The organism is Caulobacter sp. GW821-FHT05F04 (genome assembly GCF_059419665.1).
The window spans coordinates 570,832-686,174 of sequence record NZ_JBWKSF010000001.1 but is presented as its reverse complement, the minus strand read 5'-3'; the positions used below and the strand labels follow the sequence as shown (position 1 = coordinate 686,174).

Annotated in this window: 87 protein-coding genes and 2 tRNA genes (1 of these 89 running past the window's edge); 56 read left to right on the top strand and 33 right to left on the bottom strand. The window is 67.7% G+C overall.

What is annotated here, in order from left to right; all coding sequences use genetic code 11:
* Nucleotides 1-346, bottom strand: partial view of a saccharopine dehydrogenase family protein gene (locus AC07R7_RS03195; RefSeq protein WP_494634119.1) — the beginning only. The gene continues 755 nt to the left of window position 1, outside the view; only the first 346 of its 1,101 coding nucleotides appear in the window; its start codon is at nucleotides 344-346; the stop codon falls past the left edge of the window.
* A gap of 121 nt (nucleotides 347-467) precedes the next feature.
* Here AC07R7_RS03195 and AC07R7_RS03190 point away from each other — a divergent pair, with 121 nt between their 5' ends.
* The 8 genes from AC07R7_RS03190 to cobA all read left to right on the top strand — a co-directional run bounded on the left by AC07R7_RS03190 (nucleotide 468) and on the right by cobA (nucleotide 10,673).
* Nucleotides 468-899 (top strand): Lrp/AsnC family transcriptional regulator, encoded by a 432-nt coding sequence (locus AC07R7_RS03190; RefSeq protein WP_494634118.1) that lies wholly within the window; start codon nucleotides 468-470, stop codon nucleotides 897-899.
* Nucleotides 900-1,211: 312 nt separating this feature from the next.
* Entirely contained in the window at nucleotides 1,212-1,790 is a 579-nt protein-coding gene (locus AC07R7_RS03185; protein WP_492835503.1) for an ANTAR domain-containing response regulator, read from the top strand.
* Nucleotides 1,787-2,893, top strand: a complete 1,107-nt coding sequence (locus AC07R7_RS03180) for a CmpA/NrtA family ABC transporter substrate-binding protein (protein ID WP_494634117.1) — start codon at nucleotides 1,787-1,789, stop codon at nucleotides 2,891-2,893. The genes AC07R7_RS03185 and AC07R7_RS03180 overlap by 4 nt, the downstream gene beginning before the upstream one ends.
* A gap of 243 nt (nucleotides 2,894-3,136) precedes the next feature.
* Nucleotides 3,137-4,357, top strand: coding sequence for a nitrate/nitrite transporter (locus AC07R7_RS03175; protein WP_494634116.1), 1,221 nt, complete (start codon nucleotides 3,137-3,139; stop codon nucleotides 4,355-4,357).
* Nucleotides 4,358-4,432: 75 nt separating this feature from the next.
* Nucleotides 4,433-6,889: a nitrite reductase large subunit NirB gene (gene nirB, locus AC07R7_RS03170; protein ID WP_494634115.1), complete on the top strand. Its 2,457-nt coding sequence runs from the start codon at nucleotides 4,433-4,435 to the stop codon at nucleotides 6,887-6,889.
* Nucleotides 6,886-7,239, top strand: a complete 354-nt coding sequence (gene nirD, locus AC07R7_RS03165; RefSeq protein WP_492882920.1) for a nitrite reductase small subunit NirD — start codon at nucleotides 6,886-6,888, stop codon at nucleotides 7,237-7,239. Before nirB ends, nirD begins: the two co-directional genes overlap by 4 nt.
* The gene (locus tag AC07R7_RS03160; protein WP_494634114.1) at nucleotides 7,232-9,916 is read left to right on the top strand and encodes a molybdopterin-dependent oxidoreductase; all 2,685 of its coding nucleotides are present in this window, start codon (nucleotides 7,232-7,234) and stop codon (nucleotides 9,914-9,916) included. Before nirD ends, AC07R7_RS03160 begins: the two co-directional genes overlap by 8 nt.
* Nucleotides 9,909-10,673, top strand: coding sequence for a uroporphyrinogen-III C-methyltransferase (gene cobA / locus AC07R7_RS03155; RefSeq protein WP_494634113.1), 765 nt, complete (start codon nucleotides 9,909-9,911; stop codon nucleotides 10,671-10,673). The genes AC07R7_RS03160 and cobA overlap by 8 nt, the downstream gene beginning before the upstream one ends.
* Nucleotides 10,674-10,801: 128 nt before the next feature.
* Here the strand turns inward: cobA and AC07R7_RS03150 are convergent.
* Together AC07R7_RS03150 and ybaK are read right to left on the bottom strand one after the other, a co-directional pair.
* Nucleotides 10,802-10,878: transfer RNA gene (locus tag AC07R7_RS03150), tRNA-Met, on the bottom strand.
* A gap of 50 nt (nucleotides 10,879-10,928) precedes the next feature.
* Nucleotides 10,929-11,405: a Cys-tRNA(Pro) deacylase gene (ybaK, locus tag AC07R7_RS03145; protein ID WP_492882926.1), complete on the bottom strand. Its 477-nt coding sequence runs from the start codon at nucleotides 11,403-11,405 to the stop codon at nucleotides 10,929-10,931.
* A 63-nt stretch (nucleotides 11,406-11,468) separates the two neighbouring features.
* Between ybaK and AC07R7_RS03140 the strand changes: the two genes are divergently transcribed.
* From AC07R7_RS03140 to AC07R7_RS03130, 3 genes are all read left to right on the top strand, one after another.
* Nucleotides 11,469-13,142 (top strand): copper resistance system multicopper oxidase, encoded by a 1,674-nt coding sequence (locus AC07R7_RS03140; protein ID WP_494634112.1) that lies wholly within the window; start codon nucleotides 11,469-11,471, stop codon nucleotides 13,140-13,142.
* Nucleotides 13,139-13,909, top strand: coding sequence for a copper resistance protein B (locus tag AC07R7_RS03135; protein WP_494634111.1), 771 nt, complete (start codon nucleotides 13,139-13,141; stop codon nucleotides 13,907-13,909). The genes AC07R7_RS03140 and AC07R7_RS03135 overlap by 4 nt, the downstream gene beginning before the upstream one ends.
* Nucleotides 13,910-14,002: 93 nt before the next feature.
* The gene (locus AC07R7_RS03130) at nucleotides 14,003-15,595 is read left to right on the top strand and encodes a fatty acid--CoA ligase (protein ID WP_494634110.1); all 1,593 of its coding nucleotides are present in this window, start codon (nucleotides 14,003-14,005) and stop codon (nucleotides 15,593-15,595) included.
* A gap of 80 nt (nucleotides 15,596-15,675) precedes the next feature.
* Here AC07R7_RS03130 and AC07R7_RS03125 read toward each other — a convergent pair whose 3' ends face one another.
* Both AC07R7_RS03125 and AC07R7_RS03120 read right to left on the bottom strand, forming a co-directional pair.
* Nucleotides 15,676-17,958, bottom strand: a complete 2,283-nt coding sequence (locus AC07R7_RS03125; RefSeq protein ID WP_494634109.1) for a beta-glucosidase family protein — start codon at nucleotides 17,956-17,958, stop codon at nucleotides 15,676-15,678.
* Between the two features lie 61 nt (nucleotides 17,959-18,019).
* Nucleotides 18,020-19,063, bottom strand: coding sequence for a LacI family DNA-binding transcriptional regulator (locus AC07R7_RS03120; RefSeq protein WP_492882936.1), 1,044 nt, complete (start codon nucleotides 19,061-19,063; stop codon nucleotides 18,020-18,022).
* A gap of 647 nt (nucleotides 19,064-19,710) precedes the next feature.
* On the opposite strand from AC07R7_RS03120, the gene AC07R7_RS03115 reads away from it, so the two are divergent.
* The 3 genes from AC07R7_RS03115 to AC07R7_RS03105 all read left to right on the top strand — a co-directional run bounded on the left by AC07R7_RS03115 (nucleotide 19,711) and on the right by AC07R7_RS03105 (nucleotide 26,035).
* Nucleotides 19,711-22,788, top strand: a complete 3,078-nt coding sequence (locus AC07R7_RS03115) for a TonB-dependent receptor (protein WP_494634108.1) — start codon at nucleotides 19,711-19,713, stop codon at nucleotides 22,786-22,788.
* Nucleotides 22,789-22,953: 165 nt separating this feature from the next.
* A complete protein-coding gene (locus AC07R7_RS03110; protein WP_494634107.1) occupies nucleotides 22,954-24,474 on the top strand; it encodes a tryptophan halogenase family protein in 1,521 nt (506 codons plus the stop codon).
* A gap of 10 nt (nucleotides 24,475-24,484) precedes the next feature.
* Nucleotides 24,485-26,035 carry a tryptophan halogenase family protein gene (locus AC07R7_RS03105; RefSeq protein ID WP_494634106.1) on the top strand — a complete coding sequence of 517 codons (1,551 nt, stop codon included), beginning with the start codon at nucleotides 24,485-24,487 and terminating at the stop codon, nucleotides 26,033-26,035.
* On the opposite strand, the gene AC07R7_RS03100 is transcribed toward AC07R7_RS03105, so the two are convergent.
* Nucleotides 26,032-26,649: a peptidylprolyl isomerase gene (locus tag AC07R7_RS03100; protein WP_494634105.1), complete on the bottom strand. Its 618-nt coding sequence runs from the start codon at nucleotides 26,647-26,649 to the stop codon at nucleotides 26,032-26,034. The genes AC07R7_RS03105 and AC07R7_RS03100 overlap by 4 nt on opposite strands.
* A gap of 204 nt (nucleotides 26,650-26,853) precedes the next feature.
* On the opposite strand from AC07R7_RS03100, the gene AC07R7_RS03095 reads away from it, so the two are divergent.
* The 5 genes from AC07R7_RS03095 (at nucleotide 26,854) to ggt (ending at nucleotide 35,365) form a co-directional block, all read left to right on the top strand.
* Nucleotides 26,854-28,518 (top strand): MFS transporter, encoded by a 1,665-nt coding sequence (locus AC07R7_RS03095; protein WP_494634104.1) that lies wholly within the window; start codon nucleotides 26,854-26,856, stop codon nucleotides 28,516-28,518.
* 87 nt (nucleotides 28,519-28,605) lie between these two features.
* A complete protein-coding gene (locus tag AC07R7_RS03090; protein WP_494634103.1) occupies nucleotides 28,606-29,199 on the top strand; it encodes an RNA polymerase sigma factor in 594 nt (197 codons plus the stop codon).
* Entirely contained in the window at nucleotides 29,163-30,176 is a 1,014-nt protein-coding gene (locus AC07R7_RS03085) for a FecR family protein (protein WP_494634102.1), read from the top strand. Before AC07R7_RS03090 ends, AC07R7_RS03085 begins: the two co-directional genes overlap by 37 nt.
* Before the next feature lie 120 nt (nucleotides 30,177-30,296).
* A complete protein-coding gene (locus AC07R7_RS03080; protein ID WP_494634101.1) occupies nucleotides 30,297-33,554 on the top strand; it encodes a TonB-dependent receptor domain-containing protein in 3,258 nt (1,085 codons plus the stop codon).
* A gap of 50 nt (nucleotides 33,555-33,604) precedes the next feature.
* Nucleotides 33,605-35,365, top strand: a complete 1,761-nt coding sequence (gene ggt, locus AC07R7_RS03075; protein WP_494634100.1) for a gamma-glutamyltransferase — start codon at nucleotides 33,605-33,607, stop codon at nucleotides 35,363-35,365.
* Nucleotides 35,366-35,696: 331 nt separating this feature from the next.
* Here ggt and AC07R7_RS03070 read toward each other — a convergent pair whose 3' ends face one another.
* The 3 genes from AC07R7_RS03070 to AC07R7_RS03060 all read right to left on the bottom strand — a co-directional run bounded on the left by AC07R7_RS03070 (nucleotide 35,697) and on the right by AC07R7_RS03060 (nucleotide 43,087).
* A complete protein-coding gene (locus tag AC07R7_RS03070; RefSeq protein WP_494634099.1) occupies nucleotides 35,697-38,450 on the bottom strand; it encodes a M14 family metallopeptidase in 2,754 nt (917 codons plus the stop codon).
* A gap of 218 nt (nucleotides 38,451-38,668) precedes the next feature.
* The gene (locus AC07R7_RS03065) at nucleotides 38,669-41,461 is read right to left on the bottom strand and encodes a TonB-dependent receptor (RefSeq protein WP_494634098.1); all 2,793 of its coding nucleotides are present in this window, start codon (nucleotides 41,459-41,461) and stop codon (nucleotides 38,669-38,671) included.
* Between the two features lie 450 nt (nucleotides 41,462-41,911).
* Complete coding sequence (locus AC07R7_RS03060) at nucleotides 41,912-43,087, bottom strand: glycoside hydrolase family 88/105 protein (protein ID WP_494634097.1); 1,176 nt, start codon at nucleotides 43,085-43,087, stop codon at nucleotides 41,912-41,914.
* Between the two features lie 252 nt (nucleotides 43,088-43,339).
* Here AC07R7_RS03060 and AC07R7_RS03055 point away from each other — a divergent pair, with 252 nt between their 5' ends.
* Nucleotides 43,340-44,626 (top strand): alginate lyase family protein, encoded by a 1,287-nt coding sequence (locus AC07R7_RS03055; RefSeq protein WP_494634096.1) that lies wholly within the window; start codon nucleotides 43,340-43,342, stop codon nucleotides 44,624-44,626.
* A gap of 6 nt (nucleotides 44,627-44,632) precedes the next feature.
* On the opposite strand, the gene AC07R7_RS03050 is transcribed toward AC07R7_RS03055, so the two are convergent.
* Nucleotides 44,633-45,397 (bottom strand): FadR/GntR family transcriptional regulator, encoded by a 765-nt coding sequence (locus AC07R7_RS03050; RefSeq protein ID WP_492882964.1) that lies wholly within the window; start codon nucleotides 45,395-45,397, stop codon nucleotides 44,633-44,635.
* Between the two features lie 174 nt (nucleotides 45,398-45,571).
* Between AC07R7_RS03050 and manD the strand changes: the two genes are divergently transcribed.
* From manD to AC07R7_RS03015, 7 genes are all read left to right on the top strand, one after another.
* Nucleotides 45,572-46,783 (top strand): D-mannonate dehydratase ManD, encoded by a 1,212-nt coding sequence (gene manD, locus AC07R7_RS03045; protein WP_494634095.1) that lies wholly within the window; start codon nucleotides 45,572-45,574, stop codon nucleotides 46,781-46,783.
* 10 nt (nucleotides 46,784-46,793) lie between these two features.
* Entirely contained in the window at nucleotides 46,794-48,647 is a 1,854-nt protein-coding gene (locus AC07R7_RS03040) for a hypothetical protein (protein ID WP_494634094.1), read from the top strand.
* Between the two features lie 323 nt (nucleotides 48,648-48,970).
* Complete coding sequence (locus AC07R7_RS03035) at nucleotides 48,971-49,222, top strand: hypothetical protein (RefSeq protein WP_494634093.1); 252 nt, start codon at nucleotides 48,971-48,973, stop codon at nucleotides 49,220-49,222.
* 86 nt (nucleotides 49,223-49,308) lie between these two features.
* Nucleotides 49,309-49,833 carry a low affinity iron permease family protein gene (locus AC07R7_RS03030; RefSeq protein ID WP_494634092.1) on the top strand — a complete coding sequence of 175 codons (525 nt, stop codon included), beginning with the start codon at nucleotides 49,309-49,311 and terminating at the stop codon, nucleotides 49,831-49,833.
* Nucleotides 49,834-49,972: 139 nt separating this feature from the next.
* Nucleotides 49,973-51,202: an MFS transporter gene (locus AC07R7_RS03025; RefSeq protein WP_492884362.1), complete on the top strand. Its 1,230-nt coding sequence runs from the start codon at nucleotides 49,973-49,975 to the stop codon at nucleotides 51,200-51,202.
* Nucleotides 51,199-52,836: a glycoside hydrolase family 43 protein gene (locus AC07R7_RS03020; protein ID WP_494634091.1), complete on the top strand. Its 1,638-nt coding sequence runs from the start codon at nucleotides 51,199-51,201 to the stop codon at nucleotides 52,834-52,836. The genes AC07R7_RS03025 and AC07R7_RS03020 overlap by 4 nt, the downstream gene beginning before the upstream one ends.
* Nucleotides 52,837-52,964: 128 nt before the next feature.
* Complete coding sequence (locus tag AC07R7_RS03015; RefSeq protein WP_494634090.1) at nucleotides 52,965-53,852, top strand: TauD/TfdA dioxygenase family protein; 888 nt, start codon at nucleotides 52,965-52,967, stop codon at nucleotides 53,850-53,852.
* Here the strand turns inward: AC07R7_RS03015 and AC07R7_RS03010 are convergent, their stop codons facing one another.
* Together AC07R7_RS03010 and AC07R7_RS03005 are read right to left on the bottom strand one after the other, a co-directional pair.
* Nucleotides 53,853-54,221 carry a response regulator gene (locus AC07R7_RS03010; protein ID WP_492882976.1) on the bottom strand — a complete coding sequence of 123 codons (369 nt, stop codon included), beginning with the start codon at nucleotides 54,219-54,221 and terminating at the stop codon, nucleotides 53,853-53,855.
* A 119-nt stretch (nucleotides 54,222-54,340) separates the two neighbouring features.
* Complete coding sequence (locus tag AC07R7_RS03005; protein ID WP_492835436.1) at nucleotides 54,341-54,964, bottom strand: response regulator transcription factor; 624 nt, start codon at nucleotides 54,962-54,964, stop codon at nucleotides 54,341-54,343.
* Between the two features lie 63 nt (nucleotides 54,965-55,027).
* Here AC07R7_RS03005 and AC07R7_RS03000 point away from each other — a divergent pair, with 63 nt between their 5' ends.
* On the top strand, nucleotides 55,028-56,635 hold the full coding sequence (locus tag AC07R7_RS03000) for a sensor histidine kinase (RefSeq protein ID WP_494634089.1): 1,608 nt from the start codon (nucleotides 55,028-55,030) through the stop codon (nucleotides 56,633-56,635).
* 271 nt (nucleotides 56,636-56,906) lie between these two features.
* On the opposite strand, the gene AC07R7_RS02995 is transcribed toward AC07R7_RS03000, so the two are convergent.
* The 3 genes from AC07R7_RS02995 to AC07R7_RS02985 form a co-directional block, all read right to left on the bottom strand.
* Complete coding sequence (locus AC07R7_RS02995) at nucleotides 56,907-57,485, bottom strand: helix-turn-helix domain-containing protein (protein ID WP_492882980.1); 579 nt, start codon at nucleotides 57,483-57,485, stop codon at nucleotides 56,907-56,909.
* A 159-nt stretch (nucleotides 57,486-57,644) separates the two neighbouring features.
* Nucleotides 57,645-59,516 carry a glycoside hydrolase family 2 protein gene (locus AC07R7_RS02990; RefSeq protein WP_494634088.1) on the bottom strand — a complete coding sequence of 624 codons (1,872 nt, stop codon included), beginning with the start codon at nucleotides 59,514-59,516 and terminating at the stop codon, nucleotides 57,645-57,647.
* A gap of 144 nt (nucleotides 59,517-59,660) precedes the next feature.
* The gene (locus AC07R7_RS02985) at nucleotides 59,661-62,150 is read right to left on the bottom strand and encodes a TonB-dependent receptor (RefSeq protein WP_494634087.1); all 2,490 of its coding nucleotides are present in this window, start codon (nucleotides 62,148-62,150) and stop codon (nucleotides 59,661-59,663) included.
* Nucleotides 62,151-62,518: 368 nt separating this feature from the next.
* Between AC07R7_RS02985 and AC07R7_RS02980 the strand changes: the two genes are divergently transcribed.
* Nucleotides 62,519-63,193 (top strand): TetR/AcrR family transcriptional regulator, encoded by a 675-nt coding sequence (locus AC07R7_RS02980; RefSeq protein ID WP_494634086.1) that lies wholly within the window; start codon nucleotides 62,519-62,521, stop codon nucleotides 63,191-63,193.
* On the opposite strand, the gene AC07R7_RS02975 is transcribed toward AC07R7_RS02980, so the two are convergent.
* Nucleotides 63,159-63,509 (bottom strand): MmcQ/YjbR family DNA-binding protein, encoded by a 351-nt coding sequence (locus AC07R7_RS02975; protein WP_494634085.1) that lies wholly within the window; start codon nucleotides 63,507-63,509, stop codon nucleotides 63,159-63,161. The genes AC07R7_RS02980 and AC07R7_RS02975 overlap by 35 nt on opposite strands.
* Complete coding sequence (msrA, locus tag AC07R7_RS02970; protein WP_494634084.1) at nucleotides 63,509-64,162, bottom strand: peptide-methionine (S)-S-oxide reductase MsrA; 654 nt, start codon at nucleotides 64,160-64,162, stop codon at nucleotides 63,509-63,511. Before msrA ends, AC07R7_RS02975 begins: the two co-directional genes overlap by 1 nt.
* A 153-nt stretch (nucleotides 64,163-64,315) precedes the next feature.
* Between msrA and AC07R7_RS02965 the strand changes: the two genes are divergently transcribed.
* From AC07R7_RS02965 to gspN, 15 genes are all read left to right on the top strand, one after another.
* A tRNA-Ser gene (locus tag AC07R7_RS02965) sits at nucleotides 64,316-64,405 on the top strand.
* 536 nt (nucleotides 64,406-64,941) lie between these two features.
* Nucleotides 64,942-66,486: a beta-helix domain-containing protein gene (locus AC07R7_RS02960; RefSeq protein WP_494634083.1), complete on the top strand. Its 1,545-nt coding sequence runs from the start codon at nucleotides 64,942-64,944 to the stop codon at nucleotides 66,484-66,486.
* A gap of 83 nt (nucleotides 66,487-66,569) precedes the next feature.
* Entirely contained in the window at nucleotides 66,570-69,206 is a 2,637-nt protein-coding gene (locus tag AC07R7_RS02955) for a TonB-dependent receptor domain-containing protein (RefSeq protein ID WP_492882994.1), read from the top strand.
* A gap of 232 nt (nucleotides 69,207-69,438) precedes the next feature.
* The gene (locus AC07R7_RS02950) at nucleotides 69,439-69,813 is read left to right on the top strand and encodes a type II secretion system protein N (protein ID WP_492882995.1); all 375 of its coding nucleotides are present in this window, start codon (nucleotides 69,439-69,441) and stop codon (nucleotides 69,811-69,813) included.
* The gene (gene gspD / locus AC07R7_RS02945; protein WP_494634082.1) at nucleotides 69,810-71,891 is read left to right on the top strand and encodes a type II secretion system secretin GspD; all 2,082 of its coding nucleotides are present in this window, start codon (nucleotides 69,810-69,812) and stop codon (nucleotides 71,889-71,891) included. Before AC07R7_RS02950 ends, gspD begins: the two co-directional genes overlap by 4 nt.
* Nucleotides 71,888-73,360, top strand: a complete 1,473-nt coding sequence (gene gspE, locus AC07R7_RS02940) for a type II secretion system ATPase GspE (RefSeq protein WP_492882999.1) — start codon at nucleotides 71,888-71,890, stop codon at nucleotides 73,358-73,360. The genes gspD and gspE overlap by 4 nt, the downstream gene beginning before the upstream one ends.
* Nucleotides 73,347-74,558 (top strand): type II secretion system inner membrane protein GspF, encoded by a 1,212-nt coding sequence (gene gspF / locus AC07R7_RS02935; RefSeq protein ID WP_494634081.1) that lies wholly within the window; start codon nucleotides 73,347-73,349, stop codon nucleotides 74,556-74,558. The genes gspE and gspF overlap by 14 nt, the downstream gene beginning before the upstream one ends.
* 11 nt (nucleotides 74,559-74,569) lie before the next feature.
* The gene (gene gspG, locus AC07R7_RS02930) at nucleotides 74,570-75,022 is read left to right on the top strand and encodes a type II secretion system major pseudopilin GspG (RefSeq protein WP_492883002.1); all 453 of its coding nucleotides are present in this window, start codon (nucleotides 74,570-74,572) and stop codon (nucleotides 75,020-75,022) included.
* Nucleotides 75,006-75,497 carry a GspH/FimT family pseudopilin gene (locus AC07R7_RS02925; protein WP_494634080.1) on the top strand — a complete coding sequence of 164 codons (492 nt, stop codon included), beginning with the start codon at nucleotides 75,006-75,008 and terminating at the stop codon, nucleotides 75,495-75,497. The genes gspG and AC07R7_RS02925 overlap by 17 nt, the downstream gene beginning before the upstream one ends.
* Nucleotides 75,466-75,849 carry a type II secretion system minor pseudopilin GspI gene (gene gspI, locus AC07R7_RS02920; protein ID WP_492883005.1) on the top strand — a complete coding sequence of 128 codons (384 nt, stop codon included), beginning with the start codon at nucleotides 75,466-75,468 and terminating at the stop codon, nucleotides 75,847-75,849. The genes AC07R7_RS02925 and gspI overlap by 32 nt, the downstream gene beginning before the upstream one ends.
* Nucleotides 75,846-76,442 (top strand): type II secretion system minor pseudopilin GspJ, encoded by a 597-nt coding sequence (gene gspJ, locus AC07R7_RS02915; RefSeq protein ID WP_492835376.1) that lies wholly within the window; start codon nucleotides 75,846-75,848, stop codon nucleotides 76,440-76,442. The genes gspI and gspJ overlap by 4 nt, the downstream gene beginning before the upstream one ends.
* Nucleotides 76,439-77,413, top strand: coding sequence for a type II secretion system minor pseudopilin GspK (gene gspK, locus AC07R7_RS02910; RefSeq protein ID WP_494634079.1), 975 nt, complete (start codon nucleotides 76,439-76,441; stop codon nucleotides 77,411-77,413). Before gspJ ends, gspK begins: the two co-directional genes overlap by 4 nt.
* A complete protein-coding gene (gspL, locus tag AC07R7_RS02905; protein WP_494634078.1) occupies nucleotides 77,410-78,495 on the top strand; it encodes a type II secretion system protein GspL in 1,086 nt (361 codons plus the stop codon). Before gspK ends, gspL begins: the two co-directional genes overlap by 4 nt.
* The gene (locus tag AC07R7_RS02900; RefSeq protein WP_494634077.1) at nucleotides 78,492-78,974 is read left to right on the top strand and encodes a type II secretion system protein M; all 483 of its coding nucleotides are present in this window, start codon (nucleotides 78,492-78,494) and stop codon (nucleotides 78,972-78,974) included. Before gspL ends, AC07R7_RS02900 begins: the two co-directional genes overlap by 4 nt.
* Nucleotides 78,971-79,726: a type II secretion system protein N gene (gspN, locus tag AC07R7_RS02895; protein WP_494634076.1), complete on the top strand. Its 756-nt coding sequence runs from the start codon at nucleotides 78,971-78,973 to the stop codon at nucleotides 79,724-79,726. The genes AC07R7_RS02900 and gspN overlap by 4 nt, the downstream gene beginning before the upstream one ends.
* Here the strand turns inward: gspN and AC07R7_RS02890 are convergent.
* The 3 genes from AC07R7_RS02890 to mprF form a co-directional block, all read right to left on the bottom strand.
* Nucleotides 79,694-80,422, bottom strand: a complete 729-nt coding sequence (locus AC07R7_RS02890) for a prepilin peptidase (RefSeq protein ID WP_494634272.1) — start codon at nucleotides 80,420-80,422, stop codon at nucleotides 79,694-79,696. The two genes, gspN and AC07R7_RS02890, sit on opposite strands and share 33 nt — an antisense overlap.
* Before the next feature lie 389 nt (nucleotides 80,423-80,811).
* Nucleotides 80,812-81,375 (bottom strand): HdeD family acid-resistance protein, encoded by a 564-nt coding sequence (locus AC07R7_RS02885; protein WP_492883017.1) that lies wholly within the window; start codon nucleotides 81,373-81,375, stop codon nucleotides 80,812-80,814.
* Nucleotides 81,376-81,574: 199 nt separating this feature from the next.
* Nucleotides 81,575-84,106 carry a bifunctional lysylphosphatidylglycerol flippase/synthetase MprF gene (mprF, locus tag AC07R7_RS02880; RefSeq protein ID WP_494634075.1) on the bottom strand — a complete coding sequence of 844 codons (2,532 nt, stop codon included), beginning with the start codon at nucleotides 84,104-84,106 and terminating at the stop codon, nucleotides 81,575-81,577.
* Nucleotides 84,107-84,390: 284 nt separating this feature from the next.
* Here mprF and AC07R7_RS02875 point away from each other — a divergent pair, with 284 nt between their 5' ends.
* Nucleotides 84,391-86,019, top strand: coding sequence for an ABC-F family ATP-binding cassette domain-containing protein (locus AC07R7_RS02875; protein ID WP_492835360.1), 1,629 nt, complete (start codon nucleotides 84,391-84,393; stop codon nucleotides 86,017-86,019).
* A gap of 60 nt (nucleotides 86,020-86,079) precedes the next feature.
* On the opposite strand, the gene AC07R7_RS02870 is transcribed toward AC07R7_RS02875, so the two are convergent.
* The 3 genes from AC07R7_RS02870 to AC07R7_RS02860 all read right to left on the bottom strand — a co-directional run bounded on the left by AC07R7_RS02870 (nucleotide 86,080) and on the right by AC07R7_RS02860 (nucleotide 91,598).
* Complete coding sequence (locus AC07R7_RS02870; RefSeq protein WP_494634074.1) at nucleotides 86,080-87,870, bottom strand: alkaline phosphatase D family protein; 1,791 nt, start codon at nucleotides 87,868-87,870, stop codon at nucleotides 86,080-86,082.
* A gap of 64 nt (nucleotides 87,871-87,934) precedes the next feature.
* Entirely contained in the window at nucleotides 87,935-90,145 is a 2,211-nt protein-coding gene (locus AC07R7_RS02865; RefSeq protein WP_494634073.1) for a TonB-dependent receptor, read from the bottom strand.
* Between the two features lie 244 nt (nucleotides 90,146-90,389).
* On the bottom strand, nucleotides 90,390-91,598 hold the full coding sequence (locus AC07R7_RS02860) for a TetR family transcriptional regulator (RefSeq protein WP_492883022.1): 1,209 nt from the start codon (nucleotides 91,596-91,598) through the stop codon (nucleotides 90,390-90,392).
* Between the two features lie 196 nt (nucleotides 91,599-91,794).
* On the opposite strand from AC07R7_RS02860, the gene AC07R7_RS02855 reads away from it, so the two are divergent.
* From AC07R7_RS02855 to AC07R7_RS02835, 5 genes are all read left to right on the top strand, one after another.
* Nucleotides 91,795-93,072: a glycerate kinase type-2 family protein gene (locus AC07R7_RS02855; RefSeq protein ID WP_494634072.1), complete on the top strand. Its 1,278-nt coding sequence runs from the start codon at nucleotides 91,795-91,797 to the stop codon at nucleotides 93,070-93,072.
* A 136-nt stretch (nucleotides 93,073-93,208) separates the two neighbouring features.
* Nucleotides 93,209-94,498, top strand: a complete 1,290-nt coding sequence (locus tag AC07R7_RS02850) for a c-type cytochrome (RefSeq protein ID WP_494634071.1) — start codon at nucleotides 93,209-93,211, stop codon at nucleotides 94,496-94,498.
* A 7-nt stretch (nucleotides 94,499-94,505) separates the two neighbouring features.
* Nucleotides 94,506-94,970, top strand: a complete 465-nt coding sequence (locus AC07R7_RS02845) for a (2Fe-2S)-binding protein (protein ID WP_492835348.1) — start codon at nucleotides 94,506-94,508, stop codon at nucleotides 94,968-94,970.
* Nucleotides 94,967-97,276, top strand: coding sequence for a xanthine dehydrogenase family protein molybdopterin-binding subunit (locus tag AC07R7_RS02840; protein WP_494634070.1), 2,310 nt, complete (start codon nucleotides 94,967-94,969; stop codon nucleotides 97,274-97,276). Before AC07R7_RS02845 ends, AC07R7_RS02840 begins: the two co-directional genes overlap by 4 nt.
* 192 nt (nucleotides 97,277-97,468) lie before the next feature.
* Nucleotides 97,469-98,677: an acetyl-CoA C-acyltransferase gene (locus AC07R7_RS02835; RefSeq protein ID WP_494634069.1), complete on the top strand. Its 1,209-nt coding sequence runs from the start codon at nucleotides 97,469-97,471 to the stop codon at nucleotides 98,675-98,677.
* Between the two features lie 195 nt (nucleotides 98,678-98,872).
* Here the strand turns inward: AC07R7_RS02835 and AC07R7_RS02830 are convergent, their stop codons facing one another.
* Nucleotides 98,873-99,328: an SgcJ/EcaC family oxidoreductase gene (locus tag AC07R7_RS02830; RefSeq protein ID WP_494634068.1), complete on the bottom strand. Its 456-nt coding sequence runs from the start codon at nucleotides 99,326-99,328 to the stop codon at nucleotides 98,873-98,875.
* A gap of 124 nt (nucleotides 99,329-99,452) precedes the next feature.
* On the opposite strand from AC07R7_RS02830, the gene AC07R7_RS02825 reads away from it, so the two are divergent.
* Genes AC07R7_RS02825 through AC07R7_RS02815 form a run of 3 tightly spaced genes read left to right on the top strand, consistent with a single transcriptional unit; the run spans nucleotide 99,453 to nucleotide 102,126 of the window.
* Entirely contained in the window at nucleotides 99,453-100,931 is a 1,479-nt protein-coding gene (locus AC07R7_RS02825; protein WP_492883034.1) for a carotenoid oxygenase family protein, read from the top strand.
* Between the two features lie 25 nt (nucleotides 100,932-100,956).
* Nucleotides 100,957-101,715, top strand: coding sequence for an SDR family oxidoreductase (locus AC07R7_RS02820; protein WP_492883036.1), 759 nt, complete (start codon nucleotides 100,957-100,959; stop codon nucleotides 101,713-101,715).
* Nucleotides 101,716-101,724: 9 nt separating this feature from the next.
* A complete protein-coding gene (locus AC07R7_RS02815; RefSeq protein WP_492883038.1) occupies nucleotides 101,725-102,126 on the top strand; it encodes a nuclear transport factor 2 family protein in 402 nt (133 codons plus the stop codon).
* 78 nt (nucleotides 102,127-102,204) lie between these two features.
* Here AC07R7_RS02815 and AC07R7_RS02810 read toward each other — a convergent pair whose 3' ends face one another.
* Nucleotides 102,205-102,615 carry a nuclear transport factor 2 family protein gene (locus AC07R7_RS02810; RefSeq protein WP_492883039.1) on the bottom strand — a complete coding sequence of 137 codons (411 nt, stop codon included), beginning with the start codon at nucleotides 102,613-102,615 and terminating at the stop codon, nucleotides 102,205-102,207.
* A gap of 449 nt (nucleotides 102,616-103,064) precedes the next feature.
* Here AC07R7_RS02810 and AC07R7_RS02805 point away from each other — a divergent pair, with 449 nt between their 5' ends.
* The 3 genes from AC07R7_RS02805 to AC07R7_RS02795 all read left to right on the top strand — a co-directional run bounded on the left by AC07R7_RS02805 (nucleotide 103,065) and on the right by AC07R7_RS02795 (nucleotide 106,371).
* Entirely contained in the window at nucleotides 103,065-105,368 is a 2,304-nt protein-coding gene (locus AC07R7_RS02805) for a TonB-dependent receptor (protein ID WP_492883041.1), read from the top strand.
* Between the two features lie 59 nt (nucleotides 105,369-105,427).
* Nucleotides 105,428-105,859, top strand: coding sequence for a nuclear transport factor 2 family protein (locus tag AC07R7_RS02800; protein ID WP_494634067.1), 432 nt, complete (start codon nucleotides 105,428-105,430; stop codon nucleotides 105,857-105,859).
* Nucleotides 105,860-105,939: 80 nt separating this feature from the next.
* A complete protein-coding gene (locus tag AC07R7_RS02795; protein WP_494634066.1) occupies nucleotides 105,940-106,371 on the top strand; it encodes a nuclear transport factor 2 family protein in 432 nt (143 codons plus the stop codon).
* On the opposite strand, the gene AC07R7_RS02790 is transcribed toward AC07R7_RS02795, so the two are convergent.
* From AC07R7_RS02790 to AC07R7_RS02755, 8 genes are all read right to left on the bottom strand, one after another.
* Nucleotides 106,368-107,327 carry a winged helix-turn-helix transcriptional regulator gene (locus tag AC07R7_RS02790; protein WP_494634065.1) on the bottom strand — a complete coding sequence of 320 codons (960 nt, stop codon included), beginning with the start codon at nucleotides 107,325-107,327 and terminating at the stop codon, nucleotides 106,368-106,370. The genes AC07R7_RS02795 and AC07R7_RS02790 overlap by 4 nt on opposite strands.
* A 59-nt stretch (nucleotides 107,328-107,386) precedes the next feature.
* A complete protein-coding gene (locus tag AC07R7_RS02785) occupies nucleotides 107,387-108,328 on the bottom strand; it encodes an NAD(P)H-dependent flavin oxidoreductase (protein ID WP_494634064.1) in 942 nt (313 codons plus the stop codon).
* A 2-nt stretch (nucleotides 108,329-108,330) separates the two neighbouring features.
* A complete protein-coding gene (locus tag AC07R7_RS02780) occupies nucleotides 108,331-109,140 on the bottom strand; it encodes a DUF1295 domain-containing protein (RefSeq protein WP_494634063.1) in 810 nt (269 codons plus the stop codon).
* Between the two features lie 95 nt (nucleotides 109,141-109,235).
* Nucleotides 109,236-111,020, bottom strand: coding sequence for an AMP-binding protein (locus tag AC07R7_RS02775; protein WP_494634062.1), 1,785 nt, complete (start codon nucleotides 111,018-111,020; stop codon nucleotides 109,236-109,238).
* A 2-nt stretch (nucleotides 111,021-111,022) separates the two neighbouring features.
* Nucleotides 111,023-112,243, bottom strand: coding sequence for an acetyl-CoA acetyltransferase (locus tag AC07R7_RS02770; RefSeq protein WP_494634061.1), 1,221 nt, complete (start codon nucleotides 112,241-112,243; stop codon nucleotides 111,023-111,025).
* A gap of 48 nt (nucleotides 112,244-112,291) precedes the next feature.
* Nucleotides 112,292-113,176 (bottom strand): SDR family NAD(P)-dependent oxidoreductase, encoded by an 885-nt coding sequence (locus AC07R7_RS02765; protein WP_494634060.1) that lies wholly within the window; start codon nucleotides 113,174-113,176, stop codon nucleotides 112,292-112,294.
* A 53-nt stretch (nucleotides 113,177-113,229) separates the two neighbouring features.
* Complete coding sequence (locus AC07R7_RS02760) at nucleotides 113,230-114,294, bottom strand: NAD(P)H-dependent amine dehydrogenase family protein (RefSeq protein WP_494634059.1); 1,065 nt, start codon at nucleotides 114,292-114,294, stop codon at nucleotides 113,230-113,232.
* Between the two features lie 75 nt (nucleotides 114,295-114,369).
* Nucleotides 114,370-115,329 (bottom strand): winged helix-turn-helix transcriptional regulator, encoded by a 960-nt coding sequence (locus AC07R7_RS02755; RefSeq protein ID WP_494634058.1) that lies wholly within the window; start codon nucleotides 115,327-115,329, stop codon nucleotides 114,370-114,372.
* Nucleotides 115,330-115,343: the final 14 nt, after the last annotated feature.

The following is a 115,343-nucleotide window of genomic DNA, read 5'->3' as shown; positions in this document are numbered from 1 at the left end:
CGCTGCGGGCGTCCTTGGCCAAGGCCTTGACCGCGCGCGTGCTGGCCACGTCCTCGGTGAGGTCCAGATAGTGGGCGCCGGCGGCCTTCGCCGCGCGGGCGATGGCGACGGTCAGGCTGAAGGGGGCGGCGCTCAGCACCGCGAACTTGCCGGCCAGCAGACGGTCAAGGGCCGCCTCGTCGGTGATGTCGACCCTGATCTTGTTCACCGCGGCGGTGGTTTCCAGGCGCTCCAACGCCTGGGCCGAGGCGTCGGCCACGGTCACCGCGTAGTCGCCGCACCCGGCCAGCATTTCGGCGATCATCGACCCGATCTTGCCGCCTCCAACAACCACGACCTCTTTCATGTGTCCCATTCTCCCCGCGACAGACGCGGACACATGATGCGAGGCGCATAAGCGATTCATAGTGGCGCTATCGTCGAAATGCCGTGAAAATATCGGCGAAATGCAGGGGAATATAGGCGAAGTGACGATCGACGCCATCGACCAGAAACTGCTCGCCGCGCTGCGCGAGAACGGCCGGGCCGCCACCGCCGACCTCGCCCGCCGGGTGGGGCGGTCCCGCACGACGGTCCAGAGCCGGATCGAGCGCCTGGAGCGCGAGGGGATCATCGTCGGCTATGCCGTTCGCCTGGCGCCCGACCACGAGCATGGCGCCGTGCGCGCCCAGGTGATGATCAAGGTCGCGCCCAAGGAGAGCCGCGCCGTGGAAGCGGCGCTGCGGGCCATTCCCGAGGTGCGGGTCCTGCATTCGGTCAGCGGCGACTTCGACATGATCGCCGTGGCGGCCACCACCAGCGTCGCGCGGATGGACGAGGTGATCGATAGCATCGGCCATCTGCCGGGCGTCGAGCGCACGACCTCCTCGATAATCCTGTCGACCAAGTTCGACCGTTAGAACTGGGCGGCCTGTTCACGCCGTAAGCCGCGCTCGCGAGAAACCAGACTGTTACGGAGAACCGTCCTGATGGCTGTTGGGGGCAGATGGGCAACGACGGCGGCGTTCGGTCGACCGGTGCTAAGTCCTGGCGGATCGGCGGCCGGCGCGAAGTGCGGGATTGCGTTGCTGATGAAAGCGCCGCCGAGCGCAATGAGGACGGCGCCCACGATCGATCCTTGCCTGTTCAAAATGTAGGCGCCAGGCTCGTTGTGCGGCCTGGGGCGTCAAGGCCGGTTCCTGCGCGAGCGTTTAGGGTCCTAGGCAGGTGGCATGCGCGTGCTTGTCATTGATCCCGACCCTGCCCGAGCCGCTCTTGTCGCCGAGGGTTTACAGGGTGTGGATCCCCTGGAGGTCAAGCAGGCCGCGGCCTTCGACGAGCGCGAGGTGCAGGCCTTCGCGCCAGACGTCGTTGTGATCGCGTCGGATAGCCCGGATCGTGACACCCTCGAAAGCCTGCGCGAGGCGTCACAGACCAATCCCCGTCCGGTGGTGATGTTCGTCGACCGCTCCGAGCCGGGCCTGGCCGAACAGGCGGTGCGGGCCGGCGTGGCGGCCTATGTCGTTGACGGCCTCGCCCCGGCCCGGGTGCGCCCCATCCTCGATGTCGCCATGAGCCGCTTCGCCCTGACCCAGCAGCTGCGGGGCGACCTCGCCAAGGCCAAGGCGGACCTGGAGTCGCGCAGGACCGTCGAGAAGGCCAAGGGCCTTCTGATGAAGGAGCGCGGCCTGGACGAGGACGGCGCCTATCGCCTGCTGCGCAAGCTGGCGATGGACAAGGGGCGGCCGATCGGATCGGTGGCCGCCGACCTGCTGGCCTTCGCCAATATCCTGAAGGGCGACGCGTCGTGAGCGGGTTGGCCGATCTGCGCCTGGGGTTCATTCCCCTGACCGACTGCGCGCCGCTGATCGTGGCCCGGACGCTTGGCCTGTTCGCCGAGGAGGGGCTCCAGGTCGAGCTCAACCGCGAAGCCGCCTGGGCGACGATCCGCGACAAGGTGGCGGTTGGAGCCCTGGACGGCGCCCATATGCTGGCGCCGATGACCCTGGCGGCCGGCGTTTCGCCCGACATCGCCAAGCCGATGATCGCCCCGATGGCCCTCAACGCCAATGGCAGCGCCATCACCGTCTCGACCGCCCTGGCTCAGGCGCTGGAAGAGATCGATCCCGTCGCCCTGGCCGCGCGGCCGGTCACCGCCGCGCCGCTGAAGGCGCTGATCGACCAGCGTCGGCGGACGGGCGCGCGGCTGCTGACCTTCGCCGTGGTCTTCCCCTATTCGATGCACAACTACGCCCTGCGCTACTGGCTGGCCCAGGCGGGCGTCGATCCCGATCGCGATGTACGACTTGTGGTCACCCCGCCGCCGCGCATGGTCGAGCAACTGGCGTCCGGGGCGATCGATGGCTTCTGCGTCGGCGCGCCCTGGAACGCCGTCGCCGTGGCGCAGGGCGTGGGCGAGATTCTGATGAAGGCCTCGCAGTTCTGGCCCGGCGGACCCGACAAGGTGTTCGGCGTCACCGCCGACTGGGCCGCGGGCCACGCCGACGAGCTCCGGGCGGCGCTGCGGGCCCTGATCCGCGCCGCCGCCTGGGCCGACGACCCGGCCAATCGCGACGAACTCGTCGCCTTGCTGGCGCGACCCGAACATGTCGGGGTCGATCCCGCCGCGATCGCGCGGGCGCTGGAGGGCGAGATCATCTTCCACCGGGGCGCCGCTGGCCTGCCGCGCCGCGACCACGCCCTGTGGTTCCTGTCGCAGATGGCCCGCTGGGGTCAGGTCGCGCGGGACCTCGACGCGGAAGCTGTCGCCGACCGGGTCTACCGCCCTGACCTGTTCCGCGCGGCGGCCTTGTCTCTGGGGCCGGTGCTGGACCCGACCCTGGTGTTCGCCGACGCCGCGCCGGCGCCCTCGGCCCTGTTCGACGGCGCGGCGCCGACGTCTCCGACGGCCTGATCGACGCCACCCGCCCAAGGTTCGCGCAAGGCGACCGCCTTTTTGCCGCGCAATCATACAAGTGGGCGCGTGCTGACGCCGGGGCGCGACGCGGCGGGTGACTACGCCGGCCATCCGACCCTTCACTCGCTCAGGCCTTCGGACAACGGCGTTCGTGGCTGCCAGAGACGACCGCTCGGATGCGGTCATTCGCCCGAGGCGTTCACGCCTCGCTCTCGCAGACACGCACATCCGAGGCAGATCATGCTCTCCCGAGACTTTCTCAAGGCTGGCCACGCGCCGACCCTGTTCGCCGCGTTCCTGTATTTCGACCTCAGCTTCATGGTCTGGGTGATCCTGGGTCCGCTGGGCGTGGCCATCGCCAAGGACTTCCATCTCGACCCCGCGCAGAAGGGCCTGATGGTCGCCATCCCCGTCCTGGCCGGGGCTGTACTGCGCCTGGTCAATGGCGTGCTGGTCGACCGCATCGGCCCCAAGCGCACCGGGATGATCAGCCAACTGATCGTGCTGACCGGCTTGGCCATGGCCTGGTCGCTGGGCGTCCACAGCTATCATCAGGTGCTGGCCCTGGGTCTGGTGCTGGGCGTGGCGGGCGCCTCGTTCGCGGTCGCCCTGCCGCTGGCTTCGCGATGGTATCCGCAGGAGCATCAGGGCCTGGCCCTGGGCATCGCTGGCGCCGGCAACTCGGGCACCGCCCTGGCGGCCCTGTTCGCGCCGGTCCTGGCCAAGCATTTCGGCTGGCAGAACGTCATCGGCCTGGCCGCCCTGCCGCTGGCCGTGGCCTTCGTCGTCTACATGCTGCTGGCCAAGGACGCTCCCGAGCAGCCCGCGCCCAAGAAGCTGGCCGAGTATATGGACGTTCTGAAGACGCCCGACGCCTGGTGGCTGATGCTGCTGTACGGCGTCACCTTCGGCGGCTTTGTCGGCCTGGCCTCGTCCCTGACCATCTACTTCAATTCGGAATATGGCCTGGATCCGGTGATCGCCGGCTTCTTCACCGCCGCCTGCGTGTTCGCCGGCTCGTTCATCCGTCCAGTCGGCGGAGCCCTGGCCGACCGCTTCGGCGGCGTACGGACCCTGACGGTGGTCTTCGCCCTGGCCGCCCTGGGCCTGGCTGTCGCCAGCTTCCATGCGCCCTCGGCGTGGCTGGCCCTGGCGGTGCTGATGTTCTCGATGCTGGCCTTGGGCGCCGGCAATGGCGCGGTGTTTCAGCTGGCGCCCCAGCGCTTCCGCAAGGAGATCGGGGTGATGACCGGGCTGATCGGCATGACCGGCGGCATCGGCGGCTTCTACCTGGCCTCGACCCTGGGCATGGCCAAGAAGCTGACCGGCGCCTACCAGATCGGCTTCCTCGGCTTTTCGCTTCTGGCGCTGGTCGCCCTGGTCGCCCTGCACGGTCTGAAGGCCCGCTGGCGCGCGGTGTGGCCGACGCTGAACGGCGACGCCGCGCCCGTCCGCGTCTAGCCGCCGCCCCCTTCCTTTCAGTCGAAGAGCACAATCATGACCAAGGGAAAATGGCATGACCAAGGGAAAACCGGCATGACCAAGGAAAAACTGGTCGTCATCGGCAACGGCATGGCCGGCTGCCGGGCGGTCGAGGAGATCCTCAAGCGCGATCCTGGCCGCTACGAGATCGCGATCTTCGGGACAGAGCCCCGCGTCAACTACAACCGCATCATGCTCTCGCCGGTGCTGGCGGGCGAGAAGACCTTCGAGGACATCGTCATCAATGACGAGGCCTGGTACCGCGACAACGGCATCGCTCTGCATGCTGGCCGCGCGGTCGTCGAGGTCGATATCGAAGGCAGGACGGTGCGGGCCGAAGGGGGGCTTTCGCTTGCCTACGACAAGCTGATCCTGGCCACGGGCTCCGATCCCTTCCGCCTGCCGCTGCCGGGAATCGACCTGAAAGGCGTGGTGACCTTCCGCGACCTGGACGATGTCGAGGCCATGGTCGCGGCGTCGGCCAAGCCCGGCGCCCGCGCCGTGGTGATCGGCGGCGGCCTGCTGGGGCTGGAGGCCGCCTACGGCCTGGCCAGGCGCGGCATGGCCGCCACGGTCGTCCACCTGATGGACGTGCTGATGGAGCGGCAATTGGACGAGAGCGCCGGCTTTCTGCTGCGCGACGCCCTGCTGGAGCGCGGCGTCGAGACGGTGCTGGGCGCCCATTCCGAGGAGATCGTCGGTCAGGACGGTCGGGTCGCGGGCCTCAAGCTCAAGGACGGCCGGGTCTTGCCCTGCGACCTGCTGGTCATGGCCGTCGGTATCCGTCCGAACGCGTCTCTGGCGCGCGAGGCTGGCCTGGCGGTCAATCGCGGCGTGGTCGTCGACGACGCCATGCGCACCTCCGATCCGGCGGTGTTCGCCGTCGGCGAATGCGCCGAGCACCGGGGCGCCTGCTATGGCCTGGTCGCGCCCATCTGGGACATGTGCCGGGCTCTGGCCCAAAGCCTGACGGACGGTGAGGGCGCCTATGAAGGCTCGGTGCTGTCGACCCGGTTGAAGGTCTCGGGCGTCGACGTGTTCTCTGCCGGCAAGTTCGCCGGCGGCGAGGGCTGCGAGGACATCGTGTTCCGCGACGCCGGGCGCGGCGTCTACAAGCGCGTGGTCATCGAGGACGGCAAGCTCGTCGGTTCCGTCCTGTTCGGCGACGCCGCCGACGGCGGCTGGTACTTCGACCTGATGCGGGCCGGGACCGCCGTCGCCGACATCCGCGACACCCTGATCTTCGGCCAGGCCATCACGGAAGGGCTGTCCGGCCTGGACCCTAACGCCGCCGTTGCGGCCATGCCCGACACGCAGGAAATCTGCGGCTGCAACGGTGTCTGCAAGGGTGCGATCGTCACGGCCATCACCGGCCAGGGCCTGACGACGCTGGACGACGTCAAGGCGGTGACCAAGGCCTCGGCCTCGTGCGGTTCGTGTACGCCGCTGGTCGAGCAGGTGCTGAAACTGACCCTGGGCGACGATTTCAAGGCGCAGGTCGGTCCCAAGCCGATGTGCAAATGCACCCGCCATCCGCACGCGACGGTGCGCGAGGCGATCCTGGCGCGGGATCTCAAGTCCATGCCGGCGGTGATGCAGGCCATGGAATGGACCACGCCCGATGGCTGCGCCTCGTGCCGGCCGGCCCTGAACTACTACCTGCTGTGCGCCTGGCCGGCCGAGTACCGCGACGACAAGCAGTCGCGCTACATCAACGAACGGGTCCATGCCAACATCCAGAAGGACGGGACCTATAGCGTCGTGCCGCGCATGTGGGGCGGCATGACCACCCCCGACGAACTGCGGGCCATCGCCGACGTCGCCGACAAGTTCGCCATCCCGGCCGTCAAGGTCACCGGCGGCCAGCGCATCGACCTGCTGGGCGTCAAGAAGGACGACCTGCCGGCGGTGTGGGCCGACCTCAACGCCGCCGGCATGGTCAGCGGTCACGCCTACGCCAAGGGGTTGCGCACGGTGAAGACCTGTGTCGGCAGCGACTGGTGCCGGTTCGGCACCCAAGACTCCACGGGCCTGGGCATCCGCCTGGAGAAGTTCCTGTGGGGCTCGTGGGCCCCGGCCAAGGTCAAGCTGGCGGTGTCGGGCTGCCCCCGCAACTGCGCCGAGGCCACCTGCAAGGACTTCGGCGTGATCTGTGTCGACAGCGGCTATGAGATCCACATCGGCGGCGCGGCCGGCCTTCACATCCAGGGGACCAAGGTGCTGACCCATGTCGGCTCCGAGGACGAGGTCCTGTGGGTGATCGCGGCGGTCCTGCAGCTGTACCGCGAGGAGGGCTGGTACCTGGAGCGAGTCTACAAGTGGATGGCGCGCGTCGGGCTGGAGAGCATCCAGGCCCAGGTCACCGATCCTGACCAGCGCAAGGCCCTCTACGACCGCTTCGTGTTCTCGCAGCGCTTCGCCCGCATCGACCCGTGGGCCGAGCGCGTGGCCGGTCGCCACAACGAGGAATTCACGCCCATGAGCCGCCGGATGGAGTTCGCCCCCGCATGAACGCCCCTCTGAAACCGCCTGTCTGGATCGATGTCGGCGCCGTCACCGACATCCCGCGTCGCGGGGCCCGTCGGGTCACCAGCCCGCGCGGCGACATCGCCATCTTCCGCACCGGCGACGGCGAGGTGTTCGCCCTGATCGACGCCTGTCCGCACAAGGGCGGGCCGCTCAGCCAGGGCATCGTCCACGGCCGCGCCGTGGCTTGCCCGCTGCACAACTGGTCCATCGACCTGGCTTCCGGCGAGGCCATGGGCGCGGATCGAGGCAAGGGCTGCACGCCGGTGGTGCCCCTGGAGGTCCGCGACGGCCGACTGCTGCTGAGCCTGACGACGGCCGCCGTCGATGGCTGAAGCCGCCGCCCCGATCCCGGTCAAGACCGCCTGTCCCTATTGCGGGGTCGGTTGCGGCGTGACCGGCGCTGTCGGCGAGGGGCGCATGCTCTCGGTGAAGGGCGACGTCGCCCACCCCGCCAACCTCGGCCGCCTGTGCTCCAAGGGCGCGGCGCTGGGGGCGACGGTGGGGCTGGAGGGCCGGCTGCTGGAGCCGACTGTCGGCGGCAAGGTCGTCAGCTGGACCGACGCCACCGCCCTGGTCGCCAAGCGCTTCAAGGACACCATCGCCAAGCACGGCCCCGACAGCGTCGCCTTCTATGTCTCCGGCCAGCTCCTCACCGAAGACTACTACGTCGCCAACAAGCTGATGAAGGGCTTCATCGGCTCGGGAAACATCGACACCAACAGCCGGCTCTGCATGGCTTCGGCCGTAGCGGCCCACAAGCAGGCATTCGGCGCGGATCTGGTGCCCGGTTGCTATGAGGACCTGGAGCTGGCGGATCTCGTGGTGTTCAGCGGCCACAACGCCGCCTGGACCCATCCGGTGCTGTTCCGGCGCATGGAAGCGGCCAAGGCGCGGGGCCAGAGGCACGTGGTCATCGACCCGCGCCGCACCGACACCGCCGAGGGCGCGGACCTGCATCTCGCCATCGCCCCGCAGAGCGATGTGCGGCTGTGGAACGGCCTGCTGGCGGACCTCATCCGGCGCGAGGCCATAGACCGCGACTACATCGCCGCCCATGTGAACGGGTTCGCCGACGTGGAGGCGGCCCTGGCGGACTCGGACCAGTCGCCCCCCGCCGTGGCCGCCGACTGCGGCGTGGCGGTCGAAGACCTGATCGCCTTCTACGACCTGTTCGCCGCCAACCCGAAGACCGTCAGCCTGTTCTCGATGGGCGCCAACCAGTCGGCGCAAGGCACGGCCAAGGGTCTGTCGATCCTCAACGTCCACCTGGCCACGGGCCGGATCGGCAAGCCGGGCGCCTGTCCGTTCTCGATCACCGGCCAGCCCAACGCCATGGGCGGACGCGAGACCGGCGGCATGGCCAACACCCTGGCCGGCCACATGGACTTCGCCCCGGCCGACCGCGACCGCGTCGCCCGCTTCTGGGGCGCGCCCGACACCGCCCGCGCGCCGGGTCTGAAGGCCGTCGACATGTTCGATGCCGTCCACTCGGGGAAAATCAAGGCGATCTGGGTGATGGCGACCAATCCCGCCGTCTCGATGCCCGACGCGACCCGGGTCCGCGAAGCCCTGGCGCGCTGCCCGTTCGTGGTGGTCTCCGATTGCGTCGACACCGACACCACGGCCTTCGCCGACGTCAAGCTGCCGGCCCTGGCCTGGGGCGAGAAGGACGGGACGGTGACCAATTCCGAGCGCCGGATCACACGCCAGCGGGCGTTGTTTCCCGCGCCAGGTCAGGCGCGCGCCGACTGGCGGATCGTCGCCGACGTCGCCAGGGCCATGGGTTTCGACGGCTTCGGCTGGGGCTCGCAGGCCAGCGTGTTCCGCGAATGGGCGCGACTGACGGCCTATGAGAACGAAGGCCGGCTGCTGAACCTGGCCGGCCTGGCGATGCTGGGGCCCGACGACTACGCCAGCCTGACTCCGGTGCAGTGGCCCGTGAGCGCGGACGGCCAGGGCGCGCCGCGCCTGTTCGTCGACGGTCGCTTCCAGACCCCCGACGGCCGCGCCCGCATGGTCCCGACCCGGCCCAAGGGTCCGGCCGACGCCGTCGATGCGGCCTTCCCGATGTCGCTCAATACCGGCCGCATCCGCGACCAGTGGCACACCATGACCCGCACGGGCCTGGCCCCCGATCTCTGCCGCCACGCGCCCGAGCCGTTCGTCGACGTCCACCCGGCCGACGCCGAAGCGGCCGGCTTGAAGGACGGCGCCCTGGCCCGGGTGATCACCGCGCGCGGCGAGGCCGTGGCCCTGGCCAAGGTCAGCGACCGTCAGCGGCCGGGTGGACTGTTCATGCCCATGCACTGGACCGACGCCTTCGCGCCGTCGGGGCGATCCAATTCTCTGATCGCGCCCAATCTCGATCCCACCTCCGGCCAGCCGGAGTTCAAGCACACCCCCGCCCGGATCCGCGCCTATCGCGAGACCTGGAAGGGCTTCTTCCTCACGCGAAACAGCCTTGGCCCCCCACCGGGGCTGGACCTCGTCTGGCGGCGCATCCCCCATGACGCCTGCCAGCAACACGAGTTCGCGGGCCGGGGCGACGACGCCGAGCGCGCCGCCCTGCGCAAGGCCCTGACACGGTCCCTGGCCGGCGAACGCGTGACCTATGACGACGCCGCCACCGGCGCGCGGCGCGACGCCTGGCTCGACGCCAACGGCCGACTGGTCGCGGTGCTGTACGTGACCCGGACCGGCCGCCTGCCGCCGCGCGACTGGCTGGCCGAGCTGTTCGTCGAACCCGCCCTGACCGCCGAAGCCCGCTCGGCCCTGCTGCTTGGCCGTCCGCCCGGCGCGCCGGTCGACAAGGGGCCGCTGATCTGCGCCTGCCTGAAGGTCGGCGCCAGGGCCGTGCAGGCCGCCATCGCCGCCGGGGCCGCCAATCCCGACGCGGTCGGCGCCGCCACCGGGGCGGGGACCAACTGCGGCTCGTGCCGTCCCGAGATCGCCCGGATGATCGCCGCGATCGCTGCTTCCGTTCCGACCAAGGAGCCCGCCCATGTCTGACGCCCAAGTCCTGCTCGTCGGGGCCGGCCCCGGTCCCGTTGACCTGATGACGCTGCGCGCCGCCCGCGCCGTCGAAAGCGCCCAGGCCCTGCTCTATGACGCCCTGATCAGTGAGGATGTCATCGCACTGGCCCCGCCCGGCTGCGTGCGTATCCAGACCGGCAAGCGGGCTGGCAAGCCTTCCATGCGCCAGGACCAGATCAACCGGCTTATGCTGTTGCTGGCCCGCAAGGGTCTGCGGGTCGTGCGGCTGAAGGGCGGCGATCCATCGATCTTCGGCCGGGTGGGCGAGGAAGCCGAGTTCCTGCGGGGCCACGGCGTGCCGGTCGAGGTGGTGCCTGGCGTCACCGCCGCCTGCGCCGCCGCCGCGCAGTTCAACTTCCCCCTGACCCATCGCGGCCAAGCCCGACGGGTGGTGTTTACGACCGCGCGTCTTGAGGCCGGCGCCCTGAGCGGCGACTGGAGCGCGGCGGGCGATCCGGAGGCGACCATCGCGATTTACATGGGCCGCGAGGTCGTCGAGGTCCTGAGCGCCCGGATGATCGCCGCGGGCCGCTCGCCCGACACGCCCGCCGTGGCCGTCGAGCAGGCTGGCGGGACGACGGCCCGGCTGGTTCGCGGCACCTTGGCGAGCTTGCCCAGCCGAATGGCCGAGCTGAAGAGCGGTCCGGTGCTGATCGTGGTCGGCGACGTCGCCGCCCAGGCGTGGGAGGCCTGTCCGGCTCTCACCGCCGATCTTTCCCGCGTTGCTAGCTAGTGGCGGCCGGTACTTAGCGGGAATAAAAGTCTAGCGGGCCAGGCGAACGGGAGGCTAACGGCCCGGCTTTGTTCTTCTGTGTTCCCAGGAGAAGCGCAAGAAAACCAGGTGGTTACGGAAATCCGTCCTGGTGGCGGGGGGCGGGATCGAACCGCCGACCTGTGGGTTATGAATCCACCGCTCTAACCATCTGAGCTACCCAGCCCCAGGAGGCGGGGCTTATAGGCGAGAACCGCGCGGGATTTCAAGCGGCGGCTATTCCGAGACGATCGCCGATGTCACGGCGCCAAGCGCCTTGACCGCGTCGGCGGGCGCCAGCTTGACCTGCAGGCCCCGCTGGCCGCCGTTGATGAAGACGTAGGGCTCGGTGAGGGCGGCCTCTTCCATCACCGTTGGCAGGCGCTTCTTCTGGCCGAAGGGGCTGACGCCGCCGACCTTGTAGCCGGTGATCCGCTCCGCGTCGGGGACGGGGGCCATGGCGGCCGACTTGCCCTTGAGGGCGGCGGCCAGCTTCTTCATGCTGACCTCCTTGTCCGAGGGCAGGATCGCGCAGGCGGGCTTGCCGTCCAGCATGACGATCAGGGTCTTGAGAACGCGGCGAGGGTCCTCGCCCAGCGCTTCGGCGGCCTGCAGGCCCACACGCTCCGACCCCGGATCGTAGTCATACGTATGCAGGTCGAACGCGACGCCGGCCTTGGTCAGTGCGATGGTGGCGGGAGTGCTCTTGGACATGGCTCGCGTCATAGCCAACTGTGCCAGGCCTTGGAATATAGGCGGCTGGAATATGGATCGCGGATGACCGCTTTTGATCGACGGACCCTGCTGCGCGGCGCCCTGGCGCTGGGCGCCGCGGGCCTGCTGCCCAGTTGGGCGCGCGCCGGCGAGAGCGGTCGCTCGCCCGCCGCGCTGTCGGGTGATGAGATCAAGCTCACCGTCGGCCATACCATGGCGAGGATCGACGGTCGCTCGGGCCACGCCGTCACCGTCAACGGCTCGATCCCCGGCCCGCTGATCCGACTGAAGGAAGGTCAGAACGTCCGCCTGTCGGTGACCAACGCATTGGCCGACGAGGACACCTCGATCCATTGGCACGGCCTGCTGGTGCCGTTCCAGATGGACGGCGTGCCGGGTGTCAGCTTCCCGGGGATCAAGCCGGGCGAGACCTTCACCTACGACTTCCCGGTGCGGCAGGCCGGGACCTACTGGTGGCACAGCCATTCGGGCCTGCAGGAGCAGGTCGGCCTCTACGCCCCGATGATCATCGATCCGGCGGGCGAGGATCCGATCGCCTATGACCGCGAGCATGTGGTCGTACTGTCGGACTGGAGTTTCCTGCATCCGCACGAGCTGTTCCGGAAGCTGAAGGTCAACGCCGGCCATTTCAACATGCAGAAGCAGACCGTGGCGGGTCTGCTGGCCGGTCGGGATCAGTCGCTGAAGGACCGCGTCGACTGGGCCAGGATGCGGATGGACCCCACCGACATCGCCGACGTCACGGGCTCGGTCTACACCTATCTCGTCAACGGCCACGGTCCGGGCGACAACTGGACGGGCCTGTTTTCGCCAGGCGAGCGGGTGCGGCTGCGTTTCATCAATTCCGCGGCCATGACGATCTTCAACGTCCGCATTCCCGGCCTCTCCCTGGAGGTCGTGGCGGCGGACGGTCAGCCGGTGTCGCCGGTCGCCGTCGACGAGTTCCAGATCGCCCCGGCCGAGACCTTCGACGTCATCGTCCGACCGGTCGAGGACAAGGCCCTCACCCTGGTCGCGGAAGCTTCGGATCGCTCGGGCCTGGCGCGTGGAACCCTGGCGCCCCGCCTGGGGATGTCCGCCGCCGTTCCGCCGCTGCGCCAGCGGCCCCTGGCGACCATGAAGGACATGGGCATGGGGAACATGCGTCACGGGATGGATATGCCCGGCATGGACATGTCGATGCGCTCCCAGGCCAACGCGCCGAACGTGCCGCTGACGCCGGGCGTCCAGACCATAGCGCCGATGCCGATGGACCGCCTGGCCGAGCCGCCGCAGGGCCTGGAGGATGTCGGCCATAAGGTGCTGCGTTACGCCGACCTGGCCAGCCCGCATCCGCCGACCGATGCGCGTCCGCCCGGGCGGGAGATCGAGATCCACCTGACCGGCAACATGGAGCGCTTCATGTGGGCGTTCGACGGCGAGGCGTTCGGGCCGATCAAGAAGCCGATCGCCTTCGAGCGGGGCGAACGGGCGCGCGTGGTGCTGATCAACGACACCATGATGGCTCACCCGATCCACCTGCACGGCCACTTCTTCGAGCTGGTCAACGGCCAGGATCGCCAGCCGCTGAAGCACACGGTCAATGTCGCGCCGGGCGGCAAGGTCGCCTTCGACCTGACGGCCAGCGAGCCCGGCGACTGGGCCTTCCACTGCCACCTGCTGCTGCACATGCACGCTGGCATGTTCAATGTCGTGACCGTGCGGCCGCTCGCATGATCTTCCTCCAGCACGAACATCATCAGCAGGCTCCGCACGCCGGTCACGCCATGGAGGCGATGAAGCCGGCCGCGGAGGCCAAGCCGCCGGCGATCCCGACGGATCATGCCGCCGAGCGCTTCTACAGTCCGGAAGCCATGGCCGCCGCCCGCGCCCAGCTGATGAAGGAGCATGGGGGGGCGACGGCGTGGACCGTCCGCGCCGACCAGCTGGAATACCGCTCGCGCGACGGCGCCGACGCCCAGGCCTTCGAGGGCGAAGCCTGGTGGGGCGGCGACGCGTCCAAGTGGGTCGTCAAGGCGCGCGGCGAGCGTCTTGAAGGGGAGGGGTGGGAGAAGGGCGAGGCCGAGGTGCTGAAGGCCTGGCCGGTCGGGCCCTATTTCGATCTCCAGGCCGGCGTTCGCTACGATCTGGCGCCCAAGGGGCGATCCTACGCGGCCGTCGGCTTCGAGGGCCTGGCGCCCTATTGGTTCGAGTTGCAGGGGACGGCCTACCTGTCCGATCAGGGCAAGGTCTCCGCCCGTGGCGAGGCGTCCTACGACCTGCGCCTGACCCAGAAGCTGATCCTGCAGCCGCGCGTGGAGGCGGACCTCGCCGAAGCCGGCGCCGCCACGCTCGAGGGCGGTCTGCGCCTGCGCTACGAGATCACACGGGCGTTCGCCCCCTATGTCGGCGTGGTGCGCGAGCGGGCGTTCGGGCCGGCCGTGGTCGCCGGCGAGCGGGCCGGAAGCACGGCGGTGGTGATCGGCGTTCGCGCCTGGCGCTGATCCTATCGTTACAGACAGCTTGCCGCGACCGTAACCCTGGCCCAACATCCGTTTGACCGGACGCAGATCCGGACAACCAGGGAGTCAGGCGCCATGGCGGAAGCGATCGATTTCGACCGCATGCGGACACTGGGCGACATCGCCCGCTATCATGCGGAGGCGCGGCCGGACGCCGTGGCGTTCAGCTTCGAGGGGCGGGACACGTCCTTCGCCGATTTCGACCGTCATTCGAACCAGGTCGCCAACGCCCTGATCGCGGCGGGGCTGTCGACGGGTGATCGCGTCGCCTATGTCGGCAAGAACAGCGACCACTATTTCGAGTTGCTGATCGGGGCCGCCAAGGCCGGGGTGGTGACCACGCCGGTCGGCTGGCGGCTGGCGGCGGCCGAGATCGCCTACATCGTCGCCGACAGCGAGGCCAAGATCGTCTTCGTCGGCCCCGAACTGATCGGCCACATCGAGAGCGTCGCCGCCGAACTGACCCACCGTCCGGTGGTCGTGGCCATGGAGGCCGACGGCGCGGGCGAGCATCCGACCTTCGAAGCCTGGCGCGACGCCCAGTCCGACGCCGACGCCCACAAGTCGATCGCGACGTCGGACATCGCCATACAGCTCTACACCTCGGGCACCACGGGGCGGCCGAAGGGCGCGATGCTGACCCATGACAACCTGCTGGTCATGCGGCGCGCGGCGGCCAAGGATCCGTTGGCCTGGAACCAGTGGGGGCCGGACGATGTCAGCCTGGTCGCGATGCCGGTGGCCCATATCGGCGGCACCGGCTGGGGGCTCGTGGGCCTGCTGAACGGCGCCAAGGGCGTGGTGGCGCGCGAGTTCGATCCGTTCAAGGTGCTGGACTATATCGAGAAGGATCACGTCTCGAAGATGTTCATGGTGCCGGCGGCCTTGCAGATCGTCGTGCGCCAGCCCCGGGCCCGCGAGGTCGACTATTCGCGCTTGACCCACATCCTATACGGCGCCGCGCCCATCCCGCTGGACCTGCTGCGCGAGTGCATGGAGGTGTTTGGCTGCGGTTTCGTCCAGCAGTACGGCATGACCGAGACGACCGGCACGGTGGTCTATCTGCCGCCCGAGGACCACGATCCGGCGGGGAATAAGCGCATGCGGGCGGCGGGCCTGCCGATGCCCGGCGTCGAGATCAAGGTCGTCGACGAGGCCGGGAACAGCGTGCCGACCGGCGCGGTGGGCGAGGTCGCCGTCCGCTCCCCGGCCAACATGGCCGGCTACTGGAAGCTGGCCGACGCCACCGCCAAGACCATCGACACCGACGGCTGGCTGCGCACCGGCGACGCCGGTTACCTCGACGAGGACGGCTATCTGTTCATCCACGACCGGGTGAAGGACATGATCATCTCGGGCGGCGAGAACATCTATCCGGCCGAGGTCGAGAGCGCTGTCTACGGTCACCCGCATGTGGCCGAGGTGGCGGTGATCGGCGTGCCGGACGAGAAATGGGGCGAGGCGGTCAAGGCGGTGGTCGCCGCCAAGCCGGGCGTGACGCCGGACGCGGCGGACATCATCGCGTTCGCCCGGACCAGGATCGCCGGCTTCAAGGCGCCGAAGAGCGTGGACTTCGTGGCCGCCCTGCCGCGCAACGCCTCGGGCAAGATCCTGCGCCGGGAGCTGCGAGCCCCGTACTGGGAAGGGCGCGAGCGGCAGGTGAATTAAAAAAAGGGGCGTCGCGAACGACGCCCCGAGAAGGGAAGAGACTGACGAATGCGGGGCAGGGGTAGAAAGCCCCGCATCCCTCACTTGCCTGCCGGTGAAACCGGCAGGCTCCGGGCCGCCAGGGTGACCTGGACGGTGGAGGAGAGAGCCCGGGACGAAGCGCCCAGGGCGATGTCGTACTGGCCGGCCGCGATCGACCAGCCGTGGGCCTTGCCATCCCAGACGGCCAGCAGGCGCGGGTCGACCGTCAGGGTCACGCGCCGCGTCGCGCCGGGGGCGAGGGAGACCTTCTTGAAGCCGGCCAGGCGCTTGGGCGCTTCCCAGCCTCCGGCCTTGGGCGCGACATAGACCTGCGGCACGTCCTTGCCGGCGCGGGCCCCGACGTTCCTGACGTCGAAGCTGACCGTCACCTTGTCGCCGGCCGCCGTGGCGGTCAGGCCCGAATAGGCGAACTTCGTGTAGGACAGGCCGTGGCCGAACGGGAACAGCGGCTCGATCTTCTTGAGGTCGTACCACTTGTAGCCGAGGGCGGCGCCTTCGACGTTGTAGTCGACATCGAACATCTCGCCCTCGGCCTTGCCGACGCCGTCCAGCTTCGGGCGCGGCAGGTCGGCCACGCTCTTGGGGAAGCTGACGGGCAGGCGGCCGGTCGCGTCGACCTCGCCGGTCAGGACGCGGGCGATGGCCTCGCCGCCTGACGTGCCCGGGAACCAGGCCTCGAGCACGGCGCCGACCTTGTCGAGCCAGGGCATGACCACTGGGCCGCCGGTGATCAGCACGACCACCGTCTTCCTGTTGGCCGAGGCCACGGCGTCGATCGTGGCGTCCTGGTTGCGCGGCAGGTTGAGGTCGGAGACGTCCTGCGACTCGGTGGTCCACTGGTCGGCGAAGACCACGGCCAGGTCGCTCGCGGCGGCCAGCTTGGCGGCGCGGGCGGCGTCCGTACCGTCGTCGTAGACGACCTTGGCGCCGGGATAGCGGGCCTGCAGCGCCTTCAGCGGCGAGGACGGATAGTAGATCACCGGGCCCGGCCAGGTGGCGGGCTCAAGACCTTTTACGGCCCGGCCGCCGACCGGATAGACCTGAGAGGAGCCGCCGCCCGACAGCACGCCGACGTCCGCATGGGCGCCGATCACGGCGATGGTCTTGGCGGTCTTGGCCAGGGGCAGCAAGTCGCCGTCGTTCTTCAAGAGGACGATGCCTTCCTCGGCGTCGGCCTGGGTGATCTTGGCGTGGGCGGCGAGGGTGGCGGCCGGCAGGTCGATCGGGGCCGGATTGACGACCGGGTGATCGACCAAGCCGCTGGCGAACATGGCGCGCAGCACGCGGCGGGCCATGTCGTCGATGCGGGCCTGGCTGACCTTGCCGGCGGCGAGATCAGCCTTCAGCGGCGCGCCGAAGAACGGTTCCTTGTCGAAGGCCTCGCCGGCCGATTCCTGGTCGAGGCCGGCATTGGCCGCCTTGGCCGACGAGTGGTCAGCGCCCCAGTCCGACATGACGTAGCCCTTGTAACCCCAGTCCTTCTTCAGGACGGTGTTCAGCAGCCAGTCGTTCTCGCAGGCATAGTCGCCGTTGACGCGGTTGTAGGCGCACATCACCGAGTGCGGGTCCGATTGCTCGATGGCGAACTGGAAGGCCAGCAGGTCCGAGGTGCGGGCGGCCGCGTCGTCGATGTTGCTGCTGACCACGAAGCGGCCGGTTTCCTGGCCGTTCAGGGCGTAGTGCTTGATCGTCGAGATGATGTGGTTGGACTGGATGCCCTTGATCTGGGCGGCGACCATCGCGCCGGCCAGCCAGGGATCCTCGCCGACATATTCGAAGTTCCGGCCGTTGCGCGGCTCGCGCATCAGATTCACACCGCCGGCCAGCTGGACATTGAAGCCCGAGTCGCGGGCCTCCTTGCCGATCATCGCGCCGCCCTTGAAGGCCAGCTCGGGGTTCCAGGTGGCGGCGGTAGCCAGGCCCGAGGGCAGGGCGGTGCGGGCGCGCAGGTCCTGGTGGCTGCCCTGGGTGGCGACGCCGACGCCGGCGTCGGTCTGCCACTGGCCGGGGATGCCCAGGCGCGGCACGCCGGCGACATAGCCGGCCGAGGCGTCATGCGAGTCCTTGTGGCGCGTGTACTTCGGCTTCATGTCCGAGCCGAAGTAGCCGAAGATGACCGTGAACTTCTCGTCGTTGGTCATCGCCTTCAGCGCCAGGTCGGCGCGGGCGTCGGGGTTGAGCTTGGCGTTCAGCCAGGGATGGGCCGGGGCGGCCGCCGGTTTCTTGGCGGTGTCGGCCAAGGCCGGAGCGGCGGTGAGCGCCGAGGCGGAAGCGCCGATCAGCAGGGCGAGCCGCAGGCCCCGCCAGGTCGTCCGAGTCATGTTTCCTCCGTCGTGTTCTTCTGGCGCCCCGCGCGGCTCTCGGACCGGGTCGGGGAGGGGTTCAAGTCTTTCGCCGGGGCGGCGGGCCGCTCCGGGCGGGACCGGTGGATTCGCGCACCACCAGGCTGTGCTGCGCGAGGAAGGGTGTGTTGGTCTTGCCGGCGCCTTCGTTGGCGCTCCAGGCGGCGAAGGTGTGCATGGCGCGCAGAGCCATCTGATCGAACGGCTGGCGGATGGTGGTCAGGGTCGGCCAGATGACGCCGGCGATCGGGGCGTCGTCGAAGCCGACCACCGAGACGTCGTCCGGAATCCGCAGGCCGCGGCGCTGGACTTCCATGCAGGTGGCGGCGGCCATGTCGTCGTTGGCGGCGAAGATCGCGGTCGGCGGATTGTCGATGTCCAACAGCTGGCGGGCCGCGTCGAGACCGGTCTTGAAGGTGAACTCGCCGCCGACGATCAGCTCGGGCGGCGGGCGCGGCAGGCCTCGCGCGGCATAGGCCTCGAAGAAGCCGTTGCGGCGGTGGGTGCTGGCGGCGTGGTCCGGGTGGCCGGCGATGTGGCCGATCCGGGTATGGCCCAGCGAGAACAGGTGCTCGACCACCTCTCGCGCGGCGGCGCGGTCGTCCATGCCGATGGCCGGGAACTGCGGATCAGGCGTGGTCGGCGTGATCAGAACGCAGCGCACGTCCAGCTCGCGCATCAGGTCCTTCATCGGGCCGAAGTCGCATTCCGGCGGCAGCAGGATCATCTCGCGGATGCCGCCGTCGCGGACGAAGGCGCGGACGCGGTCGGCCCAGCCGGGGATCGGGCCCTCGGACAGGTCGACCGACAGGTGGCGGCCGGTCTCGACGCAGGCCACCAGCAGGGCGTGGTGGACGCGGGTGTGGTAGCCGCCGGACGGATCGCCCATCAGCACGCCGACCGAACCGGACCCCTGCGAGCGCAGGCTGCGGGCCACGGCGCTGGGCTGGTAGTCCAGGTCGGCCATGGCCGCGCGGACACGGTCGCGCGTCTTGGCGCTGACACTGTCGTGATCGTTGAGAACGCGGGAGACGGTCTTGGGCGAAACGCCCGCCCGTTCGGCCACGTCGGTGATCGTCGTCATGGGTCCCCGTATCCCAACCGCCAAGCTTGTCGGCGCCACCCCAGCAGTGAAAGGCGGCGTCCACAAGGCGGTGAACTGTCAGAGCCATAGTCCATGTTGTCTCGGATGTCATGTCCATGGGACAAAAATGGGTCAAAAAATACTGTCGAACGGGACATTTTTGGGACATTTAGGCCGTTCGAGGCTCTGCTTCCGGGGTGTCTCGCAAGGCGTTCTGGGCGAGGTGGTCGCATTGTGACGTTGGTGCAAAGTTGGATGCATCGTCGCCGTTCTGTTTGAGAAAAGCCTAGTTAAAACAACGAATTTATGTCTGATCTCGCGAGTCTCCAGGCGCTGAACGGCTCCGCTACAAGGGTTCCCGCTTGTGGCGACGCCCAGTCAAAACCCTTGTCTCGCGGGAATGACAACGTTGACATTGTTGTTGACTTGCCTGGGACATTTGGAGAATGTGGCGACGTTCGATGAAGGCGCGGGGCCGGAGTCGAGAGTCCGGCGCCGGGGTCGCCGAGGATCTTGTCCGATCGCAAGACATGCGACCGGCGGGTTCCCAAAAGCCTCAAACGCTTCTCGAAAGCCGCCGACAAGAGCGGCGGCGCGAGCAGCGGGCGGGCGGCCAATAAGAACGACCTATTTTGGGGAGCGAGGAATTGTCACAGGAAGCAAGGAAAGCCGTGCTCAGGCGCGGCCTGACGCTGGCGCTGGTCGCCGGCGCGTCGCAATTGGCTCTGGTCACCGGGGCTTTCGCCCAGGACGCCCAGACCCAGGTCGATGAGGTCGTCATCACCGGCGTCCGCGGCTCGCAGATCAAGTCGGTGGACGTGAAGCGCCGCGAGGCCTCGATCGTCGACGCCATCTCGGCGGAAGACATCGGCAAGCTGCCCGACGTCACCATCGCCGACTCGCTGCAGCGCATCTCGGGCATCCAGATCCAGCGCGACGCCGGTGAAGGCAAGACCGTCAACATCCGCGGTCTGCGTCAGGTCATCACCCTGCTGAACGGGGAACAGTACCTCAGCGCCGGCAACATGGGCTCGGCCCAGCCGGACCTGCTGGACGTGCCGTCGCAGCTGATGAACCAGGTGCTGGTCTACAAGTCGACCAACCCGAACAACGCCCTGTCGGGCATCTCGGGCACCATCGACCTGCGCACCCGTCGTCCGTTCCAGTTCGGCGAAGGCCTGACCTTCACCGGCGCGGCCGAAGCCCAGCGCGGCGACCGCACCAAGAAGGACGACTATCTGCTGAACGGCGTCGTCAACTGGCGCAACGACCGAGTCGGCCTGATGATCGGCGCGGCTGGCAGCAAGTCCAACCTCGGCAACAACTATTCGGGCACCGTCGGCCTGTCGGGCAACAACGACTGGGGCGGCGGCTTCGCCAACAGCTACATCTCGCCCCACGGTTACGAGAGCTTCAACCGCGTGGTCGAGCGCAAGCGCCTCGGCATCAACGCCGCGTTCGAAGCCGACCTGGGTGAAGGCTTCACCCTGATCGCCGAGGGCTTCTACGCCAAGCTCGACGAGTACAACCGCGCCGTCGGCATCAACATCTCCAATCGCTGGGACGGCGGCGCCTTCGGCACCTGGAACAAGCCGACGGTCTCGACCCCAGTCGGCATCGGCAACTGGCTGGCCGTCGACGAGTACGACATCAATGCGTGGTGGGTGAACTCCTTCACCGTCAACCGCACGACCAAGTCCAAGACCAAGAACTTCAACCTGGGTCTCGACTACGACAACGGCGGTCCGTTCACCTTCGAGGCGCGCGCCATCCGCGCTGACGGCGACCGTCTCAGCATGAACGGCCAGGCCCAGGGCGACCTGTCCAACTGGCGCTACGCCGACGGTCGCTTCAACCTGTTCCGCGACCCCGCCGACCGCACGCGCGGCACCTTCTATCCGAAGGCGATCTGCGACAAGTTCGGGTCCGCGCGGCGCACCAACGCCGTCACCGGCAGCGCCGGTGGCTGCTATCTGGATCCGAACCCGCTGGGTTACGGCGCCAATCCGCAGCTGCACTACAACATCGCCGGCGATCACCCGGTGTGGAGCGGCTTCGATCGCACGCTGGCCGGCGGCCTGGGCGCTGGCAAGTCGCTCAAGGACTACATGGCGAACAAGGACAGCTACGCCATCGGCGCCTTCTCGTCGGAAGGTAACAACGAAGTCAATTCGGACATGAACGTGTTCCGCGCTGACGGCCACTACAAGTTCGACGACAAGCTGCTGGGTTTCATCACCAAGATCGACGCGGGCGTCCGCCAGAGCAAGCGCACGGTCGAGGTCGAGCAGTTCCACCTGTTCTCGGGCTTCTACGGCGGCACGCCGGGCGCGGTTCAGGCCAACGGCACGCCGGTTCCGGCCGGTGGCTGCGAGGCTCAGTGGAAGGCCATCGACGTCGTCATGAACCAGAACCAGTGCCAGGCGGGCGAGTTCGTGCCCGATCCGGTCACGGGCCTGCCGGTGTTCCAAGGCTATACGGTCAACCAGCCGACCGGCCTGTCGACCTATAACAACGTGGTCTGGGTCGACGACCTGGGCGGCGTCACCAGCGGCATCCCGGGCTTCTGGGCCATCGATCCGCGCGACTTCGACGACGCGGAAGCCTTCCACAAGAAGGTGTTCGGCGGCGCCATCCGCGTGCAGGTTCCCGGCCAGACCTACGACGTTCGCCTGAACGAGCAGAGCGCCTACGGCGTGATGAACTTCGCGGCGGGCGCCCTGTCGGGTAACTTCGGCCTGCGCGTCATCGAGACCGAACTGACGGTCAAGCAGAACCTGACCGGCGACACCCGCAACTACGGCGACACCAACGCCGATGCGGGCGACCAGGTGACCCAGCGCAAGTACACCGACTGGCTGCCCTCGCTGAACGTCAGCTACGACTTCAACGACAACCTGAAGTTCCGCTTCGCCTACTCCAAGACGATGCAGCCTCTCGACCTGGGCAACTATGGCGGCGGTCTGAAGATCAACACCGCCGACTGCGGCGCGGCTCTGCCGAACGTCCGCTGCGTCACGAGCGCGGAATCGTCGGGCAACCCGATGCTGAACCCGTGGCGCTCGCAGAACTTCGACGGCGCCATCGAGTACTATGTCGGCCGCGCCTCGATGTTCAACATCTCGGCCTTCAAGCTGAAGATCGACAGCTTCGTCACCAACGGCGTCACCACTGGCCGCTTCCCCGACCAGGACGGCGTCATCCGCCGCACGGTCAACGTCACCCTGCCGATCCAAGGCGACGGTGGCGAGGTGAAGGGCGTCGAAGTGGGCGCCAAGCTGGCGGTCAGCGACTTCTTCGACGACGCTGGCTTCTTCTCGAACTTCGGTGTCGACACCAACTACACCTACTCGCCGAGCAAGGAGTCGCGCACGGGTCTGGACGGCGAAGAGCTGCCCTTCCAGGACAACTCCAAGCACCAGTTCAACCTGATCGGCTGGTACCAGGACGCCAAGCTGCAGGCGCGCGTCGCCTACAACTATCGCACCGACCGCCTGGCCGAGGTGATGAGCAACAACATCCCGATCTATCAAAAGAGCACGGGTTATGTGGACGTGAACGTCAGCTACAACGTTCGCGACAACATCACCGTCTACTTCAACGGGTCGAACGTCACGAGCGAGATCGAGGATTATTACGCTCGCTTCGCCAAGGGTAAGACCCAGTACATCAAGCAGAACGAGTTCGAGCCCCGCTACACGCTGGGCGTCCGGGCTCGCTGGTAATCTAGATCCCTCTCACCTCCTGCGGCCGCCGTGGAACCCCCACGGCGGCTTTCTTTTTTTGAGAGCCCCATTCTTTTGGGAGGGCTTGGGCCTGTCCGGTCCACGCGCGAGCCGATAGCCTGGAGCCTAACCGGACGAAGACGCCGGGAAGTCGGGAGCAAGCCCATGCAGGACAATCGAATCCGCAAGCTCGTGATCGTCGGCGGCGGCACGGCCGGCTGGATGGCGGCGGCCGCGCTGCGGCGCCACTTCCAGGGCGGCCCGCTCGAGATCACCCTGGTCGAAAGCTCCGAGATCGGCACGATCGGGGTGGGCGAGGCGACCATCCCCACCATCCGTGGCTTCTACAATCAGCTGGGCCTGACCGACATCGAGGTGATGCGGGCGACCCGGGCGACCTGCAAGCTGGGCATCCGCTTCAACGGCTGGGTTCGCGAGGGCCAGTCGTTCACCCATCCGTTCGGCCACTTCGGCCAGGACCTGCGCGGGGTGCCGTTCCATCATTACTGGCGCAAGCTGGGGGAGGCTGGCGAGCTGACCGACATCGCCGACTATTCGCTGGGCGCGTCCCTGGCGCAGGCCGGCAAGTTCATGGCCCCCAGCCGCAACCCGGCCTCGACCCTGTCGATCTTCGACTGGGCGCTGCACTTCGACGCCAGACTGTTCGCCCAGCTGATGCGCCGGGTGGCCGAGGAGAACGGCGTCCGCCGCGTCGACGCCAAGGTCACCAAGGTCAACCTCCGCCCCGAGGACGGCTTCATCGCCTCGCTGGACCTGCACACCGGCGAGACGCTGGAGGGCGACCTCTTCATCGACTGCTCGGGCTTCCGGGGGCTGCTGATCGAGGAGGCTCTGCAGACTGGCTACGAGCACTGGAACGACATGCTGTTCTGCGACCGCGCCTGGGCGGTGCAGAGCGAAGGTGTGGGCGATCCCATGCCGTACACGGACGTCACCGCCCACACCGGCGGCTGGCGCTGGCGCATCCCGCTGCAGCACCGCTATGGCAACGGCTACGTCTTCTCATCGCGCCACATCGGCGATGAGGACGCCCTGGCCGAACTGAAGGCGGCGATCCCCGATCCGCTGCTGCACGAACCGCGCCTGATCCGCTTCAACCCCGGCCGCCGCAAGCAGGTCTGGAACAAGAACGTCATCGCCCTGGGCCTGGCGTCCGGCTTCCTGGAGCCGCTGGAAAGCACCTCGATCGCCCTGATCGAGACCGGCATCGAAAAGATCAAGGCGCTGTTCCCGGACAAGGACTTCGCGCCCGAGGTCGTCGACGAGTTCAACGACTGGTCGCGTCGCGAGATGGAGCGCGTGCGCGACTTCATCATCCTGCACTACTGGGCCAACAAGCGTGGCGACACCGCGTTCTGGCGCGACTGCAACAAGGTCGTCCTGCCCGAGGCCTTGCGGCGCAAGGTCGACCTCTTCACCCAGCGCGGCCACTTCGTCCGCTACCGCTGGGAGATGTTCGCCCCGCCCAGCTGGATGGCGATCTATGCCGGTTTCGAACTGCTGCCGCAGACGGTGGACCCATCGCTGGACGGCATCGATCCCAAGACCCTCAGCGCGCCGCTCGCCGAGATGCGCAAGGCCATCCGCGAGGTGGTGGCCAACGCCCCGCCGCACGAGGCTTTCCTCGACCAATACTGCCGCCCAGCGCCGATAGCGGCCGAGTAGGACCATGCCGATGACCAACACCAATCCCAACGCCATCAGGAAGATCGTCATCGTCGGCGGCGGTTCTGCCGGCTGGATCTCGGCGGCGATGCTGGCCCACTATTTCGAGAAGGGCGGCTGTCAGGTCGAGCTGATCGAGTCCGAGGAGATCGGCACGATCGGGGTGGGGGAGTCGACCATCCCGCCATTCCTGCAACTGATCGCCAGTCTCGGCCTCGACGAGCGGGAGTTCATCCAGGCCACCCAGGCCAGCTTTAAGCTGGGCATCCGGTTCGAGGACTGGAAGCAGAAGGGCCAGCACTACTACCATCCGTTCGGCGCCATCGGCGGCCCGATCGGCCCGCACGAGTTCTACCAGTGCTGGCTGCGGGCCAAGGCCAACGGCCACCCGTCGGAACTGCAGGACTTCGCGCCCGGCACGGTGATGGCCGACCAGTGGAAGTTCATGCTGCCGTTCAAGGCCCAGCGGTCGCTGATCGCCGGGGCCAGCTACGCCCTGCACATCGACGCGCGCCTGATCGCCAAGGTCCTGCGCGGCTTCGCCGAGGCGCGCGGCGTCAAGCGCACCGAAGGCATCGTCACCGACGTGGTCACCCACCCGGACGGCTCGGTCGCCAAGGTGATCATGAAGAACGGCCAAGAGGTCGAGGGCGATCTCTTCATCGACTGCTCGGGCTTCCGCGCCCTGCTGATCGGCAAGACCCTGGACGTGCCGTTCAACGACTGGTCGGACATGCTGCTGTGCGACCGCGCGGTGGTGGTGCAGACGGAGAACATCGGCGAACCGCACCCCTATACCCTGTCCAAGGCCGAGGACGCCGGCTGGCGTTGGCGCATCCCGCTGCAGCACCGGGCCGGCAACGGTTATGTGTTCAGCTCCAGGCATCTCAGCGACGACGAGGCGCGCGCCACCCTGGTGCGTAACGTCCAGGGTCCGATGCTGATGGAGCCGATGTTCATCCCCTTCAAGACCGGCATGCGCCAGCGCCTGTGGGAGAAGAACGTGGTGGCCGTGGGCCTGGCGGGGGGCTTCATCGAGCCGCTGGAATCGACCGCCCTGCACCTGATCTATCGCGGCATGGACTTCCTGTTGCGGTTCTTCCCCGACCGCGACTGCAGCCCGGCCCTGGCGGCCGAGTACAACCGGCGCATGGCGGCCGACTACGAGGAGATCCGCGACTTCATCGTGCTGCACTACTGCACGACCCAGCGCGACGACACGCCGTTCTGGCGTGATGTCCGCCAGGCCCCGGTCCCCGACAGCCTCAAGGCCCGCATGGAGCTCTTCAAGGCCCACGGCGTGCTGCGCGAGGGCGTCGACGAGATGTTCCGCAACCCGTCCTGGCAGTCGGTGATGGAGGGCATGGGCGTGCGGCCGCGGCGCTACCAGCAGCTGACCGACACCGCGCCCTACGAGGTCATTTCCCGGACCCTGGACCAGTCCAAACCGATGCTGGCCGCGCAGGTCGCGGGCCTGCCCAGCCACGGCGAGTTCCTGGCCCAGAACTGCCCCGCGCCGCCGCCGGAACCGGTGGTCGCGCCGTTCAAGACGGTGGCCTAGAGCCGCTTCATCGCGATGATCTTCACCGGCGGGTTCAGGATCTGGCCCTTCATCGACGGCACGTTGGTCGCGCCGTCGGTGCGGCCAGCCAGGATCTTCTTCACGACGTCCATGCCCTGCACCACCTTGCCGAACACGGCGTAGCCCTGGGCGGCGTCGCTCTTGCCCGGCTTGGCGTCGAGATAGGGCTGGGCGCTGGCGCAGATGAAGAAGTCGGCGGTGGCCGAGCCGGGGGCGTCGCGGCCCATCGAGATGGCGCCGGCCGTGTGCTTCAGACCGGTCTTCAGCGTGCTCTCATGGGCGATCGGCGGGGCGCGGCGGGAATAGGGTTTGGGCTGACCCTGGATCGAGCCGGCGCCTGGCGCGCCCTTGGCCCGGTTGGCGCGGAAGAACTGGCCGCCGTCGAAGCGGTGGCGATCGACATAGGTCAGGAAGTTGGCGGCCGTGATCGGGGCCTTCTTGTCTTCCAGCTCGACGACGATGGTCCCCTTGTCGGTCTCGATCGCCACGCGCGGCTTGCCGGCGGCGCCCCAAGCTGACGTAACAAGTCCCGAGGTCGAGGCCAGCAGGGCGAGGGCGGCGCCGATCACGGCGCGGCGGACGTTCTGGTTCATCGGAATCCCATTAAAGGCTCGCGCCGACCCTAGCCGATGGCGAGCGCCGAAGTCGACCGGGAGACCGCCCTTGGCGAATTGATGGTAGCGCTACCGAAAAAGCCTGGTCTAAGAATCCCGTTCTCTGAGCTAGGCTCTCCTGGAGTTAGGTTTTGGGGCGACCGCGGGGGACACGCGGCGTGATCGAGGGAAGGAACAAGCGTAATGGGGGCTGACAGCCAAGCCGCGCCCGCGTCGAAGCAGGGCAAGGGACGCGACGTGCTGGTGATCGGGGCGTCTTCGCTCGGCACCGTGTTCGAGTGGTACGACTTCTATCTCTACGGCTCGCTGGCGGTGATCATCACCAGCCACTTCTTCTCGGGCGTCAACGAGACCACCGGCTTCATCCTGGCCCTGCTGGCCTTCGCCGCCGGCTTCGCGATCCGGCCACTGGGGGCGGTGATCTTCGGCCGCCTCGGCGACATCTGGGGCCGCAAGAACACCTTCCTGATCACCATGCTGCTGATGGGGGTCTCGACCTTCGTGGTCGGCCTGCTGCCGTCCTACGAGCAGATCGGCATCGCCGCGCCGATCGCCCTGGTGGTCATGCGCCTGGTCCAGGGCCTGGCCCTGGGCGGCGAATACGGCGGCGCCGCGACCTATGTCGCCGAGCACGCGCCCGAGGGCCGGCGCGGCTTCTACACCAGCTGGATCCAGACCACGGCGACCGTGGGTCTGTTCCTGTCGCTGCTGGTTATCCTGCTCGTCCGCACCCAGCTGGGCGAGGACGCCTTCAAGGCCTGGGGCTGGCGCGTGCCGTTCCTGGTCTCTCTGCTGCTGCTGGGCGTGTCGCTGTGGATCCGCCTGAAGCTGCACGAGAGCCCGACCTTCCAGCGCATGATCGCCGAGGGGAAGGGGACCAAGAAGCCGCTGGCCGAGGCCTTCGGCCAGTGGAAGAACCTCAAGGTCGTGCTGCTGGCCCTGTTCGGCCTGACCATGGGCCAGGCGGTGGTCTGGTACTGCGGCCAGTTCTACGCCCAGTTCTTCCTGGAAAAGACCCTGAAGGTCGACGGCGCCCTGGCCAACCTGATGATCGCCAGCGGCCTGCTGATCGGCACGCCGTTCTTCGTGTTCTTCGGCTGGCTGTCGGACAAGATCGGCCGCAAGTGGATCATCATCGCCGGCTGCGTGCTGGCGGCGGCGACCTATTTCCCGATCTTCAAGGCCATCACCACCTACGCCAACCCGCTGCTGGCCCAGGCGGAAGCCTCGGCGCCGGTGACGGTCTCGGCCGATCCGGCCACCTGCGCCTTCCAGTTCGACCCGGTCGGCAAGGCCAAGTTCAACACCGCCTGCGACGTGGCCAAGGCCTATCTGGCCAAGGCCGGCGTCACCTATTCGGTGCGTGAGGCCAGCCCGGGCGCGCCGACCACCGTGCAGGTCGGCGGCGTGACGCTGTCGGGCTTCGACGCGAGAGGCACGACCGGCAAGGCCTTCGCCGCCGAGCGCAAGGCTTGGGAGGCCGATCTCGGCGACCAGCTGAAGGTCGCCGGCTATCCGGCCAAGGCCGACAGCCAGCTGGTCGACAAGCCCAAGGTCATCGGCCTGCTGTTCCTGCTCGTCCTGTATGTGACCATGGTCTACGGCCCGATCGCGGCCATGCTGGTCGAGCTGTTCCCGACCCGGATCCGCTACACCGCCATGTCGCTGCCCTACCACCTGGGCAACGGGTGGTTCGGCGGCTTCCTGCCCACGACCTCGTTCGCGATCGTGGCGGCGACGGGCGATGTCTATTCAGGCCTCTGGTACCCGGTGATCATCGCCTCGGTGACCGCCGTTATCGGCGGTCTGTTCCTGAAGGACACGCGCCACAACGTGATCGACGATTAGGCAGCCGCCTTCCGCGACCCGGCGGCCGCGCCGCCGCCGGGTTGCCTTCGGGCTCTTAATCCGCTTGGTTGGCCGCCGAGGGGAGCGTTGATGGCGCAAGAAGACGAAGACCGTCGCGCCTGGTTCAGGCGTGAGATCCTGCCGCTGGAGCCGGATCTGCTGGCCTATGCGCGGCAGTTCTGTCGCGACGGCCAGACCGATCCCGAGGATCTGGTCCACGAGACCTTCGCTCGCGCGATCGCCTGCAAGACCTGGCGCGAGATCGGAAATCCGGGCGCTTTCGCCACCCGCATCCTGCGCAACTGCGCGCTCGACGCGCTGCGCCGCCGCAAGGTCCTGACCATCACCGCCGTCGCCGACTTCGATCGCATCGAACCGATCGACGAAGCGCCCACCGCGCAGATGATGCTCGAATCACGCGAGGAACTGCGGCTGCTGGCCGACGCGATCGCCGAACTTCCGACTCAATGCCGACGCGTCTTTACGTTGAGAAAAGTTTATAGCCTCTCGCCCGAGGACATAGCGGTTCGGCTCGGACTATCCGTCTCTACTGTTGAGAAGCATCTGGTGAAGGGCCTTCGGTACTGTTCCGACAAGTTGGGACGTCGTATCGGACGCAAGAATAAGGTCGACGAAGGACGCTCATGGAGCGCGAGACGGGATCACGACGCGAAGCGGTAAGGCAGGCGGCCGCCCTCTGGGTGGTCCGGCTTGACGATCCTTCGTGCTCGGCCGCCGATCGCGCCGCCTTCGAGGCCTGGCGCGACGACAGCCACGAGCATGAAGCCGCCTATGAGCGCGAAGCCGCCGCCTGGGCGCGGCTTGAGCGTCTGCGCGCCCTGCGTCCGGGCGTGGAGCGTCCGGATCGCGACCTGCTGGCCGAGCGCCGCCCGAACGTAGCGCGGACGCCGTGGGCGCGCGGCATGGCCGCCGCGGCCGCCATCGCCCTGGTCGTGGCCGGCACGATGACGTTCGACGGCGGCACGGCCTACGCCACCGCCATCGGCGAGCGCCGCGTGGTGGTCCTTAGCGACAACAGCCGTATCGAGCTCAATACCGACAGCAAGGTCGTCGTTCGCTACCGCAAGGGCGTGCGCGAGGTGAAGCTCATCAAGGGCGAGGCGGTGTTCGAAGCCGCCAAGGACGTCCGCCCGTTCGTGATCAAGGCCGCCGACGCGGTCATGCAGGCTGACAGCTCCACCGAGATGGCCGTGCGTCTGCGCTCGGACGGCGCGGCCGTGACGGTCAAGCGCGGCGCGGTCGACCTCGACGCGGCCCCGGGCGAGCACAAGGACGAGCGCAAGGACGACCTGCGTCTGACGGCCGGCGTCACCGCCATCTACAGCTCGGCCGGCAGCCGTTCGCGCGCGGTATCCGACAGCGAGATCGACCGGGCCCTGGCCTGGAGACAGGGCGCGATCGCCCTGAACGGCCAGTCGCTGGAGCAGGCTGTCGCCGAGTTCAACCGCTACAACCGGCAGCAGATCCGCATCGCCGATCCGTCGATCTCGGGCCTGCGCCTGGCCGGTTATTTTCAGACCACCGAGCCCAACAGCTTTGTCAGCGCGGTGACCAGCGCCTTCCCCGTGCGCGCCGCCGCGGGCTCGGACGGGGCCATCCGCCTGTCGCGTCGCGCGGTCCCCGAAAAGGCGGGCTGAGAAAAAGTGGGCTGAAAAAGTTTCCGGCCGAGTGGCGGAAACGAGGGTCCCTCGCGTCGGTAGGGCTGAAGGCGTCTTCCCATGGGGATGGATGACGCCCCCGAGGGGTTACCAAGAAAAATGTCGATCGACACTCGCCGCCGCACGGTCCGCGGCTTCCTGATGGCGTCCGCCGCCGTGCTCGTCCTGGCCGGTCCGGCCCTGGCGCAAGAGGCCCGGCACAGCTTCAACATTCCAGCCGGCGACGCGGTCAGCGCGCTGCAGACCTTCGCCAAGCAATCGGGCAAGCAGGTGCTGTTCCCGTTCGAGGCCGCCTCGGGCAAGACGACCCCGGCGGTGACCGGCGACGTGGCCGACGCCGACGCCCTGGCCCGTCTGACCAAGGCCGCGGGCCTGGTCGTGGCCTCCGACGACGGCAAGACGATCACGCTGCGCCAGGCATCGGCCGAACGCCCCCAGCCCGTGAGCGCGGAGGCCGGCGCGGCGACTGACGAGGCCCAGACGGTCGAAGCCATCGTGGTGGTCGGTTCGCAGATCGAAGGCGCCCGCACCACCGAAGCCCTGCCGGTGACGGTGGTCAGCGAGAACGACATCATCGCCACGGGCGCGGTGTCGGGCGACGAACTGTTCCGCGCCATCCCGCAGGCCGGCGACGTGCAGTTCCAGGAAGCCCGCACCACGGGCAACCTGAACGACGCGCGCGGTGACGTATCCTCGCTGAACCTGCGCAGCCTCGGCACCGGCAACACCCTGGCCCTGCTGAACGGCCGCCGCGCCGTGCTGGCGCCGGGCACGCAGACCGAGAACCTGGTGCCGGTCCAGACCGTCAACACCAACTCGTTCCCGGTCGCGGGCGTCAAGCGGGTTGAAGTGCTGCGCGACGGCGCCGCCGCCATCTACGGCACCGACGCGGTGGCCGGCGTGGTCAACACGGTGCTCGACACCAAGTTCCGCGGCCTGAAGATGGAAGCCCAGTACGGCGGCTCGGAAGGCACCAGCTACCGCGAAGGCTCGTTCAACGTGAAGGCTGGCACGCGCCTGGAAGACGGCACGCGCCTGACCTTCTTCGGCAACTACACCGGCCGTAGCCGTCTGAACGCCAGCGAGCGCGACTATTCCGCCAGCGAGGATCACCGCGCGCAGGTCGCCAACACCCCGTGGGTGGACAATACCACGTTCGACAGCCGCTCGACCTCCAGCCCGTGGGGGTCGTTCACCCTGATCCCGGCGACCACGGCGGTGCGCCAGGGGACGAGCGCCCTGACGACCTCGGGCGTTTTCCACATCGAGCCTGTCAGCAACACGGCGGCCGGCTGCTCCAGCACCGTGCTGACCGGTGGCATCTGCATCAAGTCGGGCACCATCACGGGCGCCAACGACCGCGTGCTGCGCTATGACGAGAACCCCGACCGCACCCTGAAGGGCGGCGTCGAGCGCACCAACCTGTTTTCGACCGTCGAGCACGACTTCGGCGACATCACGGCCTATGGCGAGGCGGGTTACTACCACGCCCTGTTCACCGGCAGCCGCGAGCAGTCCGCGCCGCTGAGCACCGCCCCCATCACCATCGCGGCCAACGCCTACTGGAACCCCTTCGGCCCCGTGGGCAGCGTCAACCGCCTGGCCAACCTGACCGGCGTGCCGACCGGCGGCGCCGCGATGAACATCCTCACCTATCGCGTGGTCGACACCGGCCCGCGCACCTACACGGTGACGGACGACAGCTATCGCCTGCTGGGCGGGCTGAAGGGCTCGTGGAACGGCTGGAAGTGGGATTCGGCGGCGCTGTATTCCAAGGCCCGCACCAAGGACATGACGCACAATGCGATCAGCAACACCCTGTTCCAGCAGGCGCTGAACCGCACCGACGCATCGGCCTACAACCCGTTCAACGGCGGCAATCTCGACAACTACTCGCTGGGCGATACCTCGCCCAATAGCCGCGACACGATCAACTCGTTCCTCATCAACGTCTATCGGATCAGCGAAACCTCGCTGGCGCTGGCCGATTTCAAGGTCTCGAAGAAGGACCTGTTCCGCCTGCCCGGCGGCGACGTGGGCTTCGCGGCCGGTGTCGAGTGGCGCCGCGAGACCTATGACGACAATCGCGACGACCGTCTGGACGGCAAGATCAAGTACACCAACAGCGTCACCGGCGTGACCTACAATACCGACGTCCTGGGCGCTTCGGGTTCGCCGGACGTGCACGGCAGCCGTTCGGTGAAGTCGGCCTTCTTCGAACTGGCGGTGCCGGTCATCTCGCCCGAGATGAACATCCCGTTCGTCGAGGAGATCAGCCTGCAGATCGCCGCCCGCGGCGAGGACTACTCGGATTTCGGCAGCGTCTATAAGCCCAAGGGCGCGATCTACTGGAAGGTGGGCCACGGCCTGGCCTTCCGCGGTTCGGTCTCGCAGAGCTTCCGCGCGCCGAACCTGCCGCAGTTCTACAGCGACGGCGCGACGGTCTCGAACAACCGGATCGACTACGCCGCCTGCCGCCTCAACGGCACGACCTGCGCGACCGCCAGCACGATCGAGTCGCGCAGCGGCAACAAGAACCTGAAGCCGGAAGAGGCCGACAACGCCACGGTCGGCTTCGTCTATCAGCCGACCTTCATTCCGGCCCAGTACGGCAAGCTGACCCTGACGACCGACTTCTGGTCGATCCGCGAGAAGGGCGTCATCGGCGTCGTGGGCGGCTATAACGCCATCGCCTACGACTACTATCTGCGCCTGCACGGCTCGTCGAACCCGAACGTCGTCCGCGACGCCCCGGTCGGCTCGGCCACGGTCGGCAACATCGCCTATATCAACGACACCTATCAGAACCTGCAGCCGCGCATGGTCCAGGGCGCCGACTTCAGCGTCGACTACGACCTGGACGACACCGCCTGGGGCGACTTCGGCCTGTCGGTCAATGTCGCCAAGCTGCTGAAGTACGACCAGTCGGCCAGCCCGCTGGAGTCGCTGCTGCAGAGCGCCGTCGCCGCTGGCGAACTGCCGGGCCTGACGATCTCGTCGGCCGGCAACCAGATCAAGATGGACGGCTACCCCGAGTTCCGCGGCACCGCCAGCTTCACCTGGCGCTACAACGGCTGGGGCGCGGGCGCGTTCGTGCAGTATGTCGGCGAAGCCTACGACACCGGCCCAGCCCAGGTGAATGGCGAGTACTTCCCGATCAAGGACTGGACCACGCTCAGCCTCTACGGCCAGTACGCGTTCAAGGACGGCATGTTCGGCGGTTCGACGGTCCGCATCGGCGCGCGCAATGTGTTCGACAAGGATCCGCCGCTCTCGGCGTCCAACTTCGGCTACTCGGGCGCCCTGCACAACGCCACGGGCCGCTACTGGTACATGAACCTGTCCAAGAAGTTCTAGTTCACTAACCCGCTTTCCCCGGCGAACGCCGGGGAAAGCGGAGTGAAGATTTGCGTTTATTGAACGAGGCCGCCGTGAAGTTCGTTCGTCTCGTCTCGGTCAGCCTGGCCGCTATTTCCCTGGCCTTCACGCCGATCGCCTCGAGCGGCGCCCTGGCCCAGAAGAAACAGCTGCTGGAATATCCCAGCATCCACTCGCCGGTCGTGGGCGAGAAGGGGATGGTGGTCAGCCAGAACGCCATCGCCACCAAGGTCGGCGTCGAGATCCTGCGCCAGGGCGGCAACGCCGTGGACGCAGCGGTCGCCACGGCCTTCGCCCTGGCCGTGACCCTGCCGCGCGCCGGCAATATCGGCGGCGACGGCTTCATGATGGTCTATATGGCCAAGACCCGGGAAACGGTCTTCATCGACTATCGGGGCATCGCCCCCAAGGCCGCCAAGCTCGAGACCTTTGTCGACGAGAACGGCAAGGAGATGGACGATGTCGCCTCGCGCGGCTATCGCGCGCCGACCGTGCCGGGCACCGTGGCGGGCCTCTATCTCGCCCACCAGAAGTACGGCCGTCTGCCGTGGAAACAGGTCGTCGAGCCGGCCTTCAGGCTGGCCAGCGACGGCGTGGTCCTGTCGCCGGACGAGGCCTTCGTGTTCAGCTGGGGCAAGCAGCGCCTGTCCGAGAGCGCGGCCGGCAAGGCGGCTTTCTACAAGGCCGGCGGCGAGCTCTACCGCGCCGGCGAGACCCTGAAGCAGCCGGACCTGGCCTGGTCGCTGCGCCAGATCGCCGACAAGGGCGCGGACGCTTTTTACAAGGGCGAGATCGCCCAGCGCTTCGCCGCCGACATGAAGGCTCATGGCGGCCTGATCACCGCCGAGGACCTGGCGTCCTACAAGGCCGTGGTCCGCCAGCCGCTGGAGGGCAGCTATCGCGGCCTCACGGTCAAGACCTCGCCGCCCGCCAGCGCCGGCGGCGCGACCTTGCTCGAGATGCTGAACATTCTCGAGCAGTTCGACCTGAAGGCCTCGGGGCCTGGCTCGGCCAAGTCGCTGCACCTGATGGCCGAGGCCATGAAGCTGGGCTACGCCGACCGTTCGCGGTTCCTGGGCGACACCGACTTCGTCAAGGTTCCGCTGGCTGGCTTCACCTCCAAGGCCTACGGCGTCGAGCGCGCCAAGCTTGTCGACCCGGACAAGGCCAAGAGCGCCAAGGACCTGGGCGTCGGCGACCCCTGGGCGTTCGAGAGCCACAACACCACCCACTTCTCGGTGGCCGACGCCGACGGCAACGCCGTCTCCAACACCTTCACCCTGGGCGCGGACTTCGGCTCGGGCGTGATGGTGGCCGGCGCGGGCTTCGTGCTGAACAACCAGATGAACAACTATTCGCACGCCGCGGCGTGGCGGGCCCAGAAGAGTGGAAAGCCCTTGCCGCCCAACGCCCTGCAGCCGGGCAAGCGCGTGCTGTCGACCATGATGCCGACCATGATCTTCAAGGACGGCAAGCCATGGCTGATCACCGGCACGCCGGGCGGCAGCACGATCATCGACACGGTGCTGCAGGTCATCGTCAATGTCGTCGACTTCAGGCTGAACGTGGCCGAGGCCACCCACCAGCCGCGCATCTTCCAGGACGCCAGCGACAATCTGCGCGTCGAGCCGAACTTCAATCCCGACACGGTGGCCGCCCTCAAGGCGATGGGCCACCCCCTGTCCTCGGACGAGACCATGGGTTCCGCCCAGTCGATCATGATCGACAAGGGTCTCTTCCTGGGCGGCGCCGACCCGCGTCGTCCCGGAGCCGAGGCGATCGCGCCCTAGGGGTCAACCTCCCCCCACCTGAGAGATCTCTTGGGACGCGATTCATCGGCGCCGGGACTGCCCTCCCGGCGCCGATTTCATTTCCGTTTGCGTTAAATCAACGTCGCCGCTCCAGTCGTGGCGCAAGCTTCATCTTGAGATCGGTGAGGGGCTGCGGTCCGGTTTCTCGTCCGGTTCTCACGGTCCGACGCGGTCGCCAGTTCGCGTCGGACAGTTGCTGCTCTCGGGGCGACTCCCCCTGTAGTCCCGAGCGAGATCGGCGCCGGATTCCCCTCCGGCGCCGATTTTGTTTCTCGGCTCCAGCTTCAAACGCCAGAAGCCGTGCTCCGATCTACTTCCCGCTGACCGCCGGCCCGTACAGCAGGCCGTTGAACAGGAACTTGAACGTTCCGTACGACTGCGCCCGCTGGGTGATCTCGGGGCCGAAGGCGAAGACCTTGCCCTTGCCGACATCGATATCGAGCATGGCGGTCGAGCCCTTCAGCTTTTCCTGACCCACGGCCCAGCCGCTGCGCAGCGGCTTGTCGGCGTCGAACCAGGCCACGCGCGACACGCCCTTGGCGTCGGCCTTCACGGTGAAGGCCGGGCTGCGGTCGAAGAACACGTCGACCTGGTCCGAAGCCCCATAGGCCAGGGGCTGCTTGGGATCGACCTTGGCGCGCAGCACCGAGCCCGGAATGTAGAGTTCGCGATTGGTGAAGGCCTTCAGCTGTCCGTTCTCCATCTTGGCGGTGGCGATCTCGACCGGCGCGCCCAGGGCCGTGGCCAGGCGCGTCGAGGCGCCGATGGCGACGACCGAACCGCCGCCCTTCACGAAGGCGGCGATCTGGGGCAGCGTCTTCTCGTCGCTCACCCGGCCCAGCCACGGACGGTACTCGGCCGGGATCTCTTCGGGCTTGGGCTGCGAACCGCCGCGGCCGACCTTGAACGGGCCGTCGGCCGGGGCGGGGACGACGCCGTCCGGGAACACCAGCACGTCGTAGTCCTTGGCGATGTCGCCGGCGTCCAGGCGCTGCGGATAGACGACCTGGAAGGGCGCCTCGAACTTCTCGAACATCCAGCGGTTCCAGCCCGAGGGCATCGAGCCGCCATAGACGTCGACCAGGCCGACGCGGATCGGCTTCAGGGCGATGGTCGCGCCCGACGGCTTGCCGCCGATGGCGTAGGCGTCGATGCCCAGGTCCTTGACGCCCTTGTCGATCACCGCCTTGGCGGCGGGCGAGGCGGGGACGAAGATCGCGCCGGGACCGAAGGCGGTCTTGCCGGCCTTGGCGCCGTCCTTGACCCAATAGACCTTGGCGCCGGCCTTGAGCAGACGGTTGGTCAGGGTGAAGCTGGCGTTGGTCTCGTGGCTGACCAGCCAGCCCGCGCCGCCCGAACCCTTCACCGCGCCCGGCGTCACCGAGATCAGGTCCGGCACGCGCGCCGTCGGGGCCTCGAAGCCCTCCAGGATGCGGTCGAACTTGATGCCCATCTGGTAGGCCAGGGTGTAGCCGGTGACGTCGTACGGGGCCTTGGGCGGGCCGCCCGGATATTCCAGGTCGTGCGGGTGATCCTGCGGCTCGAACATGTCCATGATGTGCGGGCGATAGGCCTGGGCCGCGCGCACGACGTAGGAGCCGGCCGGATAGGTCTTGGCCCCGATCGTGAAGGGCTTGGTCGCCTTTTCCACGTCGACGCCGGTCTTGATCAAGGCGTTCAGGAACGCGACCACCGTGGGCATGTCGGCCTGGTCCGACGGGATGACGTAGCCGCGCGCGTCACGCTCTTCCGGGGTCTGGAGCACCGACTTGAACAGGCTCGGGTCGACCGCGTCTCGGCCCACGCCCGGCTTGCCCTTGCCGGCCGCTTGCAGCGCCTCGACGCGGGTCGGGGTGATCGTCCAGCTGTCCTTGCCGCCGCGCTTGATGCTGTTGTCGCCCATCTTCCAGATGTTGAAGAGCAGGCGTTCCTTGTTGCGGGCGGCGTAGTCGATCACCGCCCTGTTCATGGTCCACTGGTAGTCCAGCGAGTCCTGTAGACGCCATTCGCGCGGCGCGATCGGCGCGGGGCGGTCGTTGCCCGGCAGCTGCAGTTCCGGCACCAGATTGACCGTCGTGGGGGTCGGGCCGCCGATGATCTCGGTCAGAAGGCCGATCGAATTGTGGAAGTAGGCGACCGACCGCTCCATGCCGTTATGCCAGGTGGAGTAGGGCGCGGCGCTGCGGGCGCCCGAACCCGGCTTGTCCTCGGCCACCAGGCGGCTGTGCATGGCCATGCCGACTTCCTGCAGCTCGGTCATGACCAGCGGGTCGTAGTTGAAGTTGAACGGGTCGCGGAACGGCGGGACGAACACCACCATGCCGTTCGGGCCGGTCTGGTGCTGGTTGTAGATGATCTGCGGATACCACTCGCGGAACAGCATCTTGTTGACGTTGGTGGTCTCGGCCATGGCCGACATGAAGCTGTCGCGGTTGTTATCGTGGCCGACGTACTTCTGATAGAGGCGCGGCAGCGAGCCGAACTCGCGCTTCTTCGGATCCTGGTTGCGCATGTACCAGTCCGAGACCATCTCCATCCCGTCCGGATTGTCCTGGCCGAACAGGATGACGGTGTCGTCCAGCAGGCGCAGCGTCTCGGGATCGGTCTGGGTCAGCATCCGGTACAGCACCTGGATCTGGCCCTGCGAGGTGATCGTCTCGCTGGCGTGCAGGCCGGCGTCGATCCACACGATCGCCTTGCCCTCGGCGGCCAGCTTGCGGGCCTCGTCTTCCTTGACGCCCTCGGCCTTGGCCAGCTTGTGGGCGATCTCCTTGTAGCGGTCCAGCTTGGCCAGGTTGGCTGGCGAGGAGACGATCGCCACCCACATGGTGCGGCCTTCCTCGGTCTTGCCGATGTCGACCAGCTTCATCCTGTCCGACTGGCCGGCCAGGGTCTTCAGATAGGCCTCGTAGGCCGTGTAGTCGGCCAGGAAGTAGTCGCTGCCGACCGGCTGAGCGAAGGCCTTGTCCGGCGGGGTGATGTCGGCGGCGATCGCGCCGCTGATCCCCGTGAAGGCCAGCACCATGCCGAGGGCCGCCCCGGCCATTGCTCTGCTTCGCGTCATTTCCAACCCCGTTGCCCATGGCGAACGCAACGGTGCGTCGGCCCTTCCTTAGACTGACGTAAGTGGAGAGCGTTTCCGCACCCGCGGCAACGGCGGGCCCAACCCATTTTTTCACCCGCACAAGGACAGGGCAAAAGGAAAGGGGCCGCCCTCGCGGACGACCCCCTCCATCTCATCGGACCATACTCACGCGGTCCGTACGCGAGATCCGCTAACGACTAGTACTTCAGGCGGACGCCCACGCGGAAGTAGCGGCCCACGGCGCCCGACTGCGAGTAGGTCGGGTTCCAGTTCACCGCGGCGTAGTTGGCCGGGTTGAACATCGGGCCGGCGTCGAACAGGTTCAGCACGTCGGCATAGACCGTCGTGTGCTCGGTGACGTCGTAGCCGCCGGTCAGGTCGAAGGAGATGAAGTCCTTCGTGTGGCACTTGAAGTCGGCGTCGCCGTACAGGCAGGTCTGGTCGCCCACATAGCTTTCGTCGATCGAGCGCAGGCCGCTGACATAGTTCAGGGTGCCGGTCATCGTGGCCGGACCGCGGGTGAAGGTGTTGCTCCACGAGGCGCGGTACTTCGGCGTCCCGGCGCCCGACGACAGCACGTACGGGGCCTGCTTGCCGACGTAGTTATAGGTCACCCCGCCCTGGGTGTACTTGAAGTCGAACAGGACGGTGGCGTTCAGCTCGCTGGTCCACTTGACGTCGGCGGGCAGGTACATCGTGTTCTGGACGTTCAGGTCCATGCCGCTGGTGCGCAGTGAGTCGGCGTTGATGTACGGCGAGGCCACCGACAGGATGCGCGGCAGGGCGTTCGGGGCGTCCGGATCCGGCAGGTCGGCGGTCACCACGTAGCCGGCCGGGATGGCTTCGCCGGCATAGTAGGCGGCGATGGCGTTACCCGCGCTGGCCTGCGCGATCACGTCGGTCTTCTTGATGTGGTAGTAGTCCAGCGAGACGCTGAAGTTGCGGGTCGGGGCCCACACCGCGCCCATGGTGTAGCTGGTCGACTTCTCCGGCTTCAGGTCCGGGTTGGCCGCGGTGATGCTCGAGAGCGAGTAGGTCTTGGTATACTCGCTGCCGCCGTGGGCCGCCACGAAGTCGGGGTAGTTCGCGAACGAGAAGTTCGTGAAGCCCTGGCTGGCCGAGTCGCCCGATTCCGAGAACGACGGCGCGCGGAAGCCCTTCGAGACGGTGGCGCGCAGGGCGACCGTCTTGATGGGCGTGTACTTGACGCCGATCTTCGGCGAGAAGTTGCCGCCGAAGTCCGAATAGTGGTCGTAGCGACCCGAGACGTTGACCTCGACATTGTCCAGCACCGGCATGCCCAGCTCGGCGAAGGCCGAGGCGACCGTGCGGTTGCCGATGGTGCGGGCGTTGCCCAGGCCCTGGGCGTCGTTGGTCGGGTTCAGGGCCGGGTCGTTGACCGCCTCGTAGCGGAACTCGCCGCCCAGACCCAACTGGGCGGGGCCGCCCGGCAGGTTGAAGACGTCGCGCGAGGCCTGGAAGTTGATCGAGTCCAGGTCGCTGGTCGAGGTCTTGGCCAGGACCGGGGCGAGGGCGCTGCGGACAGCCTGGCTATTCTTCGACGGGTCGAGGAAGTTGTACGTGCCGTTGTTCACCGCGTCGATCAGCGCGTTGTAGCTGATGTAGCCGTGGTTGGCGCTCTCCAGCCAGCCGTGGGCGATGACCAGATTGGCCTTGTAGTTCCAGTCGGCCGCCGAGCCTTCGACGCCGCCGACCAGGCGGGCCATGCGGTTGGTGTAGTTGGCGTAGAACGGAATGTCGCTGAAGCGGTAGCGGATCAGCGCGTCATAACCCTCGGCCGCGAACGGGTTGTTCGGGTTCAGCTGGCCGTTCGACAGCAGGGCCGGCAGGACGATGTTCGACAGGTTGTGCGGCGTCGACGACGAGATCGAGCGTTCAGCGCCACGGGTCGAGGTCTTCGACTGCATGAAGCTGGCCGACAGATAGGCCTGGAAGTTGTCGTTCGGCTTGATCGTGAAGCGGCCATAGGCGCCCACGCGCTCTTGCTTGGGCTGGACGTCGCCCAGCTTGGCGACGTTCTGGGCGCAGTACGCGCCGCCGGCCGAGGTGGTCAGCGGGGCGTCGGCCGCGCAGGTGCGCAGCGGTTGCCACAGTTGGTCGGCCAGGGCGACGCCGGTCGAGATGTCGCCCGCCGTGCCCATCTTCGCGCGCTTGACCTGACCGTAGTAGGTGCTGCCGCCGGCGCCCGGGTTGTCGTTGCTGCCGCCCGGAATGCCCGACAGGTCGAAGGTGTCGTACGGATAGCCGCGCTGATCGATGCGGATGCGCTTGTCCAGCTGGTACTCGACGTCCAGGTACATGTTGTACTTGTCGGTGTTCAGGTCGCCGTAGCCGACCTCGCCGTTGAAGCGGTACTGGTCGCCGCCGCCGTGCTCGGACGTGCCGACCGACAGGTCAGCGCCCATGCCCTGGAAGTTCGACTTCATGATGATGTTGACCACGCCGCCGATGGCGTCGGCGCCGTACAGCGACGAGGCGCCGTCCTTCAGGGTCTCGATGCGCTCGACCGCGTTGAACGGGATCGAGTTGAGGTCGACGAACGAGCGCTGGCCGTCATCGGCCAGCGGGTAGCTGGCGTTGCGGAGGCCGTCGATCATCACCAGGGTCGAGTTGACGGTCAGGCCGCGCAGGGCAACGCCCGTCGAGCCAGCGGCGAAGCCGCTGCCGAAGGCGGCGGGGACCGAGCCCGAGTTGTCGGCCGACAGGCTGCGGATGGCGTCGGCCACCGTCGTGATACCCTGGGCCTTGAGCTGTTCGTTGGTCTGGACCTGGACCGGCGAGGGGGTGGCGGTGTCGGTGCGGCGCAGCAGCGAACCGGTGACGACGACGGCCTCGACCTCGTTGTCCTGGGCGGCCGGCTGAGCGGCCGGCGCGGCGGTTTGAGCGTTCGCGGCGAAGCCGGCCAGCGTGGCCACGCCTACGATCATCGAGGTCGCGAGCAAACGACCCCGGGTTAACTGATAGTTCATGTCTTTATCCTTCCGGGCCGCCCTCGCCGGCGCGAGCGCCGACGTCCTTACAGCCCGATGCAAGATGTGTTTCCCGCCGCGATCCGGCGGTTGTCGGCGCCTTAGGCGCTTCCGAAGCAAGTGGTCAATCGTGAGGCAATTCGTGTAATAGAATTGTCGTGAAGCTGTATCTTTAAGGCCACGACTTTGGCCAATTGGGGCGGGAATGAGACGAGGCCATATCGTCGGTGAAACATTACGGAAATTTATAGATCCACTCTGGGAGCAATGTGGAAATCACATCGTTCGCGGAACGCTGAACTCTATGTAGCGTTTTTAGTGTAGATAATAATCGAGGCGTTCGTTGAATATCGATATTCAGGATCGCGCGGTGTCGCGTGGGACTGCGCGCGGGCGCATGCCCCGCGAGATCGCCGGGATAGGGCTGAATTCGAAAGGGTGGAGTGGGCGCTAGAAGCGACCGCGCGAGACTTCCGAAGCCGCCAGCAGGAACGCCCCCGCGCCGTAGAGCTGGGTGTCGCCCGCCTCGACGTGGTCGGGCGCGTAGCCGACCTGCTGCACCCAGCCCACCTTGCCGTCCGGCTGCACGGCCTGGGCCAGGGCGCCCCACCCCCGGCGCGCGGCGGCTTCGTAGTTTGGGTCTTTCAGCAGTCCGTTGTTCACGCCCCAGGCCAGGCCATAGACGAAGAAGCCGGTCCCGCTGCTTTCCGGCGGGCCCTGCTCCGGCGCCAGCAGCGACACCGGCCAGTAGCCGTCGGGCTTCTGCAGCGTCGCCAGCCTGGCGGACATCCGCTTGAACAGCGCCACGTAGCGCGGGCGCGACGGGTGGTTGGCCGGCAAGGTCTTCAGGATGTTGACGACGCCCGCATAGGCCCAGCCGTTGCCGCGGGCCCAGAAGATCTTGCGGCCCTGATCGTCCTTGCGGTCGAAGTAGCGGCTGTCGCGGAAATAGAGGCCTTCCTGCTTGTCCAGCAGCCAGTCGGTGGCGGCCCAGAACTCCCTGTCGCCATGGGCGGCGTAGCGCGGGTCCTGGGTGGCGGCCGACAGGGCGGTCCAGGTCGGCGGGGCCATGAACAGGGCGTCGCTCCAGCACCAGCGGGCCTGGCAGGGCTGATCCTCCGTGCCGTCGACGAAGGTCAGGTCCGCCTTGGGCGGATCGGCCAGGATGGCGTCGAAGCGGGCCCTCACCGGCGCGATCTGAGCGGGCTCGTGGTCGCGGCCGTAAACCCAGATCCAGGACTGGGCGATGACGTGGTCGTCGGCGTGCAGCGGGCGCTGGCCCAGACCCCAGCCTTCTTGGGCGCCGTGCGTCCGTAGGGCCTGAGCGTAGCCCTGGTCGCCTGTTCGCTCGGCGAAGGCGGTCAGGCCGGCATAGAAGGCGCCCTGGATCCAGCCCCGCGGGTTCTGGGTCTTGGCGTGCTGGGTCTTCACATAATCGAACCGGCCGTCCATGTGGCGCAGCTGCCAGTCGGCGACGGCGCGGCCCAGGGTCAGGGCGGCGGCGGAGAGATCGGCGGAAGCCTTGGCCGGTGTGGCGGGTTGGGACGTCCGCGCGGCGGCGGAGAAGGGGGCGGGAACGGCGCTCAAGGCCAGGCAGATCACAGCCGTCGCGAACCGCACGCGCATCGAAACCTCCCGTGGGGCGCGCCTCTGCCGGACGTCGCGTCGCGTCGCCTGGCGGCTCCGCTGAAAGTTGTCTTACCTGATCCGATCGCTCTTGGGCAAATCGCGCCCGCGGAATGGAATTTTGGTCATGCCAGTTAACTTGTCTGGTAGCCCAATTTCAGTGTAGCCGGTTTGGCGCCGGTTTCCTGGATGGCGCCAGCGCGGGCTCGCGGCCTCGACGCGGCGGGCGACACGAGGAGGAGGGAAGACCCGATGATCCGCTCGACGATCCGAACCCTGGCCCTTTGCGCCGTCGCCGTCGGCGCGTTCTCGACCGCCGCGCCGGCCCTGGCCGCCCCTCAAGGTAAAACGGGTCCGGTCTGCAAGGCCGAGGACGGCTATGCCGCCGACTTCGACGGTCGCCGCACCTTCCGCTGGAAGCCGCAATGGCTGAAGGCCGCCAAGACCCATCTCGCCGCCCCGTCCGTGGCGCCGGCCTACAAGGCCCTGCTGGCCCGCGCCGACAAGGCGCTGGACGGTCCATCCTACGCCGTCACCGAGAAGACCCGCGTCCCGCCCAGCGGCGACAAGCACGACTACATCTCGATGGGCCCGTACTGGTGGCCGGATCCGGCCCAACCGACCGGCGAGCCCTATATCCGCAAGGACGGCGAGGTGAATCCAGAAAGGAACACCAACGCCTTCGACGCCGTGCGCATGGACAGCATGGCCAGCGCTGTCGAGGCCCTGTCCCTGGCCTACTATTTCACCGACGACGCCAGGTACGCGACCAAGGCCGCCCAGCTGCTGCGCGTGTGGTTTCTGGATCCGGCCACGCGCATGAAACCGTCCATGAGCTACGCCCAGGGCGTGCCCGGCCGCACCCTGGGCCGCGCCGAGGGCGTGCTCGACACCTTCCGCCTGCTGCGCGTGGTCGAGTCGATCGGCCTCCTGGCCCCCTCCAAGGCGCTCGCGCCGGCGGAGCAGAAGGGACTGGAGGCTTGGTTCGGCGACTACGTCGCCTGGCTGGGAACAGGGCCGGCCGCCAAGGAAGAACGCGCCGCCCAGAACAACCACGGCATCTGGTACGACTACCAGCTGGCGACCTTCTCGCTGTTCGCCCGCCGGCCGGACCTGGCCAGGACGGTGATCGCCGAGGCGGGCAAGACCCGCATCGATCCGCAGATCGACCCCGACGGCAAGATGCCCAAGGAACTCGCCCGCACCCGAGGCCTGCACTACAGCTACTTCGCGCTTGAACCCTTGGTCGGCCTGGCCGAACTGGGCCCCTGCGTCGGCGTCGACCTGTGGGGCTACAAGGGGCCGAAGGGGCAGGGCATCCGCGCCGCTTTCGACTATCTGGCGCCCTATGTCGGCGACGAGGCGGCGTTTCCGTACAAGGAACTGAAGCCGCAGGACGCGACGGACGAAGCGCTGCCGCTCTACGACCTGGCGGCGGCGGCCTACGGCGACGCGAGCTTCGCGGCCAAGGCCGACTTCATCGCCAAGAAGGACCCGGCGGCGCAAAGCCGGCTGGTGATCGGGGCGTATCGAAAGTAGGTCGCTTTAGATCGCCGACCTTCTCGCCAGCTCCGTCCGCCGGGCGGCCACCTCGTTGCGCGCCCGTTCCAGCGCGTCGATCTCGGTCGCGGTCAGCAGGTTGTCGATCACCCGGCCCAGGTGCTCGCGCATGGCGTTGCGGGCGGCGGTGGGGTCACGTTGCTTCAGGGCCCGCAGGATCTCCTGGTGGTCGTCGATCAACGGGCGAACGCCGACCTGGCGGGCGCGCTCCAGCATGGCGCGGCACAGGGGCGACTTGTAGCGCAGGTCCCAGAGGTTCTCGACGACGGTGACGAAGGCGCTGTTGCGGCTGGCCTGGGCGATGGTGACGTGGAAACGGCGGTCGGCGCGCTCGCCGCCGCGCGGGTCGCTGTCATTCTCCACGACCATATCGTCCATGATCGTCGCCAGATCGGCCAGTTCCTCGTCGGTGATGGTGGCGGCGGCCAGGGCCGCGACCTCGCCCTCGATCAGGCGGCGGGCCTCGGTCAGCTCGAAAGCGCCGATGTCCAGTTCGGGCGCGGTGACCTCGGCGCGCGGAGCTTCGGTGACATAGACGCCCGAGCCGTGACGGGCCTCGACCAGACCGCGGATTTCCAGGGCGATCATCGCCTCGCGAACGGTCGGGCGGCTGACCTTGTAGTCTTCCGCCAGATCCCGCTCGGACGGCAGGCGCTGGCCAGGACGGTGCGTGCCGTCGCGAATCGAATCCGCGATCGAATTCGCCACCTGTTGGTAGAGCTTGCGGGTTTCGGCCGTCGAAGTGGTCATGTGTTTTCGCTGATCGAGCCGACGCGGCGTCGGCGCGAGCCTAGACTATTGTATGGCCGATGTTCGCGCTACGGGGCTTGAGCCGGTCGAGTGGCAAGGTCACTAGCTTCTTGTCGGATAAGTCGCTAAAAGTGGTCAGGCCACTTTACGGTCTCGCTTAGCTACTCCAGGTCCATGCTGAAGATCATCGACGCCAAGGTCATCGTCACCTGTCCCGGCCGCAACTTCGTGACGCTGAAGATCACGACCGAGGACGGAGTCACCGGGGTCGGCGACGCCACCCTGAACGGGCGCGAGCTGTCGGTGGTCAGCTTCCTGCAAGATCACATGGTCCCCAGCCTGATCGGCCGCGACGCCCATCAGATCGAGGACATCTGGCAGTTCTTCTATCGCGGCTCGTACTGGCGCGGCGGCCCGGTGGCCATGACCGCCCTGGCCGCTGTCGACATGGCGCTGTGGGACATCAAGGGCAAGGTCGCGGGCCTGCCGGTCTATCAACTGCTGGGCGGCGCCTGCCGCACGGGCGTCACCGTCTACGGCCACGCCAATGGCGAGACCATCGACGACACCATCGCCGAGGCGGTGAAGTACAAGGCCATGGGCTACAAGGCCATTCGCCTGCAGACGGGCGTGCCGGGCCTGCCCAGCACCTACGGCGTCTCCGGCGACAAGATGTTCTACGAGCCGGCCGACGGCAACCTGCCCACCGAGAACCTGTGGTCGACCGCCAAGTACCTGAACCACGTGCCGAAGCTGTTCGAGAAGGCGCGTGAGGTCCTGGGCTGGGACGTGCACCTGCTGCACGACGTCCACCATCGCCTGACCCCGATCGAGGCCGCCCGCCTGGGCAAGGACCTGGAGCCCTACCGGCTGTTCTGGCTGGAGGACTCGGTCCCGGCCGAGAACCAGGCCGGCTTCCGCCTGATCCGTCAGCACACCACCACGCCGCTGGCCGTCGGCGAGATCTTCGCCCACGTCTGGGACTGCAAGCAGCTGATCGAGGAGCAACTGATCGACTATCTGCGGGCCACCGTGCTGCACGCGGGCGGGATCAGCAATCTGAAGAAGATCGCCGCCTTCGCCGACCTGCACCATGTCAGGACCGGCTGCCACGGCGCTACCGATCTGTCGCCGATCACCATGGCGGCGGCCCTGCATTTCGACATGTCGATCCCCAACTTCGGCCTGCAGGAATACATGCGCCACACGCCGGAGACGGACGCCGTGTTCCCGCACGCCTACACCTTCGACGACGGCATGCTGCACCCGGGCGACAAGCCGGGCCTGGGCGTCGACATCGACGAGGAACTGGCCGGCAAGTACGAATACAAGCGCGCCTACCTGCCGGTGAACCGTCTTCAGGACGGGACCATGTTCAACTGGTAAGGCCACTGCGTTGCGCAAGCTTCTTCCGCTGACGGCGGCGGCTTTCGCGGTCGCCGCGCCTGCCTTCGCCGCCGACCAGAACCCGCGCGGGCCGTTGTATGCCGGCGCCGTCGCGCCGATGAACCAGACGGTGGAAAAGCGCCTGCTGCCGCAGACCGCCGTGCTGCTTGAGACGCTGCTGGCCGAGAAGCGGGACATGACCCTGGACGGGGTCAAGGTGTTCGAGGCCGACGACAAGTTCCTGCCCGGCAAGATCGCCATCGGGCTCGCCTACCTGATCGTCGACACTCCGCGCACCGATCCGAAGTTCCAGCGCTACCTGGCCGCCTACCGCCAGATCGCCGACCTGACCGTCGACGATCCCAACGACACCTGGGGCGTCTACTACTACTGCCAGGCGATCCACATGCTGAAGGACGCCGGCCTGCTGGATGAGGCGATCGCGCCGGCGACCCTGGAGAAGCTGAAGGCCAAGCTGGATTGGCGGCGCTTCGTGCGCGCCGACGACCTGACCTTGATCAACCTGCCCAACAACTACTACGGCGTCGCCTTCAGCGTGGCGCGGCTGCGCTATCGCCTGGGCTGGGAGGACGCCTCGGCCAGCGAAGCCCTGCTAGGCAAGACGCTGGATCACTATCGCAAGTATTCGGGTGAGTACGGCTTCGCCGACGAGACCGATGGCGAGGGGCGCTTCGACCGCTACAGCGTGCTTCTGATCGGCGAGATCAGCCACCGCCTGATCGAGGCCGGGATGCCCGCCACGCCCGAGGTGCGCCAATGGCTGCGCCGCTCGGTCGATCTGATGTTGCCGCGCCTGAACCTTCGCGGCGAGGGCTTCGAATACGGCCGCAGCATCGGGGCCTATGGCGAGACGGCCTTCCTGGAGGTGTTGACCGCCGCGGCCAAGCTGGACGTGCTGACGCCCGAAGAAAAGACCATGGCCTATGCGTTCTCGTCGCGCGTGGCGGCCCGCTACATGGATTTCTGGTTCGATCCCGGGACAGGCTCGGTCGACCTGTGGGAGCATGGCCGCCGGACGGACACGTATCGCGGCAAGCACCGGATCCTTGGCGAGAACCTGAGCCTGGGTCGGCAGTACATCTATACCAGCGCGATCTGGGACGCGCTGGGCTTCAAGGACAAGGCGCCCGACCCTGGCTTCAGCGCCTGGCTGGACAAGCTGCCCAAGCGGACGGTGACCTGGTTCGCGCGCGGCAAGAATGACCGGCTGGTCGTGACCCTGCGCGACAAGAGGCGCGTGATCGCCCTGCCGATCATCAATGGCGGCGAAAGCCAGCACATGAACACGCCGTACTATCCGATCCCGTTCTCGCCGGGCCTGCTGCAGGGCGTGGCCGACGGCGTGTTCCCGCAACTGCTGCCGCGCATCACCCTGGCGGATGGCGCGCAGCTGGCGCCGCTGGCCTATGCCGCCCACGTCAGGGTGGACGGGCGGGGCGCGCGGACGACCGTGACCTACGACCAGGACCAGCTGGACCGCCTGGGCCAGAAGGCCCCGGTCGCCGACGACCGTTTCAGTGTCAGGACGACTTACATCCTGGAGCCGGGCCTTATCCGCCGCACGGACGTGTTCACGCCCAAGTCCGGTGTCGCCGTGAGGGCCGTGGACCTGGCTTTCGCCAGCTTCTCGGGCAAGGCCGTGACCAGGGGCGGGACAACGACGTTCGGAGTCGGTGACGTCACCGGCTTCAAGGTCGAGGGCCTGGCCTGCTCGACCCGCGCCCTGGTCGACGAGAAGGCCTATCGCGGCCCGACCGGCGCGATGACGGCCTTGACCAGCTGCACCGGCGCCGCCGGTCTGAATGGGCCGATCAGGGTCAGCTGGACGATCCGCTACAGATAAGCTGATCTCCCCCGGCTTTCGTGGGTGGGGATCCGAAGCATTGTTTCTCGAGCCTCGATCGCAGATCAAGGGTCAATCATGACGTTGACCACGGATCGAGAGTACTTCCTATTCATCATGTATTTCGGTGGTTTATAGCAATCACGCGCGCGTGAATGTCGGGTTTACGACTAACATTTATTTTTCGACTTGGCTGTATTTGCTCGATATCCCCAAATCGGGGTGTTAAGCTCTGGCTATCATCGGCACGGCCTTCTCGAGCGCCGATGACTGAGAGACGAAGCCCCGGCTTCACTCCCGCTCGAAAGGCAGGAGTTCGCATCATGCCCACCTACCTTTTCTACCCGCGACGGGCCGACGGCGTGTCGCTGACCTTCATCGCCAACGCCGCCGAGGGCGATGTCGACGCCCTGGAACTGGCGGCCGAGGTCGCGGCGGCGCACGACTGCGTCGGCGTCTTCGTCTGGGAGTCTGCCGCCGACGGCAAGGACCGCTTCATCGGCGAGATCGAGCGACAGGGCGCCCGGGTTCCGCACCAGCCGAGGCCACAGCGCGGAGCTTCAGCGCCCGTCTAGGCGTTACCGGGGCGATCCCGAGCGCGTAGCGCGCTCGAACCCCAAGAAGATGGAGCCTTTCCGCGGAAAGGCTCCGGAGGTCGCTCGTGGACAAGCTGTTCGCCAAATTCGCCAACGTCACGGCCCGCGCCACGGGCAGTCCGCCCGCGTTCCTGATCTGCGTTGGCCTGGTGGTGCTGTGGGCCGTGACGGGGCCGATCTTCAAGTTCTCCGAGACCTGGCAGTTGGTGATCAACACCGGCACGACGATCATCACCTTCCTGATGGTGTTCCTGATCCAGAACACCCAGAACCGCGACGGCTTGGCCTTGCAGACCAAGCTGGACGAGCTGATCCGCGCCACCACCGAGGCCGAGGATGAATTCATCGGCATCGAGAAGCTGACCGACAAGGAACTCGAGGTCATACACGCCCACTGCAAGCAGCGGGCGGACAGGCATATGCAAGCCTTCCAGAAGGTGGCCGCCGAGAAGGACGCCCGTCTCAAGGTCCGGCCCAAGGGCAAGGCTTCCGCCAAGTCGACCAAGACGGCGCCGTCCGTATCGACCCGCGCCGCCAGCCGCGCCAAGGCCCTGACGGCCGGTCATCCGCCGTCCAGGAAGGCCGGATGATATCAGACCACGACAGGGTGGACGTCAGATCTTATCGGCGATAGCGGTACCATCCAATGGGCCGGCTTGAGCGCGCCCGACGGGGAGAGCCGCCTTGCCGAAATTGAAAGCCCTGCGCTGGTGGATCATCGGCCTGGTCATGCTGGGCGCGATCGTCAACTATCTGACCCGCTCGACCATGGGCATCGCCGCCCCGACCGTGATGAAGGACCTGGATATCTCCGTGAAGGAGTATTCCTGGATCACCGGCGCTTTCCAGCTGGGGATCATGTTGCAGCCGGTCTGCGGCTATGTGCTCGACACTCTAGGTCTGCGCACCGGCTTCGCCGTCTTCGCGGCGGCCTGGTCGCTGATCGCCATGGCCCACGGGCTGGTCCACAACTGGCAGGGTTTCGCCTTCCTTCGCGCCTTCTTGGGCCTGGCCGAGGGTTCGGCCCAGCCGGCCGGCATGAAGACGGTGGCGACCTGGTTTCCGGCCAAGGAGCGGGGCTTCGCCGGCGGGGTGTTCAACATCGGCGCCTCGATCGGTTCCGTGCTGGCGCCGCCGCTGGTGGTGTGGGCCGTGCTGGCCTGGAACTGGCGAGCGGCCTTCGTGCTGACCGGCGCCTTCGGCCTGGTCTGGGTGGTGCTGTGGCTCTTCTTCTACCGCTCGCCCGAGCGGCACCCGTCGATGACCGACGAGGAGCGCGCGTTGATCGCCGCGGGCCAGGAGGCGCACCTGACCGCCACTGGAGCCAAGCCGTCGATCGTCTCGATCCTCAAGCAGGGCCAGTTCTGGGGCATCGCCTTGCCGCGCTTCCTGGCCGACCCGACCTGGGGGACGCTGTCGTTCTGGGTGCCCCTCTATCTGTCGCAGACACGCGGCTTCGACCTAAAGCAGATCGCCCTGTTCGCCTGGATGCCGTTCGTGGCCGCCGACCTGGGCTGCCTGGCCGGGCCGGTGATCGCGCATTTCCTCCAGAAGCGCGGTGTTTCGCTAATCAACGCCCGTCGCATCGCCTTCACCCTGGGCGCGGTCCTGATGACCGGCATGGTGTTCGTCGGCAAGGTCGAGAGCGCCTACGCGGCCATCGCCTTGCTGTGCCTGGGCGGCTTCGCGCACCAGACCCTGTCGGTGACCGTCATCACCATGGCCTCGGACCTGTTCCGCCGCGATGAGGTCGCCACGGTGGCGGGCCTGGCCGGCATGATGGGCAATCTCGGCCTGCTGATCTTCTCGCTGCTGATCGGCGGGCTGGTGACGACGATCGGCTATGACCCGTTCTTCGTGGCCCTGGGCGTTCTGGACATCGCCGGGGCGGTCTTGCTGTGGACGCTGGTCAAGGACCGCGCCGCGCCAGACGGGGCTTCCAGGACGGTAAAGGCATGAGCGTGATCCAGAACCCTATCCTGCGCGGGTTCAATCCCGACCCGTCGATCGTGCGGGTGGGGCAGGACTATTATATCGCGACCTCGACCTTCGAATGGTTCCCCGGCGTCCAGATCCATCACTCGAAGGATCTGAAGAACTGGCGGCTGCTGACCCGTCCGCTAACCCGTCCGAGCCAGCTGGACATGCGCGGCGACCCCGATAGCTGCGGCGTCTGGGCCCCGTGCCTGACCCATGCCGACGGCAAGTTCTGGCTGATCTTCACCGACGTGAAGCGCTATGGCCGCACCACGGTCGGCGGGGCCTCGGGCGCGTCCTTGCGAGACTTTCATAACTACCTGGTCACGGCCGAGACGATCGACGGCCCGTGGTCGGACCCGATCTATCTGAACAGCTCGGGCTTCGACCCGTCGCTGTTCCATGACGACGACGGCCGCAAGTGGCTGGTCAATCAGCTGTGGGATCACCGGCCGGGCAAGAGCCGCTTCGCCGGCATCGTGCTGCAGGAATATTCGGTCGCCGAGCGGAAGCTGGTCGGCGAGCGGAAGGTGATCTTCGAGGGCACGCCGATCGGCCTGACCGAGGCGCCGCACCTCTACAAGCGCGATGGCTGGTACTATCTGGTCACCGCAGAGGGCGGCACCGGCTGGGGCCACACCATGACCATGGCAAGGTCGCGCGGCCTCGACGGCCCCTACGAACTGCACCCCGAGACCTACGTCCTGACATCCCGCGACCGGCCGCACGTGGCGCTGCAACGGGCCGGCCACGGCGACCTGGTCGAGACCGCCGACGGCGAGACCTACGCGGTCTATCTGGCCGGTCGTCCGCTCCCCAATCGTGGCCGCTGCCCCCTGGGGCGCGAGACGGCGATCCAGAAGCTGGTCTGGGGCGAGGACGGCTGGCCGCGCACCCTGGACGGTTCCGGCGACCCGACGCTGGAGACGCCCGCGCCGGACCTGCCCGAGCACCCCTGGCCCACGGCGCCGGTGCGCGCGGATTTCGACGGTCCGGACCTGCCGATCGACTTCCAATGGCTGCGCACACCGTATCCGGACGAGATCTTCAGCCTGGCCGCCAGGCCCGGCTTCTTGCGCCTCTACGGCCGCGAGAGCGTGGGCAGCGTCTTCCGCCAGGCCCTGGTCGCCCGACGCCAGCAGGCCCATTGCTACTCGGCCGCCACGGTGCTGGACTTCGAGCCCGAGCATTTCCAGCAGGCCGCGGGGCTGATCTGCTACTACAACGGCTCCAAGCTGCACTATCTGCACGTTGGCCACGACGACGCGATCGGCAAGCATCTGCGGGTGATGAGCTGCAGCCCCGATAGCCCGCAGTCCGACAGCTTCACCGCGCCCATCCCGCTGGCCGCCGGCCCCGTCGAGCTGCGGGTCGAGGTCGACTTCGAGCGCCTGCGCTTCGGCTTCCGGCAGGGCGATGGCGCCTGGACCTGGCTGCCGGAGGTGTTCGACGCCTCGATCCTGTCGGATGAAGCCACCGCGCCGGGCGCGCCGAACTTCACCGGCGCCTTCGTCGGCATGGCCTGCCAGGACACGTCCGGAACCGCTGCGCCGGCCGACTTCGACTGGTTCGACTATGAGGAACGGGCGTACCGGGCCGTGCTCGAAAATCCCTAAATCCCGACCCCCGGCGAAGGCCGGGGAGATCGGGTGTAGGGGAGATCAGAAATTGTGAGTTGAGTGAACCCTGTTCGCTCTTAAGGTCGCTCCCACGGGGCCGCACCAGACGGCCCAGGGAGACCGCCGTGAACGCCCCTGTTTCGATTTCACAGGCCGACGCCGCCCTCTATGCCGGCCTGACGGTCACGCCCGTCAGCACGGTGCTGGGGGCCGAGATTTCCGGTCTCGACCTCACAAAGCCGCTCACGCCCGAGATCGTCGCGGCGATCCGCGCGGCCCTGCTGCGCCACAAGGTGGTGTTCTTCCGCGACCAGGACATTTCCTACGAGGATCACGTCCGTTTCGGTCGCTATTTCGGCGAACTGGAAGGCCATCCGGTGACCGCCCACGTGCCGGGCTTCCCCGAGATCCTGCATATCGAGGCCGCCGACGGCATGAAGCTGCGCGAGGAGATCGTCCCGCTCGTCCGCGCGGCCAACAAGTGGCACACCGACGTCACCTTCCGCGAGGCGCCGTCGATGGGCGGGGTCCTGCGGATGCGGCGCATGCCGCCGCTGGGCGGCGACACCCTGTTCGCCGACACCGCCGCCATCTATGCCGACCTGCCGCGGGCTCTGAAGGACCAACTGGCGACCCTGACGGCCGAGCACGACATCATCCAGAGCTACGGCTATCGCGTCGACGAGGCCAAGCGCCAGGCGCTGCGCGCGGAGTATCCGCCGATGATCCACCCGGTGGTCCGCATCCATCCGGAGACCGGCGAGAAGCACCTGTTCGTCAACAAGGTCTTCACCACCCGGATCCTGGGCCTGCCCGAGGACGAGGCCAAGGCGCTGCTGGCCGACCTGCTGGACCGGGTGAAGGCGCCCGAATACCAAGTCCGCTTCCGCTGGACCCCGAACGCCATCGTCTTCTGGGACAACCGCGCGACGCAGCACTACGCGATCCTCGACTACTGGCCCCAGGAGCGGATCGTCGAGCGCGTGACGATCAAGGGCGACAAGTCGTTCTAGTCAGCCGATCAAAGCCCGGTTCAGGCAGTCGATCAGCGCCTCGCCGGTGAACGGCTTGGGCAGGAAGCAGGTCACGCCCGCCTTCTCGGCGCGGAGCCTCTGGGTCTCGTCGGCGAAGGCGGTGATCAGGATCACCGGGGTGTTCTCGCCAGCGGCGATCATGGCCTCCTTCATCTCGACGCCGGTCATGCCCGGCATCTGCAGGTCGCTGATCACGCAGTCGGCCAGACCGCGCGCGGCCGAGGCCATGAACGCCGTGGCGCTGTCGAACGCCTGGACGCGATGACCCAGGGATCGCAGCAGCCCCTCCAGCGAGACGCGGACCGAGTCGTCGTCATCGACGACACAGATGAGGGGGGAGGGGGACAAGCGGGCTTCCTCGAACGCGCGACGGCGGGGCGCGTCATGATCAGTGCCCGATAACCGCGGTCGCGGAAATTATACGGAGGTTTGTGTGGCCTTGCGTAAGGATCGTTCAAGACGGCCCGTCACGAGGGGTCTTCGGGCCGCAGCTTGAGCGTCTCGGCCATGCGGACCAGGTCAGCCAGGCTCCGGGCCTCCATTTTGCGCATCAGGTTGCCGCGATGGATCTTCACGGTGATCTCGGACAGGCCCAGTTGGTGGGCGGCCTGCTTGTTCATCAGCCCGCTCGCGACCAGGGCCATGACCTGCTTCTCGCGCCCGCTGAGGGTTTCGTAGAGGGCGCGCAGGTCGTCGAGGCCGCCCTGCTGGGCGCGGGAGGCCGCATCGCGTTCCAGGGCCGCGGCGACGGCGTCCAGCATGTCCTGGTCGCGGAAGGGCTTGGTCAGGAAGTCCACGGCCCCGGCCTTCATGCCGCGCACGCTCATCGGGATGTCGCCATGACCGGTCATCAGCACGATCGGCATGCGGATGTCGGCGGCGGCCAGCTTCTCTTGGAAGTCCAGGCCCGAAAGGCCCGGCAGGCGCACGTCCAGCACCAGGCAGCCGGCGTCGTGGGCGTGGCCTGACTGCAGGAACTCCTGGGCGTTGCCGAACGCCTTGGTCTCCAGCCCCACGGACCGGAACAGGCTGCCCAGCGCTTCACGCAGGGCGCCGTCGTCATCGACGATATGGACTGTTTGGGAGGCCATCGTGTTCGTTAGCTGGACCAGCCGCGCCGCCTCGTCAATAAAGGCGTTTGGAGATGGGGCCGCATGATCGACAGTTCGTCCGCGATGTTCGCCCTGGCTGCGTCCGAAGACGTAGAGCGTCGCCGCCAGGAACTGGCCGAGATGCTGGACGCGGCGCACGACGCCATCTTCGTCAGCGATCTTGAGGGCCGGATCACCTTCTGGAATCGCGGGGCGTCGGCGCTGTACGGCCATGCGCGCGAGGACGCCGTGGGTCGTGATCCCGACGTCCTGCTGGCGACGCGCTATCCGGCCGAGATCGCGGCGATCAAGGCCCAGCTGATCGAGACCGGTCACTGGGAGGGCGAGCTGACGCGGACCACGGCCGCCGGCGAGACCGTGGTCGTCGACGGTCGCTGGACTCTGCGTCGAGACGCGGATGGCGCGCCCGCGGAAGTTCTGGAGACCGGCCGCGACGTCACCGCCGCCCGCGAGGCGGCGCGGGCCCTGAAATACAGCGAATATCGCTATAGCAACGTCTTTCGGGCCATGGCCGTGTCGTTCTGGGAGCTGGACTTCAACGGCCTGAGCCAGATGCTGGCCGAACTGCAAGGGCAAGGCGTGACCGATGTCCGCGCCCACGTCGCCGCCCATCCGGAGGTCGTCCGCCGGATGATCGAGGTCTCGAATGTGGTCGACGTCAACGACAAGTCCGTCGCCCTGTTCGGCGCACCCCGCGAAGAGCTTCTGGGTTCGGTGTCGCGGTTCTGGCCCCGGTCCAGCGAAGGCGTGTTCGCCGAGAGCGTCTTCGCGGCGCTGGAGCGGCGGCATAGCTACGAGGCCGAGGCGCGGTTCTACAAGGCCGACGGGACCGAGTTCGACGCCCTGTTCACCACCTGCTACCCCCGCGACGGGGTCAAGCGAGGCACGGTGCTGATCGGCATTGTCGACATCAGCGATCGGCTGGCGGCGCAGGACGCCTTGCGCAAGGCCGAGGCGGATCTCGCCCACGCCGCCCGCGTCTCTACCCTGGGCGAACTGACCGCCTCGATCGCCCACGAGGTCAACCAGCCCCTGGCCGCCATCGTCACCAACGGCGAGGCCGGACTGCGCTGGATCAACCGCGCCGAGCCCGACCTGGAAGAGGCCCGCGCGGCGATGGGGCGGATGATCGTCGAGGGCCAACGGGCCTCGGACATCATCAGCCGCATCCGCGCTCTGGCCTCGAACAAGGATCCGCAGCGCGCGCCGGTGGCGCTGAACGCGGCGATCGAGGACGCCGCCCTGCTGCTGAAGCGTGAACTGGCGGCGCATGATGTCCGACTGATCATGGCCTTGTCGCCGGACGTCGGCGAGGTCCGGGGCGACCGGGTGCAGTTGCAGCAGGTGGTCATCAATCTGGCCATGAACGGCATCCAGGCGATGGCGGGACGCGACGGTGTGCGCGATCTGACTCTCTGCACCCGGCGCGCGGACGATCGTGTGGTGCTGGAGGTGGCCGACACGGGTCCGGGCGTGGCGGCGCAGGACGCGCAAGTCCTGTTCAAGGCCTTCCATTCGACCAAGGCGACGGGGATGGGCATGGGCCTGTCGATCAGCAAGTCGATCGTCGAGGCGCATGGCGGCGGCATCGCCATGGAGACCGCGCCGGGCGGCGGGGCCCTGTTCCAGGTGGTCCTGCCGACGGCCTAGAAGCGTCGAGATCGCTTAGATGATCGCCACCCCAAAGGCCCGGCGTGATCGTCACGGGCGCGAGCCGGCGCGGGACCAAGAACTGGCCTAGCGCGGGACCCATAAATGAAGCCGGCTGGTCTCGCGCGAGGCGTGGCCAGCCGGCTTTAAAAGGTGTCGGACGCGGTGGGGTGCGCCGAGTCCGAAGACTCTCGTCGAGTCCCGAGCGAATGGCAACGGTCTAGCTTGCCGAATGTGTGCGACAAACGCGCGCAGTCGATTGCATAGGGGGTCAGGCGTTTGCGTGGGCTCGGCGCCAGGCCAGGGGCGTCGCGCCGGCCAGTTTCCGGAAGGTCCGCGAGAAGTGGGCCTGATCGGCGAAGCCGCACAGATAGGCGATCTGGCTGAGCGGTTCGGCGCTCTTCAGCATCATGGCCTTGGCCGTCTCGACCCGCCGGCGCATGACGTGACCGTGCGGGGTGTCGCCGAAGGTCCGCTTGAAAGCGCGGCTGAAGTGACCGGCGCTCAGCGTGACCAGCTGGGCCAGGTGCGAGACCGGGATCGTGTCGCCGAGGTGGGCGTCGATATGGGCGCTGACCCGCTTGGCCTGCCAGGGGGCGAGACCGCCCAGGCTGATCTCGCGAGGTCGGCCTTGCGTCTCGGTCGCCTCGGCGATCATCGCATTGGCTCGGGCCAGCAGGGCGCGGGTGGCGTCCAGGTCGCCGCCGATCGAGCGTTCGGCGCGGGCCAGGATGTCCTTTAGGTTCGGCGCGAACGCGCGAACCTCGTCGTCCAGGATCTGGCCGGCGACGACGCCGTCGAAGGGATTTGAGGCGGTGTCGAAGCTGCGGGCGGCGGGTTGATAGGACATGGCGTCGATCTCCGTTGCGCCCCGGGGGGAGAGGGGCTCCGTGTTTCGACGATCAGTGTTCTTCATCCCCGCTTTGGGGACCATTCAACGAAGGCTTGGCCGGGACCTGCGTTGGTCTGTCGCACTTATACCTGAGTATGGCCGTCCGCCCGTCTGGCTCTACCTCTCTGCTTCCTTCTGCCTGTAGAAGTCCCGCAGCACGAAGAACGCCGGCTTGCGCCGCCCGGTCGGCGAGACCAGGCCCTTGCGGTTCCAGCCCTGCTGATAGATCGGATGCTGGCGCCTGGGGCTGCGGAAGTCCTTGAGGATCCAGGGCGACATGCCGGCCAGGGTCGGGACCTTGGCGGCCATGGCCAGGGTCTTCTCGTAGTACCTCTTCTGGAAGTCCTCGGAGAACTTGCGCATCAGCGCAGGATCGCTGAAGCCTGACAGGGCGTCGGCGCCGAATTCGGAGAACACCATCGGCTTGTCGGTGGCCTTCCAGGTCATGGCGGGCAGGCTGTCGAGCGTGTCGTCGCTGTACCAGCCATTGTAGGTGTTGGCGGCCAGCACATCGAGCTTGTCGGCCAGCGGGTCGTTCAGGCCCATCTCGACTTGTTTGCCATTTGGGCCGTCGTTGGTCTTGCGCGCCGTCAGCAGGGCGGCGGTGACCAGGCGGCTGTCGTCCAGCGTTCGAACGTCGTCGACCAGTTGGTAGAGGAAGGCGTTGCGCGGGTCTGTGATCGGCGTCTCGTTGGCCACGCTCCACATGATGATCGAGGCGCGGTTGCGGTCGCGGCGGATGTTGTCGGCCAGCATCCCTCTGGCCAGGGCCAGGGTGCGCGGATTGCCGAAGTCGACCAGCCAGTAGACGGGGATCTCGCTCCACACCAGCAGGCCCATCTCGTCGGCGACGCGGGTGGTGATCTCGCTGTGCGGATAGTGGGCCAGGCGCACGAAGTTGCCATGCAGGCCCTCCTTCACCTCCGAGAGCAGGGCGCGGGCGCCGGCCTCGGTGATGGTCCGGGCCGGGTTGTCGCCGAACTCCTCCTCGTGGACCGAGATACCGCGCAGGAAGATCGGCTTGCCGTTGAGCAGGATCTGGCCGCCCTTGGTTTCGATGGTGCGCAGGCCGACCCGGTCGGTCAGCCGGTCCTCGCCGGCCTGGACGACGACGTCGTACAGCTTGGGCTTCTCGGGCGACCAGCGGACCAAGTTTTTGGGCGCGGCGGACGAGGCGTTGAGGACGCCGCCGGCGTCGGTCTTGCCGGAAATATCCAGGCCCAGCTCCGGGACGCGGACATGCACCTCCTGGTTGGCGGCTTGCGCGCCGTCCAGCTTCACGGTGGCGGCGATCCTGCCGTCCCTGGTCAGGCGCACCCAGGCTTCGTCGACGAAGGCGCCAGGGGTGATCACCAGGCGCATCGGCCGGGTGATCCCGCCGTAGTTCTCCCAGTCGGTGACCGGTGGCGGCACGCCGTCGGCCTGGGGCGTGGAATCGACGCCGACCGTCAGCTGGTTGTTGCTGGCGCGCAGGGTCTCGGTGACCTCCAGCGAGAACGGCGTGAAGCCGCCTTCGTGCTCGCCGACGCTCTTGCCGTTGAGGAACACCTTGGCGGTGTAATTGACCGCCTCGAAGCGCAGGAAGGCGCGCTGGCCGGGTTTCAGGACCGGGGCGTCGAAGCGCCGCTCGTACCACATCAGGCCCTGGTAGTAGCGCAGGCTCGGATCGTGCCCGACCCAACCCTGGGGCAGGGTGGCCGTTGGCGAGCGGTCCATGTCGTATTCGTAGAGGGCGTTGGGCCTGGCCTTGGTCACGGCGTCGACATCGACGTCGTCATAGCGGCGATGGCCCTCGCCGGGCGCGCCGCGGTGGAAGCCGGCCAGGCCGTCGCGATAGGGATCGACCGAGTAATGCCAGGTCCCCGAGAGATCCTGGCCGTCGCGGTTGTCGGCCCGGGTCAGAGTGGGGGACGAGGCCGATGCGCCCAGCGGGGCCAGCACGGCCAGGGCGCACGCCGCGCCGATCATGGCCTTCAATCCCGTTCCCATCGCGCGTCCTCCAGCAGCCGTTCGGCTTTGTCGCAGAGGTTGAAGCATGCCCCGTGGCCAGGGCGCAAGGAAAGGTGGTCAGGCCACTTTGTATAGGAAAAGGGCGGCCCAGCCGTGAGGCCGGGCCGCCCTCGTCAGATCGGCTTAGAAGCTCTTGCGAACCGTCAGGCCGTAGGTGCGCGGCGCGTTCGGATAGCCGCTGTAGCTGCCGTCCTGAGCCACCGTCGGGAAGGCCGAGATCAGGCTTTTGTCGTTGGTCAGGTTGCGGGCCCACAGGCCCACCTCCAGTTGGCCGGCGGTTTGGACGACGCCGATGCTGGCGTTGACGATGTCGGTGCCGTAGCTGGCCAGGGTCGGCGACACGGTTTCCGTCAGCTGGACCTTGCTGCTGTGGTCGTATTCCACGCGCGCATAGCCCTGCCAGTTCTCGGTGATGTCGTGGTTGATCGTCGCCGAGGTCGAGAACGACCACTTCGAGATGCCCGCAGGGGTGTCGCCCGTCAGATTGCGGAAGTTCGGACGACGGCCGGTGGCCGGGTCGACCGGGCAGCGAACGGTGTCGAAGGTCACGCAGGCCGCGCCGGAGAAGCTGTCGTACTTCGGATCGAGATAGGTGACCGAAGCGGCGAGGTTCAGCCATTGGACCGGACGCCAGGCGCTGTCGACCTCGAAGCCCTTCACCGACTCCTCACCGGCGTTGACCAGGCTGTAGCCGAGGCCGGTGAAGGCGTTCGACTGGAAGCCTTTGATCGACTGCTTGAAGGCCGCGATGTTGGCGTAGCCGCCCGGGAAGCTGGCCTTCACGCCCAGTTCGTAGACGTCGACGTTTTCCGGCTGGGCGGTGCGGCCCACGCCGTTGGCGTTCGGCGGACGGCTGTCCGACGACAGGTTGAAGGCGCCGGCCTTCCAGCCCGTGGAGTAGCTGGCGTAGGCGTTGATCGCGCCGAAGTCATAGGCCGCGCGAACGGCGTAGGTGACCTTGTCGCCCTTCAATTGGCCGGACTCGGTGGCGTTCGGATAGTTGACCGGGCCGTGGGTCGGGTCGTTGCCATAGAAGAACTGCAGGGCGCCCAGGGCGCCGAAGGCGTTCACCGGAAGGCCGAGGGCGGCGAACTGCGGAACGTTTTGCAGGTTCAGCGAAGAGAACGGGTCGTTCAGGACGACGTTCGAGCGGGCCTTCTTGGTGTCGTTCATGTAGGCGAGGCCGCCGGTCAGGGTCAGCTTCTCGGTGACCTTGTAGTCGAACTGGCTGAACAGCGAGTACGACTCCTGCTTCATCTTGTAGTAGTCGTCGATGCCTTGGCCGGGCTGGAAGTAGGTCAAGCCGGGCTTGATCGACGGCGTCACCAGGCTCTGCAGGAACTCCAGGGTGTAAAGGTTCGATCGGCCGGTCAGGGCGGGGCGGATCGCGGCCGGCAGGGTAGCCGTGTTGACGACGCCCGACAGCGCGTCGGCGAACGCGCGGATGTCGTTGCCGTAGGTGACGGTGCGGCCGGTATCCAGCTTTTCATTCTGATAGAAGCCGCCGATCAGCCAGTTGAACGGGCCGTCGCCGCTCGACGCCAGGCGCACTTCCTGGGTGAAGGTCTTGATGGTGTTGGCCGTGCGGTTGTTGGAGATGTCCGCGCCGGTGAAGTCGATGTCCTGGAACGAGGCGTTCTTCTGGTTCCGATAGGCCGTGATCGCGGTCAGCTTGGCGAAGCCGAAGTCATGGTCGAGCTGGCCCGAGACGCCCTTGCCCGACAGCTTGTTCGCCGGGTCGGTGTTGAAGATGACGTCGCGGTCGAAGATCTTGGTGGTGTCGCTGATCGGCTTTTTCAGCAGGCCGCCGATGGCCAGGGTGGCCGGGCCGTTGAAGATCGAGGTCACGCCGCAGCAGGTCTCGTTGATCTTGTTGTAGTCGGCGATGACGCGGAATGAGGTCTTGTCGGTCGGCTCCCACAGCAGGTCGCCGCGGATCGACCAGCGGTCGCGGTCATTGACGTCGGCGCCGGTGGTCAGGTTGGTGAAGTAGCCGTCGCGCTTGTTCAGGCTGCCCGACAGGCGGACCGCCACGGTCTCGCTGAGCGGGCCGGTGACCGTGCCTTTGATCTGGCGGGTGTTGTAGTTGCCGTAGGTGCCCTCGACCTTAGCGCCGAAGTCGAACTGCGGCTTCTTGGTCACGATGCTGATCGCGCCGGCCGAGACGTTCTTGCCGAACAGCGTCGATTGCGGGCCGCGCAGAACTTCGACGCGCTCGATCTCGGGCAGGTCGTCCAGGGCGGCGGCGGAGCGGCTGCGATAGACGCCGTCGATGAAGATGCCGACCGAGCTTTCGATGCCGTCGTTGCCGTTGCCGTTGCCGAAGCCGCGGATGACGAAGTTGGTCTGGCCCGCGGCGTTGAATTGCTGGACCTTCAGTGACGGAACGACCGACTGCAGGTCGATCAGGTCACGCACCTGGGCGCGTTCGATGGTTTGCTGACCCGTGACGGCGACCGAGATCGGCACGTCCTGCAGGGTTTGTTCCCGCTTGGTGGCGGTGACGACGATTTCCGAAATCGAGTTGCTGTCAGCCTGGGTGGTTTGCGCGTAGGCGGGCGCGGCGATGGCGAGCGCGAGGGCCGAGACCCCCAGCAAATGGACGTTTCTCATAACGAACTCCCTGTTTTTCTTTATTATCGGCCGCGTCTCTTCCCATCCCGCCTCGAGCAATCGCGGGTTTATTTTGGGGAAGGGCGGGCGTGTTGACGTGAGGGAAGGGCGATCCTGGCCGACCGCGCGAACCGCAGAGAGCGGTCACGAGCCCTTGGCCTAGGATGAAGACGCTTTGCGTCATGTTTCCGCCCCAGCGCGAACGGCTTGCATCCGTCCGCAACTGACGCTGATTTTAATATGACCTCGATATTCTAGCGCAAGTTAGAATTTTCGGTTTGCAGCAGAACGCGTTCGGGTGATGCTCAGCGGCATCGGTAATCGCGCGACGGAAGAATCGCGCCCGCCGAACGGAGGAGAGACAGCGGTTGGCTAAGGGCGGAGACCCTCTGGTCCTGACGCCCCGGAGTCATGGGGACGATGTCAGGCCGATGGCGCAGAGCCAGAAGTCAGTGAAGAAGCGCGAGGCGATTCTTCGCGCGGCCATCGAGATCATCAACGCCAAGGGCTTCGCGGCGGCCACGATGACCGACATCGCCGCCGCCCTCGATCTCAAGGACGCGGCGCTCTACTACTACTTCCCCAACAAGCAGGCCCTGGCCTATGCCGGCCACCAGCGGTCATTGGAACGGTTCGAGACCATCCTGGTCAAGGTCGACGCCGACGGCGGCACGGGCCTGTGCAAGCTGCGGCGTTTTCTGAGCGCCTTGCTGGACGACGCCGTCGACAACGGGCCGCAGCTCTATTTCGGCGACAGTTCCTATCTGGACCAGGACCAGCGCCAGGCGATCGAGGCCTGGACCGGGCGGCTGTCCCGGCGGCTGGAGCGCTTCCTGGAGGAGGGCATGGTCGACGGAACCATCGCGCCGTGCGAGCCGGCCCTGGTGGTGCAGCTGATGGTGGGCATGCTGATCTGGCTGACCAAGTGGGCGCCGGGAACGCCGGGTCTGACCAACCAGCGCCTGCTGGAGGCCATCGAGGTCTTGGCCATGAAGGGCCTGGCTGGTCCTAAAGCCCCAGCTCCGCCCGAAGCTTGCGGGTGAGCCTGGCGGCGATCAGGCCGTGGGCGGTCCTAAGCCAGTCGGCCACCTCGTCGGCGTCCAGCGCGGGCAACTCCGGAAAGTGCACCCACCGCGCGCGGGCCAGATAAGGCGCGGGTCTCGCGCGGCCGGTCTCGGTCAACACCTCGAACGCCACGTCCGAGGCCTTGAAGGATATACCGCCGCCCAGGGTGACGCCTTCGCCGCGGACGGCGAACATCTTGCCGCCCACCTTGAAGACGTGGTCGTTCCCCCACTGGATCGAGACCGTCGCGCCCGGCAGCGCCAGGCACGCCTTGTCGAACGCTTCCGGGGTCATCAGGCCGAATCGCCCACGCCGATCGGGCAGACCACGCCCGTGCCGCCGATGCCGCAATAGCCGTCCGGATTCTTGGCTAGGTACTGCTGGTGATAGTCCTCGGCGAAATAGAACGGGCCAGCGACGGCGATCTCGGTCGTAATGTCGCCCAGGCCCTTGGCCGACAGGGCCTGCTGATAGGCTTCCTTCGACTCCACGGCCGCGGCGGCCTGGGCGTCGTTGGTCACATAGAGACCCGAGCGGTACTGCGTGCCGATGTCGCCGCCCTGGCGCATGCCCTGAGTCGGGTCGAGATTCTCCCAGAAGGTCTTCAGCAGCGTCTCATAGGTGACGACCCTCGGGTCGAACACCACCAGGACGACCTCGGCGTGCCCGGTGCGGCCGGTGCAGACCTCCTCATAGGTCGGGTTCGGCGTGATCCCGGCCGCATAGCCGGCGGCGGTCACATAGACGCCCGGGATCCCCCAGAACACCCGCTCGACGCCCCAGAAGCAGCCCATGGCCAGGACCGTCGTCTCCAGGTCGTCCGGATAGGGACCCTTCAGCGGATGGCCGTTGATGAAGTGCGTTTCCGCCGTCGGGATCGGCTCCGGGCGCCCCGGCAGGGCCGTGTCGGCGGAGGGCATATCGAGGGTCTTGGCGGACGACAGCATGGCGGCCTTTCGGGGCGGGAATTCCTGCGCCTCGATATAAACGCTCGTGTCGCCGGTTTCATCCGGGAACGCGCTTGCTACCTGTCGGTCCCTGAGTATATTGCGCGCCTTCCCGCGCCGGGGGTCTCAACCACCCCCGACTCGTCGTGCGCTGGTGAGGTGGCCGAGTGGTTGAAGGCGCACGCCTGGAACGCGTGTATAGGGGAAACTCTATCGAGGGTTCGAATCCCTCTCTCACCGCCACCGACTCCAGCTATGATATTGAATTTATTTAACTATTTTAGTGCTGAGAATCGCACCGTTCAATCTGCCGCGAACGCAAGATCGTAGCCAGCGTCGGCGTGTTGCGCCGGCCGCTCTGCACTCCTCATCCAATCGTGCCAGATCTTCGCGATTAAGTTGAACGCATAGGCCCAATTCATCCACACGCGCCAGACCGCGTGAAGCGGCGGGGAGCCGTGGAGGATTCGATCGCCTGTTCGACAAAAGCTCTAGGCATAGCCGAGCGCCAGCGCCCCGCTGGGCGCCGTTCTTGATCTCAGACTCGCCCAGGTCCAGACGAGCCGCCCCGATCGCGCTGTGGCCTGCCTGAGCGCGCGGCAACGATGGATCGCGCGCCTCCTGCCAGTCTCGCCTTCGGCTGGCGAACATGCGAGCGGCTGGCTGGACCAGCCACTGGCGGGCCCGGTCTGAAAAAAAGTGTCACAGTCGCCGCCTAGTAAGGTTTCCAAGGCGCGGGCGGCAGTGTTCGCGGCGACATGGAAATCAAGGGGACTCCCGTGAAGCTGTACAAGAACCTCTTTATCGTGAGCTGCAGCGCGCTCGCGCTCGCCGGCTGCGGTTCGGATGATATCTCTTCGCCCGGCACTGGCGGCAACGTCACGATCAACAACCCGTCCACCCCGACGACGCCGACCACCCCGACCGATCCGAACGCCGGCAAGGTGACCGCCGCGTCGGGCTGCCCGACCATCAGCGATCCGCAGGGCCTCAAGGACGACGGCACCATCACGGGCCCGACGGGCACCTGGCGCGTGTGCACGCTGCCGGCGCGCTTCAACAAGTCGGTCACCCTGCCGAAGATCTCGGGTCTCCTCTATCAGCTGGGCGGGCGCGTTGACGTCGGCACGGACGGCGGCTTCACCAAGACCTCGGCGGACACCAACGTCACCCTGACGATCGAGCCGGGCGTCATCCTGTACGGCGGTACGGGCGTGTCCTGGCTGGCCGTCAATCGCGGCAACAAGATCAACGCCGTCGGCACCGCCACCAAGCCGATCATCTTCACCAGCCGCGACAACGTGCTGGGCCTGAACACCGAAACCTCGCAAGGCCAATGGGGCGGCGTCGTGCTGCTGGGCCGCGCGAAGGTGACGGACTGCACCACCGGCTCGACGACGGCCAACACCTGCGAACGCCAAACCGAAGGCGCGGCCGACCCGGCCCTGTTCGGCGGCAACGACAACGCCGACAACAGCGGCGCGATGTCGTATGTCCAGATTCGCTACTCGGGATACGTCCTGGGCGCCGACAAGGAACTGCAGTCGCTGACCACCGAAGGCGTCGGCAGCGGCACGGTCCTCGACCACATCATGAGCTACAACAGCTCGGACGACGGCGCTGAATTCTTCGGCGGCAACGTCAACATGAAGTACTATGTCGCCGTCGGCGCCGACGACGACAGCCTGGACGCCGACACCGGCATCACCGGCAACTTCCAGTACGGCCTGCTGATCCAGCGCGACGGCGCGGGCGACGCCCTGATGGAAATCGACAGCAACGGCTTCGAGTCGGACCTGCCGCGCCAGACGCTGAAGATCTCGAACTTCACGATGATCCAGCGCCAGCTCAGCAGCAACAACGAAGCCAATGACCAGGCCTCGATCCTGATCCGCGGCAACTCGGACGTGACCCTGGCCAACAGCGTCATCTACACGCCGAACAACGAGTGTATCCGCCTCAACGGCTCGGGCGCGACGCCGGCCACGCTGACCGCCCGTTCGGTCGTCATGAGCTGCAACGCCACCAAGTACCTGGGCACCGGCAGCTACAACGCCACGACCACCTCGACGCAGTTCGGCTCGGGCGCCAACAACAACAACGACGCCTTCACCTCGACGTTGAGCGGCTTCATCAACGGCGCCAGCGAGCTGGCGGTCGCGGCCTTCGACGCGACGGGCCTGGGCGCCTTCTTCGCCAAGCCGAGCAACATCGGCGCGGTGAAGGACAGCAACGACACCTGGTACAGCGGCTGGACCTGCAACAGCAGCGCGGCCAACCTCGGTTCGTCCAACACGAGCTGCACCTCGCTGCCGACGACCTGATCGCGGTCTGATCGTGACGGAGGGGGCGGCCGGAAAGCGGCTGCCCCCTCTTTTCATAAACGAATTTCCGAGGGGATCGGATAATGATGACGCGGCGGCTTACGTCTCTGTTGCTGCTTTCGACTGCGCTCTCGATACCGTCGATGGTCCTGGCCCAAGCCGCGCCTTCGACGACTCCAAGCGAGACCCAGCAAGAGCAGCCTGAAGTATCCATCCCGGGGATGGTCGACTCGGTGGTGATCACCGCCAGCCGCACGGGCAACGTCGTGCGAACCGGTTCGCAGGTCGTCTCGGTCCTGTCGGCGGCCGAAATCGCCCGCACGGGCGAAGGCAACATCGCCGGCGCCCTGAGCCGCGTGACCGGTCTGAGCCTGGTCGGCAATGGCTATGTCTATGTCCGCGGTCTGGGCGACCGCTATTCGCTGGCGCTGCTGAACGGTTCGCAGCTGCCCAGCCCGGAGCCCCTGAAGCGGGTGGTTCCGATGGACCTGTTCCCGAGCCGGATCATCGCCTCGTCGATGGTCCAGAAGAGCTATTCGGTCAATTTCCCCGGTGAGTTCGGCGGCGGCGTGATCAACCTCACGACCAAGTCGATCCCGGCGGAAGGCTTCGTCAGCATCGGCGGTTCGGTTTCGGCCGATACCGAAACCACCAATCAGCTCGGCTATTCGTACTACGGCAGCAAGACCGACTGGACGGGCTACGACAACGGCAATCGCGACACTCCGTCGGCTCTGGCGGCGTTCTTCAAGAGCGGCGAGCGCATCAGCTCCGGCAAGGTCGACACCAAGCCGATCGCCGGCCAACTGGTGAACGGCCGCAATGCGGTGCTCCAGACCTGGAACCACCTGCCGGCCAACTTCACGGCCGACATCACGGCGGCTAAGCCGTTCGACCTGAACTCGATGGACCTGGGGCTGATCGCCACCGTCGGCTACAGCAACAAGTGGTCGTCACGCGAGGCCATCAACCAGAACTCGCTGCAAGCCAATCTGCAGGACAAGGAAAGCGATTTCCGCCGGGTCACGACGGACAACCGCATCGTTGTCAACGGCCTGGTCGGCGTGGCCGCCAGCTTCGGCGACAACAAGGTTCGCTGGACCAATCTCTACGTCCACGACACCATAAAGAACGCCAGCCTGGGCGTCGGCAATCGTCACGGCACGACCGCCGACTTCATGCAGCAGAGGACCGCGTGGTTCGAACGCGAGCTGTTCAACACGCAGTTCGTCGGCGAATTCAAGGTGACGCCGAAGCTCGATGTTGACACGCGCCTGAGCTATGCGAACACCAAGCGCAAGGCGCCGAGCGAGCTGACCTTCGAATACGTGCGGACCAACGCCGCGGCCGACCCCTTCGGCCAGTACTATATCAACCGCCTGAACAACGGTAACGGCGGCGACGCCACGGTCGCCTATTCCGACCTCAACGAAAACCTGTGGTCGGGCGGCGTCGACGCCTCCTACAAGTTTGCTCCGGGTTTCAGCGGCACCGTCGGCTACGCCTATCTGCACACCGACCGTGACAGCTCGCGACGCGACTTCCAGTTCCAGGCGCCGAACGACCTGCCGCGCGGCGTGGACATGCTGCGTCCCGACCTGCTGCTGGCGCCGGGCGTGATCAACGCCTTCAACATCAACCTCATCGAAAGCAACGAAGGCAACCCCGCCTTCCGCGCCCTGCTGCAGAACCATGCGTTCTACGGCAAGCTGAACGGAACGCTTTTCAACGCGTGGGAATTCGACGCCGGCGTTCGATACGAAAAGGCTCGCGAAAAGGTCGCGCCGAGCCAGGTGTTCAAGACGCCGGGCGCCTCGCTGGCGGCGACGAGCCTCGACGAAAACTACTGGCTGCCGGCGGCGACGGTCACCTGGCACGTCAAGCCGGACACCCAGATCCGCGCCAGCGCGTCGAAGACGATCGCCCGCCCGCAGTTCCGGGAGCTGATCTACCAGTTCTATTTCGACCCCGAGAACAACCGCACCTATCGCGGCAATCCGCTGCTGGTCGACAGTGAACTGACCAACTTCGAAGGCCGCTACGAGTGGTACTTCGCGGCCGACCAGCGCATTTCGGCCGCGGGCTTCTACAAGAAGATCAAGAAGCCGATCGAGACCTACGTCTCGGGCGACGACTTCACGACCAGCTTCGCGAACGCTCCGGAAGCCAGCCTCTACGGCGCCGAATTCGAAGCGCAGAAGTACTTCGACCTTTCGGATTGGAAGGGTGGCTTCTGGGCCAGCCGCCGCCTCGTGACGATCGCCAACTACACCTACACCAAGTCCGAACTGAAGGTGGGCGCCAACGACTCCGTCGCGGCCTTCGCCTCGAGCTCGACCAAGGCCACGGACTTCTTCCGTGACGGCGCGCCGCTCACCGGTCAGTCCGACCACGTCGCCAACCTCCAGTTCGGGCTCGAGGACACCGGTCGCCTGTCGCAGCAGACCCTGCTGATCAACTACGCCAGCAAGCGGGTTGTCAGCCGCGGTCTCGTCAACAGCGGTCAACCGGACATCATCGAGTATCCCGGCGTGCGCGTCGATTTCATCGCGCGCCAGGGGCTGGAGCTGTTGGGCCGCGAGGTCGAACTGAAGTTCGAAGCGCGCAACCTGACTGGCGAAAAGCATGAAGAGTCGCAAAAGGCCGCCGGCAATCGCCTGGACGTGAACACCTACGACCTGGGTCGCACATTCACGATCAGCGCCTCGGCCAAGTTCTAGCACGCGTAGGGGGAGAGGCCAGCCTCTCCCCCGTTTGCGACAGGTCTTTCACCTCCTCGAATAGTCCGCACGAGGAGCGTTTGTCACGAGACTGTCATTCAACTGTCGCAGATCTGCGGCGCAGCAGCGTTACTCCGCCTTGCTATAGACGACCAGTTGGCGGGCTCCATTGAATCTCACTGAACTTGTCCGTTCGTCGGGACCCAGGATCATCCTGGCGCTGGAGATCGCGATGGTTCTTGGGCTGGCGGTCCAGTCCTCGCGGCTGGTGTGGACGGTGGCTGTCCCCAGCGGCGCCTTGAAGGCTCGTCCCGTCGTGTCGCGTCCGCCCACCGACCTCGGCGTCCTGGCCAGCTTCGACGCGTTCGGCGCGCAAGGCGCGCCCGGCGCTTCGCCGGCCCAGGCGAGCTTCCGCCTGTTTGGCGTGCGCGCCGGCGGCGTCGGCGGCGGCTCCGCCATCATCGCCGGACCCGACGGCGTCCAGAAATCGTATGCCGTGGGCGACCCCGTGGCCGACGGACTGACCCTGGCCGCGGTCGCCGCCGACCATATCGAACTGTCCCGTGGCGGGGCGCGCATCACCCTTTCGTTCCCGGGAAACCCATGACCAAGGTCCATCGCCAGCGAACCTCGCTTCTGGCCATCGCCGCAGCCTTGGCCCTGGGCTGCGCCGTCGCGCCGGCGACGCCCGTCCGCGCCCAGACCCAGGTGCTGAATGTCCAGGACGCCGACATCCGGGTGTTCATCCAGGACATCGCCAAGTCGACGGGGACGACGCTGCTGATCGATCCGCGCGTCAAGGGCACGGTGTCGGTCTCCAGCAATGGCGCCCTGAGCCGCCGCGAACTGTTCGAGGTGTTCCTGGCGACCTTGCGCGCCAACGGCCTGGTGGCGACGCCGGCCGGCGCGGGGACCTATCGAGTCGAGCCCGCCGACAACGCCGCGCGCCAGCCCGCCGCCGCCGGCGGCCAGTTCGCGACCGAAGTCTTTCGTCTACGGACGATAGACGCGGCCAGCGCGGTCGAGATGCTCAAGCCTCTGGTCGGTCCGCAGGGGCAGGTGGTGGCCAATCCGCGCGGCCAGGCCGTGGTGGTCGCCGACTACGCCGACAACGTCCGCCGGATTCGCGGGCTGCTGGCCCAGGTGGACCAGGACCGCGCGGCGGTCCACACCGTCACCCTGACCAACAGCTCGGCGCGCGAGATCGCTCAGGTGATCAACGACGTGCTGGCGACGCCCGGCGCGGACGGCAAGGGCGGTCGCGGCGCGGTATCCGTGGTCCCGGTCGAGAGCAGCAACTCGGTGCTGCTGCGCGGCGACGCCGACGCGGTCCAGCGCCTGCTGCCGATCATCGCCGATCTGGACCGACGCGCGGAGTCCAGCGACGATGTACGCGTCGTCTTTCTGCGCCACGCCAACGCCGAACAGATGCTGCCAGTGCTGCAGCAGTTGGTGGGCCAGACCAGCGGTGTCTCCCCCGGCATTTCCTCGCGCACCCTGGGCGCGTCGCGCGCCTCCGGATCGACCGGCGCGACGGGGAGTTCCAACGCCGCCGCGCCCATCGTCGGCGCCGTCCCGGCGGCCAGCAGCGCGACCGGCAAGCAGGTCAGCGTCGCGCGCTATCCGGGCGCCAACGCCCTGATCATCAACGCCCCGCCCGAGACCCAGCGCACCCTGGCCGAGGTCATCCGCCAGCTCGACATCCGTCGCGAGCAGGTCCTGGTCGAGGCCATCGTCGTCGAGGTGTCGGACAACACCGCCAAGCAGCTGGGCGTCCAGTTCCTGCTGGGCGGAGCCAACGGCACCGTGCCGTTCGTGGCCACCAACTACACCAACGCCTCGCCCAGCCTGCTGCCGCTCGTGGCCGCCGGGGCCGGGGCGGGTTCCAAGACGGGCGACTCGCAAGGCCTGACCTCCCTGCGCGACGCGGCGGTCAGCTCGCTGCTGACGGCCTCGGGCGTCACCTCGGGGATCTATGGCCGCAGCGGCGACGTGCTGTTCGCGGGGATCATCAACGCCGTGAAGAAGGACGCCGGCTCCAACGTCCTGTCGACGCCGTCGATCATGACGCTGGACAACGAGGAGGCCCGGATCCTGGTGGGTCAGGAAGTGCCGATCACCACCGGCGAGGTGCTGGGCGCCAACAACTCCAATCCCTTCCGCACGATCCAGCGCCAGAACGTCGGCGTTCAGCTGGAGGTCAAGCCGCAGATCAACGCGGGCGGCGGCATCACCCTGTTCCTGCGCCAGGAGGTCTCCAGTGTCGCGGGACCCGTGTCCGTCGGCTCGACCGAGTTGGTGATCAACAAGCGCGAGATCGAGACCACGGCCCTGGTCGATGACGGTGATATCGTCGTGCTGGGCGGCCTGCTGGACCAGAAGGACACCTCGTCGGTCCAGCGAACGCCGATCCTGGGCGACATCCCGGGTGTCGGCGCGCTGTTCCGCAGCACCGCCCGCGAGCGGGGCAAGACCAACCTGATGGTCTTCATCCGGCCGCGCATCATCCGCACCATCGACGACGCTCGCAACGTCACCGCGCCGCGCTACGACTACATGCGTTCCTTGCCGCCGATGACCGCGCCGGATGGCGACAATTCGCTGGACGCGGTCATGCGCGACTACCTCAACGCCGCGCGTCCCGTCGCGACGCCGCCGGCCTCGCCCGCGACGCCGCCGCGATGACGCCGATGCTCGCCTACGGCTTCGCCAAGCGCAATGGCGTGGTCTTGCTGTCGCTGGGCGAGCGGGCGCTCGTCGGCGTTCGGGCGGGCTATGACCCGACGGCGCTGATCGAGGTGCGCCGGTCGGTCGGCGTGCCGCTGTCCGTCGAGGTGATGGCGGCGCCCGCTTTCGATCGGAAATTCTCGGAGGTCTATGCCGGCGCGGGTCTGGCCTCGGCGTCCAGCGCCGACAGCCTGAACCTCGAGGGCGGGCTGAACTCGCTGCTCGAGGATATCCCGGCGGCGGCGGACCTTCTGGATCCGCAGGACGACGCGCCGATCATTCGGCTGATCAACGGCTTGATCGCCGAGGCGGTCCGACTGGGGGCCTCGGACATCCACATCGAGCCCTTCGAGCACGCCCTGATCGTGCGGCTGCGCATCGACGGCGTGCTGCGCGAGGTGCTCAGCCTGTCGCCGCGGATCGCCGCCATGCTGGTGTCGCGGGTCAAGGTCATGGCCAAGCTGGACATCGCCGAGAAGCGCCTGCCGCAGGACGGGCGGATCTCGCTCGCCTTGGGCGGCAAGAGCCTGGACGTCCGCGTCTCGACCCTGCCGGCCCGCATGGGTGAGCGGGTGGTCATGCGGATCCTGGACAAGGATCAAGCCGGCCTGCGTCTGACGGACCTGGGCATGTCGCCGGGGGTGCTCAGCGCGCTGAACGGCGCCGTGCGCGAGCCGCATGGCATCATCCTGGTCACGGGCCCGACGGGCTCGGGCAAGACCACCACGCTATATGCGGCCCTGGCGGTGCTGAACGACAACAGCCGCAACATCCTGACCATCGAGGACCCGGTCGAATATGCCGTGCACGGCATTGGCCAGACCCAGGTCAACACCAAGGTCGGCATGACCTTCGCCGCCGGCCTGCGCGCCATTCTCCGCCAGGACCCGGACGTGATCATGGTCGGCGAAATCCGCGATTCCGAGACCGCCCAAATCGCGGTCCAGGCCAGCCTTACCGGCCACCTGGTGCTGTCGACGGTCCACACCAACGACGCCGCCGGCGCGGTCGTGCGCTTGCGGGACATGGGCGTCGAACCGTTCCTGCTGGCCTCGACCCTGCGCCTGATCATCGCCCAGCGCCTGGTGCGCCGCCTCTGCGAGCATTGCCGCGCGCCGGAGCCCGCGGACCCGTCCGCCGCCGCCCTGGCCGGGATCGCGCCGGGCCAGATTCACTATCGAGCGGTCGGCTGCGCCCATTGCGGCCACACCGGCTATCAGGGACGGCTCGGCCTCTACGAGGCCATCCGCGTCGATGATCGATTGCGCCGGCTGATCGGCCAGAACGCCAGCGAGCAGGAGATCACCGCCGCCGGGCTGGGCGCGACCCTGGGCGAGGAAGCCCGCCGTTACATCCTGGACGGCCTGACCACCGTCGAGGAGGCCTTGCGGATCACGGGGGCGGGGGCGCGCGATGGCGACGTTTGACTATGTCGCGATGGACTTGGCCGGACGCACCCGCGAAGGGCGGGTTCGCGCCAGCGACGAGGCCGAGGCGGTCGTCCAGCTGGAGCGGCGCCGTCTGGCGCTGGTCCGGATCGCGCGCGTCACCGCCAAGCCCGCGGATCGCCTGGCCGTGGGGTTCGGCGCGGGCCTGAGCGCCAAGGACCGCTCTATGTTCACGCGGCAGCTGGCGACGCTGACCACGGTCTCGACCCTGGAAGAGGCGCTACGGACCCTGGCCGCCCAGGCCGACAAGCCGAAGCTGCGGCAGATCATCGGCCAGGTGCATGGCGGCGTCCTGGAGGGCCACCGCCTGTCCGACGCCCTGTCGCGTCCCCCCAAGGCGTTCCCGCCGCTCTATCGGGCCATGGTCGCGGCCGGCGAGACTTCCGGCACCCTGCCGACGATCCTGGAGCGTCTGGCCGACCTGCTCGAACAGCAACAGAAAGTGCAGTCCAAGGTCACGACGGCCCTGGTCTATCCCATCGTCCTGGCCGTGGTGGCCTGTCTGGTGGTCGCCGCCCTGATGATCTTCGTGATCCCCAAGGTGGTCGAGCAGTTCGACTCCATGGGCCAGACCCTGCCGCTGCTGACCCGCATCGTCATCGCCGTGTCGAACGGACTAGCACATTTCGGCTGGCTGATCGCGTTGCTCGCGATCGCCGCCGTGGCGGCCTTCCTGCGCGGCCTGCGTCATCGCCCCTTCAAGCTGGCGGTGGACCGGACCCTTCTGGCGACGCCGCTGCTGGGCAAGCTGATCCGCGACGTGCACGCCGCCCGCCTGGCCCGCACTCTGGCCACCATGATCGCCAGCGGTCTGCCGCTGTTGGAAGGGCTGATGCTCACGGCCGGCACGGTGCGCAACGCCGTCCTGCGGGAAGCCATGGACGGCATGGTCGCGGCGATCCGTGAGGGTGGGGCCCTGTCAACGTCCATGCGCCGCGCCGAGGTCTTTCCGCCGGTGCTCGTCTACATGACCGCCAGCGGCGAGGCCAGCGGGCGGGTGGAGGCCATGCTGATGCGGGCCGCCGACTATCTGGAGCGGGAGTTTGACACCTTCACCTCCACGCTCCTGAGCTTGCTGGAGCCGGCGATCATCGTCGTCCTGGGGGGCGTGGTGGCCACGATCGTGCTGTCGATCTTGCTCCCCATCCTCCAGATCAACACCCTGGCCTTGAAGTAGGAGGCGCAGCCATGCCGAACCCCGATCAACAGAAGAACCGTCGCCGGGCGCGACAAGCCGGCTTCACCCTGGTGGAGATGATGGTCGTCATCGTCATCCTGGGCATCCTCGCCACCGTGGTCGCGATCAATGTGCTGCCCAGCCAGGACAAGGCCATGAAGGGCAAGGCGCGCGCCGACGTGGCGGTGCTTGAACAGGCGCTGGAGGCCTATCGCCTCGACAACTTCGCCTTCCCGACCAACGAGCAGGGTCTGGAGTCGCTGGTCACGCCGCCGCCCGGTCTGAACCAGGTCGACCGCTATCGCGAGGGCGGCTACATCCGCCGCCTGCCCAAGGACCCGTGGGGCAACCCCTACCAGTACCGCGCGCCGGGCGCGCACGGGGCGATCGATGTGTTCTCGTTCGGCGCGGACGGCCGCGAGGGCGGGGAAGGCAAGGACGCCGACATTGGCAATTGGAGCTAGCCCCGCGCGAGCCCTGACGCCGCGCGCCGCGCGGTCCGGCTTCACCCTGGTCGAGATGATGGTCGTCCTGGTCATCGTGGGGCTGCTGGCCACCGCGGTGATCCTGACCCTTCCGAACGGCCAGCTGTCGCTGGCGCGGGAGAGCGAACGCTTCGCCGCCCGTCTGCTGCGGGCGCGCGAGGAGTCGCTGCTGGTCAATCGTCAGGTCCGCGTGAGCGTATCCTCCACCGAGTACCGCTTCGACATCCGCGACGGGCGCGACTGGCGCGCGCTGGACAAGGCGCCGTTCTCGCCGATGGTCTGGGAGCCCGACACCCATGTGGCGGCAAACGCTGGCGAACCCGTCGTGGTCTTCGAACCGACCGGCCAGGCCAGCGGCGCGGAATTCACCCTGGGGCGCGGCGGCGCGGACGACTATGTGGTAAGCGTCGACATCGCCGGAAATGTTGCCGTCAATGCCGCGCGCGCGCTCTGAGGCGGGGTTCACCCTGATCGAGCTGCTGGTCGCCCTGGCGATCTTCGGCATCGCCGTATTGGCCCTGCTGAACCTGGCGGGGGAGAACACCCGCGCCGGTCAGCAACTGGAGGACCGGATCGTGGCCGAGGTCGTGCTGGACAACCGGGCGATCGAGGCGGTGACCAGCGCCACGCCTCCGGCGCTGGGCCGCACGGCTGGGGCCGAGCAGGCCGCCGGACGGACCTGGCTGTGGACGCGCGGCGTCAGCCGCACGGCCGATCCCAAGATCCTCAGGGTCGACATCCTGGTCACCACGCCGCGCTCGCGCCGGCCCGCGGCGGCCGCGACCGTGTTCAGGGCCCTGCCATGAAGGCCAATGGGTTCACCCTGATCGAGATGATGGTGGCGCTGTTCATCTTCGCGCTGATCACGGCCGCGGGCGTGGCCGTGATGAGTTCGACCCTGACGAACCAGACGCGGGTGCGAAACCACGTCGAACGCTACGCCGAACTGCAGCGGACACGGGCCATCCTCAAGGCCGATCTGTCCCAGGCCGCCACGCGCCGGACGCGCGGCGAGGACGGGCAGCCGGCCCTGACCGCCTTCGCCGGCGTCAACCCCTATGTCGTGGACGGGCCCCTGCTGGCGCTCACGCGCCGCGGCTACGAGAACCCCGATCTCGCGCCGCGCGCGTCGATGCAATATGTCGAATATCGGCTGGTCGAAGGGCGGCTGGAGCGCCGCGCGCGGCCGGCCCTGGACGGCGCCCGCCTGGGCCCGGCGCAGGTGATGCTGACGGGCGTCGAGAGCATCCGCTCGTCTTACCTCCTGGATGGCGTCTGGCGTGACGGCTGGCGCGGCGATCCCACCGGCGATATCCCGGTCGCCGTGCGTCTGGACATGAAGCTGGAGGACCTGGGCGAGATCGACCAGCTGTTCCTGACCTCGGGGGAAGGGCGATGAAGCGCGCGCACGAAGAGGGCGCGGCGCTCCTGACCGTGTTGCTGCTGGTGGCGGTTATCTCGGTCATCGCCGTCGGCGTGCTCGACGATATCCGGTTCGGAATGCGACGCGCCTTCAACGCCCGTATCTCCGACCAGGCCCACTGGTACGCCCTCGGGTCCGAGCAACTGGCGCGCGCGCGTATTCTTCAACTGCTGGACCGCGACCAGAACAAGACCACGCTGGAAGGCGGCTGGAACGGGCGGGCGATCTCGTTCCCGATCGAGCAGGGCCAGATGCAGGCCCGGCTCACCGACGCCACGGGGTGCTTCAACCTCAACAGCGTGGTGGTGGCCAACCAGGGCGAGCCGTTCCGCCGCCGCGAGCTGGGGGTACGGCAGTTCGCGACCCTGCTGACCCAGCTGGGGGTCGGCGGCGGTCAGCAACTGGCCGAGGGCCTAGCCGAGTGGATGGATAGCAACGACGTTGGCGACGCCGACGCCGAGGATCCCGGCTACGCCAGGCTGCCCCAGCCCTATCGGACCGCTGGCGGGCCTTTGGCCGAGGTCAGCGAGCTGCGCGCCATCCGCGGCTTCACCCCGGCGGTCTACGCCGCCATCCGGCCCTATGTCTGCGCGCTGCCGACGACCGACCTTTCGCCGATCAACCTCAACACCCTGTCGCCCGAGCGCGCGGTGCTGCTGACGGCCCTCACCGAGGGGCGCATCGACCGTGGCGCGGCGCGTCAGGTGCTGGATGCGCGCCCCGCGAACGGCTGGTCCGACGCCCAGGCCTTCTGGGGGCAGCAGGCCCTGCTGGCCAATCCGCCCGGTGACGAGGTGCGCAACCAGGTGCGCTTCCGCACCCTCTTCTTCGCCTTGGACAGCCAGGTCGTCTTCGCGGACATGCCGGTGTTCATGACCTCCCTCTTCGAAGCCCGCGCCACCAAGGATGTCGTCCTGGTCGCGCGACGTTGGACCGCCGACGAATGACCTCAACGCGACTTCTGTTCATGCCGCCCGAGCCGGACGCGCCGCTCGAAGTGCTAGACGTCACCGGCGGCGGTGTCAGCCGGTGGACGCTGGCGCCCGACGAACGCCTCGACGGGCCGGTCACGCTGGTCGTGCCCGGCGCGGAGACGACGGCGCGGTGGATGGACCTGCCGACCGGAAGCCCCGCGCAGGCGCGGTCCGCCGTCGCCTTCCGCATCGAGGACGAGGTGGCGCTGGGCGGCGGCGACCTGCACATCGCCGTCGGCGACGTCGATGCGGACGGCCGCACGCTGGTGGTTTGGACGGCGCGCGAGAAACTGCAGGCCTGGCTCGAGCTGGCGGCGGCGCGGGGCGCCACGGCGGTGGCGGCCATCCCCGACTATCTGCTGCTGCCCGACGGTCAGGACGGCGAGCTGGTGGTGGCCGAGCTGGGCGAGCGAACGGCGCTTCGCGAGCCGGGCGGCGCCATGACTGTGGAGCCCGACCTCGCCGCGCTGTTGATCGAGAACCGACCGCACCGGCTGATCCCGGCCGCGGACCTGGACCGATGGCTGGCGGCCGGGGCCCGAGCGCCGCGGATCAACTTGTTGCAAGGCCGGTTCGGTCGCCGCGACCAGACCACGGCGCCGGGGCCGCGTCGTCTGGCGATCCTGGCGGCGGCGCTGGTGATCTCGCCGCTGATCGTGCTGGCGACCCAGATCATCCATGACGTGCTGACCGCCCAGGCGATGGAAAAGCGGGCCACGGCCCTGGCGGTGTCGCTGGTCCCGCAGGCGGCGCGCTACGAGAACGCGGCGGGTTATGCGCTGTCGCGCCTGGCGGCGGCGCGGGGCGGCGGTGGGTTCAGCGATCTCGTCGCGGTCTACTTCACCATGATCCAGTCGACGCCGGGCGTGCGGTTGGACAGCCTGGTCTACGGCGAGGAGGGCGTGATCCGGTCGACGATCGACTACGTCAACGCCTCGGACATGGACCAGCTGCGCGCCGCGGCCAAGCGCCTGCGCCTGGAGTTGACCGAGCAGAGCACCGTCGCCGAGGGCGGGCGGATCACCAGCGATCTGGTCATCAGGAGACAGCCATGAACGGTCACATGGAAGCCGCTGGTCAGTGGTGGCTGTCGCGCTCGCCTCGCGAACGGGTGATGCTCGGCGTCATGGGCGTCGTGCTGCTGGCCGTGATCGGTTGGTACGGCGTGGCCATGCCTCTCAACAGCTTGTCGAAGTCGTCGCGCGAGCGGGTCGAACTGGCCTCGACCCGGCTGGGGGAGCTTCGCTCCTGGGCGTCGGCGCGTCCCGCCGCGACGACGACGTCTCGCGAGGGCACGGCGCAGAGCCTGGTCGAGGCCGCCGCCGGCAAGGTTGGGGTGTCGATCGCCCGCCGCCGTCAAGACGCCAATGGCCGCTTCACCATCTGGGTCTCCACGATCGACGCCAGGGCTCTGCTGCCGTGGTTGGCGTTGCTGGAGCGCGACGGCGGCGTGGCGGTGACCGACTTCACCGCGTCGCGCCTCGACAACGGCGCGGTGGAAGCTGAAATCACCTTCGCGAAGGCGTCCCGATGAGCAACCGCGCCCTGATCGCCCTTCTGGTGATCCTCACCCTGGTGATGACGGCGGTGCTGACGCCGATGCGTCTGCTGGTCTCCGATCTGGTCGGTTCGAGCCTGGCCGGTGTCTCGGCGGTCAGTGGCACGGTCTGGAGCGGACGGCTCCGGGACCTGACCGTGGTCGGCGCGCCGCTGGGCAACTGGCGCGCGGGGCTGGACCCGCTGGCGCTGCTGGGCGGCGGTGTCAAGCTGGGCCTAAGGCAGGACAAGGCCGGGTCGGACCAGAAGGCCAAGCTCTTGTTGGCCGGACGCGACAGGGGCGTCGACCACTTGACCCTGCTGACGCCAGTCGACCTGACCGCGATCGGCTTGCCGGTGGCCGGCGACATCGCCTTCCAGGACGCCGCCGCCGTGTTCCGCGAGGGACGCTGCGCCAAGGCCGGCGGCGAGGTCCGCGTGAGGCTGACAAGCGAGGGGCCATTGCGGGGAAGCGCGCTCAAGGGAACGCCCGTATGCCGGGGAGAAGCGTGGACGGTGGCCCTCGTCGGCCAGGCGCCGGGCTCGACGCTGAATCTGACCTCGCGCGTCAACGGCGCGGGCGGGTTTCAGCTGGAACTGGCGGTCGCCACCACCGATCCCGACATGCTCCAGGGACTGATGGCCACCGGCTTCACCCGCGACGCCTCGGGTGTCCGGCGCACGATCGACGGGTGGCTGTTCGGACCGCCCAAGAGCTCAGCGAAGCAAGGTGTGAAGCGGGCCCCATAACCAGGTCAGCCAGGCGCCGATCGCCAGGAAGGTCCCGAACGGCAGCTTCTTGTCCTCCGCCAGTCGGCGTCGGGTGATCAGCATCGCCGCCGCCACGCTCAGTCCCGCCAGACTGGCCCAGACGAGGACCGAGGCCAGGCCCTGCCAGCCGACCCAGGCGCCGATCGCGCCCAGCAGGCGCGGATCGCCGCCGCCCAGGCCCTCACGCCCGCGCGTCCGCTTATAGAGCCAGGCGATCAGACCGAGCACACCATAGCCGACCGCCGCGCCCGCCAGCGGCGCCCAGTAGGGGGCGTCGGTCAGCCCGATCGTCACCGCGGCGCCGACCAGACCAAGCGGCAGGGTCAGGAGGTCCGGCAGCCAGAGGTGTTCGGCGTCGATCACCGCGATCAGCAGCAACTGCCAGCCCAGCAGGGCCGTGGCGGGAATGAGCCAGCCGGTCTGGGTCGCGAAGCTCCAAACCGCGATCAGCAGGCAGCCGACCTCGAACAGCGGATAGCGCACCGGTATGGCGGCTCCGCAGGTTCGACAACGGCCCCGGAGCGCAAGGTAGCTGAAGAGCGGCGCGAGGTCGATTATTCCCAGGGGGCGATGGCAAGCGGAGCAGGCGGACCGCGAGGCGACCCAGGCTCGTCCCGCCGGAAGACGAAGGCTCAGCAGGCCGATGAAGCTGCCGAAGAAGGGGCCAAGAACCAAGGTCGCAACGCCCGGGAAGTCTTTTATGGTCAAGAGGTAAAACTCGCGTTGGCCGCTAGACCCAGAGCATGAACTCAATGATCTAGCTTGCCTTGTACCTCATTTCGAGGGAGCGCCCGCAGCACTGTAAAATCTAAGAATTTTCTGAAAGGGAGGCGTCTACTCTCTACCGCTGGCGCCTGATCGGTTTCGCGCCCCCCGGATAAGGTAGTGTTCCATATCACCTCCAGAGCGCGGAGGTGATAGTAATCGCTCCACGGAGTACTCCACAAAACGCTCCACGGTGCTCACCCCCGAAAGCCCGGAACCGTCAATAAAATCAAGCTCGGACGCCTTCTCGGAGGCCACGGGAACTCCGCGCGGCCCTCGAGTCAAACATCTAGAGGACGCTAGGCCTTAACCTCGTGCTTCACGGTCCCGCCGAGGAACATGTAGGCGATGCCCGTACTGATGAAGTTGAAGCCGATGATCACGCCCAGCGAGATCAGCGAGGTTCCGGGCAGGCCCGAGACGATGGCGAGCGACAGAAGGATGCTCGTCAGAGCCGACACCAGCATCCAGACCCAGCCCTTCGCGGGGCGCAGTTGGACCGCCAGCATCATCTCGAACGCGCCCTGGACCATGAACAGCGCGCCAAGGCAGATGGTGAGGCCAAGCGCGCCGACATCGGGGCGCATCAGGATGAAGACGCCGCCCGCGATCGACAGGAGCGAACTCAGGAGCGCGCCGAAGAACGGGCCGGCCGCGCGGATCGAGAAGGACGCGAACAGCGTCGTCAGGCCGAAGATCATGACCAGCCAGCCCACGAAGACGGTGGCCACCAGGGTCGAAAGGACGGGGAACACCAGCGCCGCGACGCCGATCGCCAGCAGCGCGCCGCCGAGCCACATCAGGTGGTTGGCCCCTTTTCGGATTTGAACACCAAAGGGACTTTCGAAATGCGGGGTCGTCATGGCTTTGCTCCTCTTGATCATGCACTGCGGCCGCGGCGCCTAAGGCTTCCAAGCCGACGGATGCGCCGACCCCGACCGGGATCCATCCGAGGCCCCAGAGTGCGCGCCGCACGCGACTGTACATTGATCGCCGTCAAGCCTCACCACGGTGACTCGCATGCCGCGGTGCGCCAAGGCGTGCGAGCCGCGCGGGGCGGCTTCATGGTTCGGCCCCGCCTTCCGGACGCGGCCTGCGCGCCAACCCCCGCGCCCCGCCGCTCGTCAGGAGCGCCACGTCGGTGAGAAGAGCCAGCGGACGCAGGCCCGGCGGCGCGGCCAGGAAGATGGGCCGCCACTCGGGACCGAACTTGTCCTTGTAGGCCCGCAGGCCCTCGAAGCCGTAGAGTCCCTCGCCGGCATGGTAGATCCACCGCTCGATGCGCCGGGACCAGGAGTCCACGCCGCTCATCTCAAGCCCGGCCAGCGGCGCCATCCCGAGCTCAAAGCGTCCATAGCCCTGGTCGCGGCCCCAGGCGATCAGCTCTATGAACAGGGCGTCCATGGCGCTCGATGGTCCGTCCCGGCGCGCCCGCATCAGGTCCACGCCGAACTTCGAGCGATCCGGGGACGCCACGATATTGGCGAAAGCCACCACGTCGGCTCCCTGCCGCAGCACCGCGATCGGGAAGTTGTTGAGGTAGCCGAGATCGAAGGCTCCCAGGCTGAAGCCCTTTTCCGCGCCCGCGTGCGCCGAAAGCCACTCGTGCGAGACGTTCGCCAGCGCCGCCCACGGCGTCGCCGGATCGCCCAGCGCGAAGACCTCGAACACCAAGCCGTGGCGCAGGGCGCGGTTGCGAGCCAGGCGCAGGTCCTGCTTGTCATGACCCTTCAGGTCAAAGCGCGCGACATCGACGGAAGCGCTCTCGCCAATTTTGACGGGCAGGAAGCCCGCGGCCACGAGATCCGCCAGGCTCTCTTCCTCCACGGCGTAGAACACGGGATGCGCATCGTGTTCATCGGCCGCCGCGGCGAAGGCCTCGATCGCCGCGGGGCGGTCCTGGGCCGGTCCGACCGGGTCGCCCATGGCGATCCAACGCCCCGCGCGCGGCCGGTACATCACAAAGCTGCGGCCCGAAGGCGAGAAAGTCAGCGCCTTGTCGCCCATCAGGACCAGAAAGGCGTCACAGGAGACATGGCCCGCGTCAAGGATGATGGACTTGGCGCGCTCAAGCGCCTGGGGCTCCGGACGCGTGAAACCGGGCCGAGCCGCGCGGAGCAGACTCCAGACCGCCGCGATCAGCGCCATCGCCGCCAGGGCCGCGGCCAGGGCCAGCGCGCCGGAGCGCCCCGTCGTCACGGCCAACGACCACCACGGACGACCCAGGGCCTGCGCGTCCGCCGCGACGATGCGGGCCAGGATCCAGGCCGCCGCGCCCGAAAGCGCGATCGCCGCCAACCACTCCGGCGAGGCCAGGTCGCGGGTCAAGACCGAGCGGCGATCGAAGGCGAAGCGACAGGGCGCCAGCAAGAGCGCCAGGGCCAGCAAGGGGCCGGCCGAGATCCAGCCAAACCCCCGCCAGAGTTCGCCGACGGCGCCGGCCAGCAGCAAGGCCAGGCTCGCATAATAGGCCGCCTCCCGCCGGCGCCAGAGCGCCTGGGCCAGAACCAGCAACAGCGCGCCGGTGACGCTCGACATCAGGGCCGAGCGCGGGAGCTCGGCGCCCATCTGGAGCGACGCCAGCCGAATGGGCGCGTTGGCGGCGGCGAGCAGCAGGGCCGCGCCGAGATAGAACGTCAGGGCGGCGAAGACGGTCGGCGCGGAGATCGCCGCGACAACCTTCAGCTCGGCGCGCCGGGCGCCGCGCAACCCGCGGACCAACTGAGCCGCGCACAACCCCGCGGCGGTGATCATCAAGGGCCCGACCGCATAGACCAGTCGGTAGACGATCAAGGCCGCGGCCGTTTCGTGGGCGACGGCGAAGCGGTGGCTCAAGCCCAGCACGATGGCGTCGAATACGCCAACCCCTCCGGGCACGCCCGAGACCGCGCTGACGACCGAGCCGAACACGAAGATGGCCAGAAAGGGCAGGAAATCGGAGGCGGCGGCGCCGGGCAGCAGGACGAACAGCGCCAGGCCCGAGAACACCCAGTCGGCGACGCCCCCGCCAAGCGCCAGCACGCCCAGCCTGCGCGGCGGGGTGAGCGGTCTCAAGCCCGGCAGAAACCATAGCCTGTCCGGCAGCCGCACGAACCACAGGGCGCCCAGCGAAACGAGCAAGACGCCCAGCGCGCGGTAAGCGAGCGGAAGGTCGCCGACGACCAGCAGGGCGATCCCGGCGGTCACCAGGCCGCTGAGGGTCACGGCAAGCCCGGCCAGCACGCTCACCGCCGCCGCCTCAGCGGTATTCAGTCCCCACGGGCGGTAAAAGCGGAGCCGGGCCGCCGCGCCTGTCGCCATGCTGAAGCCCAGGCCGTTGGACAGGGCGTACGCGACGAAGGTCACCAGCCCGATACGAGGCGCGGAAAGACGGCGCCCGACAGTGCGCAGCGCCCACCATTCCGAAACGGCCAGGCAGCCATAGCTCATCGCCGTGGCGACGATGGCCCAAAAGAACGCCGACGGTCTCGTCGCGCGCGCCGCGTCGACGACCGCCGTGAGCGACGATCCCCGAAGCTCTCGCCCGAGCAGCCATAGGGCCGCCAGGAACACGGACGCGGCGAACGCAATCTTGAAAACTCGGCCACCGAGCATCGTCCGCGCGGCGCGGGCGACGATGGAAACCGCCGACCGTCTATTCGCCCTGGCGGCGCTCGCGCTTGCAGTCATGCGTCTATTTCCCTTGCCGATCGACTACGATCGCCCGACCTCCGCGCATTGACACACAACAACATGAACGGCGAAAGCGGCAGGCCGACGCCGTGACGGACGAGGTGGAACTCCGCGCCGGTCGCCGCCTTTGGCGGATGCGCGAGGCGAGGAATTGGTGGGACTCTAAGGCTGGTGTTCTCCGCCCGCCCGCGTTAGCAGACCGCCCCATGATCCGCCTCGACAACATCTCCAAGCAGAACGGCCACCAACTCCTGTTCATCGAAGCCTCGATGGGCGTCCAGAAGGGCGAAAAGGTCGGGCTTGTCGGCCCGAACGGCGCCGGCAAGACGACGCTGTTCCGCATGATCACCGGTCAGGAGCAGCCCGACGACGGTCTGGTCGTGATCGATCCCGGCATGAAGATCGGCTATTTCAGCCAGGACGTCGGCGAGATGTCGGGCCAGAGCGCGGTCGCCGCGGTGATGGACGGCGTCGGCCCCGTCAGCGCGCTGGCCGCCGAGATGGCGACGCTCGAAGCCGCCATGGTGGATCCCGACCAGGCCGACAAGCTGGACGCCATCATGGAGCGCTATGGCGAGGTGCTGGAGCGCTTCCAGGAACTGGACGGCTATGCGCTGGAGGCGCGGGCGCGCGAGGTGCTGGCCGGCCTGAGCTTCAGCCAGGAACGCATGGACGGCGATGTCGGAATGCTGTCCGGCGGCTGGAAGATGCGTGTGGCGCTGGCCCGCATCCTCCTGATGCGGCCCGACGGCATGTTGCTGGACGAACCCAGCAACCACCTGGATTTGGAAAGCCTGATCTGGCTTGAGGCCTTCCTCAAGAACTATGAGGGCGCCCTGCTGATGACCTCGCACGACCGCGCCTTCATGAACCGCATCATCGGCAAGGTGGTGGAGATCGACGCCGGAACGTTGACGAGCTACTCCGGCGACCTTGATTTCTACGACCAGCAGCGCGCGCTGGGCGAGGCGCAACGCCAGGCGCAGTACGAGCGCCAGCAGGCCATGCTGGCCAAGGAAATCAAGTTCATCGAGAAGTTCAAGGCGCGCGCCTCGCACGCCGCCCAGGTCCAGAGCCGGGTGAAGAAGCTCGACAAGATCGAACGCGTCGAGGCGCCGCGCCGTCGCCAGTCGGTGCAGTTCGAGTTCCAGAGCCCGCCGCGGTCGGGCGACGACGTGATCAGCCTGCGCAATGTCCACAAGGGCTACGGCGCCCAGCCGATCTACGAGGGGCTCGATTTCCTGGTGCGCCGCAAGGAACGCTGGTGCGTCCTCGGCGCCAACGGCGCCGGCAAATCGACTCTGCTGAAGCTGGTGGCGGGCGACACCAAGCCCGACCAGGGCGCGGTCAACATCGGCGCCAGCGTCAAGATGGGCTATTTCGCCCAGCACTCCATGGACCTGCTGGACGGCGAAGAGACGATCTTCGAGTCGCTGGAGCGCTCGTTCCCGCAGGCGGGGCAGGGGAGCTTGCGCACCCTGGCGGGGTGCTTCGGCTTCTCCGGCGACGATGTCGAAAAGCCCTGCCGGGTCCTGTCCGGCGGCGAGAAGGCGCGTCTGGTCATGGCCAAGATGCTGTTCGATCCGCCGAACCTGCTGGTGCTCGACGAACCGACCAACCACCTGGACATGGCGACCAAGGAGATGCTGGTCGCGGCCCTGGCGGACTTCGAGGGCACCATGCTGTTCGTCTCGCACGACCGCCACTTCCTGGGCGCCCTGTCGAACCGCGTGCTGGAACTGACGCCCGAGGGCGTCCACCAGTACGGCGGCGGCTATACTGAATATGTCGCCCGCACGGGCCAGGAAGCGCCGGGGCTGCATCCGGGCGGGTAGCGGCGAGGTTGTGCGGGGCGATCACATTCGTCCACGATCGATCGTGATCGCCCGCCCGGTTTAGATTTCCTCCATCGCTCCGACGCCGCCCGCCGGATTGGAGGGAACCCGGTAGGATTTCAGGACGAACCGCTCATAGTTGCGTTCGAGAACCGTGGTCACGCCGATCAGGTCGATCCGGACGTCGTCGGCCCGCAAGGTGACCAGCCCGTACCCCTTCGTCAGATGCTGGCAGAAACGGACCTCCGGGCAGGCCTTTGAAAAGGCCGGCCCAAGCTCGACGTCGCCCAACATGTTGCCGAGACTGCTGCTGGTGATGGCGGTGACTCCGAGCTCGGCCGCCACGCGTCGATCTTGGGCGTCGTGCAGTTCATTGACCCAGAAGGCGTGGCTGTCGCCCGACAGCACCAGAGGTCGGCTCCCCGTCTCCACGAACATCCGGTTCATGCGATCACGCGCGGCGGGATAGGCGTCCCAGCCGTCGAATTCGAACGGAACATCGCTCGGCAGCGTCGCCAGTTGCTCGAGCCAGGGACGCAGGAGGGGCGTCACCTGCTCAAAGGCCCGCGCCCAACCCTCTTTTCCCAGGAAGCCGGCGATGTCGGCGCCTGTCGTGTGCCCCATCACCACCTGATTGCCGACGACCTGCCAGCGCTTTCCAGCCTGGACCGACTCCGCCAGACGATCGCGCAGCCAGGCCTCCTGCGCGTGGCCATAGACGCTGCGTTCGGGCCGGGACATGGAGCGGCGGATGGAATCGGCGTCTACCCTGACGCCATAGGGCGCGGCCACGGGCCGACCCTGGCTGAACGCGGTCAGGATCTTCCGCTTGAGCTCGGGATCGGTGACCAGAACCGGCTGGTCCGGAACGGTCAGGTCCACCGCGTTCCAGGTCACATCGTTGGGATCGCGCAGATTGATCTGGCGATCGCGGCCGAGAAAACGATTTTCGACCATGATCAGGGTCGCCAGATCGCCCAGTTCAAAGGTGCGATTGATCGCCAGCGGCGATGCGCCCGGTTCAGGCTCCCGAATGGGGATCCATTCGTAGAAGGCCCGAACGGCGGCGTCGCGACGATCGCTCCATACGCCTTCGTCGGGTTGATGATTCTGCGCCCCGCCGCTCCAGGAGTCATTGGCGGTTTCATGGTCGTCCCAGACGCAGATCCAGGGCGCTCGCGCATGGGCCGCCTGCAGATCGGCGTCCAGCTTGTAGCAGGCGTGCCGCTCCCGGTAGTCGGCGAGGGTGCGGGCCTCGTGCGCGGGGGTGGGCGCGCGGCCGATTTTCTGCCCGATGCTCATGCCGAGTTGGTCGGGGCCGCCGCCGTATTCGTAGATGTAGTCCCCTAGGTGCAGAACGACATCGACACGATCGAGGTTGGCGATGTCACGGTAGGCGTTGAAGAATCCGGTCGAATAGAGCGCGCAGGAGGCGACGGCGAGGACCATTTCCGACACGGAGCCGACCGGAAGGGTGCGCGTGAGGCCGACGGGGGAGATCCGGTCGCCGACGCGGAAGCGATAACGATACTCGGTGTTCGGCCGCAGCCCCGCGACATCGACCTTGACGGTGAAGTCGCGGGCGGCGGTGGTCGTCGCCGTGCCGCGTCGGACCACCTTCCTAAAGTCGGCGTCCGTCGAGACCTCCCAATCCACGGACACCGCCGCGGCGTCGGGGCGCGAAGGCGTGGCGCGGGTCCAGAGAATGACCCGATCGCGCAGGGGATCGCCGGAGGCGACCCCGTGCAGGAAATTCGCGGGCTCCTCGGAGCGCGCGGTGGCGTTTCCCGCGGTCGCCGCATAGGCGGCCGCGCCAACGAGGCCGAGGGCGGCGCGTCGATCAAGCTTCATGGTTCTAGTTCCCTAGGGGGGGGCGGTGACCGTCGCGCGCGACGCTCCGGTCACCGCCGATGCGTCAGAAGTGAGCGCTGACTTCGAACCGCACGGTGCGGCGAGGTCCCGTGATGAAGGTCGGCATGCCGAAGGAGTCGCCCGTGTTCCCGCCGTCGACGATGTATTTCTCGTCCAACAGGTTTTCGCCCATGACCGCGAACGACCAGGGGCCGGATGCGGGGGTCAGGCCGAGCCGGATGTTCAGGAGGCCGAAGGCGTCCTGGTATTCATCGACCGTCTTGTCCGAGAACACCGCGCGCGAGCGGACCTGAAGGTCGGAACGATCGTTGTCGTCGGAGAAGAAGATCTTCGATTGCCAGCTGTAGACGGGGGTGAGCGACAGCTCGCCCAGGCGCGTCGAAACCGAGGCGTTGACGCCGAGCGCGAACTTGTTGTCCGGGCTGTTGCGGAAACTGTTGCCGTCATAGGCGCCGCCGTTGAAGCGCGCGTGATTGTAGGCGTAGCTTCCGAACACCGACAGACCGTCCGCCAGTCGCCAGGTCGCCTGGGTCTCGAAACCGGTCGCCTTGGCCTTGCCGGCGTTCACGGGCTCCAGGCGGTCTCCATTGCGCTGGAAGGTCTGAAAGTTGGAGTAGTTGAAGTGGTAGATCGACGCGTCGCCGAACAGCGCGCCGTTGAAGAGGCGATATTTGATCCCCGTTTCGGCGGACGCCAGTTCTTCGGCGGGCAGTATGTTGACGGCGCCGGAGGCGGTCAGGTCGACGCTCTCCGGGCGTTTGCCGATCCCGTAGACCGCGTAGACATTCACGGTCGGCGTCACCTGATAGCGTAGCCCGGCCCGGCCCGTGGCCAGGCTGGAGGCATGGTCCCCCGTGACGATCCCGCCGGCCGGCGTCAGGGTCATCAGCAGCGCGCCCCCGGTCAGGCGGGATACGCCCTTGGGCGTCGTGACCTGCATGGACACCGCCTTGTCGTCCCAGGTCAGGCGTCCGCCGACAAAGGCCTGGAGCTTGTCGGTGAGATGGAACGTTCCATCCGCGAACAGGTCATACGTTTCGATGTCCGCCGTTTGTCGCCGGCGATCCAGGTGGAAAGGCTTGTAGTTGGCCGCCGCCGAACCGAGCGCCGCGTTGATCTGGCTGTTCGTCAGGCCGTTGGGCGCATATCGGTGCAGCGTGCCCGAAAACAGCAACGCCATGGCGCGCTCGTCGGCGCCGAGGTCCGTCTGCTGGGAATTGCTGGCGTTGAAATAGCTGGCGCCGACGAAACCTTCGAAGATCCCGTTACGTCGAATGTTGAGGCGCAATTCCTGGGAGAACTGTTCCCCGTCATTGCAGAGGTCGTAGGCGATGATGTTGGTGGGCGTACCGTCGATATCGCCCGCCTGACAGGCCTTGTACCAGCGATACCCGCTGATCGACGTCAGGTCGAAACGCTCGTTCAGAGTCAGGTCGGCGGTCCCGCTGAGGCCGACGATCTTCCGTCGGCTGTAGTCCGCCGCCATGTCGCCGAACGTACCAAGGTGGGTCGGCGTCCAGAAGCGCAGGTCGCCCTCGACCGCGCCGGTCTGTTGGTTGCGGGGAACGAAGACGTTGGACTTGAAGGCGCCGCCGCTGTCGGTGTCGTCGCGGTCGTATGTTCCCGAGAACCGGAATTTGAAGGCGTCGGTGGGCGCGTAGCGAGCCGTCAGTCGATAGGCCTGGCCGTCGACATTGTTATAGGTTCCGCCCTGGGTGTTCTTCAGGAAGCCGTCTCGCTGGCGCTTCAGCGCCCCGATGCGAAGGCCGAAACTCTCGTTCACCGGAAGATTGGCCACGGCCTGCGCCAGCCGCTGACCATGGTCGCCCAGTCCGGCGCGAACTTCGAAACCGAGCGTGTCGGTCGGCATTTTCTGAAAGGTGGAAATCCCCCCGTTCAAGGCCGAGCGACCGTGCAGGGTCGATTGCGGGCCCTTTTCGACCTCGACGCGGTCAACATCGAACATCTCGCCGTAGCCAGAAGCGATCTGCGTGATCGGCACGCCGTCCTGAAAAAGGGCGACCCGCGGCTCGGCCGCCGGCGACGTATCGTCCGAGGTGATGCCGCGTAGCGAAATCCCCGGCAGCAGGCGGTCCTGCAGCTGGATGACCAGGCCCGGCGTCAACTGGGCGATCCTGTCCAGCTCCGTCACCCCCAGCCGCTCCAGGGTCGCGCCGTCATAGGCGCTGATCGACATGGGCACTTCCGAGATGCGTTGGGTGCGCTTCTGCGCCGTGACGATGATATCGCCCACGGTCGCGACATCGTCATGAGCAGGCAGCTCCTGCCCAAACGCTTGTCCAGCGCCCAGCGCGCTGACGCTGCAGCAAAGAGCCAGACGAAAGGCCGAAAAAATTCCTTGTGCCGACATAAACGCCCCTCCCTAAAAGTTATTGAGCAGGGGCTTAATCGCAGGTGATTATGACGTCAACATAACAGTTGTCCTAATTTTGGAAGCGAGATGCCGCCGATTTCCCCTTACGGTATCGAACGGTTGTCTAGTCCTTGTGGCGCGCGATCAGCCAGCTCAGCAACAGGTCGCGGCGGTCGTCGCCGTCCACGCCAGACAGGATTGTCTGTCCGGTGGCGACCAGCGAAGCCGTCTGGCCGTCGAGGGCGTCGAGACCGGAATAGCCTCTGGATCTCAAGAGGCGGACATAGTTGACGCCCCGCCAGCGGCGCTGATCGATGACGTAGGGCGACAGCGCCGGATCCCGGGCGGCGGCCAGGACCACGGCCAGTTCCCCGCGCGCGACAGCCTGGCCTCGCCACAGGATCGGATCAACGCCGGGCGGCGCGGGGGGCGGATCGCCGCGCCCATCGGCGATCAGATAGACGCCGCTGATCGCCGCCTTGAACAGGTCCGCCGCGGTCCTGAAATAATAGCCCACGGCCGAACGGGACAGACCGGCGCGCTCGGCGACCGCCCTGTGGGTGAGCGCTTCGGCGCCGCTATCGACCAGAACATGGCAGGCGGCGAGGGCGGCTTCGCGCCTTGGACCTGGCCCCATGGCGTCCGCCGCCACATCGCCCACCGGCAGGCCCAGGCGCCGATCCATGCGCCGCACCAGCCGAGAGAACAGCGGTTCGCGCCCGATGCCGTCGCGTTCCAGCCGGCTGGACAGTCGGTCGATCGCCATCCGGCGCAGCAGCCGATAGTCGAGGTCGTCGCCCACGACCAGGCCGTTGAAGCCCTCGTCCGTGACATAGGCGGCGGCCAGGCCCGCCCAGATGGCCGGGGCCTCGATGCGCCCCTCGAACAGTCGCGTCCAAAAGGCCCGGCGCTCGGCCAGCCACGGCGTCACCTGGGCGGCGACCTCGGCGTCGCGCGGCGCCCGTAGCGCCAGGTCCATCCAGATCAGTTGCGTCAGGCGCGCCTCGCCTTGGACCATGGCGTCGAGATACTGCTCCAGGATGGCGGCCAAGGCCTGGCGATCCAGGCGTTCAAGGCCATCCAGGCGTTCCAGCCATTCGTCGTGCCAGCGTTGGTCGCGAAGCCGTTCGCGCGCGACGACCTCGCTCAGGATGTCGGCCTTGGCGCCGAGATGGTAGGCCAGGGCGCCCGATGTCGCGCCCACGGCGTCGCCCAGGCGACGGAAGCTCATCGCGCGCAGGCCGCCATGGGCAAGCTCTCGCCGAGCCGCCTCGATCAGGCGATCTACCTGGGGCTCCGGGGTGGTAGCGGCGTCGGGTGGTCCTGAAGTCATGACTTTTCTATAGCGTGAGCCCGCCCGCGAGCCTCAATAGATCGCGTCGCAAAAAATGGGCGGGAAAAGGTTTTTGCGCGCTGGCTTCGCGGCGACGCTGAAGGCGGCGCGTCAGGTTTCGGCGGATCCGATGCGTTTCGCCGGATAGGCCGTGGGCGGCCTAACCCGGAGACGGACTGGAGAAGGGCGCGGACCCGTGACGGATATCGAAGCCCAGGAGGCCTTGAAGGCGATGTTCCAGGCGGCGGTCGACGCCGCCTCCCCAGGGCTTTGCCTGCCGCCGCATCTGCCCGCGCCGCCCAAGGGGCGTACGATCGTGGTCGGCGCGGGCAAGGCCGCCGCCGCCATGGCCGCCGCTCTGGAAGCTCACTGGGAGGGCCCGCTCGAAGGGCTGGTGATCACCCGTTACGGCCACGGCGCGCCGTGCCAGCGCATCACGGTCGTCGAGGCGGGGCACCCGGTCGCCGACGCGGCGGGCCTGACCGCGACCGCCGCCATGATCGCGCTGCTGAAGGGCCTCACCGCCGATGATCTGGTGGTGTGCCTGCTGTCGGGCGGCGGCTCGGCGCTGCTGGCCGCGCCCGCGCCGGGGCTGACCCTGGCGGACAAGCAGGCCATCACGCGGGAATTGCTGCGCAGCGGCGCGGCGATCGACGAGATCAACTGCGTTCGCAAGCATCTGTCCGCGGTCAAGGGCGGCCGGCTGGCGCTGCTGGCCGCGCCGGCGCGTGTCGTGACCCTGGCCATCTCCGACGTGCCTGGCGATGACATCTCGACGATCGCCTCGGGGCCGACCGTCCCCGACCCGACGACGCGCCAGGCGGCTTTGGCGATCCTAGAGCGCTGGCGGATCGCCATCCCCGACCGTGTCCGGGCCTGGTTGGATGACCCCCGCAGCGAAACGCCCAAGGCCGTCCCGGATGCGCGAACGGCGCTGATCGCGCGCCCTCGCGACGCCCTGAACGCCGCGGCGCGGGCGGCCTCCGAAAGAGGGCTGACCCCTGTCATCCTGGGCGATGCGATCGAGGGCGAGGCCCGCGGCGTCGCCGCCGTCCACGCGCGGCTGGCCCTGGAGATCGCCGCCGGGCGCGGCGAAATTGCGCCGCCCTGTGTCCTGCTGTCGGGGGGCGAGACGACCGTGACGGTCACGGGCGGCGGCCGAGGCGGCCGCAACGCCGAATACCTGCTGGCCCTGGCGGTCGCCCTGGACGGCCGGGCCGGAATTCACGCCCTGGCCGCCGACACCGACGGTGTCGACGGTTCCGAGGACAACGCCGGAGCGATCCTCTTTCCGAGCAGTCTGGCGCGCCTCTCGGCCCTGGGACTGAACGCCGCCGAGCGTCTGGCCGACAACGACGGATACGGCGCCTTCGCCGCCCTCGGCGACCTGCTGGTCACCGGTCCTACTCGCACCAACGTCAATGACTTCCGGGCGATCCTGATCGACGCCCCGTCCTCGGAGGGCTCGCGATGACCGAGCGGCGTTGCGAACGTCTCGCAGAACGTCCGTATGTCTTGCCTGGGGTCGGATTTGCTCCCAAGCTCCCCGCATCTGGCCTTGTTGCGGATGGGCGCTGCGCGTCCGCGCGGGACCGCCAGGAGGGGCCCCCGTGCTGAAACGTCTCCTAGTCGGAACGCTGGCGATCGTGGTCGTCGGCCTGGTGGGCTTCGGGGTCTTCGCCTGGCGCCCGGCGATCGACAAGATCGCGCCGCCCGCGCCGTCCAGCTTCGCGCCTGAATTGGTCGCGCGCGGCGCGGTGCTGGCGGGGGCCGGCTATTGCTCGACGTGCCACACCACCAAGGGCGGCCAGCCGTTCGCCGGCGGTTACCCGATGAAGACGAGCTTCGGCGCGATCTACTCGACCAACATCACCCCCGACCCTAAGACCGGGATCGGAACCTGGTCGGAGGCGGCCTTCCGACGGGCGATGCACGAGGGCGTGGCCCGCGATGGCGCCCACCTGTTCCCGGCGTTCCCTTACGACCATTTCACCAAGCTGTCGGACGCCGACGTCTCGGCCCTCTACGCCTATATGATGACCCGGCCGGCGGTGGACGCGCCCGCCAAGCGCAACAGCGTCCCCTTCCCACTGAACATCCGCGCGCTGCAGGCCGGATGGAAGCTCCTGTTCTTCAAGCCCGGCCGCTTCGAGCCCGACGCGTCCAAGAGCGCCGAGTGGAACCGCGGCGCCTATCTGGCCGAGGGCGTCAGCCACTGCGGCGCCTGTCACACGCCGCGCAACGTCCTGGGCGCCGAGAAGCACGACAAGGCCTTCGCCGGCGCGGCCATCGACAACTGGATCGCCCCGCCGCTGACGGCCGCCAATCCGTCGCCCGCGCCCTGGGACCAGGCCGAGCTTGTCGCCTATCTGCGCACCGGGATCAGCCGCTATCACGGCGTCGCCGCCGGCCCCATGGCGCCGGTTGTCCACGATGGACTCGTCACGCTGCCCGACGCCGACATCCAGGCCCTGGCGGTCTATTTCGCCGACCGCGACGGCGCGGCGAGTCGAGCCTCGACCCTGGCGCCGGCCCTGCAACGCGCGGCCGCCGCCAACCGACTCAACGTCGGTCCGCAGAACGATCCGTCGGCGCGGCTCTACACGGCGGCCTGCGCGTCGTGCCACTACAACGGCGCGGGCCAGCCCAATCCGCTGCGGCCGGACCTGGCCCTCAACAGCGCCGTCAATCTGGACGACCCGACCAACCTGATCGAGGTGGTGTTGTACGGGATCAGCGCGAAGGACGGAGCGCCAGGGGTCGTGATGCCCGGCTTCAACCGCTTCAGCGACGCCGACGTCGCCAAGCTGGCCGCCTATCTGCGCGCCACCCGCACGGACAAGCCCGCCTGGCCGAACCTCGAGAAGAAGGTCGCGGCGATCCGCGCGCAGGGAAAGTGAGCCAGCCATGACCCAGTTCACGATCAACGGCCGGGCCGTCTCCATCGACGCCGACGAGGATACGCCCCTGCTGTGGGTGATCCGCGACGACATCGGCCTGACCGGCACCAAGTTCGGCTGCGGCATCGGCATGTGCGGAGCCTGCACCGTCCACGTCGGCGGCCGGGCGACTCGCTCGTGCATCACCCCGATCAGCGCCGTCGACGGCGCTGAGGTCACCACCATCGAGGGTCTCGATCCGGACGGCCAGCACCCCGTGCAGCAGGCCTGGCTGGACCTGCAGACCCCGCAATGCGGCTACTGCCAGTCGGGCCAGATCATGCAGGCCGCCGCCATGCTGAAGGACTTCCCCGCGCCCACCGACCAGGACATCGACGCGACCATGAGCGGCAACCTCTGTCGCTGCATGACCTATGTCCGCATCCGCGCGGCCATCAAGCAGGCCGCCGCGGCGATGGGAGAGAAGTCGTGAGCCGCCTGCCGCCAAAAGGTGAGACCGGCGGCTTCCTGTCGCGCCGCAATTTCCTGGTCGCCTCCACCAGCGCGGGCCTGGCCTTCGGCTTCTCGGCCCTGGTCGAGGCGGCGATGGATCCCGCCGTTCCGGGCGGTGTCCCCGTGAGCCCGGCAGGACCCCGGTTCGAGCCGACCCTGTGGTTCGCCATCGACGGCGACGGCGTCGTCACGGTCAACATCATCCGCGCCGAGATGGGCCAGCACGTCGGCACCGCCCTGGCCCGCATCCTGGCCGACGAGCTGGACGTCGCCTGGGACAAGGTGCGCATCGTCCATGTCGACACCGATCCCAAATGGGGCCTGATGGTCACCGGCGGCAGTTGGTCAGTGTGGCAGACCTTCCCGATCTTCAGCCAGGCGGGGGCGGCCGGACGCATCGCCCTGGTCGATGCCGGGGCCAAGCTGCTGAACGTCTCGCCGGCCGGTGGGACGGCGCGCGGCGGCGTGGTCCATGTCGGCGGCAAGTCGATCTCGTACGGCGATATCGTCAAGCGCGGCGGCGTCGCGCGGCAGTTCACGCCCGACGAACTGGCCAAGCTGCCGATCAAGCCGGCGGCCGAACGCAAGCTGATCGGCAAGCCCGGCAAGGCCCTGGATATCGCCGCCAAGGTCAACGGCACGGCGATCTACGGCATCGACGCCAAGGTCCCGGGCATGGTGTTCGCACGGCCCAAGCTGCCGCCGACCCGCCATGGGGCCAAGGTTCTGTCGGTCAACGACAGCGAAGCCAAGAAGATCAAGGGCTACCTGCGCTGCCTGACGATCGAGGATCCGTCCGACACCGTTCCCGGCTGGGTGCTGGTGATCGCCGAAAGCTATCCGGCGGCCCTGCGCGCGTCGGAACTGGTCAAGGTGAAATGGGCCGCCGGGCCGGGCGCCAAGGTGTCGGAGAAGGACCTGCAGGACCACGCCGCGAGCCTGATCGCCAAGCCTGACGGCGGCGCGCTGCTGGACAACAAGACCGCCGACACGGCCCCGGCCTTCAAGGCCGCCAAGTCGGTTCTGGAGCAGACCTACACCGCCGCCACCGTCCTGCATTTCCAGCTCGAGCCGCTGAACGCCCTGGCCTTCGAGAAGGACGGGGTGATGGAGATCCACACCGGCAACCAGTGGCAGAGCCTGATCCTGCCGACCCTGGCCAAGGCGCTGGACCGTCCCGAGACCCGCATCGTCATGCGCACCTATATGCTGGGCGGCGGTTTCGGCCGGCGGCTGAACGGCGACTACGCCGTGCCGGCGGCCCTGGCGGCCAAGGCGCTGGGCAAGCCGGTGAAGCTGGTGCTGACCCGCGAGGACGACGTGCGCTTCGACTCGGTGCGCTCGCCCTCGGTCCAGACGGTGCGCATGGCCTTCGACGGGGCAGGAAACATCCTGGGCCAGGAGCACCACGCCGCCGCCGGCTGGCCGACCCTGGCCAACGCCCCGGCCCTGATGCCCAAGGGCAAGAACGGCGTGGCCTACGACCCCTTCGCCATTTCCGGCGCCGACCACTGGTACGAGGTCGGCGCGCATAAGGTGCGGGCCATCAACAATGACTTGGCCAACGAGACCTTCCGCCCCGGCTGGCTACGGTCGGTGGGGCCGGGCTGGACCAACTGGGCTGGCGAAAGCTTCATCGACGAGGCCGCTCATCACCTGAAGACCGATCCGGTGGCTCTGCGGCTGAAGCTGCTGACGGGCGCGGGGGCCAACGCGGGCAGCGACGCCAGCACCAAGGGCGGCGCCAAGCGTCAGGCCGAGGTGGTGCGGCGCGCGGCGGAAGCCGCCGGCTGGGGACAATCCCTGCCCAAGGACACCGGCCTGGGCTTGGCGACCAGCTTTGGCCAGGAACGCGACATGCCGACCTGGGTTGCCTGCGTCGCCCGTGTCCACGTGGACCGCGCCAGCGGCGTGGTCACGGTCCAGAAGCTGACCCTGGTGACCGACGCCGGCACCATCGTCGATCCAGACGGCGCCCGCGCCCAGACGGAAGGCGCGGCGCTGTGGGGCCTGAGCATGGCCCTGCACGAGGGGACCGAGTTCGTGAACGGCCAGGTCAAGGACCTGAACCTAGACACCTACACGCCCCTTCGGATCTCCGACACGCCGGAGCTGGACATCCAGTTCGTCGACAGCGTCGAGGTCCCGGTCGGCCTCGGCGAGCCGGCGACGACGGTGGTCGCCCCGGCGATCGCCAACGCCATCTTCCGCGCGGTCGGTGTGCGCCTGCGGCACATCCCGATCACCTCGGCCGCCGTGCTGAAGGCGCTCGCGGAACAGGCCTGATCGTCCCATCGGCATGGCGCCGCGGCCCCGTCTCGGGAAGCGGCGCCGGTCGCTGACCGCAACCTCCGCGCACCGCAAAGCGTCCACCCGGCGTCTCACGATCCGTCGACGATGGGATTGCATTCTGGTCGGATCTGGGTCACTTCGTTAAAAAGACTTTTAAACGAATACTGACTTTCCGGGAGGGGCTGGATGGACGTCTACATCTTTGACGCGGTGCGAACGCCGCGCGGCAAGGGGCGTCCGGACGGTTCGCTGGCCGGGGTGAAGCCGGCCGGGCTCGTCGCGCAACTGGTGCGGGCTCTGGAGGCCAGGAACGGTCGCGAGGCGGTCCATGCCGCCGACCATTTCAGCCTGGGCTGCGTCACCCAGTTCGGCGTCCAGGGCGGTCACCTGGCGCTGGCGTCGCGGATCCAGGCGGGGTTGCCCGACGCGATGTCGTGCGTGACGATCAACAACTTCTGCGTCTCGGGCCTGTCGGCGATCGCGGACGCGGCGCGGCGGATCGCCGCCGGCGAGGTCGATCTGGCCCTGGCGGGGGGCGCGGAGTCGATGTCCCAGACGCCGTTCCTGGCCGACCAGGCCGACTTCTATGCCGACATGGCGCTGGCCAGGCGCATGGGCTGGGCGCCGGTCGGGCTGGCGGCGGATCTGCTGGCGACGCGCGAGGGCCTGACGCGGGCCGCGTTGGACGCCGCCGTCCTCAAGTCCCACCAGCGCGCCGCCGCCGCCTGGCGCGAGGGCCGCTATGCCGGCCGGGCCGTGCCGATCCTGAATGAGGACCAGACGGTGGCCCTGGATCGCGACGAGAACATCCGCGACTACGGCGACGGCAAGTCGCTGGAGCGCTTCGGGCCGGTGTTCGCGGCCACGGGCGCGGAAGGCTATGATGATATCCTGCTGGAGAGCTTCCCCGAGCTCGGCAAGGTCGAGCATCTGCATACCATCGCCCACTGCCCGCCGATCTCGGATGGCGCGGCGCTGGTGTTGCTGGGCTCAAAGGAGGTGGGGCGACGGCTGGGGCTGACGCCGGTCGCCAGGATCCGCGCCCTGGGCGAAGCGGCGGCGGATCATGTCCTGCAGCTGACGGCCGGGCCGGTGGCGATGAGCAAGGCGCTCGACCGGGCGGGCGTGACGCTCGGCGAGGTCGGGGTCGTCGAATATATGGAAGCCTTCGCCGCCGTGCCGGTGCTGTTCGAGCGCGACTTCGGCTTTGATCCAGAGCGCCTCAACCCCAATGGCGGGCACCTGGCGATGGGCCATCCGATGGGGGCGACCGGGGCGATCCTGACCACGACCCTGCTGGACGACATGGCCCAGTTCGACGTCGAGACCGGCCTGGTCGTGGCGACGGGCGGCGTCGGGGTCGGGGCGGCTATGGTTCTTGAGCGGGCAGGGTAGGCGGGGGGGGGGGCTCTCATCGGAGCGCCCCCGAAAGCCACAAACTCTTGTCATCCCGGAAGCCTCGCAGAGGCTGTCCGGGACCCAGGGGCCAATGCACTGCGGTTGCCCCTGGGTCCCGGCTCTACAGCCCGCTACGCGGTCTTCCGGCCGGGATGACAAGGAGGGAAGCTGAAGGCTTTTTGAGTTAGATCCCTAAGGCTCGCCCTTCAGCGCCTTTTCCAGGCTGGCGCGGTCGTAATATTCGCGCCACTCCACGATCTTGCCGTCCCTGATGTCGAGCACGCCGACCACCGGGACCGCGCCGGGGTGGCCATTGTAGACGAACCGGTCGACGCGCTCCATGAACACCAGATCGTCGATGATCCCCATGTGGGCGATGTCCAGGGTGACGCCGTCGGGCGCGCCCTTGCCCAGGGCGGCGATGCGCTCGTGGATCGCCGTCCGGCCCTTGACCGGCGCGACCATCATCGACTTCAGCGTTCCGTCCTCGGCGAAGAGGTCCGCGACCTTGCGCCAGTCGGCGTGCTTCCAGGCCGCGATCATGTCGCGCGCCACCGCCAGACGGCTGGCGTCGTTGTCCTGCGCGAAGGCCGGCGAGGCGAGGGCCAGGGCGAGCGTCAGCGACGCGACCACGCTTGCGATCTTCATGATTTCCTCCCGTGATTTTTTATGCGCCGGATGACGCTACGACATCACTTGCATAACAAGACCATGGTGCTAGGGTCGTGGCAAGAGGCGCGGTCACGTCGTCTTTGAAGCAGGGAGAGTCTCGATGAAGCTGGAGCGCCTGCCCCCCGTTCTGACGACGCTTGGGCAAAGCAATCACCCCTACATGTCCGGGCCGTGGACGCCGCAGCACGAAGAGGTCAACGCCACCGACCTGACCGTGCTGGAAGGCGCCATCCCGACGGACATCGACGGCGTCTACATCCGCAACACCGAGAACCCCGTCCACCGTCCGCTAGGCCGCTATCACCCGTTCGACGGCGACGGCATGGTCCATATGATCAGCATCCGCGAGGGGCGCGCCGACTACCGCAACCGCTTCGTGCGCACGCGCGGCTTCCAGGCCGAGCAGGAGGCGGGCGGCTCGCTATGGGGCGGGCTCATGGATGGTCCGGGCGTCTCGACGCGGCCGGGCTTCGGCTGCCATGGCGGCATGAAGGACGCTTCGTCCACCGACGTCGTCGTGCACGGCGGCAAGATCGTCTCGACCTTCTACCAGTGCGGCGAGGCCTACTGGCTGGATCCGGAAACCCTGGAGCAGGGCGGGGTGGCCAGCTGGGGGCCGCTGGACGGCGTCTCGGCCCACCCCAAGATCGACGAGGCCACCGGCGAGCTATTGTTCTTCAACTACTCCAAGCACGCGCCGTACATGCACTACGGGGTCGTCGACCGGCACGGCAAGACGACGCACTACGTGCCGATCGGCCTGCCCGGGCCGCGCCTGCCGCACGACATGGTCTTCACGACCCACTACTCGATCCTCAACGACCTGCCAGTGTTCTGGGACCAGGAACTGCTGAAGCGCAACATCCACGCCACGCGGTTCCACCGGGACCTGCCGTCGCGGTTCGGGATCATCCCGCGCTACGGACGCTCCGACGAGATTCGCTGGTTCGAGGCCGCGCCGACTTACATCCTGCACTTCCTCAACGCCTACGAGGACGGCGACGAGATCGTCATGGACGGCTACTTCCAGGAGGATCCGACCCCGCCGCCGCTGGCCGACGCGCCCGAGGGCATGGGGCACCTGATGGCGTTCCTGGACGAGCAGTCGTTCCGGCCCAAGCTGCACCGCTGGCGCTTCAACCTGAAGACCGGCGAGACGACCGAGAAGCATCTGGACGAGCGGATTCTCGAGTTCGGCATGTTCAACCAGCGCTATGCCGGCAAGCCCTACCGCTACGCCTATTCGACGACGACGAAGCCCGGCTGGTTCCTGTTCACCGGCTTCGTCAAGCACGACCTGGAGACCGGCGAGTCCTGGAGCGTGACCCTGCCGGAGGGGCGCTACGCCAGCGAGTCGCCGTTCGTGCCGCGCATCGGGGCCGTGGACGAGGACGACGGCTATCTCGTCAGCTTCATCATCGACGAGAACAAGCAGACCTCCGAATGCGTGCTGATCGACTGCAAGCGCTTCGAGGACGGGCCGGTCGTGCGCATCGCCCTGCCGCACAAGCTGTCCAGCGGCACCCATAGCGTCTGGGCCGACCGGGCCTTCATCCGCGACGGCGTCAGCGCCGCCTGAGCGCGCCGAAATCCGGGAGTTTCAAATGGATATCAAGAACAGCGTCGCGCTGGTGACCGGCGGCAACCGGGGCATCGGCGAGGCCTTCGTGCGGGCCTTCGTCGCCGCGGGGGCGGCCAAGGTCTATGTCGGCGCGCGCGACGTCGCCAGCGCCCAGCATCTGGTCGACGAGGCCGGCGGCAAGGTCGTGGCGATCGCGCTGGACGTCACCAAGCCCGAGACGATCACGGCCGCGGCGGCGCAATGCCAGGACGTGACGATCCTGGTCAACAACGCCGGCCAGTTCGGCATGCAGACCCTGCTGAAGGCTCCCACCCTGGAGACCGCGCGCCTGGAGATGGAGGTCAACTATTTCGGCCCCCTGGGCATGAGCCGCGCCTTCGCGCCGATCCTGGCCAAGAGTCCAGAGAGCACGATTGTCAACGTGCTGTCGGCCGGTGGGCTCGTGGCCGTGCCGGGCATGGGCGGCTACAGCCCGTCCAAGTTCGCGGCGCGAGCGATGAGCACCTGCCTGCGCGCCGAGCTGGCGCCGCAGAACACCAATGTCGTCGCCCTGATCGTCGGCTCGGTCGACACGCGGATGGCCAGCCATGTCGAGGGCTTCAAGGAGACGCCGGCGACCATCGCCGAGGCCGGCCTGAAGGCCATCAAGCGCAAGGCCGACGAGGTCGACACCGACTTCATGGCCATCGACGTGCGCGCCAACCTGGCGCGCGATCCGAAGGGCTTCGAACTTCAAATGCGGCGCTCCCTGGCGGGCGAGCGCGTCACCACTGGCCGCTGAGGAGCGTTCATGTCCAAGCCCGACACCTCGAAAATGGACTATGTGGATTTCGCCAAGCGCTTCGTGGCCGCCATCCAGGACGGGGACGGTGAAGCCGTCCGGGCCTTCTACGCGCCAGACGCCAAGCTGTGGCACAACACCGACAATATCGAGCAGACCGTCGACCAGAACCTCAAGGTGTTGGCCTGGTTCGTGAAGACCCTGCCTGACCGCAACTACCGCGTGCTGCGCGTCGAGGCCCTGCCGGACGGCTTCGTGCAGCAGCACGTGCTGGAGGCCACCCTGCCCAATGGCGAGCGCTGGGCGATGGACGCCTGCGTGGTCGTCAAGGTCGAGAACGGGGTGATCACGCGGCTGGACGAGTATCTGGACTCGGCCAAGTCGGCGGCCCTGCGCCCGTTCGGTCGTTAAGACGAGATCCGCGGCTTTCCTACTCGGCCGCCAGACTGGGGCGGGTCCTTCGCGGGACCCGCCCTTTTTGTTCGCCAGCTAGTGGCGGCCCGCGTGGTCGAAGTCCTGCGTGACGCCCATGGCCTTCAGCAGGTGGGCGCGGTCGTAGTACTCGCGCCAGGTCTTGATCAGGTCGCCTTCGAATTCGAGGATCCCGACCACCGGGGCCGAGCCGAACTTGCCCCGGATCGTGAACTCGTCGCTGCGCTCCATGAACAGCAGGCCATCCACCACCCCGATGTGATGAATCTTCAGCTCGATCGCCTCGAGCCCTTCGCCCAGCGCCGAGACGCGAGCGTAGATCGCTTCGCGCCCGACGATGGGTTCGACCATCATCGAGTGCAGTACGCCGTCGGGCGTGAACATGTCGGCGATCGCGCGCCAGTCCATGCGCTTCCAGGCGTCGGCCATCTCCAGGCCGCGCGCGATCTTCTGTTCATGGGTCAGCATGGTTCTCTCCCTGAAATCGGCTCCAAGCTTGACCAGAGCCGACGTTGTTCTTTTAGCTTTTATAACCGTACTTAATGTCAGGCTCGCGCCTCTGTCGACCCATGGATACGGGCGAGCGGGGCGGTTTGCGCGCCTAAAATAGACGCTTGCGTTACGAGACTAAAAGGACAATTCTCGCGTCATGGGCCGGTTAAGAGCCCCTAAATCAGAGGGGAAGCGCTTCATAGGGGCTTTCACGAGTGTCGCCGCGCTGGCCGCCGCGATCCCGTGATCCAGTAAATGCCTTTCTGTTATGCAAGCGATTTGCCAGCAGGCCTCGGCCGTCGCGAGCACGACACGCCCCCGCAGCGCGCCACCCCCTCGAGCCGCAACCACCCGGGCTTGCCCGGTCATCAACACAAGGGACTCCAAGACCGATTGATCGGCGCAGGTCCCCGGGGAGGAATGACATGCATCTCAAGAGATCCGCTTCCATCATCGCGCTGATCGCGGGCGTCGGACTGGGCGCGCCCGCGCTCGCGGCTTCGGCCGACCAGACCGCGCCGCAGAACACCCTCGAGGAACTGATCGTCACCGCGCAAAAGCGCGAAGTGAACCTGCAGCAGGCCCCGCTTTCGATCTCGGCCGTCGGCGGCGAGACCCTGGCGCGCGACAAGATCATGAATTCCGAGGACCTGGGCCACGCCACCGTCGGCTTGTCCTTCACCCAGAACTCGCCCCAGGCGCTGGAACTGAACATCCGGGGCGTCGTCAACACGCGCCTGTCGGCCCCGACCGCCGACCAGTCGGTCTCGACCTTCGTCGACGACGTCTATGTCAGCCGCTCGGGCAATCTGAATACGTCCTTCTACGACATCGACCGGGTCGAGCTGATCCGCGGTCCGCAGGGCGTGGTGCTGGGCAAGAACGTCGCCGGCGGCGCGATCAGCGTCATCTCGGCGGCGCCACAGTTCGACTATAGCGGTCAGGTGGCCGTGACCTTCGGCAACTACAACCTGCAACAGACCACCGGCCACGTGACCGGTCCGATCACCAGCACCCTGGCGGGCCGCCTGTCGTTCCAGACGATCAACCACTCCGGCTACGCCAAGGACATTCTCCACGACGTCGATCTGGAGGACCTGGACTCCAAGCAGATCCGCGGCCAGCTGCTCTACAGGCCCGAAGGCAGCGACCTGCGCGTCCGTTTCATCGCCGACTACAACTGGGACACCAGCAACGGTCCCAACCGCGTGGGCATGGGCGAGACGACCTGCACCACGCCGGCCCAGTGCTTCGCGCCCTGGTACAAGGCCCGCCTGGCCATCGCCGCCCTGCGCGGCGGTCTCTCCATCCGCGAGAGCCTGCCGATGTGGCCGCAGTTCAAGGGCGACGCCGCTCCGACCCGCCAGCGCGTCCAGCACGAGTCGGCCAGCTTCATCCTGAAGATCGACAAGGACATCTTCCCGGATGTCGGCTTCACCTCGGTGACCGGCTATCGCGGCGGCCAGGCGTTCACGCTCTACGATCAGTCGGGCGTCGGTCCGACCAACGGCTATGGCGTCATCACCCCGCTGCTGTTCGCCGAGCCGGTGAACTTCGTCGAGGACATCGCCCAGTTCACCCAGGAAGTTCGTCTGACCTCGCACTATGACAACAGCCGTTTCGACTGGATCGTCGGCGGCTTCTATCTGCACAACAAGGTGCGTCAGACCAACCGCTTCTGGGGCGAGAGCACCGTCCTGGGCGCGCTGTCGGGTGAAAGCTATTGGGATGACCACGGCCTGAACCGCGACATCGCCGTCTTCGCCCAGCTCGGCTACAAGTTCACGGACACGGTGAAGCTGGAAGCCGGCGTCCGCTACACGCGCGACAAGAAGAGCGGCACGCAGGAGGGCAGGGCCATCGCCTTGGGCGACAAGCTGAACCCCAATGACAAGACCCCTCTGACCCCGCTGACCGACGCCAACGGCTTCTTGACGCCCTATGCCCAGAAGTGGTCGAAGGTCACCCCGCAGGCCACCCTGACCTGGACCCCGAACGACGACTTCATGGCCTATGCCACGGTCTCGGTGGGCTTCAAGGGCGGCGGCTTCCAGAACGACGCGCCCAACGCCTTCGCCGCGCAACAACCCTATCGGCCAGAGTCGGTCACCAACTACGAAGCCGGCTACAAGTGGGAGTTCATGGACCGCCGCGCGCGGTGGAACACCTCGGTGTTCTTCATGGACTACACCGATCTGCAGGTGCAGCGCACCGACGGCACCTGCCTGTGCAACGTGATTTCCAACGCCGGCGCCGCCGAGATCAAGGGCGTCGAGTCGGAGTTCCAGATCGCGCCGATGCGGGGCCTGCGCCTGGCGCTGGGTGGCTCGATCCTCGACGCCAAATATACTGACTTCGTCGATCCGGTGACCAAGATCTCGTACAACGACAACTTCATGCAGCGGACGCCGAAGTACCAGCTGTCGGCCAGCGCCGAATACACGACCGCGGCCTTCGGGCTGGAGGACGCGCTGCACTTCAAGCTGGCCTACAAGAAGCAGGGCAAGATGTTCTGGGCGCCCGACACGGTCCAGTACGAGAAGCCGTACGGTCTGCTGGACGGCCGCATCAGCCTGTCGCCGGCGGACAAGCCGTGGGCGGTTTCGGTCTGGGGGCGCAACCTGACGGACAAGGTCTACCGCACCAACATCATCGACATCCTGGGCGATGCGGTGTCGTCGTTTGGCGCCCCGCGCACCTTCGGCGTCGAGCTCTCCACCAAGTTCTAACTTCCTGTCCTGGCGCCGGCGGCCTTGGGGCTGTCCGGCGCCCTGTTTTCGAGGGGCCGATGGGCGCGTTGTACTCCCGTTTGACCGAAGTCATCTCCGCCTGGCAGGGCAAGGATGTCGACAAGGTGCTGAGCTACATGTCCGACGACATCGTCTGGCACTATGCCGCGCCGGCCTTGCCGCCGATCAGGGGCAAGGCGGCGGCGCGCAAGCTGCTGGTCAAGTTCCAGAGCGACATGCACGACATCCAGTGGCGGATCTTCAACCACGCCGAGACGGCCGACCGCCTGTTCCTGGAGGGCGTCGACGACTACCGCACGACCGACGGCCAGCGCATGGCCGTGCCCTATGCCGGCGTTCTCGATTTCCGCGACGGTCTGATCACCGGCTGGCGTGATTATGTCGATCTCGGCGTCATCGGCCAGCAGAAGGCCGGCGAGCCGTTCACCGCCCAAGTGGATGCTCTGATCGGTCGGGAGGCCGTCGGATGAGCGGCCTGGCGCGACGCGATCTCGTGGGCCTAGGCGCGGCCCTTGCCCTTCTTCCCATCACTTCAGCGGAGGGCGCTGGCATGGCCCGTCTCTACCCGGTTCTGGAAGCCATCATCGCCGCCTGGCGTCGTCAGGACGTCGAGGGCGTGCTCGTCCACGTCACCGACGACATCGTCTGGCGCAACTCGGGCGGCTTCGCCCCGGCGATCCGCGGCAAGGCGGCCATGCGCGAGGTGCTTGTGGCCATGGCGTCCAAGATCAAGACCAACCACTGGCGGATCTTCGACCACGCCGAGAACGACCATCGCCTGTTCATGGAAGGCGTCGACGAGTTCTGGTTCCACACCGGCGAGCACATCGCCATTCCCTATGCCGGCAGCCTGGAGTTCCGGGGCGACAAGGTGTGCGAGTGGCGTGAATATTTCGACGGTCGCCTCAGCCTGGCGATGAAGAACGGCGAGCCGCTCTCGGCCGAGGTCAAGGAAATGATCGGCCGTCCCGTCGCTCGCTAGGTAGGCGGCCGGACGGTCGTCAGGTCGGCCGGGCCCCCGCACTGATCGCAGATCATGCGCGGGTCGAGCACCGCGCCGCAGGTGCGGTGCCGCATGAGTTTCGGCGGTCCGGCCTCGGTCGCCAGCCAGCGGTCGCCCCAGCGGTTCAGCTCGATGATCAGCGGGTGCAGATCCTTGCCCTCGTCGGTCAGGCGGTACTCCCAGCGTTCGGGCCGGGTCTGATAGAGAACGCGTTGCAGGATGCCCAGCTCGACCAGCCGTCCCAGGCGGTCGGTCAGGATGTTGGGGGCGATGGCCAGCGCCTCCTGGAAATCACCGAACCGCCGCCGGCCGGCGAAGGCCGAGGCGATCACATGGCTGGTCCAGCGGTCGCCCAGCACCTGGAAGGCGCGGTCCAGCATCGGATTGCCCTTGTTCAGCCCCTCCGACGGGACGATCGACCGACGCTGCGCGCGCGGCGGGGCCGAGGGCTCGTATCCCGCGCCGGGGCCTGGCTCGACAATGACGTTGCGGACGGTCAGGGCCTCGCCGCAATGGCCGCAGGCCAGCACCGGCGTGAACTCCGCGCCGCAGCTGTGGCGCAGGCGGTGGCCCGGATTGGCCGGGTCATAGAACCAGCGCTTCTCCCAGCCGATGATCGCCAGGGCGACGCTATAAAGGTCGCGACCCATCTCGGTCAGCCGGTATTCGAACCAGTTCGGGCGCTCGGCATAGGGCGTGCGGACCATGACGCCGGCCGCCTGCAGGCGCTTGAGGCGATCGGTCAGCAGGCTGCGGGCCAGGCCGATGCGAGCCTGGAAATCGTCGAACCGCCGGACCCGCTGGAAGGCCAGATAGAGGATCATCAACGTCCAGCGATCCCCCACCACGTTCAGGGCCCGCGTGGCCGAATTGGCCTGCACCAACTGGTTCAGCGGGCGCGGGGAGATCGTTTCCGGCGGACTGTCTTCGGCCATGAGGTCCCGTATCTGGCGAGGGCGGCGGAAGGTCGATAGCCATCGCGCCGCCCTCTCTATCAAGCTCGCCGGCCGGCGCCCACTGTCGCGCGGGCGCGTTCGTAGTCGGCGGCCAGGGACTCGACAATCTGGGCCAGCGGCTCGATCGCCTTGACCTCGCCGACGCCGTGGCCGGCGGCCCAGACGTCGCGCCAGCGCTTGGCGGAGTCCTCGGGGCGACCCAGCTGGATCTCGGCGCGACCCGTCAGGGAGGCGGGGGCGTAGCCGGCCGCCAGCAGGCTCTGGCGCAGCCAGTTGGCCGGGATGCCGGTCAGGGCCGCGGAGGTGACGATGTCCTCGGCCCGCGACTCGATCAGCATCTGTTTGTATCCGGGCTGGGCCATGCTCTCGGCGCAGGCGATCAGGCGGGTGCCGAGATAGGCTAGGTCCGCGCCCAGCGCCTGGGCCGCCAGGATCGCGCGGCCGCTGCCGATGCCGCCGCCCAGGACGATGGTCCCGTCGAACATCTCGCGCACGGCCGGCGCGAAGGCGAAGCCGGAGATCGGGCCGGTATGGCCGCCGGCGCCCGAGGCCACCAGGATCAGGCCGTCGACGCCGGCCGCCGCCGCCTTCTCCGCATGGGTCAGCGAGTTGACGTCGGCGAAGACCAGGCCGCCATAGCCGTGGATCGCGTCGACCACGCCGGTGGGCGCGCCCAGGGCGGTGATGACGATCGGCGGCCTGTGCTTGAGCACCAGTTCCAGCTCCTCGTCCTTCCGGGCGTAGGAGCGGTGGACCATGATGTTGATCGCCCACGGCGGCGCGTCGGCCGGCAGCTCGCGGCCGATCAGGCTCATCCAGGCGTCGAGGTCGTCCAGAGTCCGGGCGTTGTTGGCGGGGAAGGAGCCGATGATCCCGGCCCGGCAGGCGGCCAGCACCATGTCGGTCCCCGAGACCAGAAACATCGGCGCGGCGATCGCCGGAACCTTCAGGCGATCGAGGAGGTGAGGGGGCAGCGCCATGCTCAGTCCGCCTTTACCGGCTTGGGCGGCCACGGGAAGAAGCCCGAGGTGCGACGCATATAGTCCTCGTAGTCGGGCTTGCGGCGGCGCATGCGACCTTCAACGGTCGGGACGCCGCTCCAACGGGTCAGGGTGAAGACCAGCCAGATCGGGCCGATGATCGAGACAAGGCCTAGCTGCGTCTCGGCCGCGACCAGGAACAGGCCCCACCAGACGCAGGCGTCGCCGAAATAGTTGGGGTGGCGGGTGTAGCGCCACAGGCCTTTGTCCATCACCTTGCCGGCGTTGCCGGGGATCTTCTTAAAGCGCACCAGCTGCCAGTCGGCCAGGCTCTCGAACAGCAGGCCGAATATCGCGAGGCCCGCGCCGACAAGGCCCAGGACGCCCAGTTGCGTTGGCGTGTCGGCGATCTGGCCCAGCTGGACGGGCAGACAGACCATCCACAGCAGCGGCATCTGCAGCATGAACACCATGCGGAAGGCGGCATGGGCGAAGCCCCAGCCGCGTTCCTCCTTGGCCTTGGCCAGCATTCGCACATAGCGGCCGTCGGGGCCGTGGTCGCGCCAGCGCCACAGCATGTAGCCGCCCAGGCGCAGGGCCCAGGCGACGCAGAGGCCGGTCATGACCATCCGCCGCTGCGTGCCGCCGCCGGTCTGCAGGTAGGTCGCGACCGCGACGACGCCCATGCCCAGGCCCCAAAGGCTGTCGACGGGCGTGACGTCGCGCATCGCCACGCAGATGGCCCAGGCGGTCACGAACACGGCCAGGATCACGCCGGCGTTCACCAGCGGAATGAGAATATAGTCAGGCATCGCCTTCCCCCGTTCGGCGCGCCGCGGCGCGCCCTTCGCATCTTTTTATGAAAGTGATTGGCGGCGCGAGCTTTGGTCCACGCGCCGCCGCCTTGTCAGGAAACGACCATCACCTCGGCGTCGGGGTCGTCCGCGAACAGGCGGTCGACCTCGGAGGCCCGACGGTCGATGACCGCCCGGCGGTTGATGGTGCCCTTGTCGGAGATCTCGTGGGCGTTGGGACTGGGCGGCTCGCGCAGCACCAGAGCCCGGCGCACGCGGGCCGCGCCTCCGGACTGGCTGCGGTTGAAGGCCGTCAGGCCTTCCTCCATAAGCGCGCGCGGCGCGTCGGGCTTGGCCCACAGCATTACCCCCAGATAGGGCCGGCCGTCGTCGCACAGGACCAGATCGGTGACATGCGGCGACAGCGCCTTGAGCAGGCCGTCGCGCAGGGCGCCGCCATAGACCCAGGTTCCGCTCGAGAGCTTGAACTCCTCGGCCGCGCGCCCTGCGAACACCAGGCCCTGGGCGGGATCGCTCGGATCGTGGAACAGCGCCAGGTCGCCGGTGCGGTAGAAGCCCTCCTCGTCGAAGGCCGCCGCCGTCTTCTCCGGTTCGTCCAGATAACCGGCCGTGACCTGCGGACCCTTGACCCGGACCTCGTAGCGGTCGCCGACGGGCTGCAGTTTCACCAGCGAGCCGGGCGCGGGCAGGCCCAGGCCCACCTTGTCGGTCTCGAAGTGGATGACCATGAAGGCCGAGACGGTCTCGGTCATGCCGTAGCCGCTGGTCATCATGATCCGATGACCGGTCTCGCGCACGGCCATGGCCTGGATGCGGTCATAGACCGTCTGGGACAGGCCGGCGCCGCCGTAGAGCATCAGGCGCATGTCCTTGAAGAAGGTCTTCCGCAGCACGGCGTCCTGTTCCAGGGCGTCGGCCAGCATGGCGTAGCCCAGGGGCACGTTGTTGAAGTAGCGGACCGACACGTCGCGCAGGTTCCGCACCGAGGCGTCGAACAGGCCCGGCACGGGCTTGCCCTCGTCGACATGCAGCGTCCCGCCTTCCAGCAGGGTGGCGCGCAGGACGAAGGCCCCGGCGGCGTGGTGCCAGGGCAGCCAGTCCAGCATGACATTGTCCCAGCCGGCCGCCTTGCCGATGGTCTGCATGCACTGGATGCTGTTGGCCGCCAGGTTCCGGAAGGTGATCGGCACCACCTTGGGCAGGCCGGTCGAGCCGGAGGTCAGCATCAGGGCGGCGCGGTCGTCGGGCTTCAGCGCCGCGATGCTGGCCGCCACCGCTGGCGTCGGCGCCGTGGCCAGCAGGTCGGCATAGGCGATCGAGGGCTTGGAGAGGTCGGCCGGGTTGGTGGTGACGATCACCGCCTTGCCCAGGTCCAGGTGCTCCAGCGCGGCGGCGCAGGCGCGGGTGTCCTCGGCGAAGATCACGGCCGGGCGGACCTTGGCGATGACGTGGGCCAGCCGGCCGAAGTCCCCGCCCAGGGCGGCGTAGGTGACGCTGACCGGGCAGACGGCCCGGCCCGAGGCCTGGGCGGCGAAGGTCATCACCGCGAAGGCGGCGGTGTTCGGGGCCAGGATCAGCACCGGCCCGGCGGGCGCGCCCAGCAGCCACTGCGTCGCCGCGTCCATGTCGCGCTTGAGGTCGGCATAGGAGACGTAGCGCCAGGCCTCGCCCTCGCGGAAGGCCAGGGCGGCCTTGTCGCCGCTGGTCGCCGCGCGCTCGGCGAAGGCGTCGGGCAGGTTGGCGTTGTAGGTCGCCAGCGGGACGCGCGATGCGATCAGGATCGCGCCGTCGTCGCGGTGCGTCACGTCCAGGCCGATCGGCATCAGCTCGGCGGGGCGGAACGGCGCCAGCGTCTTATCGAGCACGGCTTGGTCCATGGTCAGACTCCGACGACCAGGCTGACGGTCGTGGTGGTCGAGCCGCCGATGTTGAGGGTCTGGCAGGTCTTGGCGCCCTCGACCTGGTAGTCGCCGGCCTGGCCCGTGACCTGCTTGAAGGCGTCCAGGGCCATGCGCACGCCGGTGGCGCCGACGGGGTGACCCAGACCGATCAGCCCGCCCGAGGGGTTGATCGGCAGGCGGCCGCCGATCTCGATGTCGCCGGCCTCGATCGCCTTCCAGGCCTCGCCCGGCGCGGTCAGGCCCAGATGGTCGATGGCCATATATTCGGTGGTGGTGAAGCAGTCGTGGGTCTCGACCACGTCGATCTGGCCAAGGTCCGTTACGCCGGCGCGGCGGCGGGCGTCCTCAATGGCGCGACGCACCTGCGGGAACACGTACTCCTGATCGGCGCTGGCCCGGACCTTGGCGGAGTAGGAGATCGGCGCCGAGCGGTGACCCCAGCCCTTGATCCGGGGCAGGCTCTCCAGCGGGACGCCCCGCTTGGCCGCATAGTCGGCGGCGCGCTTTTCCGAGGCCAGGAAGATCACGGCCGAGCCGTCGGTGACCTGACCGCAGTCCTGCTTGCGCGTGCGGCCCTCGACCACCGGATTGGCTTCGTCGTCAGCCGTGAAGCTCTTGTCGTTGAAGGCCCACTGCCGGGTCTGGGCGTTGGGATTGCGCTTGGCGTTGGCGAAGTTGATCTCCGCGATCCGCATCAGGTGCTCGTACTTCAGGCCGTAGCGGCGCTCATATTCCTCGGCCAGATCCGAGAAGGCCCGGGGCCAGACATAGGTGGCGTCGCCGAACTCGTGACCGGTCCAGGCGGCCGCGCCCAGATACTCGGCCGCCGTCTGGCCGCCGACATTGCGCATCTGCTCCAGCCCGACCACGCAGGCCAGGTCGTAGCGGCCGGCCTCGATCTCGGCGGTGGCCGCCAGGATGGCGACGCTGCCCGAGGCGCAGGCGGCCTCGTGGCGCGCGGTCGGCAGGCCGTCGAAGTCGGGATGCACCAGGCCGAAGAAGCCGCCCAGCAGGCCCTGCCTGGCGAACAGCTCGCCGACGAAGTTGCCGACGTGTCCTGTCTCGATGTCCTTTGGATCCAGCCCGACGTTGTCGAGACCCTTGCCTACGACCTCGCTGAAGGCGTCGGCCAGATCCATGTCCCGCCGGGCCCAGTTGCTGGCGAAATCGGTCTGCCAGCCGCCAAGTATGTAGACCATGTTCGTCTCCTCGCCGGGGCGGCTCGCGGGCCGCCGATTGTTGTGGGTTCAGGCCGTCGGCCGCTCGTCCATGAAGGCGGCGAACGCCGCGTGGGCGTCGCCATAGGTTTCTCGCGGCTCGGCCGTGAGCGCGCGCGCCACCGCCGCGCCGATATCGTCGTCGAGCGCCACCGGCGGGCCTTCCACCGAATAGGCGGCGCGCAGGCGTCCGCCGCCGGAGACCAGGGTCTGGCCCGAGACGTCGCACGCCTCGCTGACCAGCCACGACACCAGCGGCGCCACGTCGGCGGGATCCATACGCCGCGCTAGGGCGCTGCTCAGGTGCGGCGTGGTCATGGCGGTGGCCGCGTAGGGGGCGATGGCGTTGATCCGCAGGCCGCGCGGACGGCCCTCGACCGCCAGGCCGCGCACCAGCCCGATCAGCGCCGCTTTCGACGACGCGTAGGCCGCCATGCCGTCGCCGCCGTACAGTCCAGCGGACGAGGCGCTCAGCACGATGCGGCCCGAGCCGGTCTCGGACAGCACCGACCACGCGGCTTGCACAAGGTTCAGCGCTCCCTGGAAGTTGATGTCGAAGATCGACTGGAAGGCTTCGGGGCTTTGGCGGTGCAGGCGGCAGGTCTGGGGCACGCCGGCGTTCGAGATGACGGCGTCGAGGCGACCGAAGGCATCCAGCGCCTTGTCGACCAGGGCTCGCCCGGTCTCGGGGTTCTCGGCCTCGCCAAAATCGGCGACCGCCCGGCCGCCGAGCGCCTGGATCTCGTCGACCACCTGCTGGGCGCTGGAAGGCTCGCTACGCACGGCCCAGCGGTTGTTGACCACGACCGCCGCGCCCTGGCGCGCCAGATCCAATGCATAGACGCGCCCGAGACCCTTGCCGGCCCCGGTGACGATGACGACGCGACCGGCGTGCGGACCGTCCTGATGGCTCATCGTTTCCTCCTTCGTTTCTCGTCGATCATTGCGCCGACGTGAGTCTCGTCTGGTCAGGCTCTTCGCGCCGAGGCTCCGTCGAACGGGGTGGCCAGGGGGCGGGTCATGACACCCGGCGGGGCCGCCACGACGTGGGGGATGGCGTTGATCACGCTGCCGGCGACGGCCCACTGCTCGGCCGAGGTCGGGGTCTGGTCGCCGGGGCGCTTGTCCAGGTCGAGGGTCATGCGCACGCTGGGCTGGCCGGTCAGGCGCACGCTCCACAGGGGAGGGGCCTCGGTCTCCAGATGCGCGGTCTCCATGAACCAGTGGATCGAGATGATCAGCTCGCGGCCGCCTTCAGCGCGGCCGATCCAGCGCCAGTTGACGTGGCCGATGGTTCCTTGCGCAATCGTACCCGCCGCGATCGAGAGGTCCTCGGAGGCGCCGAACACGCGGTGATCGGTGTCGATCCGCTCCAGCGTCAGGTTCAGCCGCTTGGCCAGGGCCGACAGCGCCTCGGCGTACATGCCATTCAGCGACGAGGCCGGACCCCAGTCGGGGTTGTTGGGATCGATCGTCGCCGGATCCAGACCGAAGCCCAGCACGCCGAAGGCATAGTCCGGACTGCGCACCGCGCGGCAGTCGACGCTCTCGATCACCTCGATCGTGTCCAGTTCGGAGCAGACGCCGCTGGCGACCGCCGCCAGCTGTTCGGCCGCGAAGCCGGGGTTCAGCCCGGCGCCCATCAGGGTCGAGCCGCCCTTGGCGCAGGCCGCTTCCAGGGCCGCGAGGCGTGCGTCGCCCCAGTGGCTGGGATCACTGTAGCCGTTGATGCTGATGACGTTCTTGCCGCTGGCCAGCAGGGCCAGGATCTCGGCGTCGTGCGAGCCGTAGGGCGGGGCCAGGCGGGCGGCGTGGATCACCACGTCGGCGTCCAGCGCCAGGATCTCATCGATGTCGCGGGTGGCCAGCACGCCCGTCGCGCCACGCCGGGCGATGTCGCCGGCGTCCCGGCCCGCCTTGGCCTCGCCATAGACATAGAGGCCCACGAGATCCGTCGACGGGTGGTCGATCACCGTCCGCAGGCAGCTCTTGCCCATGGCGCCCGTCGCCCACTGGATCACGCGATACGTCATGTCTCCTCCCTATCGAGGAGAACCCTAACCCGGTAAGTCTCGTTATGAAAGTATGAAATCCACGGTCGACGCGTCTTAGTGCGCCGGTTCTCGATTTGCGATTTCTGGCGCCCGCTGTTCGGCCTCGATGATCTCGAACGACACGTCGTGCGGCTCGACCGGCTGGCCGCAGCACGAGCAGGTCACGGCCGGCTCCAGCAGGTGCCCGCCGACCTTGTGGCGCAGGATCAGCGGCGGCCCCTCGGGCGAGACGTAATACTTGTCGCCCCACTGCAGCAGCATCAGCAGGACGGGGTAGTAGTCGAGGCCTTTCTCGGTCAGGCGGTATTCGAAGCGTTTGCCGGCCCGTTCGTGGGCGCGGATCACGCCCTGGGCGGTCAGCCAGGCCAGGCGCTCGGACAGGATGTTGGTCGCCATGGCGGTGTCGCGATGGATCTCGTCGAAGCGCCTTAGCCCCGTGAAGATCGAGCGCAGGACCAGGCTGGCCCAGCGGTCGCCGGTGATCTGGGCGACGTCGACCATCAGGCTGGACGACTCCTCGGCCGCGCCGCGCTGCTGGCGGCGGCGGCTGTAGAGCGGGACCATCCAGCCCACGCCGGGCCCCTCGGCCCAGTCGACCTCGCGCGGATTGATCTCGTCGCCGCACTTCAGGCAGGTCGGGACCGGCTCGAACAGGTGGCCGCAGGTGCGGTGGCGCAGGTTCAGCCGCAGCTTGGCGGGGTTGGTCGACCAGCGCCGCTCCCAGCGCAGCATCATCAGCGCCGGCCAGTAGAGGTCGAGGCCCTTGCGGGTCATCCGGTATTCGTAGCGCGGCGGATGGGTCGAATAGGCGCTCTTCTCCAGCACCTCGGCGGCCACCAGCTTCTTGAGGCGGTCGCTGAGCTTGGACTGCAGCAGGCCGGTGCGGTCGCGCAGGTCGTCGAAGCGTCGCGCGCCGATCCAGTTGGCCTCGAGGATCAGCAGCACCGCCGTGTCACCGACCACCTCCAACGCGCGCCAGATCGAGCAAGTCCTGATGAATTTCGGCGCGCCCATTACTCCGCGTCCTG

Excerpts from the sequence above, each read along its gene's own strand:
- gspL (WP_494634078.1), top strand. The coding sequence starts at position 77,410 with ATGACCTCAACGCGACTTCTGTTCATGCCGCCCGAGCCGGACGCGCCG.
- AC07R7_RS02995 (WP_492882980.1), bottom strand. The coding sequence starts at position 57,485 with ATGTCCTATCAACCCGCCGCCCGCAGCTTCGACACCGCCTCAAATCCC.
- gspG (WP_492883002.1), top strand. The coding sequence starts at position 74,570 with ATGCCGAACCCCGATCAACAGAAGAACCGTCGCCGGGCGCGACAAGCC.
- gspD (WP_494634082.1), top strand. The coding sequence starts at position 69,810 with ATGACCAAGGTCCATCGCCAGCGAACCTCGCTTCTGGCCATCGCCGCA.
- AC07R7_RS02820 (WP_492883036.1), top strand. The coding sequence starts at position 100,957 with ATGGATATCAAGAACAGCGTCGCGCTGGTGACCGGCGGCAACCGGGGC.
- AC07R7_RS02785 (WP_494634064.1), bottom strand. The coding sequence starts at position 108,328 with ATGGCGCTGCCCCCTCACCTCCTCGATCGCCTGAAGGTTCCGGCGATC.
- gspF (WP_494634081.1), top strand. The coding sequence starts at position 73,347 with ATGGCGACGTTTGACTATGTCGCGATGGACTTGGCCGGACGCACCCGC.
- AC07R7_RS02950 (WP_492882995.1), top strand. The coding sequence starts at position 69,439 with ATGGTTCTTGGGCTGGCGGTCCAGTCCTCGCGGCTGGTGTGGACGGTG.
- AC07R7_RS03000 (WP_494634089.1), top strand. The coding sequence starts at position 55,028 with ATGATCGACAGTTCGTCCGCGATGTTCGCCCTGGCTGCGTCCGAAGAC.
- msrA (WP_494634084.1), bottom strand. The coding sequence starts at position 64,162 with ATGCTGTCGTCCGCCAAGACCCTCGATATGCCCTCCGCCGACACGGCC.
- AC07R7_RS03095 (WP_494634104.1), top strand. The coding sequence starts at position 26,854 with ATGGGGGCTGACAGCCAAGCCGCGCCCGCGTCGAAGCAGGGCAAGGGA.
- gspE (WP_492882999.1), top strand. The coding sequence starts at position 71,888 with ATGACGCCGATGCTCGCCTACGGCTTCGCCAAGCGCAATGGCGTGGTC.
- AC07R7_RS02985 (WP_494634087.1), bottom strand. The coding sequence starts at position 62,150 with ATGAGAAACGTCCATTTGCTGGGGGTCTCGGCCCTCGCGCTCGCCATC.
- gspK (WP_494634079.1), top strand. The coding sequence starts at position 76,439 with ATGAAGCGCGCGCACGAAGAGGGCGCGGCGCTCCTGACCGTGTTGCTG.
- AC07R7_RS02815 (WP_492883038.1), top strand. The coding sequence starts at position 101,725 with ATGTCCAAGCCCGACACCTCGAAAATGGACTATGTGGATTTCGCCAAG.
- AC07R7_RS03035 (WP_494634093.1), top strand. The coding sequence starts at position 48,971 with ATGCCCACCTACCTTTTCTACCCGCGACGGGCCGACGGCGTGTCGCTG.
- AC07R7_RS02885 (WP_492883017.1), bottom strand. The coding sequence starts at position 81,375 with ATGACGACCCCGCATTTCGAAAGTCCCTTTGGTGTTCAAATCCGAAAA.
- AC07R7_RS02780 (WP_494634063.1), bottom strand. The coding sequence starts at position 109,140 with ATGCCTGACTATATTCTCATTCCGCTGGTGAACGCCGGCGTGATCCTG.
- AC07R7_RS02870 (WP_494634074.1), bottom strand. The coding sequence starts at position 87,870 with ATGAAGCTTGATCGACGCGCCGCCCTCGGCCTCGTTGGCGCGGCCGCC.
- AC07R7_RS03005 (WP_492835436.1), bottom strand. The coding sequence starts at position 54,964 with ATGGCCTCCCAAACAGTCCATATCGTCGATGACGACGGCGCCCTGCGT.
- AC07R7_RS02765 (WP_494634060.1), bottom strand. The coding sequence starts at position 113,176 with ATGAGCCATCAGGACGGTCCGCACGCCGGTCGCGTCGTCATCGTCACC.
- AC07R7_RS03160 (WP_494634114.1), top strand. The coding sequence starts at position 7,232 with ATGGCTGAAGCCGCCGCCCCGATCCCGGTCAAGACCGCCTGTCCCTAT.
- AC07R7_RS03055 (WP_494634096.1), top strand. The coding sequence starts at position 43,340 with ATGATCCGCTCGACGATCCGAACCCTGGCCCTTTGCGCCGTCGCCGTC.
- AC07R7_RS02975 (WP_494634085.1), bottom strand. The coding sequence starts at position 63,509 with ATGACCCCGGAAGCGTTCGACAAGGCGTGCCTGGCGCTGCCGGGCGCG.
- AC07R7_RS02830 (WP_494634068.1), bottom strand. The coding sequence starts at position 99,328 with ATGAAGATCGCAAGCGTGGTCGCGTCGCTGACGCTCGCCCTGGCCCTC.
- gspI (WP_492883005.1), top strand. The coding sequence starts at position 75,466 with ATGTTGCCGTCAATGCCGCGCGCGCGCTCTGAGGCGGGGTTCACCCTG.
- AC07R7_RS02845 (WP_492835348.1), top strand. The coding sequence starts at position 94,506 with ATGACCCAGTTCACGATCAACGGCCGGGCCGTCTCCATCGACGCCGAC.
- AC07R7_RS03050 (WP_492882964.1), bottom strand. The coding sequence starts at position 45,397 with ATGACCACTTCGACGGCCGAAACCCGCAAGCTCTACCAACAGGTGGCG.
- cobA (WP_494634113.1), top strand. The coding sequence starts at position 9,909 with ATGTCTGACGCCCAAGTCCTGCTCGTCGGGGCCGGCCCCGGTCCCGTT.
- AC07R7_RS02835 (WP_494634069.1), top strand. The coding sequence starts at position 97,469 with ATGGACGTCTACATCTTTGACGCGGTGCGAACGCCGCGCGGCAAGGGG.
- AC07R7_RS03140 (WP_494634112.1), top strand. The coding sequence starts at position 11,469 with ATGACCGCTTTTGATCGACGGACCCTGCTGCGCGGCGCCCTGGCGCTG.
- AC07R7_RS02755 (WP_494634058.1), bottom strand. The coding sequence starts at position 115,329 with ATGGGCGCGCCGAAATTCATCAGGACTTGCTCGATCTGGCGCGCGTTG.
- AC07R7_RS02800 (WP_494634067.1), top strand. The coding sequence starts at position 105,428 with ATGGGCGCGTTGTACTCCCGTTTGACCGAAGTCATCTCCGCCTGGCAG.
- AC07R7_RS02825 (WP_492883034.1), top strand. The coding sequence starts at position 99,453 with ATGAAGCTGGAGCGCCTGCCCCCCGTTCTGACGACGCTTGGGCAAAGC.
- AC07R7_RS03120 (WP_492882936.1), bottom strand. The coding sequence starts at position 19,063 with ATGACGACGATCACCGACGTGGCCGAACGGGCGGGCGTTTCGCCCAAG.
- AC07R7_RS03065 (WP_494634098.1), bottom strand. The coding sequence starts at position 41,461 with ATGAACTATCAGTTAACCCGGGGTCGTTTGCTCGCGACCTCGATGATC.
- manD (WP_494634095.1), top strand. The coding sequence starts at position 45,572 with ATGCTGAAGATCATCGACGCCAAGGTCATCGTCACCTGTCCCGGCCGC.
- gspN (WP_494634076.1), top strand. The coding sequence starts at position 78,971 with ATGAGCAACCGCGCCCTGATCGCCCTTCTGGTGATCCTCACCCTGGTG.
- mprF (WP_494634075.1), bottom strand. The coding sequence starts at position 84,106 with ATGCTCGGTGGCCGAGTTTTCAAGATTGCGTTCGCCGCGTCCGTGTTC.
- AC07R7_RS03060 (WP_494634097.1), bottom strand. The coding sequence starts at position 43,087 with ATGCGCGTGCGGTTCGCGACGGCTGTGATCTGCCTGGCCTTGAGCGCC.
- AC07R7_RS03175 (WP_494634116.1), top strand. The coding sequence starts at position 3,137 with ATGCTCTCCCGAGACTTTCTCAAGGCTGGCCACGCGCCGACCCTGTTC.
- AC07R7_RS02795 (WP_494634066.1), top strand. The coding sequence starts at position 105,940 with ATGGCCCGTCTCTACCCGGTTCTGGAAGCCATCATCGCCGCCTGGCGT.
- AC07R7_RS02900 (WP_494634077.1), top strand. The coding sequence starts at position 78,492 with ATGAACGGTCACATGGAAGCCGCTGGTCAGTGGTGGCTGTCGCGCTCG.
- AC07R7_RS03130 (WP_494634110.1), top strand. The coding sequence starts at position 14,003 with ATGGCGGAAGCGATCGATTTCGACCGCATGCGGACACTGGGCGACATC.
- AC07R7_RS02770 (WP_494634061.1), bottom strand. The coding sequence starts at position 112,243 with ATGGTCTACATACTTGGCGGCTGGCAGACCGATTTCGCCAGCAACTGG.
- AC07R7_RS02875 (WP_492835360.1), top strand. The coding sequence starts at position 84,391 with ATGATCCGCCTCGACAACATCTCCAAGCAGAACGGCCACCAACTCCTG.
- AC07R7_RS02990 (WP_494634088.1), bottom strand. The coding sequence starts at position 59,516 with ATGGGAACGGGATTGAAGGCCATGATCGGCGCGGCGTGCGCCCTGGCC.
- AC07R7_RS03025 (WP_492884362.1), top strand. The coding sequence starts at position 49,973 with ATGCTGGGCGCGATCGTCAACTATCTGACCCGCTCGACCATGGGCATC.
- AC07R7_RS02955 (WP_492882994.1), top strand. The coding sequence starts at position 66,570 with ATGATGACGCGGCGGCTTACGTCTCTGTTGCTGCTTTCGACTGCGCTC.
- AC07R7_RS02860 (WP_492883022.1), bottom strand. The coding sequence starts at position 91,598 with ATGACTTCAGGACCACCCGACGCCGCTACCACCCCGGAGCCCCAGGTA.
- AC07R7_RS03185 (WP_492835503.1), top strand. The coding sequence starts at position 1,212 with ATGCGCGTGCTTGTCATTGATCCCGACCCTGCCCGAGCCGCTCTTGTC.
- AC07R7_RS03110 (WP_494634107.1), top strand. The coding sequence starts at position 22,954 with ATGCAGGACAATCGAATCCGCAAGCTCGTGATCGTCGGCGGCGGCACG.
- AC07R7_RS02790 (WP_494634065.1), bottom strand. The coding sequence starts at position 107,327 with ATGGCCGAAGACAGTCCGCCGGAAACGATCTCCCCGCGCCCGCTGAAC.
- gspJ (WP_492835376.1), top strand. The coding sequence starts at position 75,846 with ATGAAGGCCAATGGGTTCACCCTGATCGAGATGATGGTGGCGCTGTTC.
- AC07R7_RS02760 (WP_494634059.1), bottom strand. The coding sequence starts at position 114,294 with ATGACGTATCGCGTGATCCAGTGGGCGACGGGCGCCATGGGCAAGAGC.
- nirD (WP_492882920.1), top strand. The coding sequence starts at position 6,886 with ATGAACGCCCCTCTGAAACCGCCTGTCTGGATCGATGTCGGCGCCGTC.
- AC07R7_RS03105 (WP_494634106.1), top strand. The coding sequence starts at position 24,485 with ATGACCAACACCAATCCCAACGCCATCAGGAAGATCGTCATCGTCGGC.
- AC07R7_RS03100 (WP_494634105.1), bottom strand. The coding sequence starts at position 26,649 with ATGAACCAGAACGTCCGCCGCGCCGTGATCGGCGCCGCCCTCGCCCTG.
- AC07R7_RS03070 (WP_494634099.1), bottom strand. The coding sequence starts at position 38,450 with ATGACGCGAAGCAGAGCAATGGCCGGGGCGGCCCTCGGCATGGTGCTG.
- AC07R7_RS03085 (WP_494634102.1), top strand. The coding sequence starts at position 29,163 with ATGGAGCGCGAGACGGGATCACGACGCGAAGCGGTAAGGCAGGCGGCC.
- nirB (WP_494634115.1), top strand. The coding sequence starts at position 4,433 with ATGACCAAGGAAAAACTGGTCGTCATCGGCAACGGCATGGCCGGCTGC.
- AC07R7_RS03125 (WP_494634109.1), bottom strand. The coding sequence starts at position 17,958 with ATGACTCGGACGACCTGGCGGGGCCTGCGGCTCGCCCTGCTGATCGGC.
- AC07R7_RS03080 (WP_494634101.1), top strand. The coding sequence starts at position 30,297 with ATGTCGATCGACACTCGCCGCCGCACGGTCCGCGGCTTCCTGATGGCG.
- ybaK (WP_492882926.1), bottom strand. The coding sequence starts at position 11,405 with ATGTCCAAGAGCACTCCCGCCACCATCGCACTGACCAAGGCCGGCGTC.
- AC07R7_RS02810 (WP_492883039.1), bottom strand. The coding sequence starts at position 102,615 with ATGCTGACCCATGAACAGAAGATCGCGCGCGGCCTGGAGATGGCCGAC.
- AC07R7_RS02775 (WP_494634062.1), bottom strand. The coding sequence starts at position 111,020 with ATGGACCAAGCCGTGCTCGATAAGACGCTGGCGCCGTTCCGCCCCGCC.
- AC07R7_RS02805 (WP_492883041.1), top strand. The coding sequence starts at position 103,065 with ATGCATCTCAAGAGATCCGCTTCCATCATCGCGCTGATCGCGGGCGTC.
- AC07R7_RS03135 (WP_494634111.1), top strand. The coding sequence starts at position 13,139 with ATGATCTTCCTCCAGCACGAACATCATCAGCAGGCTCCGCACGCCGGT.
- AC07R7_RS03020 (WP_494634091.1), top strand. The coding sequence starts at position 51,199 with ATGAGCGTGATCCAGAACCCTATCCTGCGCGGGTTCAATCCCGACCCG.